The sequence below is a fragment of the Clostridium sp. DMHC 10 genome (genome assembly GCF_001270375.1).
Classification (GTDB): Bacteria; Bacillota; Clostridia; order Clostridiales; family Clostridiaceae; genus Clostridium_S; species Clostridium_S guangxiense.
On sequence record NZ_LGVB01000010.1, the window covers coordinates 1 to 115,343 of the forward strand.

The 115,343-nt window shown below is 30.7% G+C and carries 82 protein-coding genes, 3 tRNA genes and 25 pseudogenes (1 of these 110 running past the window's edge); 96 read left to right on the top strand and 14 right to left on the bottom strand.

Translation table 11 applies throughout. The features are described from left to right. Window positions 1-219: 219 nt before the first annotated feature. The 3 genes from AGR56_RS00855 to AGR56_RS00865 all read left to right on the top strand — a co-directional run bounded on the left by AGR56_RS00855 (window position 220) and on the right by AGR56_RS00865 (window position 3,183). Window positions 220-1,035 (top strand): alpha/beta hydrolase, encoded by an 816-nt coding sequence (locus AGR56_RS00855; RefSeq protein WP_053240765.1) that lies wholly within the window; start codon window positions 220-222, stop codon window positions 1,033-1,035. Window positions 1,036-1,196: 161 nt separating this feature from the next. Beyond that, the gene (deoC, locus tag AGR56_RS00860) at window positions 1,197-1,856 is read left to right on the top strand and encodes a deoxyribose-phosphate aldolase (RefSeq protein WP_053240766.1); all 660 of its coding nucleotides are present in this window, start codon (window positions 1,197-1,199) and stop codon (window positions 1,854-1,856) included. A 25-nt stretch (window positions 1,857-1,881) separates the two neighbouring features. Further along, entirely contained in the window at window positions 1,882-3,183 is a 1,302-nt protein-coding gene (locus tag AGR56_RS00865; RefSeq protein WP_053240767.1) for a pyrimidine-nucleoside phosphorylase, read from the top strand. Window positions 3,184-3,717: 534 nt separating this feature from the next. Here AGR56_RS00865 and recQ read toward each other — a convergent pair. From recQ to AGR56_RS00890, 5 genes are all read right to left on the bottom strand, one after another. Further along, complete coding sequence (recQ, locus tag AGR56_RS00870) at window positions 3,718-5,853, bottom strand: DNA helicase RecQ (protein WP_053240768.1); 2,136 nt, start codon at window positions 5,851-5,853, stop codon at window positions 3,718-3,720. A gap of 67 nt (window positions 5,854-5,920) precedes the next feature. After that, a complete protein-coding gene (locus AGR56_RS00875; protein WP_053240769.1) occupies window positions 5,921-7,270 on the bottom strand; it encodes an alpha-amylase family glycosyl hydrolase in 1,350 nt (449 codons plus the stop codon). A gap of 265 nt (window positions 7,271-7,535) precedes the next feature. Next, on the bottom strand, window positions 7,536-7,763 hold the full coding sequence (locus tag AGR56_RS00880) for a spore coat protein (RefSeq protein ID WP_347460356.1): 228 nt from the start codon (window positions 7,761-7,763) through the stop codon (window positions 7,536-7,538). Window positions 7,764-7,787: 24 nt separating this feature from the next. Then, window positions 7,788-7,997, bottom strand: a complete 210-nt coding sequence (locus AGR56_RS00885) for a hypothetical protein (protein WP_053240770.1) — start codon at window positions 7,995-7,997, stop codon at window positions 7,788-7,790. 272 nt (window positions 7,998-8,269) lie between these two features. Continuing rightward, entirely contained in the window at window positions 8,270-8,551 is a 282-nt protein-coding gene (locus AGR56_RS00890) for an STAS-like domain-containing protein (RefSeq protein ID WP_053240771.1), read from the bottom strand. 157 nt (window positions 8,552-8,708) lie between these two features. On the opposite strand from AGR56_RS00890, the gene AGR56_RS00895 reads away from it, so the two are divergent. Beyond that, window positions 8,709-10,064, top strand: a complete 1,356-nt coding sequence (locus AGR56_RS00895; protein WP_053240772.1) for a glucose-6-phosphate isomerase — start codon at window positions 8,709-8,711, stop codon at window positions 10,062-10,064. A 107-nt stretch (window positions 10,065-10,171) separates the two neighbouring features. Here AGR56_RS00895 and AGR56_RS21040 read toward each other — a convergent pair whose 3' ends face one another. The 3 genes from AGR56_RS21040 to AGR56_RS21050 are packed head-to-tail and all read right to left on the bottom strand — an operon-like array spanning window position 10,172 to window position 12,097. Continuing rightward, window positions 10,172-10,846, bottom strand: coding sequence for a hypothetical protein (locus tag AGR56_RS21040; RefSeq protein ID WP_347460362.1), 675 nt, complete (start codon window positions 10,844-10,846; stop codon window positions 10,172-10,174). Next, a complete protein-coding gene (gene pulA, locus AGR56_RS21045; protein WP_242851233.1) occupies window positions 10,812-11,954 on the bottom strand; it encodes a type I pullulanase in 1,143 nt (380 codons plus the stop codon). The genes AGR56_RS21040 and pulA overlap by 35 nt, the downstream gene beginning before the upstream one ends. Continuing rightward, entirely contained in the window at window positions 11,933-12,097 is a 165-nt protein-coding gene (locus AGR56_RS21050; protein ID WP_242851234.1) for a hypothetical protein, read from the bottom strand. Before AGR56_RS21050 ends, pulA begins: the two co-directional genes overlap by 22 nt. 562 nt (window positions 12,098-12,659) lie before the next feature. On the opposite strand from AGR56_RS21050, the gene AGR56_RS00905 reads away from it, so the two are divergent. The 12 genes and pseudogenes from AGR56_RS00905 to AGR56_RS00960 all read left to right on the top strand — a co-directional run bounded on the left by AGR56_RS00905 (window position 12,660) and on the right by AGR56_RS00960 (window position 27,320). Next, window positions 12,660-14,387, top strand: coding sequence for a triple tyrosine motif-containing protein (locus tag AGR56_RS00905; protein WP_053240773.1), 1,728 nt, complete (start codon window positions 12,660-12,662; stop codon window positions 14,385-14,387). A 72-nt stretch (window positions 14,388-14,459) separates the two neighbouring features. Further along, window positions 14,460-15,119, top strand: a complete 660-nt coding sequence (locus AGR56_RS00910) for a lytic transglycosylase domain-containing protein (protein WP_053240774.1) — start codon at window positions 14,460-14,462, stop codon at window positions 15,117-15,119. A gap of 169 nt (window positions 15,120-15,288) precedes the next feature. Beyond that, window positions 15,289-16,065: a pseudouridine synthase gene (locus AGR56_RS00915; protein ID WP_053240775.1), complete on the top strand. Its 777-nt coding sequence runs from the start codon at window positions 15,289-15,291 to the stop codon at window positions 16,063-16,065. A 310-nt stretch (window positions 16,066-16,375) separates the two neighbouring features. Beyond that, complete coding sequence (locus tag AGR56_RS00920) at window positions 16,376-16,675, top strand: YerC/YecD family TrpR-related protein (RefSeq protein ID WP_053240776.1); 300 nt, start codon at window positions 16,376-16,378, stop codon at window positions 16,673-16,675. A 275-nt stretch (window positions 16,676-16,950) separates the two neighbouring features. Then, window positions 16,951-19,214 (top strand): annotated as a pseudogene (gene pcrA / locus AGR56_RS00925) (DNA helicase PcrA). Between the two features lie 14 nt (window positions 19,215-19,228). After that, window positions 19,229-21,244, top strand: a complete 2,016-nt coding sequence (gene ligA, locus AGR56_RS00930; RefSeq protein ID WP_053240777.1) for an NAD-dependent DNA ligase LigA — start codon at window positions 19,229-19,231, stop codon at window positions 21,242-21,244. Window positions 21,245-21,318: 74 nt separating this feature from the next. Continuing rightward, on the top strand, window positions 21,319-21,591 hold the full coding sequence (locus AGR56_RS00935; protein ID WP_053240778.1) for a hypothetical protein: 273 nt from the start codon (window positions 21,319-21,321) through the stop codon (window positions 21,589-21,591). A 391-nt stretch (window positions 21,592-21,982) separates the two neighbouring features. Then, window positions 21,983-22,270 carry an Asp-tRNA(Asn)/Glu-tRNA(Gln) amidotransferase subunit GatC gene (gene gatC / locus AGR56_RS00940; RefSeq protein ID WP_053240845.1) on the top strand — a complete coding sequence of 96 codons (288 nt, stop codon included), beginning with the start codon at window positions 21,983-21,985 and terminating at the stop codon, window positions 22,268-22,270. 18 nt (window positions 22,271-22,288) lie between these two features. After that, window positions 22,289-23,752, top strand: coding sequence for an Asp-tRNA(Asn)/Glu-tRNA(Gln) amidotransferase subunit GatA (gatA, locus tag AGR56_RS00945; protein ID WP_053240779.1), 1,464 nt, complete (start codon window positions 22,289-22,291; stop codon window positions 23,750-23,752). 15 nt (window positions 23,753-23,767) lie between these two features. Continuing rightward, window positions 23,768-25,198 (top strand): Asp-tRNA(Asn)/Glu-tRNA(Gln) amidotransferase subunit GatB, encoded by a 1,431-nt coding sequence (gene gatB, locus AGR56_RS00950; RefSeq protein ID WP_053240780.1) that lies wholly within the window; start codon window positions 23,768-23,770, stop codon window positions 25,196-25,198. A 753-nt stretch (window positions 25,199-25,951) separates the two neighbouring features. Continuing rightward, entirely contained in the window at window positions 25,952-26,821 is an 870-nt protein-coding gene (locus tag AGR56_RS00955; protein WP_053240781.1) for an ABC transporter substrate-binding protein, read from the top strand. Continuing rightward, a complete protein-coding gene (locus AGR56_RS00960) occupies window positions 26,799-27,320 on the top strand; it encodes a hypothetical protein (RefSeq protein ID WP_053240782.1) in 522 nt (173 codons plus the stop codon). Before AGR56_RS00955 ends, AGR56_RS00960 begins: the two co-directional genes overlap by 23 nt. A 146-nt stretch (window positions 27,321-27,466) precedes the next feature. Here the strand turns inward: AGR56_RS00960 and AGR56_RS00965 are convergent, their stop codons facing one another. After that, window positions 27,467-28,846 (bottom strand): hypothetical protein, encoded by a 1,380-nt coding sequence (locus AGR56_RS00965; RefSeq protein WP_242851236.1) that lies wholly within the window; start codon window positions 28,844-28,846, stop codon window positions 27,467-27,469. Window positions 28,847-28,965: 119 nt separating this feature from the next. Between AGR56_RS00965 and AGR56_RS00970 the strand changes: the two genes are divergently transcribed. The 31 genes and pseudogenes from AGR56_RS00970 (at window position 28,966) to spoIVA (ending at window position 65,714) form a co-directional block, all read left to right on the top strand. Further along, complete coding sequence (locus AGR56_RS00970) at window positions 28,966-29,946, top strand: AIR synthase family protein (RefSeq protein ID WP_053240784.1); 981 nt, start codon at window positions 28,966-28,968, stop codon at window positions 29,944-29,946. A 189-nt stretch (window positions 29,947-30,135) separates the two neighbouring features. Beyond that, window positions 30,136-30,738: an XTP/dITP diphosphatase gene (locus AGR56_RS00975; protein ID WP_053240785.1), complete on the top strand. Its 603-nt coding sequence runs from the start codon at window positions 30,136-30,138 to the stop codon at window positions 30,736-30,738. Between the two features lie 5 nt (window positions 30,739-30,743). Further along, window positions 30,744-31,214: a metallophosphoesterase gene (locus AGR56_RS00980; RefSeq protein ID WP_053240786.1), complete on the top strand. Its 471-nt coding sequence runs from the start codon at window positions 30,744-30,746 to the stop codon at window positions 31,212-31,214. 107 nt (window positions 31,215-31,321) lie between these two features. Further along, window positions 31,322-31,397, top strand: a tRNA-Pro gene (locus tag AGR56_RS00985). Between the two features lie 14 nt (window positions 31,398-31,411). Next, window positions 31,412-31,485, top strand: a tRNA-Gly gene (locus AGR56_RS00990). 5 nt (window positions 31,486-31,490) lie between these two features. Then, window positions 31,491-31,567, top strand: a tRNA-Arg gene (locus AGR56_RS00995). Between the two features lie 253 nt (window positions 31,568-31,820). Continuing rightward, entirely contained in the window at window positions 31,821-33,023 is a 1,203-nt protein-coding gene (locus AGR56_RS01000; RefSeq protein WP_053240787.1) for a methyl-accepting chemotaxis protein, read from the top strand. 114 nt (window positions 33,024-33,137) lie between these two features. After that, a complete protein-coding gene (locus AGR56_RS01005) occupies window positions 33,138-34,052 on the top strand; it encodes a phosphate ABC transporter substrate-binding protein (RefSeq protein WP_053240788.1) in 915 nt (304 codons plus the stop codon). Between the two features lie 115 nt (window positions 34,053-34,167). Beyond that, complete coding sequence (gene pstC, locus AGR56_RS01010) at window positions 34,168-35,061, top strand: phosphate ABC transporter permease subunit PstC (protein WP_053240789.1); 894 nt, start codon at window positions 34,168-34,170, stop codon at window positions 35,059-35,061. Further along, complete coding sequence (pstA, locus tag AGR56_RS01015; RefSeq protein WP_053240790.1) at window positions 35,058-35,942, top strand: phosphate ABC transporter permease PstA; 885 nt, start codon at window positions 35,058-35,060, stop codon at window positions 35,940-35,942. The genes pstC and pstA overlap by 4 nt, the downstream gene beginning before the upstream one ends. Window positions 35,943-35,953: 11 nt before the next feature. Then, window positions 35,954-36,703, top strand: coding sequence for a phosphate ABC transporter ATP-binding protein PstB (gene pstB, locus AGR56_RS01020; RefSeq protein WP_053240791.1), 750 nt, complete (start codon window positions 35,954-35,956; stop codon window positions 36,701-36,703). A 30-nt stretch (window positions 36,704-36,733) separates the two neighbouring features. Beyond that, window positions 36,734-37,390 (top strand): phosphate signaling complex protein PhoU, encoded by a 657-nt coding sequence (gene phoU / locus AGR56_RS01025; RefSeq protein WP_053240792.1) that lies wholly within the window; start codon window positions 36,734-36,736, stop codon window positions 37,388-37,390. A 277-nt stretch (window positions 37,391-37,667) separates the two neighbouring features. After that, window positions 37,668-38,981 (top strand): annotated as a pseudogene (locus AGR56_RS01030) (DUF512 domain-containing protein). A gap of 3 nt (window positions 38,982-38,984) precedes the next feature. Further along, window positions 38,985-40,302 (top strand): annotated as a pseudogene (gene der / locus AGR56_RS01035) (ribosome biogenesis GTPase Der). 1 nt (window position 40,303) lies between these two features. Beyond that, a pseudogene (locus AGR56_RS01040) lies at window positions 40,304-41,295 on the top strand (NAD(P)H-dependent glycerol-3-phosphate dehydrogenase). 500 nt (window positions 41,296-41,795) lie between these two features. After that, complete coding sequence (locus AGR56_RS20570; protein ID WP_084756822.1) at window positions 41,796-43,688, top strand: non-ribosomal peptide synthetase; 1,893 nt, start codon at window positions 41,796-41,798, stop codon at window positions 43,686-43,688. Between the two features lie 107 nt (window positions 43,689-43,795). Continuing rightward, window positions 43,796-52,378, top strand: coding sequence for a non-ribosomal peptide synthetase (locus AGR56_RS20580; protein WP_053240794.1), 8,583 nt, complete (start codon window positions 43,796-43,798; stop codon window positions 52,376-52,378). Then, window positions 52,365-54,173: a condensation domain-containing protein gene (locus AGR56_RS20585; RefSeq protein WP_053240795.1), complete on the top strand. Its 1,809-nt coding sequence runs from the start codon at window positions 52,365-52,367 to the stop codon at window positions 54,171-54,173. Before AGR56_RS20580 ends, AGR56_RS20585 begins: the two co-directional genes overlap by 14 nt. Then, a complete protein-coding gene (locus tag AGR56_RS20590; RefSeq protein WP_198149882.1) occupies window positions 54,124-57,480 on the top strand; it encodes a non-ribosomal peptide synthetase in 3,357 nt (1,118 codons plus the stop codon). The genes AGR56_RS20585 and AGR56_RS20590 overlap by 50 nt, the downstream gene beginning before the upstream one ends. After that, a complete protein-coding gene (locus AGR56_RS20595) occupies window positions 57,446-57,859 on the top strand; it encodes a condensation domain-containing protein (protein WP_053240797.1) in 414 nt (137 codons plus the stop codon). Before AGR56_RS20590 ends, AGR56_RS20595 begins: the two co-directional genes overlap by 35 nt. Next, on the top strand, window positions 57,849-58,250 hold the full coding sequence (gene panD / locus AGR56_RS01070) for an aspartate 1-decarboxylase (RefSeq protein WP_053240798.1): 402 nt from the start codon (window positions 57,849-57,851) through the stop codon (window positions 58,248-58,250). Before AGR56_RS20595 ends, panD begins: the two co-directional genes overlap by 11 nt. Then, a complete protein-coding gene (gene yqeK, locus AGR56_RS01075) occupies window positions 58,247-58,927 on the top strand; it encodes a bis(5'-nucleosyl)-tetraphosphatase (symmetrical) YqeK (protein WP_053240799.1) in 681 nt (226 codons plus the stop codon). The genes panD and yqeK overlap by 4 nt, the downstream gene beginning before the upstream one ends. Window positions 58,928-59,073: 146 nt before the next feature. Then, window positions 59,074-59,229, top strand: a complete 156-nt coding sequence (locus AGR56_RS19950; protein ID WP_157055632.1) for a hypothetical protein — start codon at window positions 59,074-59,076, stop codon at window positions 59,227-59,229. A gap of 117 nt (window positions 59,230-59,346) precedes the next feature. Continuing rightward, window positions 59,347-59,652 (top strand): annotated as a pseudogene (locus AGR56_RS23155) (AMP-binding protein); the annotation flags it as partial. Next, window positions 59,629-61,370 (top strand): annotated as a pseudogene (locus AGR56_RS21060) (AMP-binding protein). The pseudogenes AGR56_RS23155 and AGR56_RS21060, both read left to right, overlap by 24 nt. A 143-nt stretch (window positions 61,371-61,513) precedes the next feature. Beyond that, window positions 61,514-61,768 (top strand): hypothetical protein, encoded by a 255-nt coding sequence (locus AGR56_RS20610; RefSeq protein ID WP_198149888.1) that lies wholly within the window; start codon window positions 61,514-61,516, stop codon window positions 61,766-61,768. A gap of 93 nt (window positions 61,769-61,861) precedes the next feature. After that, window positions 61,862-62,419 (top strand): 4'-phosphopantetheinyl transferase superfamily protein, encoded by a 558-nt coding sequence (locus AGR56_RS01090; protein ID WP_053240801.1) that lies wholly within the window; start codon window positions 61,862-61,864, stop codon window positions 62,417-62,419. 83 nt (window positions 62,420-62,502) lie between these two features. After that, window positions 62,503-63,066 carry a helix-turn-helix transcriptional regulator gene (locus tag AGR56_RS19255; protein ID WP_084756824.1) on the top strand — a complete coding sequence of 188 codons (564 nt, stop codon included), beginning with the start codon at window positions 62,503-62,505 and terminating at the stop codon, window positions 63,064-63,066. Between the two features lie 128 nt (window positions 63,067-63,194). Then, window positions 63,195-63,797: a hypothetical protein gene (locus AGR56_RS19260; RefSeq protein ID WP_198149890.1), complete on the top strand. Its 603-nt coding sequence runs from the start codon at window positions 63,195-63,197 to the stop codon at window positions 63,795-63,797. 16 nt (window positions 63,798-63,813) lie between these two features. Further along, window positions 63,814-63,981, top strand: coding sequence for a hypothetical protein (locus tag AGR56_RS19955; protein WP_157055633.1), 168 nt, complete (start codon window positions 63,814-63,816; stop codon window positions 63,979-63,981). Between the two features lie 254 nt (window positions 63,982-64,235). Then, window positions 64,236-65,714 (top strand): stage IV sporulation protein A, encoded by a 1,479-nt coding sequence (gene spoIVA / locus AGR56_RS01100; RefSeq protein ID WP_053240802.1) that lies wholly within the window; start codon window positions 64,236-64,238, stop codon window positions 65,712-65,714. Window positions 65,715-65,994: 280 nt separating this feature from the next. On the opposite strand, the gene AGR56_RS01105 is transcribed toward spoIVA, so the two are convergent. Together AGR56_RS01105 and pfkB are read right to left on the bottom strand one after the other, a co-directional pair. Then, on the bottom strand, window positions 65,995-67,884 hold the full coding sequence (locus tag AGR56_RS01105; protein ID WP_053240803.1) for a fructose-specific PTS transporter subunit EIIC: 1,890 nt from the start codon (window positions 67,882-67,884) through the stop codon (window positions 65,995-65,997). Then, entirely contained in the window at window positions 67,881-68,807 is a 927-nt protein-coding gene (gene pfkB / locus AGR56_RS01110) for a 1-phosphofructokinase (protein WP_053240804.1), read from the bottom strand. Before pfkB ends, AGR56_RS01105 begins: the two co-directional genes overlap by 4 nt. A 494-nt stretch (window positions 68,808-69,301) precedes the next feature. On the opposite strand from pfkB, the gene AGR56_RS22520 reads away from it, so the two are divergent. The 20 genes and pseudogenes from AGR56_RS22520 to AGR56_RS20615 all read left to right on the top strand — a co-directional run bounded on the left by AGR56_RS22520 (window position 69,302) and on the right by AGR56_RS20615 (window position 85,543). Beyond that, the gene (locus tag AGR56_RS22520; protein ID WP_278279552.1) at window positions 69,302-69,598 is read left to right on the top strand and encodes an aminotransferase class I/II-fold pyridoxal phosphate-dependent enzyme; all 297 of its coding nucleotides are present in this window, start codon (window positions 69,302-69,304) and stop codon (window positions 69,596-69,598) included. Next, the gene (locus tag AGR56_RS01115) at window positions 69,559-70,305 is read left to right on the top strand and encodes an aminotransferase class I/II-fold pyridoxal phosphate-dependent enzyme (protein ID WP_278279553.1); all 747 of its coding nucleotides are present in this window, start codon (window positions 69,559-69,561) and stop codon (window positions 70,303-70,305) included. The genes AGR56_RS22520 and AGR56_RS01115 overlap by 40 nt, the downstream gene beginning before the upstream one ends. Before the next feature lie 134 nt (window positions 70,306-70,439). After that, window positions 70,440-71,322 (top strand): annotated as a pseudogene (locus AGR56_RS01120) (YicC/YloC family endoribonuclease). Between the two features lie 16 nt (window positions 71,323-71,338). Beyond that, window positions 71,339-71,614, top strand: a complete 276-nt coding sequence (locus AGR56_RS01125; RefSeq protein ID WP_053240805.1) for a DUF370 domain-containing protein — start codon at window positions 71,339-71,341, stop codon at window positions 71,612-71,614. Next, window positions 71,615-72,241, top strand: coding sequence for a guanylate kinase (gmk, locus tag AGR56_RS01130; RefSeq protein ID WP_053240806.1), 627 nt, complete (start codon window positions 71,615-71,617; stop codon window positions 72,239-72,241). It begins immediately after the preceding gene. After that, a complete protein-coding gene (gene rpoZ, locus AGR56_RS01135) occupies window positions 72,222-72,440 on the top strand; it encodes a DNA-directed RNA polymerase subunit omega (protein ID WP_053240807.1) in 219 nt (72 codons plus the stop codon). Before gmk ends, rpoZ begins: the two co-directional genes overlap by 20 nt. Before the next feature lies 1 nt (window position 72,441). Next, complete coding sequence (gene coaBC, locus AGR56_RS01140) at window positions 72,442-73,635, top strand: bifunctional phosphopantothenoylcysteine decarboxylase/phosphopantothenate--cysteine ligase CoaBC (protein WP_053240808.1); 1,194 nt, start codon at window positions 72,442-72,444, stop codon at window positions 73,633-73,635. Between the two features lie 26 nt (window positions 73,636-73,661). After that, a complete protein-coding gene (locus AGR56_RS21070; protein WP_242851235.1) occupies window positions 73,662-73,991 on the top strand; it encodes a hypothetical protein in 330 nt (109 codons plus the stop codon). 254 nt (window positions 73,992-74,245) lie between these two features. Then, window positions 74,246-75,939: pseudogene (gene priA, locus AGR56_RS01145) on the top strand (primosomal protein N'). Window positions 75,940-75,958: 19 nt separating this feature from the next. Further along, the gene (gene def / locus AGR56_RS01150) at window positions 75,959-76,411 is read left to right on the top strand and encodes a peptide deformylase (RefSeq protein ID WP_053240809.1); all 453 of its coding nucleotides are present in this window, start codon (window positions 75,959-75,961) and stop codon (window positions 76,409-76,411) included. Window positions 76,412-76,426: 15 nt separating this feature from the next. Then, window positions 76,427-77,340 (top strand): annotated as a pseudogene (gene fmt / locus AGR56_RS01155) (methionyl-tRNA formyltransferase). Between the two features lie 36 nt (window positions 77,341-77,376). Then, window positions 77,377-78,055 (top strand): annotated as a pseudogene (locus AGR56_RS01160) (zinc metallopeptidase). Window positions 78,056-78,072: 17 nt separating this feature from the next. Then, entirely contained in the window at window positions 78,073-79,401 is a 1,329-nt protein-coding gene (gene rsmB, locus AGR56_RS01165) for a 16S rRNA (cytosine(967)-C(5))-methyltransferase RsmB (protein ID WP_053240810.1), read from the top strand. Window positions 79,402-79,412: 11 nt separating this feature from the next. Further along, window positions 79,413-80,479 (top strand): annotated as a pseudogene (rlmN, locus tag AGR56_RS01170) (23S rRNA (adenine(2503)-C(2))-methyltransferase RlmN). After that, window positions 80,460-81,205: pseudogene (locus AGR56_RS01175) on the top strand (Stp1/IreP family PP2C-type Ser/Thr phosphatase). Before rlmN ends, AGR56_RS01175 begins: the two co-directional pseudogenes overlap by 20 nt. Further along, window positions 81,183-83,133: pseudogene (gene pknB, locus AGR56_RS01180) on the top strand (Stk1 family PASTA domain-containing Ser/Thr kinase). Before AGR56_RS01175 ends, pknB begins: the two co-directional pseudogenes overlap by 23 nt. A gap of 20 nt (window positions 83,134-83,153) precedes the next feature. Beyond that, a pseudogene (rsgA, locus tag AGR56_RS01185) lies at window positions 83,154-84,021 on the top strand (ribosome small subunit-dependent GTPase A). Next, window positions 84,018-84,671 (top strand): ribulose-phosphate 3-epimerase, encoded by a 654-nt coding sequence (gene rpe, locus AGR56_RS01190; protein ID WP_053240811.1) that lies wholly within the window; start codon window positions 84,018-84,020, stop codon window positions 84,669-84,671. The pseudogene rsgA and the gene rpe overlap by 4 nt, the downstream one beginning before the upstream one ends. Continuing rightward, window positions 84,671-85,306: a thiamine diphosphokinase gene (locus AGR56_RS01195; RefSeq protein ID WP_053240812.1), complete on the top strand. Its 636-nt coding sequence runs from the start codon at window positions 84,671-84,673 to the stop codon at window positions 85,304-85,306. The genes rpe and AGR56_RS01195 overlap by 1 nt, the downstream gene beginning before the upstream one ends. Window positions 85,307-85,369: 63 nt before the next feature. Next, on the top strand, window positions 85,370-85,543 hold the full coding sequence (locus AGR56_RS20615; RefSeq protein ID WP_198149892.1) for a hypothetical protein: 174 nt from the start codon (window positions 85,370-85,372) through the stop codon (window positions 85,541-85,543). 208 nt (window positions 85,544-85,751) lie between these two features. Here AGR56_RS20615 and rpmB read toward each other — a convergent pair whose 3' ends face one another. Then, on the bottom strand, window positions 85,752-85,943 hold the full coding sequence (gene rpmB / locus AGR56_RS01200) for a 50S ribosomal protein L28 (protein WP_053240813.1): 192 nt from the start codon (window positions 85,941-85,943) through the stop codon (window positions 85,752-85,754). Between the two features lie 201 nt (window positions 85,944-86,144). On the opposite strand from rpmB, the gene AGR56_RS01205 reads away from it, so the two are divergent. The 6 genes and pseudogenes from AGR56_RS01205 (at window position 86,145) to AGR56_RS01230 (ending at window position 92,122) form a co-directional block, all read left to right on the top strand. After that, the gene (locus tag AGR56_RS01205; protein WP_157055634.1) at window positions 86,145-86,492 is read left to right on the top strand and encodes an Asp23/Gls24 family envelope stress response protein; all 348 of its coding nucleotides are present in this window, start codon (window positions 86,145-86,147) and stop codon (window positions 86,490-86,492) included. 13 nt (window positions 86,493-86,505) lie between these two features. Next, window positions 86,506-88,150, top strand: a pseudogene (locus AGR56_RS01210) (DAK2 domain-containing protein). A gap of 111 nt (window positions 88,151-88,261) precedes the next feature. Beyond that, a complete protein-coding gene (recG, locus tag AGR56_RS01215; RefSeq protein ID WP_053240814.1) occupies window positions 88,262-90,298 on the top strand; it encodes an ATP-dependent DNA helicase RecG in 2,037 nt (678 codons plus the stop codon). A gap of 213 nt (window positions 90,299-90,511) precedes the next feature. Further along, window positions 90,512-91,068, top strand: a pseudogene (gene rsmD, locus AGR56_RS01220) (16S rRNA (guanine(966)-N(2))-methyltransferase RsmD). A gap of 2 nt (window positions 91,069-91,070) precedes the next feature. Next, window positions 91,071-91,556, top strand: coding sequence for a pantetheine-phosphate adenylyltransferase (gene coaD, locus AGR56_RS01225; protein WP_053240815.1), 486 nt, complete (start codon window positions 91,071-91,073; stop codon window positions 91,554-91,556). Window positions 91,557-91,588: 32 nt separating this feature from the next. After that, complete coding sequence (locus tag AGR56_RS01230; RefSeq protein ID WP_053240816.1) at window positions 91,589-92,122, top strand: hypothetical protein; 534 nt, start codon at window positions 91,589-91,591, stop codon at window positions 92,120-92,122. Here AGR56_RS01230 and ylbJ read toward each other — a convergent pair. Both ylbJ and AGR56_RS01240 read right to left on the bottom strand, forming a co-directional pair. After that, the gene (gene ylbJ / locus AGR56_RS01235) at window positions 92,119-93,240 is read right to left on the bottom strand and encodes a sporulation integral membrane protein YlbJ (protein WP_053240817.1); all 1,122 of its coding nucleotides are present in this window, start codon (window positions 93,238-93,240) and stop codon (window positions 92,119-92,121) included. The two genes, AGR56_RS01230 and ylbJ, sit on opposite strands and share 4 nt — an antisense overlap. 133 nt (window positions 93,241-93,373) lie before the next feature. Further along, window positions 93,374-94,574: pseudogene (locus AGR56_RS01240) on the bottom strand (nucleotidyltransferase). A gap of 357 nt (window positions 94,575-94,931) precedes the next feature. Between AGR56_RS01240 and pta the strand changes: the two are divergent. The 23 genes and pseudogenes from pta to AGR56_RS01355 form a co-directional block, all read left to right on the top strand. Beyond that, a pseudogene (pta, locus tag AGR56_RS01245) lies at window positions 94,932-95,934 on the top strand (phosphate acetyltransferase). Between the two features lie 11 nt (window positions 95,935-95,945). After that, window positions 95,946-97,148 carry an acetate kinase gene (locus tag AGR56_RS01250; protein WP_053240818.1) on the top strand — a complete coding sequence of 401 codons (1,203 nt, stop codon included), beginning with the start codon at window positions 95,946-95,948 and terminating at the stop codon, window positions 97,146-97,148. Window positions 97,149-97,324: 176 nt separating this feature from the next. Continuing rightward, complete coding sequence (locus AGR56_RS01255) at window positions 97,325-97,822, top strand: YceD family protein (RefSeq protein ID WP_053240847.1); 498 nt, start codon at window positions 97,325-97,327, stop codon at window positions 97,820-97,822. Between the two features lie 14 nt (window positions 97,823-97,836). Further along, window positions 97,837-98,022, top strand: coding sequence for a 50S ribosomal protein L32 (rpmF, locus tag AGR56_RS01260; protein ID WP_053240819.1), 186 nt, complete (start codon window positions 97,837-97,839; stop codon window positions 98,020-98,022). A gap of 224 nt (window positions 98,023-98,246) precedes the next feature. Continuing rightward, window positions 98,247-99,272: a phosphate acyltransferase PlsX gene (gene plsX, locus AGR56_RS01265; RefSeq protein ID WP_053240820.1), complete on the top strand. Its 1,026-nt coding sequence runs from the start codon at window positions 98,247-98,249 to the stop codon at window positions 99,270-99,272. 95 nt (window positions 99,273-99,367) lie between these two features. After that, window positions 99,368-99,602: pseudogene (acpP, locus tag AGR56_RS01270) on the top strand (acyl carrier protein). Between the two features lie 117 nt (window positions 99,603-99,719). Continuing rightward, window positions 99,720-100,420 (top strand): annotated as a pseudogene (gene rnc, locus AGR56_RS01275) (ribonuclease III). Between the two features lies 1 nt (window position 100,421). Beyond that, a complete protein-coding gene (locus AGR56_RS01280) occupies window positions 100,422-101,492 on the top strand; it encodes a radical SAM protein (RefSeq protein ID WP_053240821.1) in 1,071 nt (356 codons plus the stop codon). Between the two features lie 201 nt (window positions 101,493-101,693). Beyond that, window positions 101,694-105,261 (top strand): annotated as a pseudogene (gene smc, locus AGR56_RS01285) (chromosome segregation protein SMC). Between the two features lie 120 nt (window positions 105,262-105,381). Then, window positions 105,382-106,293, top strand: coding sequence for a signal recognition particle-docking protein FtsY (gene ftsY / locus AGR56_RS01290; RefSeq protein ID WP_053240822.1), 912 nt, complete (start codon window positions 105,382-105,384; stop codon window positions 106,291-106,293). Window positions 106,294-106,412: 119 nt separating this feature from the next. Continuing rightward, the gene (locus AGR56_RS01295) at window positions 106,413-106,757 is read left to right on the top strand and encodes a putative DNA-binding protein (RefSeq protein WP_053240823.1); all 345 of its coding nucleotides are present in this window, start codon (window positions 106,413-106,415) and stop codon (window positions 106,755-106,757) included. 31 nt (window positions 106,758-106,788) lie between these two features. Beyond that, entirely contained in the window at window positions 106,789-108,135 is a 1,347-nt protein-coding gene (ffh, locus tag AGR56_RS01300) for a signal recognition particle protein (RefSeq protein ID WP_053240824.1), read from the top strand. Between the two features lie 95 nt (window positions 108,136-108,230). After that, window positions 108,231-108,479, top strand: coding sequence for a 30S ribosomal protein S16 (gene rpsP / locus AGR56_RS01305; protein WP_053240825.1), 249 nt, complete (start codon window positions 108,231-108,233; stop codon window positions 108,477-108,479). An 18-nt stretch (window positions 108,480-108,497) separates the two neighbouring features. After that, window positions 108,498-108,725 (top strand): KH domain-containing protein, encoded by a 228-nt coding sequence (locus AGR56_RS01310; protein WP_053240826.1) that lies wholly within the window; start codon window positions 108,498-108,500, stop codon window positions 108,723-108,725. 234 nt (window positions 108,726-108,959) lie between these two features. Beyond that, a complete protein-coding gene (gene rimM / locus AGR56_RS01315; RefSeq protein ID WP_053240827.1) occupies window positions 108,960-109,460 on the top strand; it encodes a ribosome maturation factor RimM in 501 nt (166 codons plus the stop codon). Next, a pseudogene (trmD, locus tag AGR56_RS01320) lies at window positions 109,445-110,169 on the top strand (tRNA (guanosine(37)-N1)-methyltransferase TrmD). The gene rimM and the pseudogene trmD overlap by 16 nt, the downstream one beginning before the upstream one ends. Before the next feature lie 141 nt (window positions 110,170-110,310). After that, entirely contained in the window at window positions 110,311-110,661 is a 351-nt protein-coding gene (rplS, locus tag AGR56_RS01325; protein WP_053240828.1) for a 50S ribosomal protein L19, read from the top strand. Between the two features lie 42 nt (window positions 110,662-110,703). Continuing rightward, a complete protein-coding gene (lepB, locus tag AGR56_RS01330; RefSeq protein ID WP_053240829.1) occupies window positions 110,704-111,249 on the top strand; it encodes a signal peptidase I in 546 nt (181 codons plus the stop codon). 1 nt (window position 111,250) lies between these two features. After that, a pseudogene (gene ylqF / locus AGR56_RS01335) lies at window positions 111,251-112,100 on the top strand (ribosome biogenesis GTPase YlqF). Window positions 112,101-112,120: 20 nt separating this feature from the next. Then, a pseudogene (locus tag AGR56_RS01340) lies at window positions 112,121-112,901 on the top strand (ribonuclease HII). Window positions 112,902-113,357: 456 nt separating this feature from the next. Then, window positions 113,358-114,092 (top strand): annotated as a pseudogene (locus AGR56_RS01345) (ABC transporter ATP-binding protein). Next, complete coding sequence (locus AGR56_RS01350; protein WP_053240830.1) at window positions 114,079-115,176, top strand: hypothetical protein; 1,098 nt, start codon at window positions 114,079-114,081, stop codon at window positions 115,174-115,176. Before AGR56_RS01345 ends, AGR56_RS01350 begins: the two are co-directional and overlap by 14 nt. A 25-nt stretch (window positions 115,177-115,201) precedes the next feature. Further along, window positions 115,202-115,343 carry the start of a hypothetical protein gene (locus AGR56_RS01355; protein ID WP_053240831.1) on the top strand. Its footprint extends 398 nt past the window's final position, so 142 of the gene's 540 nt are visible here — the first part of the coding sequence; the start codon lies at window positions 115,202-115,204; the stop codon falls past the right edge of the window.

Consider the following 115,343-nt stretch of genomic DNA (forward strand, 5'->3'; position numbering starts at 1 on the left):
ATCAATTAATTTTGGTGTTCACAGCTTATTTTTAGTACTTATAGCTATATCGCTTATGTGTGTTGTGATATCAATAATGATGAAAAATTCACTTAAAAAAGAAAAATAATATGCCTTTTTAGTGCGACAGCCATATTATGTCTTACGATAATTTTCATATAGTTGATTTTGGTAAAATATAATAACTAGTAAAGAAATTTTATAAGTAGAGAGGTTTAAATGGGATGTTATGTTAAATTACAATCTGGTGTGAAAATTTACGTAGAGGACATTAATCCACAAGGAAAGAAAACTATTTTGTTTTTGCATGGTTGGCCTGGAGATCATAATTTGTTTGAATATCAATTTAATGTCTTACCTAAAGAAGGCTACAGATGTATTGGAGTAGATCAAAGAGGATTTGGTGAGTCTGACAAGCCATTTTTGGGATATGATTATGATACATTATCTGATGACGTTTTTGGTGTGGTTGAAGCACTTAAATTGAAGAATTTCACATTAGCAGGGCACTCTACAGGTGGAGCAATAGCCATCAGATATATGGCAAGACATAATGGATATGGAGTTTCTAAACTAGCTCTTTTTGCAGCAGCAGCTCCTAGTTTAATTAAACGTTCATATTTTCCATATGGAATAACAAGAGAAGCTGTGGAAGATATTATTAAAGGCACTTATAATGATCGTCCTAAAATGCTAAGACAATTTGGTGATATGTTTTTCTTTCAGCATATATCTGAGCCTTTTTCAGATTGGTTTTTTAGCTTAGGATTGCGGGCAGCAAGCTGGGCAACTGCAGCTGTTGCAAACACTTGGCTGGATGAGGAAAAGTTGTTCTCTGATTTAAAAAGGATAACTGTTCCAACTTTAATTCTTCATGGTATACATGATCAGGTTTGCCTTTTTCAATTGGGTGAAGCCCAAAAGAAAGGCATAAGAAATGCCAAACTTGTACCGTTTCAATATAGCGGTCATGGTCTATTTTATGATGAAAAAGATAAATTTAATGAAGAATTGATGAAATTCACTGAAGAATAAAGTTTGCAATTGTTATTTGAAAGTAGAAAGAGGAAAATCTCTTTCTATTTTTTATACAGCTAGTTTATGAATAATATTTTAATTATGATTTTATAAATACTGGATATGATGATATAATTATAATACGAATAAGATAGTAATTGAAAATGGAGGGAAAATTTATGAAGTATTCAAAAATGATAGATCATACACTTTTAAAGCCTGATGCAAGGGAGAAGCAAGTAAATCAAATAATCGAAGAAGCTCTAAAATATGAGTTCGCATCTGTATGCATAAATCCAACTTGGGTTAAATTTGCAGCAGATAAATTAAAAGATTCAGAAGTTGCGGTTTGTACTGTCATAGGTTTTCCTTTAGGAGCAGGGACCACAAATGCAAAAGTTTTTGAAGCAAGGGATGCAATTGAAAATGGTGCAGATGAAATAGACATGGTTATCAACATTGGAGCCTTAAAGGATCGAAAAGATGATTTTGTAGAAAGGGAAATAAATGAAGTGGTAAAAGCGGCTAATGGCAAAGCAATGGTAAAGGTAATCATTGAAACATGTCTTCTTAGTGATGAAGAAAAAGTGCGCGCATGCAAGCTTGCAGTAAAGGCTGGTGCAGATTTTGTTAAGACTTCTACAGGTTTTTCAACAGAAGGAGCAACAGAAAAGGATGTTGAACTTATGCGCAAAACTGTAGGTGAGAACATTGGGGTTAAAGCATCTGGAGGAATTCATTCTAAAACTGATATGGACAGCATGATTAAAGCAGGTGCGAGTAGGATTGGTGCTAGCGCTGGCGTTAAAATTATGGAGGACTACATAAACGAGAAATAAATAATGCACAGTGAGGGTTAGAAAAATGAGAATGGTTGATTTGATTGAAAAAAAACGTGATGGCGGAGAGTTATCGAAACCGGAAATTGATTTTATAATTCAAGGTTATACAAAAGGAACGATTCCAGATTATCAGATGAGTGCATTTGCCATGGCAGTGTTTTTTAAGGATATGACTGCTAGTGAGCGTGCTGATATGACAATGGCTATGGTTGAATCAGGAGAAACTATTGATTTATCTGATATCGAAGGAATAAAAGTTGATAAACACTCAACTGGTGGAGTTGGTGATACTACTACACTTGTATTAGCTCCATTAGTTGCAGCTTTGGATATCCCTGTGGCAAAGATGTCAGGAAGAGGGCTTGGGCATACAGGAGGTACAATAGATAAATTAGAGTCTATAAAGGGGTTTCATGTAGAAGTTACAAAAGATGAGTTTATTGATCTTGTAAATCGAGATAAAATTGCTGTTATTGGGCAGACAGGTAATTTAACTCCAGCAGATAAAAAGTTATATGCTTTAAGAGATGTTACAGGAACAGTAAATTCTATTCCTTTAATTGCTAGTTCTATAATGAGCAAGAAGATAGCAGCAGGGTCTGATGCTATTGTTCTAGATGTAAAAACAGGCTCCGGTGCTTTTATGAAAACGGAAGAAGATGCATATAAGCTCGCACACACAATGGTTAGTATAGGAAATAGTGTTGGACGAAAGACTGTTGCAATTATTTCCGACATGAGTCAGCCTCTTGGTTTTGCTGTTGGAAATGCAATTGAAGTAAAGGAAGCCATTGATACGCTTAAAGGAGTTGGACCAAAAGATTTAACGGAACTTGTCCTCACTTTGGGAAGTCACATGGTTTGTCTTGCGAAAAAAGCAAAATCAGAAGAGGAAGCACGTAAAAAACTCATTGAAGTCATAAAAAATGGAAAGGCAATCGAGAAATTTAAGCTGTTTATTACAAATCAAGGAGGAGATGCATCTGTAGTTGATAATACAGATAAGCTTCCACAAGCTGCTTATAAAATAGATATTTCAGCTAAAAAAGATGGATTTGTATCTGAAATTGTTGCAGATGAAGTAGGAACAGCTGCTATGCTTCTTGGTGCAGGACGTGCAACAAAGGAAGACACCATTGATTTAGCAGTTGGAATTATGCTTCGTAAAAAGGTTGGAGACAAAGTTGAAAAGGGGGAACCCATTGCAACCCTTTATTCTAATAAGAAAGATGTAGAAGAAGTTACTTCAAAAATTTATAACAGTATTACTATATCAGATAAAGCAGAAATTCCTAAACTAATTCATGGAATAGTTACAAAATAAAAAGATTGCGAAGTAACAGTGACTTGTAACATTAAAAAGAATCCATAAATCTAAGGTGGAAAAATCGTAAAATCCTAAGATATTTCAATAACTCGCTGGGCGCTCAGACAGATTGAAATATCTAAGTATTTTATGATTTTTTCACCAAGATTTATTGGATTCTTTTTAAATTGTTACATCATCACTGCTACTTCGCTTTTACGGTAGTTCAAGGAAAAAATTCCTCCGTACCTACGGAATTTTGGGTGTGAACTTGTTCACACATTTATTGACTAACAGTAATTATAGAGTATTTTTCGTAGGGAACCGTAGAAAAATTTACCTTGCATTTCCGGTTTAGCGAAGTAACAGTATTGAAGGAATAGTTTAAATAAAATTAATAAATCTAAGAGTCTAAATCCTAAAATTCTAAGAACTTTCAATAACTCGCCTTTGGCTCAGACAGATTGAAAGTTCTAAGCCTTTTACGATTTAGACTCTAAGATTTATAAAATTTTATTTAATATTCCAAGATACTGTTACTTCGCAATATTTTTAACTTACATGTTTATTACGTTGGTACTTGCAAATTGCTGCTTTTATTGCCATATAGTCAACATCTTCAGGGAGAGCCTCTTTTATAGGCCTTAATTTAGCAGTACCTAAAGTTTTGATTTTTTCATATATAAGCTCAGAATATTCTTGCGGGATAAATGAATCTAAGTCTATACCTAAACCTTCTTCGGCACATTTTAGTAAATGATCTTGAATGGTTTTAGGGGATAGATTTCGATTTTCTGCAATTTTACTAACAGATAGACCATTCTTGTAAAGCTCAAAAGTAACTATATGAGTTTTTGATTTAGGTGATGCTTCATGCGAGGTTGTAAGCGGTATAGTGTTAGCAACTATGTTGTTTTCTCTAACATAAGCCTTTATTAAAGTTTCAAATTTATCTCCATATTTTTCGTATTTCTTTTCTCCTATACCCTTTAAGTTTAGCATAACCTCTTTGTTTGTAGGATAGTATTTGCACATTTCAGTAAGTACTGCGTCAGAGAATATTATATATGGAGGAACATTTTCATTGTAAGCAAGTTCTTTCCTGAGTGCTTTTAGCTGCTCAAATAATGTCTTGTCTTCGGTTATGGATTGTTCTTTTACAATAATTATTTTTCGCATTACTTTCTTTTCTCCCTTTAAAACAGGATAACTTTTTTCGGTTAGCTTTACCACAGGGTATTCTGTTTCAGTAAGAGTTAAATATTGGTCTGCAATAAGAGCATTTATTAAATCAACAATATCCTTAAGCTTATATTCACTCATTAGTCCATAAGTAGATAAGTTGTTAAATCTAAAACTTAATATTCTTTGATTTTTAGATCCTTTTAAAACTTCAGAAATTAAAGTTATTCCATAATTTTGATTCATCCTATATACACAGGATAATATTTTTTGGGATTCTACGGTTATGTCTACGAGTTCAGAATCATTTGTACAGTTGCTGCAATTGCCGCAATTTTCAGTTTCGTATTCTTCGCCAAAATAATTCAATATGTATTTCCTAAGGCATGAAGTGGTTCTGCAGTAATCAACCATCGAACTTAATTTTTGCAATTCAATTCTTTGTCTTTCAAATGATGGAATACTTTGCTGAATAAGAAACTTTTGAATGTGAATATCTTGTCCTCCGAAAAGTAATATGCACTCGCTGTTTTCACCATCTCTACCAGCACGACCAGCTTCTTGATAATAAGATTCCATATTTTTAGGCATATTGTGATGAATAACAAACCTTACATTTGACTTATCTATTCCCATTCCGAAAGCATTGGTAGCTATTATTATTTTTATATCATCGTAGACAAAAGCTTCTTGATTTTTAGTCCTTTCATCATCAGATAATCCAGCATGGTATCTTCCAACAGAATATCCCTTTCTCAGCAATTTTTCATATAAATTGTCTACTTCTTTTCTTGTAGCTGCATAAATAATTCCAGAGTTATTTTTGTTCTTAGCAATATATTTAAGTATAAAGTCAAGTTTATTTTCATTTTTAATTACGGAAAAAAATAAATTTTCTCTATCGAAGCCTGTTGTAAAACATTCAGGACTTTTAAGATTTAAGAGTTCTATAATATCGTTTTTTACCTTAGGAGTTGCAGTTGCAGTAAAGGCAGATACGACTGGTCTTTTACTGAGACTTTCAATAAAAGGGGCTATTCTTTTGTAACTTACTCTAAAATCATGGCCCCATTGAGATACGCAGTGCGCCTCATCGACAGCTACCATAGATATATTTAAACTTTTCACTGTATTTTTGAAATAATCCTGTTCTAATCTTTCGGGAGCAACGTATAAAATTTTGCAATGGCCGGAAATAGCGCCTAAAATAACTTCGTTCACCTCTTTAGAGGAAAGAGAACTGTTTATAAAGGATGCGTTTACTCCATTTTCCCTGAGGGTATCTACCTGATCTTTCATAAGAGAGATTAGAGGAGAAATTATAATAGTTATTCCTTCCATTGTAAGAGCAGGAATTTGATAGCATATGGACTTTCCGCCGCCCGTCGGCATTATGGCAAAAGTATCTTTTTTATTTATTATACTTTGTATTATCTTTTCTTGACCTTTTCTAAATGAAGAATAACCAAAGTACTTTTTTAGTATATCAATTGGTTGTGGGTTCATATAAAATTGCTCCTTTAAATTAAAATTACATATTTAATTATAATCAAAAATGCATATAAATAAACTATTATTTTTCTAATTTTAATATTCTTGCTTTATTTTTAGAAACAGGTAAAATTACAGTTTGGTTTTCTATATTAAAGGTTTCTTTGGTTATTAAATCTAAAAGACATTTACCTTTAATATTAAATTTTATTTTTGAATCTTCTTTAGAACAATTGGCAGCGGTTATTATATTTTCATCTTCAAAGCTTCTTAAAAATACATACTGCTTATTTGAAATAAATAATTGATTGTAGGAACCTTTCTTTAAAGCCTTAGAAGTTGTCCTTATTCTAGAAACAAGCTGTATAAATTTTAAAAGCTTTTGGCTATCTTTTAAGTTGTCAAAATCATTTAAATTAATTTCAGGACGCAGTTCAGAATCAGAGCCATTTTTCTTTGTGCCCTTTATTCCAAATTCACTTCCATAGTATATTGATGGAATTCCGGGCATGGTGAAAAGCAAGGTATATAATGGATAGATATTTTCTAAATCAGTCAAAGTACTGGCAATTCTATTGACATCATGATTATCAACGAAATTATACAATGGAATGTTTTTGTATATACCACCATTTCCAAATTGTCTATTTAATGAATAGGCAATTTCAAAATAATTAATGGAATTGTGGCTTGAATAAAGACCTTTATAACATTCATAATTAGTCACTGTATCTAGGCACTCGCTGTTTGCCCATCTACTGTAATCACCGTGTATAATTTCTCCAAGTAGAAGCATATCTGGTTTTAGTCTTTTACAATATTGAGAAAGTTCTTTTAAAAAATTTAGTTCCAAGCAGTCTGCTGCATCCAATCTTATACCATCTATATCAAATTCCTCAATCCAAAATTTAATTATTTTAAATATATAATTTTTAACCTCACTATTATAGGTATTTAATTTGACAAGATTATAATATCCATTCCAGGAATCATATGAAAAGCCATCATTATATACAGTATTACCATTAAAATTTACTCCAGAAAACCAGGACGAATAATTTGAATTTTGTTTATTTAAAACTAAATCATTAAATTTAGGAAAATCTCTTCCAACATGGTTAAATACTCCATCCAAAATTAATTTTATTCCATTTTTGTGAAGCGTATCTGAAATATCCTTAAGTAAATCATTAGTCCCAAGTCTTCTATCGACTTTAAAATAATCTATAGTATCATATCCGTGAGAAGTTGATTCAAAAACAGGTCCTAGGTATAACGCATTTATTCCAAGAGCTTTTAGATGTGGTATCCACTTTTGTATTTTATCTAGACGAGGTATTGGTTTAGATGTTAAATCATTATTCTGCGGAGCACCGCAAAAACCTAGAGGATAAATATGATAAAAAATAGATTCTTTAATCCAAGAGTTCATAGTACATACCTCCAATAAATATTGCCTATAAGACTATTATATAACTTTAGCTTGTAAAATGGACATAATAATCAATATTTATAAGATATTAAAATATAGCGAAATGAAAAACGCCACAAAATATTTATTATAATATGTTTTGTGACGCTTTTCTTATATTGTTAGAAGGTATCTAAATCTAGGAGGACTTGTGATACTCTCATAAATATTAATTTAGCGTAATTCTTGTGACATTGTAGTTGCAGAATCTTTTACCTGCTGTACATCAGCATCGGGAGCGTCTTTTGTAGAATACCAGCCTTTTTTGTTTCATTGAATCAAAAATTTTATACTGAGTTTCTTCACAAGTTCTAAAATTATTTAAAAGTGTTTTTCTTAAATTTTCACAAGAAGTTTCAGTGATTCCTGTACTGTAAGATGAAATTGCCTGCTTTTCGGTTGCAAGTAAATCTTGCATCATGTCTTTTTCAGACATAGTCATTACATTATTCATATAAAAATCCCTCCTAAAAATTAATTATTGATGCGAATCAAGATAAGTTTTTAAGGAATTAAAGTTTTCTTTGTGGATTTGGCATGCTTCATTACAAAGATTCTTAAGCTGACCGTCAGTACACATTTGACTGTATTGGCTAAATTTTTTATTTAATAAAGATTCATATCCAAGTTGATCCTTAATAACCTTGAGATTATTTGCTTCTATTTGCATATTACCAGTAGCAACCATAGTCTTACCTCCTAAAATTATATTTTAAAATTGTTACGGTAATATAATTAGCTTTATAATGTTAAAATATGTGTAGTAAAATTTTCATTTAAACATAGTTAAACGTACTAAAGGAAGCTTTTTTAATGAGTGTAAAAAGCAACATTTATTAAAAAGATTAAAACTAAAAACTGCCTTAATAAGGTTCATTAAGGCAGTTTTTAAGGTTGTTAAGGTGATTTTGATAGAAATGCATCTAAATTGAAGTGGGTTAGATGCTATTTTAATTTTACTTATGAAACTAAACTTGCTGTTCCATAAACTACTTTATTGTAATCATCAATATTTGATAAATTTTTTACTTTAATATGATTTAATATGTCTTTTCTATCATTGATATATAACAGCTCGGAGAATAAATTATAAAAGAAGGTCGTAGGAACATAATCTATTCCAGAAAAATCCAAAATCACATTATCATTTAAATTGGCTAGGAGTTCTGATTTTAGCAGTATTGCATCCTGACACTGAAATTTACTTCCTATAAGACTTTTAATATTAATTGTTTTCTCCATAATGAAAATCCCCCTAAAAATTATATTTTCTATGATACTATTATATAACAGTTTAATTTAATTGTCAAACTTTTAACAATTAAAATCTTGATTTATTTAAAATAATAGACTAAAATTGCTATAGGTAAAAAATAAAAAATATGGAGGGGACTTTGTAATGGCTAAAAACTTAAGTCTTGATTTAAAAAATACTAAACCATATCTTAATGATGAAGAATTAACAAATTTAAAGCCAATGGTAAAAGCTGCTCATGAAGTGCTTAATAATAAAACAGGAGCAGGAAACGACTTTTTAGGATGGGTGGATCTTCCCGTTAATTATTGTAAAGAAGAATTTGGAAGAATAAAAAAAGCAGCAGAAAAGATAAAAAATGACTCTGATGTTCTTATAGTTATAGGAATTGGAGGATCATATCTTGGAGCAAGAGCCGCTATAGAAATGCTTTCTCATACATTTAGCGCGAATATTTCAAAAGAAACTAGAAAAGCACCTCAAATATTTTTCTGTGGAAATAATATAAGTTCTACTTATCTTGCAGACTTACTTGAAGCTATAGAAGGAAAAGATTTGTCTGTTAATGTAATATCAAAGTCAGGTACTACAACAGAACCTGCTATTGCTTTTAGAATTTTTAGAGAACTTCTTGAAAAGAAATATGGTGTTGAAGAAGCTAGAAAGAGAATATATGCAACAACAGATGCTAAAAAAGGAGCACTTAAAACTTTAGCTGATGCTGAAGGCTATGAATCCTTTGTAGTTCCTGATGATGTTGGAGGAAGATATTCTGTTTTAACAGCAGTTGGATTACTTCCTATAGCAGCAGCTGGAATAGATATAGATGAAATGATGAAAGGTGCAGCAGATGCAAGAGAAGCATATAAAGATGAAGATCTTGATAAAAATGATGCTTATAAATATGCTGCAGCTAGAAATGCACTATATAAGCAAGGAAAATCAATTGAAATGATAACTAATTTTGAACCTTCACTTCATTACTTTGGAGAATGGTGGAAACAATTATTTGGAGAAAGCGAAGGAAAAGATAACAAAGGACTATTCCCAGCAGCAGGAGATTTTTCTACTGATTTACATTCTATGGGTCAATACATACAACAAGGAAGAAGAGATCTTATAGAAACATTTATAAATGTTGAAAGTCCTAGAAAAGAGTTAACTATAGGTGAAGATAAAGAAAATCTTGATGGCCTTAACTTTGTAGCTGGAAAGACTATTGATTTTGTTAATAAGCAAGCCTTTAGAGGAACCGTTCTTGCACATAACGACGGAGGAGTTCCGGTTATGATTGTAAATGTTCCAGAACTTACTGCTTATCATTTTGGATATATGGTATATTTCTTTGAAAAGGCATGTGCTATAAGTGGATACTTATTAGGTGTTAATCCATTTAATCAACCAGGAGTTGAAGCTTACAAGAAAAACATGTTTGCACTTCTTGGAAAACCAGGATATGAAGATATGGCAGAAGAATTAAAGAAAAAATTAGAAGACTAAAAAAGTGAAAGATAGCAGGTGATTTATCTTTACATAAATTACCTGCTATTTTTTATTTTAAAACATAACTATTTAATTATATAGTACATTTACACTTAATCCTTCAACTATATAATTATTTTTACATCTCTTATATTAGATTCTCCAACAGAATTCTTATTCACGTACACATTCCAGTTTCCCCATGGTATAGGAAAGTTAAGTGCATGATTATTTGCATTGTATATTATAAGCAAGTTGTTCCAACTATCACCATTAGGTTTATTTTTAAGTATGAAGCCAACAGAATTTTTTGGTGAATTATTAATAAATTCAAGGTGATTTTTTAAATCATCCGAGTTTATAAATCTAAATGCAGAATGATTTCTTCTTAAATTAATAAGATTTTTAATATAATAAACGTAGTTTATACGTTTATCTCTCAATGTCCAATCTATCCAATTTACATAGTCTGGCGATTTATAGGTGTTGTCTATGCCATTTTTTGTTCTGCCAAATTCTGAACCACACTCTAAAAATGCTGTTCCTTGAGAAGTGAATATTATGCCTAAGGATAATTTTACTCTTTCCATTAAAGTTCCATCACTGTCATCTGGATTTAAAGCTTTCAATTTGTCATATAGTGCTGCGTTATCATGGCAAGAAACATAATTTATAGATTGCTCTGGAGAATTAAATGGGCCTTTAAGCCATTCAGAATAATTTATACATCCTATAGATGATAATTTTATGGAATTTTCAAAATTTTCACCGCCAGAGGCAAAACCTTTTTGAATTTGCATCAAAAAGTGAACCTCTAATAGAATCTCTTATGATTTCATTAAAATATCCAATGCGTGGAGTTTTAAAGGAATTTTGAATAATGGCTTTCTTCTCATATAGCAAATTTGTATTTAAGTTCCAGCCTTCGCCGTAAAGCATTATTGGTCTTCCAAGCCTGTCAACAGCTTCACGTATTTGATTCATTGCATCTATATCATGAATTCCCATTAAATCAAATCTAAAACCATCTATATGATATTCTTGTGATAGATAAACTACAGAGTCAATTATAAATTTTTTCATCATTAGATTTTCTGAAGCTGTATCGTTACCGCATCCGGTTCCGTTTGAAAATGTACCATCCTGGTTTCTTCTTAAATAATACCCAGGGAATGTCTTTTCAAAACTATTTTCTTTTTCATTCCAGAGATGATTGAAAACCACATCCACATTAACTGAAATATTATTTTTGTGTAAAGCACTAATTAATGTCTTTAGTTCCCTTATTCTGCATTTAGAGTCATATGGATCTGTAGAATACGTACCTTCCGGAACATTATAATTTTGAGGATCATAACCCCAATTATATTCTGAAGGCATTTTTTCATCAATACTTTTATAGGAAAAGTCAAATATAGGCATTATCTGAACATGAGTTATTCCCAACTCTTTTATGTAATCAAGTCCTGTAGAAAGATTGTTTTTTGTTTTTGTATTTTCTTCAGCTAATCCTAAATACTTTCCAGTATTTTTTATATTGCTGTTTGGATTTGAAGAAATATCTCTTATGCTAATTTCATAAATTACGGCATCTGTAAAATTATTTATTGTACTTGGAGAAACATCTTTATCCCAATTTTCAGGGTTTGTTTCAGAAATATCTATTATAGCGCCTCTATTTCCGTTTATTCCTGTTGCTTTTACATATGGATCAGTAACTTCATTTACTTCATTATATAAGACAACTTGATAAGTGTAATAATAATTCTTCAAATCACCTTCTATAGGAGTGCTCCATAAGCCATTTTCTTCATTTAGGTATATAGAATGAACTGGATTATCATTTAAGGCTGCATCTCCGTTTTTATATAAAAGAAGCTTTACATTTAAAGCACTTGGAGCCCACAATTTAAAAATTGATTTTGGGGGGTGTACTCAACTCCAAGTTTACCATCATAATAGTATCTATCATTAAATTCTTTAGATGAAAATAATTTAAAGTAACAACACTTTATGTTTATTATGTCGCCGTAGATAAGTAAACAATCCATTTTTATGTCTATTTCATTTTCTAAGTTTAGAAAAAAACTGTATTATCTGATATTGAGTGCTCAATTATTTTCATGTAATTTCTGCCATTAACTATATTCAACATGTAAAAATTTAATTCGCTTGGATTATCTATTTTGAATTCGATTCTATTGAAATTTGTAACTAATGCATTAAAGATTTTCATTGTTTGCCTCCTAAGCTAAATGAATTTATAATTTTTATAAATTAGTTATATAGTGAAACTAGCTTAACTGCAAACTATATGTTTACCATAATCTCTTAGAGAATGGCATTTTGGTACATGAATAGTTTAAGTTTCCCAGTAGTTTCACTATATATAGATAAAACGCTTTAACTATTGAAATTCATGTGCACCATAATGCCTAGAAGACGGCATTTTGGTACAAATAAATTTCAAGTTTCAAGATGGTTTATCTTTATACAGGAGTAAGTTTATCTATATAATATAAAAAATCAAAAAAAATGTAAACATCACTCTTGTTACAAAATATGGTAATATAGTATAATAAAGTTAACAATTTCTTTGGGAGATGAAAGAATATGGAAGAATTTCAAATAGCATTTGATAAGGAGAGTCCGCAGCGAAAAAATGAAAAAATAAATATAAGTATAAAAAATTGTATAAATAAGAATTTGTTATATAAGTTCTTAGTTGGGCATAATGGAAAGTGGAATATACTTAAGGATTTTTCCAATGAACTATTTGCAGTATGGTCTCCAAAAAAAGAGGGAATTTATACTATAATGATTCAGGCTTTGGAAAAAGATGATGCAAAACCATTTAGTTATGTAAATAAAACAGATTATATAATAAGAAATTCTGAAAGTGATAAGGTGGAAATCAAAAATTTTAGATGTCTTACTACTGAACTTTATACAGGTAATGAGATTATTTTTAAAGTAGATGCAATTAATAGTGACAATAAGATGACATTATATAAATTTGTGAAAATATATGCCCTAGGAAAAAGTGAGTGTATACAGGATTATTCAGGTAAAAGAATTGTAAGTTATACAGAAAAAGGATATGGAGACTTCAAGCTTTTATGTATGGTTAAAGATATGTATTCTAAAAAAGAATTTGATGATAGAGCTGTTATTTTATATAGGGTGAAAAAATATAGAGATATAAAAATAATCGATTTTACTGCTGATGTAACTTCGCCGCAGCTTCTAGGAAGTACTATTAATTTAAAATCAGTAGTTACTGGGGGAAAAAACATACTATACAGATATGTGATTGATGGGAATTTAAGTGAGGATAGTGGATACAAGAGGGATAAAAACTATGTGTGGAGACCTAAAAGAGCAGGTATATACAATGTAAAGCTAATGGTTAAAGATGAAAGCTGTAAAGAGGCTTTTGAGGCTTTAAAAGAGTTTAAATTTGCAATAGAAGAGATTAAGAATAAACCGGTTAAGATAGTAAGGATATATAAAAGTAAGGAAGGTACCATACTGAAGGGGGAAACTGTAAATGTTAAAGTAGAAGCAAAAGGAGGAATAGACTTAAGATATAGTTTTACCGTTAAAAAAGAAAATCAAATAATAGAAAAAATAGATTATGGGGCATGTAATTGGGTCAATTTTACACCTTCAGATTCAGGAAAATATACAATCGAAATTAAAGTTAAAGACAAATATTGTGATAAGGATTTTCAGTGCTGTTCAGAAGTAGTGGTACAAGCCATGGATTACATTCCAGCTAAAATAGAATGCGTACTTCCACCTGTTAAAGACTATTATGTTGTTGGAGAAAAGATTCAATTGGAGGCAGTAACTTTAAATACAAAAGAAAATTTAGTTAAATTTATAATTAGCAAAAATAGTAGTCAATTAGAAGAAACAAATTTTGAATTTTCTAAAAAATATGAAGTAATTCCTAAGTGTGAAGGTACTTATAAAGTTGAAATATACGCTGTAAATAAGAATAGCTCAAAGAAATTTGACTCATATAAAGCTATTAATTTTATTGTAAGGGATGTAGAGCCAGTGAGTGAGCTTACAATAAAATGTGATAGAGAATTTCCTATATTAAACGAGGCTGTTACACTAAATGTATCTTGTAAAAATGGAAGGGAAATAGTATATCAATTTTATATTATGAAAGATGGGGAATGGAAGATAGTTCAAAGATACAGCAAAAAAAGTTTTTATTCATTTATACCAACAGAAAAGGGAAACTATAGGATTCTTATTTTATGTAAAAATCAATTTAATTGTGAAAAAGAATATGAAGATTATTCAATTTTTGAGATGAATGTATAAAGTTTTGTTTGACTGTTTACGAAAATAAAGCTATAGTTTATTTATTGGAATAATGTGAGGTAGGTGAATAATGTGGCTGTAAGCGATAGTTCTAGCGTAAATAGCGTGCAAAATTATCTTCAACTTAATATGATGCAGCAAATGCTTAAAGCTGGAATGTCTGATGATGATTCTTCATCACAGGGATTTCAAATGGCTCTAGAAAGTTTACTTAATGCATCAGCGGAAGGCAATGGTTCTTTCGATTTAAGCAGTATTTTGGGTAGTGGCGACTTAAGCAATCTTGGTTATGGGAAAGGCCTACTTATGAATAATACTTTGGATTATATACAAAATGAAATTAAATCTGGCAACACTTCTATAGATAAAGCAGTAGAAGATGCATCAAAAAAATATGGCGTTGATAAAAAACTTATACTGGCTGTTATAAAGCAAGAATCAGATTTTAATCCAAATTCAACTTCGAGCGTCGGAGCAGAAGGTCTTATGCAGCTTATGCCATCTACTGCCAGCGAACTTGGAGTAACTAATGCATATGATGTTGAACAAAACGTAGATGGAGGTACAAGGTATTTAAAAGAACTTCTTGATATGTTTGGTAACGCCAAACTTGCTGTCGCAGCATATAATGCTGGTCCAAATGCAGTTAAAAATACTGCAGGAAACATAAGTGCTCTTTCAGGTGAAACTCAAAATTATGTGACTAAGGTTCTTGGTTATTATAATACATAATATAGTGAAAGGAAGTTAAACCCTTCACTTGAATTGTTTCGCATTATCTTTAAATTGTTAAGATTGAGATGATAAAATATTAGTTTTAAGTATAATAATTTTGAATATCCTGTAAAATATAAATAATGTGTATTTTACAGGATGTTTTTATGTTGAAAGGAAATAGAATATGGAAAGATTAGATAAAGTTTTAGCTAATTTAGGATATGGCTCAAGAAAAGATGTTAAGAAAATTATAAAAAGTGGAGAAGTTAAAATTGATGGAGAGGTTATAAAGGATAACAATTATCAGCTGGACCCCATTAAAAGTACAATAAAAGTTAATGGAGAAGAAGTTACATATAAAAAAAATATATATTTGATGATGAATAAGCCTGATGGTGTAATATCGGCAACCTTTGATGATTATGATAGGACCGTTATAGATCTTCTTGAAGAGCAGCACAAGGTATTTGATCCATTTCCAGTTGGAAGGCTTGATAAGGATACTGTAGGTTTGCTCCTGCTTACAAATGATGGAGAATTAAATCATAGGCTGATATCACCTAAATGGCATGTTGATAAGGTTTATTATGCGAAGATAGATTCTGAATTAAATAAAAATGATATTGAAGAATTTAAAAAAGGAATTATCCTTGATGATGGTTATAAATGTATGCCTGCAAAATTAGAAATATTGAAAGCTGATGAAAATGAATCGGAAGTTAAAGTTACTGTGCAGGAGGGAAAATATCATCAGGTTAAAAGAATGTTTCAAAGTCTTGACAAAAAGGTAATTTATCTTAAAAGGCTAAGCTTCGGTGGACTTAATTTAGATGAGAGGCTTGATGAGGGCGAATATAGGGAGCTTACAGTTTCTGAACTTGAAAAACTAAGAATAATTTGCAAAAATATGTTAATGGTTTATGAAGGAATTACCTTCATATTAATAAAATGTTTACAATAAAATTTTCACGTTCCTATTGCTTTTTGTTTATATGTTTATTATAATATTAGACGAAAGATAAATAACAAGGAATGAATAGCCCCCTTTTTATTTATTATGAACAGCCCCGCCCCAAGGGCTGTTTTTATTTTTTGTTTATGAAAATATGAAAAGATTTACATAAGATGAACGTGAAATTTGTGATGAATATAAAAAATTATTATAAAATAAAAGTGCAATATTTATTTCATGATTGTGAATAAATATTTTGTGGAAATATGCCTTATAAAATGGTAAAATATAAATTACAGGTTGAAAGAGGTGGTTTTTGATGTCTGATTATAATTCAAGGTTGAAAAGTGAATCTATGGATTTTTTATGTGATGCAATACTAATTCTTCAAAATAGAGATGAATGTTACAGGTTTTTTGAAGATATTTTTACAATAAATGAAATAAAGACAATTGAACAAAGGCTTCAAGTTGCAAAAATGCTTAAAGACAAAAAAACTTATACGGACATTGCTGCAATTACAGGGGCAAGTACTGCAACTATAAGTAGAGTAAACAGATGCATTAATTATGGAGCTGATGGATATAATATAATTTTAGATAGACTTAATAAGGGGTGAATTATCAAATTAAATGTTTTGTAAAATTATCTCTTATAGTTTATAATAGTTTAAGTAAAAAATGTCAGTATAAGAAATAAAACTTATGCTGATTTTTTATTTTCAAATGATTAAAATTACTGATAAAATGTTATAATATTTAATAGTTTATATGATGAAATTATATGGAAACTTTAAATTAATATTACTATATTTTGATTAATTTAAGCGTTTAATGCAGTTTCTATATATTAAGCTGAGCTGTTAAGTCTTAAAAACTCAAGGAGTGAAATTTTATGGATTTAAAAAAATTGCTTAATAATGAACAATATGAAGCAGCTACTACGATAGATGGACCTCTTTTAATACTTGCAGGAGCAGGAAGTGGAAAAACTAGAGTACTTACATATAGGATAGCTTATATGCTTGATGAACTTGGTATTTATTCTTCACAAATTCTTGCTATAACTTTTACTAACAAGGCAGCAGCAGAAATGAAAGAGAGAGTAAAAGCTTTAATTGGAAGTGAAAAGGTAAGTAGTATGTGGATAGCAACATTTCATTCATGCTGCGTAAGAATTTTGAGAAGAGAAATAGATAAAATAGGGTACAGTAGAAATTTTACAATATATGATAGTGATGATCAAAAGGTGCTTATAAAACAGTGTATAAAGGAAATTGGTATAAATGAAAAAGATATAACAGATAAAGAAGTAATATCTAAAATAAGTTCAGCTAAAGATAAACTTGTAACTCCGCAGCAATATAAAAATGAAAATAGCAGCAATTATAAGCTTAATAAAATAGCTGATGTATACCTTTTGTATCAGAAAAAGCTAAAAGAGAATAATGCGCTTGATTTTGATGATCTTATTTTTAAAACTGTAGAACTATTTAAAAGGGAACCAGAAGTTCTTAAGTTCTATCAAAGAAAATTCAAGTATATAATGATAGATGAGTATCAAGATACGAATAAATGCCAGTATGAATTTGCAAGACTTCTTGCTTCTGAAAGTAAAAATATATGTGTGGTTGGCGATGATGACCAGTGCATATATGGATGGAGAGGAGCAGACATAAGGAATATACTGGATTTTGAAAGAGAGTATAAAAATGCAAAAGTTGTAAAGCTTGAAGAAAATTATAGGTCAAAAGGAAATATATTAAAGGCAGCAAATGAAATAATTAAAAATAATCCACATGAACATATGAAAAAGCTTAGGACAAGAAGTGATGATGGAGGAAAAATAAAGGTTTTAAGAGCAGATTCAGACGTTGCTGAGGCAGAGTTTGTAGCTAGTGAAATAATGAAAACTAAAGATGAGGAAAAAAGGAAATTTAAAGATTTTGCAATTTTTTGTATAGAACAAATGCTCAATCGCGTATATTTGAAGATGTATTCATAAAAAGAAATATACCTTATAGAATCATCGGTGGACTTAAATTTTATGATAGAAAAGAAATAAGAGATATAATGGCATATCTTAAGCTGATAAATAATCCTCTTGATAATGTAAGCCTTAAGAGAATAATAAATGTTCCAAAGAGAAGTATAGGAGCAACAACAGTATCAAAAATTGAGAACTTTGCCAATGAGATTGAAGAATGTTTATATAATGCTATTTTAGATGTGAACAATATTCCCGGATTGTCCCCGAGAACAGCCACTTCAATAAACAAATTTGTAAGCATATTAAATAGCTTCGTAAGGAGAAAAGATGAAATTTCAATATCAATTTTGATAAAGGAAATACTTGAACAAACTGGATATATGGATGAACTTAAAAAGTCAGATGATGTTCAAGACCGAGCTAGAATAGAAAATCTTCAAGAGCTGGTTAATGCGGCAGTGGATTTTGAAAATACATCAGATGATAAAACTCTTTCAGCATTCCTTGAAAAGACTTCTTTGGTAGCAGATGTAGACAATTATGATGAGGACGCCGATACAGTTGTTTTAATGACAGTTCATAGTGCAAAGGGACTTGAATTCCCTGTTGTATTTATGGTTGGAATGGAGAATGGAATATTTCCAGGAGGGGTTGCTTTTACTAATTCTTACGAAATGGAGGAATCAAGAAGACTTGCTTACGTTGGAGTTACGAGAGCGAAGGAAAAACTTTATATGACTTCTGCAAGAATAAGAAAAGTATTTGGAAGAACAGAGGCATTTACAGAATCAGACTTTTTAAATGAAATTGGTGATGATTTAAAAGAAACCTTTAACTTAAAGTCCGATTTTAGCAGAGGTGCAAGTCAAAGTTTTACTAAAAGCGCCAGCTGGAATTTAAATTCTGTTCCAAAAGAAGTTCCACCTAAAAATATTCAATTTGGCAGCTTGAGAAGTGAAAACAGATTAGAGAATATAAAGGATAATGAACCTGCAATTTTGCTTGAGAAAGATATATCAAAGGGAACTAAAGTAAAACATTCTAAGTTTGGAAAAGGTACTATAATAACTATAAATAAAATAGATGGTCATGTTAATTTGACAATTGCCTTTGAAAATATGGGGATTAAGAATTTAAGACTGGATATGGCACCACTTGAACTTTTATAAAATGAGGTGTAGTTATGGACGAAAAAGAAGATAAAATTGTGAAAATGGAAAAGCTTATAGAGGAGCTAAATAAATATTCCTACAGCTATTATGTACTTGATGACCCTGTGGTTTCGGATAAGGAATATGATGTAAAATATGATGAACTTAGAAAATTAGAGAAGGAAACAGGAATTGTGTATCCATATTCTCCAACAATGAGGGTTGGAGATGTGGTTCTTCCTCAATTTGAAAAGTATACACATAGAGCAAAACTTTTTAGCCTTGATAAAGCTCAAAGTCTTGAAGAACTTGTTGAATGGCATAATAGAAATGAAAAGGCTGTAAATGAGTACAATTCAAGCCATGAGGATAAACTTCCTCCACTTAAGTATGTGCTTACAAAAAAGTTTGATGGACTTACAATAAACTGTACATATGATGAAAACGGAATACTTATAAAGGCAGCAACTAGAGGTACTGGAGTTACAGGAGAGGATATAACAGCTCAGGCAAAGACAATAAAATCAATCCCACTAAGAATAAAAAATGATGCTTTAATAGAAGTACATGGTGAAGCAATAATGACTAAAGAGGCTTTTGAAGCTTACAATAGCAAGTCAGTGGTTCCACTTAAAAATCTTAGAAATGGTGCAGCAGGAGCTCTTAGGAATTTAAATGTTAAAGAAACTGCAAAAAGAAATTTATCGGCATTTTTTTATGATGTTGGATACAATGAAGGAACTCCATTTAAGACTTATATTGAAATGATGAATTTTATAAGAGAAAAGGGTTTTCCAGTTGATGAATATATAAAAGATTGTACAACCATTGATGAAATAAAAAGAGAGATAGAATATATAGGAAATATAAGAAAAACGTTGAATTATGATATTGATGGAGTTGTAATAGTAATTAATGATTTTAAGACAAGAGATTACCTTGGATATACAATAAAATTCCCCAAATGGGCAATCGCATATAAATTTGAAGCGGAGGAAGCTACAACAAGGCTTATAGATGTAGAGTGGAATGTTGGAAGAAGTGGGAGAGTTACTCCAACTGCTTTATTGGAGCCAGTTGACATTGCTGGAGTAGTTGTAAAAAGGGCTACATTAAATAATATGGATGACATAAAAAGAAAAGGAGTTAAAATAGGATCCAGAGTTTTTATACGAAGATCTAATGATGTTATACCGGAAATAATGGGCGTTTCGGATGATGAAAATGTTAAAAGCATAGAAATAGAACCGCCAATGACATGCCCTTCTTGTGGAAGTGAATTGGTAAGAGAAGGTGTTCACTTTTTCTGCGAAAATACGTTATCTTGCAAGCCTCAAATGGTAAAAAGCATAGTTCATTTTGGTAGTAGAGAGGCTATGAATATTGAAGGTTTTAGTGAAAAAACAGCTGAGCAATTATTTGAAAAGCTTGACATTAAGAGTATTTCTGATTTGTTTAGAATAAAAAAGGAAGATCTACTTAAACTAGATAAGTTCGCTGAAAAGAAGGCTGCAAATCTCATTGAGGCTATTGAAAAAAGTAAAAACTGTGATTTGCCATCTTTTATTTATTCTCTTGGAATACCTAATGTAGGCAAAAAAACTGCAAATGATCTTGTTAAAAAATTTAAAAATTTTGATAGTATACGAAATGCATCGTATGAAGACTTAATTTCAGTTCAAGATATAGGTGATATTGTTGCAAAAAGTATAGCAGAATTTTTTAAGCAGGACAAAATAATAAAAAGTATAAAAGAGCTTTTTGAATTAGGAGTATGCCCTACTTATGAGGAAAGCGAAATTGTGGATAATCCTTTTACAAATAAAACTGTAGTTGCAACTGGAACACTTAAAAATTATTCGAGAACTGATATAAAGAAAAAACTTGAGAAATTAGGAGCAAATGTTGCAGGAAGCGTTAGCAAAAAAACTGATTGCGTTATTGCAGGTGAAAATGCTGGCTCCAAATATGATAAGGCATTAAAATTAGGTGTAAGAATAATAAACGAAGACGAATTTGAACAAATAGTAAAAGATTTACAAAGATAAAGTCTAATGTGTTATTTACAAAGGTTGCAAAATAATATATTATATTTAGTAGGATTTTTGAGGGAGGAAGTATTATGTTAAAAAAGACAGTAGGTTTTTTAAGCTGGACTTTAGTAGTTATTACCACAGTGTGTCTTATATTTACTTTGCTTACTACATATCAACTTATTCCAATACAATACTTCAGTAACTACAAAATGTTTGATATATTTATGATTTTTACTATGATTGTTTGGGCAGTTAACTTTTTTGATAATAGTGACAAGTCTAGAAACCTTTTTTATTCTGGAGGATGTGCATTTATAGCGCTTGGTACTATGTTCTTCATGTATATGGGAGTATTTTAAAAAAATTGTGAAACAAGAGTGTTTTGCAACATTAAATAACGTTAATAAATCTAAGAGGAATATTCCTCTAAGATTTATTAACGTTATTTAAATGGTTTGAAAACACTCTTGTTTCATATAAAGTTGAGATTAAGGAATATTTTCCTCTGTACCTACGGAAAATGATACTGTAATTCAAGTTTAAGCTTATTTGTTACTTTCTTAAATGATGAAAGCAATAAATTAATCAAAAAAATTGAGATTATTTAATAATAATTGTATAATTTAATTTGGTATGATTTATAATGTTAAATATGTACTTAAAATTAAGCTGCATTTATTGAAAAATATACATTATAAAATACAAAGAAGGGAGGAGCTGCATAATTCTAAATTTATGCAGCGAGAAAATATGGCTGTTTCAAAAAAAGATGTTGAATATGTTGCTGAACTAGCAAGACTTAGTTTTACTGAAGAGGAAAAGGAAAGTTTAGCTCACGATTTAAATAGTGTGTTGGGGTATATTGACAAGCTTAATGAACTTGATACTGACAATGTTGATATAATAGTAAACCCTTATTACATAGAAAATAAATTTAGAGAAGATGTTGTTGAACCTTCTATGGATTTAAAAGATGTAATTAAAAATTCACCTAAGAATTTAGAGGAATACATAATTGTTCCTAAAATAATTGAGTAGCTATAAGGAGGTATTTTTATGGAATTGCATAAGCTTAAAGCGCATGAGCTTAAAGATATGATAGATAATAAGGAAGTTAAAGTTGAGGAAGTGACAAATGCTTTTTTAAATAGAATTGATAAGGCTGATGAAAAACTAGGGGCTTTTTTGTATGTAGCTAAGGAAGAAGCACTTAAAGACGCAAAACTAATGGATCAAAAAATTGAAAAAGGGGAAAAGCTTCAAGGATTATCAGGTATTCCTGTTGCTGTAAAGGATAATATAAGTGTAAAAAATATGCAAAATACATGTGCATCAAAAATACTTGAAAAATATATATCACCTTATGATGCTACTGTAGTTGAAAGACTTAAACAAAATAATGGAATTATAATTGGAAAATCAAACATGGATGAATTTGCTATGGGATCTTCTAATGAAAACAGTGCTTATAAGGTTGCCAAAAATCCATGGGATACAACTAAAGTTCCAGGAGGTTCCTCTGGCGGAGCTGCAGTTGCAGTTGCAAGCTGTGAAGCTCCAGTAGCATTGGGAACTGAAACAGGAGGATCTGTAAGAGAACCAGCATCTTTCTGCGGTGTAGTTGGACTTAAACCTACTTATGGAAGAATATCAAGATATGGAGTTGTTGCCTTTGGTTCGACTTTGGACCAGGTTGGAACTTTTGGAAGGGACGTAGAAGACTGCGCACTTATTACTCAAAATATAGCTGGTCTTGACAAAATGGATTTTACAACAGTTGATACTCCAGTTCAAGATTATAAGAAGAGTCTTGTAAATGATGTTAAAGGTAAAAAAATAGCTGTTCCAAAGGAGTTTTTTGGGGATGGCTTAGATGAGAGCGTAAAAAAATGCATACTTGAAGCTATAGAAGTATTTAAAGAAAATGGGGCAGAAGTAAAGGAATATTCACTTCCACTTTCAGAATACGCATTAGCTGCATATTACATAATATCTTCAGCAGAAGCTTCATCAAACCTTGCAAGATTTGATGGAATAAGATATGGACATAGAGATATGAATGCTGATGATATAACTGATCTTTATGTGAAATCTAGAAGTGAAGGTTTTGGAAGAGAAGTAAAAAGAAGAATTATGCTTGGTACATATGCTTTATCAGCAGGATATTATGATGCATATTATAAAAAAGCTCTAAAGGTAAGAAATCTTATAAAGCAAGATTTTGAAAAAGCATTTAAAGAATTTGATGTTATAATATCACCTACATCTCCAACAACTGCATTTAATTTAGGAGAGAAGACTAAAGATGTACTTTCTATGTACATGTCAGACATTTACACTGTACCTGTTAATATAAGTGGTATTCCAGCTATATCTGTACCATGCGGTATGGTTTCAGGTCTTCCAGTTGGACTACAGATAATGGGTAATTACTTTAGAGAAGATGTACTTTTCAATATGGCATACAGCTTTGAACAGTCTACATTATGGCATAAAAATTGCGCAGCAGATATAAAGTAGGGAAGGTGAAAGTATATGGAATATGAAATAGTTATTGGACTTGAAGTTCACGTAGAACTTAATACAAAAACAAAAATGTATTGTGGATGTACTGCTGATTTTGGAGGACAGCCTAATACTCATGTTTGTCCTGTTTGCATGGGGCTTCCAGGATCACTTCCACATATCAATAAAAAGGTTATTGAATATGCAATAAAGGCTGGTCTTGCTTTAAATTGTTCAATAACACATATGGGAAGGATGGATAGGAAAAATTATTTCTACCCAGATTGTCCTAAAAATTATCAAATAACTCAGGATGAACTTCCTATATGCAGAGATGGGTATATTGAAGTAGAACTTGAAGATGGAATTAAGAAAAGAATTGGTGTTGAGAGATTACATGTTGAGGAAGATGCAGCAAAGCTTTTACATACTAATGCAGGAACTTTAGTTGATTTTAATAGAGCAGGAGTTCCATTAGCAGAAATAGTATCAAGGCCAGATATTAGAAGCCCAGAGGAAGCTGTAGCATACCTTGAAATGTTAAAGAGTATACTTTCATGTATAGGAGTTTCTGACTGTAAAATGGAAGAAGGTTCTTTAAGATGTGATGCTAACATTTCTGTAATGGAAAAAGGCGCTAAAGAATTTGGTGTTAGAACTGAAATAAAGAATATGAACTCTTTTAAAGCACTTGAAAAGGCCCTTAATTATGAATATGAAAGACATGTAAAGGCTATAGAAAGTGGAGAAAAATTGTATGTTGAAACAAGAAGATGGGATGATGCTAAAGGCATAACTAGTGTTATGAGAAGTAAGGAACAAGCTAATGATTATAGATATTTCCCAGAAGGTGATCTTGTTACTTTAAATATAAGTGATGAATGGATAGAAAATATAAGAAAGACAATACCAGAGCTTCCATATGAAAAAAAAGAAAGATTTATAGAAGAATTTGAAATACCTAAATACGATGCTTCTGTACTAACGCTTACTATGTCTATGGCGGATTACTTTGAAAAAACTGCAAAGTTAAGTGGTGATGCTAAAGCTGCATCAAACTGGCTTATGGGGGATATTTCAAAGATAATGAAGGCTAATTATGTTTGGGTTGAAGATCTTAAATTTACTCCAGAGCAGCTTTCGGAACTTATAAAGCTTATAAATGCTGGCACTATATCCAATGCTATAGGTAAAAAAGTTATAGTTAAAATGTTCGAAACAGGAGAATCTCCAAAGAAAATTATAGAAGATGAAGGTCTTGTTCAGAACAGCAATGAAGATGAAATACTCTCAGTTATAAAAGATGTATTAAGCAAGAATCAAAAGTCTATAGAAGACTATAAAAATGGAAGAACTAGAGTTGTTGGCTTCCTTATAGGTCTTGTAATGAAAGAGACTAAGGGAAAGGCTAATCCTAAAATGGTCAATAAACTTATGTGTGATGAAATAGCGAAACTATAAAAAATGATTGCGTTTTAAAATAGAGTCTAAAAAATATGGTTCCCCCAAGGAACCATATTAAGCATTTAAATTATTTTCATCTTTTGCAAATATTTTAGAAACATTACTATTTTTAACTGGCTCTGTGGAATCATAAGTATTATCACCATTTATGATTTCACTGGGTCATTATTTTTTTTGAATTATAGGATATGCTTTGGATTAATTTCTCCATTAAATAATTTTTGTATCTAAATTGACCGAGTAGTTGGTTTAGTAGTATAAAACTCCATATGCCTATAAAACAAAAAAAATAAGCATAGTTATAAGGCCAACTATTTCCAGGCAAATAATCATTAGTTATTACCTCCGTTTTAGTTTGAACTTTATAATTTAAAATTCACTTAATTTTATTATACCATAAATTGCAGTACAATATTATACTTTAAAAATAAATAATGCAAGAATGTTTATTTTACAATATATATGTAAATAATAAACAAATAAGGATAGTATACTAAATTTTTAGAAAGAATTTTGTGATATGAATAAAATATATAAAATTACTGCCAGTGTAATGATTACATGCTTGATATTCACTGGGTGTGTTGAGAAGAAAACTGAATATCTACAAACATCAACTAGAAATAAACCTGTTGCTTATGGTATTGGCGTAGTTCCACAAAGCTTACTGCATCAAAAAACAGAGATACTAAGTCAAATGAAATTCTTAGAACTCTTTTCTCAGGACTTGTATATGAAGATGATAGCTCAATGGAAATTGAGCCAGGGCTTGCTGAAAAGTGGGAAGTATCTAAAGACAAAATGCAGTATACTTTTCATATAAGAAACAATGCTATGTGGAGTGATGGTGAAAAAATAACTGCACAGGATTTTTATGATTTTTTTAGGGAAATACTATCACCACAAACGGATAATATTTACGCATATGATCTTAGATATATATATGGCGAAGAAGCATATAATTCAGGTAAAGTTTCTTTTGATCAGGTGGCCATTAATGTGATTGACAATAGTACTTTAAGAATAAGACTCAATAGTCCATGTGATTACTTTTTGAGAATTTTATCTGAACCTCAATTTTTTCTTAGAGAAATCAATAAAAGCACCAGTAATTGGAAAAAAGATTACTTAAAAATAAAATATACTGGTCCTTTTAAAATTTCATATATTTCTCAGGGAACAATAACGATTAAAAAAAATAATTATTATTTTATGAAAGATAAAGTTAAGAGTAATGAACTAAAGCTTAAATTTTATAATGATGAAGAAAATGTAAGTGCGTATTCTGTCACAGATTTTGATTCAAATAATATAGATATATTTTCAAATCCGCCACTTACGGAAATAAATAGATTAAAAAAGAGTAATCATATTAAAAGTTTTAGTACATTAAATATATATGCACTTTATTTTAATATGAAAAAAATAGCTGATTCTAATTTTAGAAATGCAATAAGTTTATTAACTAGTAGAACTGAAATAGCAAAAGATATGCCAAAAGAAAGTATTTCTCCAATTTATAATTTCATTCCATCAAGTTTAAAAGAAAATTATATAATGACAAATACATTTGAGGAGTCAGCTCCATCAGAAGGTGTTGAAATTCTTAAAAAAAAGTAAATACGAAAATGATGATAAGTTTGTAATTGCATACGAGGAAAATGACTTTAATAGGAAACTTTGTGAAAGCTATATTAATTCTATAAATAAAAATATTAGAAGCGTAGATAAAAGCGAAAAAATAAATTTTGAGTTAAAAGGATATAATAAAAATAATTTATATGAAGTTTTAAAAAATGGAGATTATGACATGTTTTTTGGAGAATACAATATTTCTTTTAGCAATCCCATGAGCTTTTTAGAAATGTTTTCTTCAAAATCACCATTCAATTTAAATAAATACTCCAGTACTACTTATGACGATCTTATGTATGGGCTAATTAATTCAAATAATTTAGCTAAAAATAACGAATATTGCTATAAGATGATTAAGCAATTAACTGTAGATTTGCCTGTTATACCTATATGTATAAAAAATAATGTGATATGCATGAGTCCACTTGTGACTGAGCTTAGGGAAAATCCATATGGTGATATAATTATTTCATCAATAAAATAAGATTAGGGGCTGTTGCACTAAATATTTCGAACTAAAATAAGTGAAGGGTTTGACGAGGCTTTACACGTTAAAGCCCTTCACCACTAGCTTTTGGTCTTCTTTTGAGGCAAAAAATTAGTTTATTGCTTCACAATATTTTTTGAAATTTAAAAATCAAAAAAATGTTTGAAGCAATATATGATTATAAAAAATATGAACATATTGTTATCGCTATAAAAGGATTGTTTCGTATCACTAAAGGTTCTTTTCTTTTTATTAAAGTTGATTTTTTTAAAGAATATAGGTGCAATTTGGGATAATTCTGGTGTTGGCATAGATGACATTTTAAAATTATTTTCATCAATTAAATCTTCTGCTTTTAAAGAGAAATTTTTATAGCGTTCAGGATTATCCAAGCTAGGTACAGCAGGCCAAGAAGCTATAATTCCAGATTCAATTAGCTGATGCTTGAATACATCTTCAATTATAGAATCGTATTCTTTAGGATCATCACATAAGTCACATATAAGTATGGAATTTATGAGATATAGGATTATTTCTGTTGAATAAAAAGTGCATTCTTTTTTTTCACCTTGTTTAAAGAACATTCCATCTTCAGGAATGAATAAATCTTGTAATAGTGAATACATCTTTAAAGCTGTGTCTTTAAATTTTGTGAGTTTTGAACTTTTGTATAGAAGTATTGAATTCAAACATAAAAGGCATGAGTTTGTTATATTTCCAGAATAATTTATAATATGATTTTCACAAGTGAACTCAAAAAGATCTATTAAAAGTTCATAGGCTTTAATATTTTTGCTATAATCAAAAAATATGTTCAAAGCTAAAATTAGCTTGTTCAATTCTCTGGAAGATAAATTGTATAGATCGTCTTTAAAATGCAAAAGCATCTTTAAGATATCAAAAGAAAAATTTTTATATTCTGAAGAATTTTTTCCTGTGTACAAAGTTGAAAATTTATAATGTGCACACATTAGCAAGGCCTGGTCTGAAAATTTAAAGTCTTTACCTTTTGCTTCGAGTTTTATTTCAGAAGTAAGTCCATTTGAAATATCCTTTTTATCTATAAAAACACCTTCTGAATTTCTCAAGTATGAAGTGTAAAAATCAATTTGTTTCTTTGCAGTGCCTATATATATTGGGTTTAAGTAAAATTTTTTAGGATATGTTGATTTGAATTTTAAAAAATAGTTGGATAGTTCCATTAAGCATAATGTCATATATGCATTAGAAGATATAATTATATTTTTTCTGTAACTGCTGTCATCCCAACTAAGTTTTTTATCAAGTGTATATAAATTGCAACTAGATTTCTTATAGATACAAATTAGTGGTGAAAATGATTTAAATGTGCTAATATCATTTAGAGAAATGTCTTTTGTTTTTATATCTTTTAATGGGAATGTTATTCCACATTTTGAATTAAAAACTATATCTTTTATGGCTTCTTTTGAAAGATGAAATAATTGATTTTTTATATTATCTTTGTTTGTTGAATTTGATCTGAAAAAAGGGCCTATATACATCAAAACATACACCGCCTTGATAAAAATAATACTACTTTATATAATATGATTTAAGTCATATATTTGTGATTAAAAGTTAAAATAAATTTAATGTACACACTTTTCAAAGGAGAATTAACATGGAAATAGGAAAACTTAATTGGGATGATTTAAAATTAATTATAGACAATAATAGAGGAAGTATACGTGATGACGTTATTGTTAGTGGAGGTATTGGAGAAGATTGCAGTGTAATAAGGTATGGAGATTACGATTGTGTGGTTTCTACAGATCCTATAACAGCAGCACAAAAAGGGATAGGAAAACTAGCTGTAAATATAAATTGTAACGATATAGCTTCTGCAGGTGTGAAGACAGTTGGAATACTGGTTACTATAATGGCACCTAAGTCATCTAAAATAGAGGAAATAAAAAATATAATGTCTGATATAAGTGATGAATGTAAGAAATTTAATATTCAAATTCTTGGTGGTCATACTGAGATTACAGAGGCAGTAAATAGAATAATAGTTTCGTGTACAGCGATAGGAAAAGGAGAAAAAGGTAAAACGGTATTTACATCAGGAGCTGAAGTTGGAGATGACATAATAGTAACAAAAACTTTGGGCATGGAAGGAACCTATATTGCAATAAATGAAAAATTGGACAAATTAAAAAATATTCTTTCAAATGAAGAATTAGATGAAGGCAAATCCTATGGCGAAAACTTAAGTGTCATAAAGGAAGGGGAAGTTGCAGGAAAATTTGGAGTTAATAGTATGCATGACATAACTGAAGGTGGGCTTTTAGGAGCATTGTGGGAAGTGGCAAATGCATCAAAAGTTGGTTTCAAAGTGTATAATAATAAACTTCCTATAAGTCATGTTACAGGAAAAGTGGCAAAAGTTTTTGGTATAGATATTTTGAGGTTTATTTCATCTGGAAGTATGCTTATATGCTGTAAAAATGGAGAAGAACTTTTGAAAAAATTGCAGGGCAATAATGTTCCTGCATTCATAATAGGAAACATAACCAGTGAAAAAGGCATGCTTGTAGATAATGAAATTGAAAATGAGGTTACGCCTCCAGAATGTGATGAATTGTTTAAAATTTACAATTAAGGGAGTGCTAAAGATAAACTCTCATGAATTTCAATAGTTGAAGTGGTTTATCTTTAGTGAAACTACTGCGAAATATAAACTATTTATGTACTCAAATACCAATTTAAAAAGAATTGTAGTGCACCTATAGTTTGTGAACTAGTTTCACTATGTAAATTAAAAGTTGAATTATATATTAGAGGTGAAAAATTGAAGAATTTAATAATTGCAAGTAATAATAAAGATAAAATACGCGAGATAAAGGAGATTCTCAAGAAGTACAAGTTAAATATAATGTCTCAAAGTGAAGCAGGGGTTAATATAGAAGTGGAGGAAGATGGCACCAGCTTTATGGAAAATGCATATAAAAAGGCTCATGAGATATATGAATTAAAAAAAGATTCTATAGTTATAGCAGATGATTCTGGACTTATGGTAGATATTCTTGATGGAGCACCAGGTATTTATTCTGCTAGATTTGCAGGAGAACATGGAAATTCAGAAAAAAATAATGAAAAGCTTCTAAAGCTTTTAGAGGGCGTACCATTTGAAAAGAGAAAAGCAAAGTTTGTTTGCGCAATTATACTGATTGTAAATGATAATCATGATATAAGAGCGCAGGGAGAGGTTGAAGGCTATATTACAGAAGAAGCAAGGGGTAAGGATGGTTTTGGATATGATCCTTTGTTTTATATACCACAATATAATAAAACTTTTGCTGAAATTACGGCAGACGAAAAAAATAATATAAGTCATAGAGCAATAGCTCTTAAAAAACTATCGGAAGAAATAAGCAAATTGCCTTGGGAGTGATTAGAATGCATATAGCTATTATGAGTGATACACATAGAAATAAAAACATGATAGATAAAGCGTGCCAGCATATAAAAGATGCTGATATGGTTATACATCTAGGTGATAATGTAGAAGATGTAAATGAAATAAAGACTAAATATCATGGAGAAATAATAAGTGTTACGGGAAATTGTGATTTTATGACCACAATTCCACTTGAAAGGATTGAAATAATAGAAGGTAAGACGTTCTTTATTACGCATGGACATGAATATGGTATCAAATATGATCTTAATAGATTAAAGTATAGAGCAATGGAAGTAAATGCAGATATAGCTCTTTTTGGCCACACTCATATGCCATTTATAGCTGATGAACTTGGCATATTATTTATAAATCCGGGAAGTGTATCCTTATCTAGAAAAGGACCTAATAGTCTAGCATTTATAGACATAAATGATAGCAAAATTAGTGCAAGTATAAAAAATATATAAAAAAAATTAAAAAAAAGGGTTGACGAATTTCGCTGTATAGTGTAGAATAATCTCTGTCGTCAAGACACAGAACAAGAACACAAAACAAGACGACATAGTAAGTTCATCGGGGTGTGGCGCAGATGGGAGCGCGCGTGGTTTGGGACCATGAGGTCGCAGGTTCAATCCCTGTCACCCCGACCACTACAACGAAATATGCGGGTGTAGCTCAATGGTAGAGCCCTAGCCTTCCAAGCTAGTCACGAGGGTTCGATTCCCTCTACCCGCTCCAAGTATGCGTTTTTAGCTCAGCTGGATAGAGCAACGGCCTTCTAAGCCGTGGGCCGGGGGTTCGAATCCCTTAAAACGCACCATATCATAGATTATTTCTCTAAAAGATTTGATAATTTTAAATACATGAAACAAGGATATGTTTATATTATTGATTCAAAAATAACATAGTATATCACCAGAAAAGTATTACATAAATAAAAAAATGAAATAAGTGAGATAAAAAAAATAATTTTATCTAAGCAATTTTTTTTAAAACAAAATTCTTATTTTGCTCAATATAACTTTAACAATGAAACCTATATAGCAAATATAAAAAGTATACCGGAACTTAAATTGGGAATAATACTTACTGATAATAAGGATGAAATAAAGAATATTCCCCAAAAACTTGAAATTATAATTTTAATTATTACTTTTATAGGAATTTTACTTGTAATACCAATAATTAATTTTATTATAGCTAGACTCTTTAGACCTATGAATGCACTTATACAAAATACTAATAAAATTGCTGATGGAAATTTTAATGTAACAAATGACATAGTAAAATTTGATGAAATTGGAAGGCTTACAGGTTCCTTTAATAAAATGACCTCTAATATAAAGCAGCTTGTTGGAAATATAAAATATGTTTCTGATCAAATAGTAGATATTAATAGTGATGTAAAGAGCTCACAGCAATTAGTAGTAAGTGAGATGCAAACAATAGATAAGGATATTAAGAATGTTTCAGAAAACACAAACAGTATATCAGAAAATTTGGATAAAGGGTTTGAAGCATTTAATAATATAAAACTTAAAATTGAAGGTATAAAACTTTTATCAGATGGAATGATTAATACTACTCAAAATATATATGAAGTTAATAGTGATGGAATTAAAAAGGTTAAAGAACTTACAGAGATGAGCGCCATTTCAAAAAAGAGTATGGGAGACGTCCAAAGTTCTTTTGAAGAATTAATAAAAAGCATAGATGATATAAAATACATTATTAATGTTGTAAATCAAATTTCAGAAAAAACTCATATTCTTGGTATAAATGCGTCTATTGAATCAGCTAGATTAGGGAACTCTGGAAATAGCTTTAATATAATTGCTAGCGAAATAAGAGAATTATCAAGTGGAATAGACGTTCAAATGGAAAGTGTAGAAATAATAATAAACAAAATTAAAAATAAGGTTAAAAAAGTAGGAGAACAAATAAAATCTGTTAATGATTTATGTGACAAAGAAATAAATATAACTCAAAATACTGCTGATAACTATAAAAGTATATTTAGTCTTAATGGCAAAGTTACAAACAGCATAAAGTCTGTAAATGCAAATCTTGAGATGGTAAACAATGAAAATCAAATTATTGGAGATAAATTTGATAAAATAAATCATTCATATGGGCAATTTATGCTTCTCGTAGATGAAATTAAAAGTGTAATAAATAATCAATATTCTTTAATTAGCAAAGTTGACAGCTCACTTAGTAGTATGAATGATGTTATAGTTAAGCTAAATGTGGGAATGAATAAATTTAAATTTTAAGCAATGTTAAATTTAATTAACATTGGTATAATACTCGATTAACATTGACAAGGTATCATATTACTTGTAGTTAGGAGATAAAAATTTATCTAAGATTTGAAGGGAGATTTAAATATGAAAAATAAGAAGATAAAAGTAGTAGTTGCTGCTCTTGCAATTACAGTTATGGCAGGTATATTTGCAGGATGTGGAAGCACAACATCTGAAAAGAAAAATGTTACTTCAAATAATAAAACTAAAACAGAAGAAAAAGTTTCTGGTTCAATAACCGCATCTGGTTCAACAGCACTTCAGCCACTTGCTGAACAGTCTACAGAAGGATTTAAAGAGAAATACTCTGATGCCAATGTAAGTGTTCAAGGTGGAGGAAGTGGAACTGGTTTAAATCAAGTTTTGCAAGGTTCAGTTGAAATAGGAAATTCAGATATATTTGCAGAAGATAAATTAAGTGCAGATGATGCTAAAAAATTAACTGATCACAAAGTATGTGTTATAGGTTTTTCTGTTGTTACAAGCAAAGATGTAGCTGTAAAAAATTTAACAAAAGCTCAAATACAAGATATATTTCAAGGAAACATAACAAACTGGAGTAAACTTGGAGGACCTAATCTTCCAATAAATATAATTAATAGACCAAAATCTTCTGGAACAAGAGCAACTTTCTTTAAAACGGTAATGGAAGGCAAAAATGAAAAGGAAGGCTTAGGAACTACACAGGATGCAAGCGGATCAGTTAGAACTGCTATGCAGAGTACTAAGGGAGCAATAAGTTATCTTGCATTATCATATTTAACAGAAGATGTGAAAAAAGATATTAATATGGTTCAAATTGATGGAGTAGATGCTACTAATGATAACATAGTTTCAGGAAAATATAAATTTGCATCATATGAGCATATGTATACAAAAGGCGAAGCGAAAGGCGTAGCTAAAGCATTTATAGATTATGTAATGGGTAGTGATAATAAAGAATTAGTTAAAAAACTTGGATATATACCTACATCTGAAATGAAAGTTGAACTCAAATAGTTTAAAAGCAGGCTGGCTTAGAGTTTACAAGCCAGCCTGCTAAAATCTATGTAGGTTGCATTGCATAGATTTTATTTTGTTTACATAAATAAATTAATTGATTGAGGTAAAAAATATGGAAAGAAAAAGTTTTTTGAAAAAACTTAAAAATGAGTATATTGGAAGAGGATTTGTTACTTTCTGTGGTTTTTTGATAGTAATACTAACCCTCTCAATTATATTTTTTGTAGCGTCTAAAGGTATACAAACTTTTACTAAAGATCATTACTCATTATTTAAATTTTTATTTTCTAGTGTATGGCAGCCAGACAGTGCACCAGGAAAGTTTGGTGCATTGATTTTTATGAAAGGCTCTGCATTTGTGTCAATTGGAGCAGTAATTTTAAGTACTCCTATGGCTGTAGCATTAGCTGTGTTTATGAATATGATATCTCCAAGGCTTGGGCAAAAATTACTTCAACCATCGCTTGAGTTATTTGTTGGAATTCCATCGGTTGTATATGGTTTTATTGGAGTAATTGTCCTTGTGCCATTTATAAGAAATAAATTTGGGGGAGTAGGGTTTAGCCTTTTGGCAGGAATACTTGTATTAAGTATAATGATACTTCCCACTATTGCAAGCTTATCTTCTGATGCTATTAAAAATGTTTCAAAGGACTATATAGAAGCTTCTTATGGACTTGGTGCGACAAGATGGCAAACAATATATAAAGTGATAATTCCAGCAAGTAAAAATGGTATACTTACAGGAATAGTTCTTGGACTTGCAAGAGCTTTTGGTGAAGCACTAGCAGTTCAAATGGTTATTGGAAATACAATTAAAGCTCCAAAGGGATTAACAGATTCAACTACAACTCTTACAAGCATTATAACTATGGATATGGCAAATACAGCTAATGGAACTGCATGGAATGACGCGTTGTGGTCACTTGCATTTTTACTTTTAATAATTTCATTTGCATTTATAATTTTAATAAGATTTATTGGAAGGAAAGGTGAAGCACGATGAAATCTAAAGTTGTCGATAAAATAGCTACAGCTGTGCTGTATATTATGTCATTATCTATTGTAGTGATTTTAGTGCTATTTATAGGGTACATTTTGTATAGAGGAAGAGAATCACTTAATTTGAATTTTTTATTTGGAAATCCTAAAGTTGCTTCAGCCGGTGGGGGAATAGGACCACAGCTTTTTAATTCATTTTATATGCTTGTGATTTCACTTCTTATAACAATACCACTTGGAGTTGGCGCTGGAATATACTTATCTGAATATGCAAAAGAAGGTGTTTTTCTTAATTTTATAAGGCTTTGTATCGAGACAATGGCTTCACTTCCTTCTATAGTAGTAGGATTATTTGGTCTTTTGGTATTTGTTACAATGACAAAATGGGGATTTACTATTTTATCAGGAGCACTTTCAATTACAATACTTAATTTACCTTCTATGACAAGAGTCAGTGAAAATGCTATTAGAGCTTCTTCAATAAAAGTCAAGGAGGCTAGTCTTGGACTCGGGGCAACTAAATGGCAAGCTATAAAAACTGTGATTTTGCCTTCATCAATACCTCAGATACTTACAGGAGTGATCTTGGCAGCTGGAAGAATATTTGGAGAGGCTGCAGCACTTTTATATACATCAGGTATGAGTGCCCCAATACTTAAATACAGTAATGTTAGTTTAGTCGGCAAAGAATCACCATTTAGCTTGTTTAGACCTGCAGAAACTCTTGCAGTTCACATATGGAAACTTAATTCAGAAGGAATGGTTCCGGACGCAGCTAAAATAGCCAGTGGAGCGTCAGCAGTTCTTGTAATAATGGTTTTATTATTTAATTTTTTGGCTCGTATAATCGGAAGGAAGATATATGAATCATACAGTGGAAAATAGGAGGAGATTTAATGGGCGTAATAGAAACTAAAAATTTAAATTTATATTATGGAAGTGTTCAGGCTTTAAAGCAAATAAGCTTAGGTTTTGAAAAAAATACAGTTACCGCACTCATAGGACCTTCCGGATGTGGAAAATCAACATTTTTAAGAACTATTAATAGAATGAACGATCTTATAGACAGCGTAAAAATTGATGGAGAGGTATTATTTGAGGGTAAAAATATATATAAGGATTATGATGAAATAGAACTTAGAAAGAGAGTTGGAATGGTATTCCAAAGGCCTAACCCGTTTCCAATGTCTATATATGACAATATAGCTTATGGACCTAGAATACATGGTGTTAAGAATAAAAGTAAACTTGATGAAGTTGTAGAAAAGAGTCTTATTGGAGCAGCGCTTTGGGATGAGGTTAAAGATAGACTTAAGAAAAACGCCCTTGGACTTTCGGGAGGTCAGCAGCAGAGACTTTGTGTGGCAAGAACTCTTGCTGTTGAACCAGAAGTGCTGTTAATGGATGAACCTACATCAGCGCTTGATCCTATTTCAACACTTAAAATTGAAGAACTTATGGATGAGCTTAAGAAAAAGTACACGGTTATAATTGTAACACATAATATGCAGCAGGCTGGAAGAATATCAGATAATACAGCATTTTTCTTAAGTGGAGAGGTAGTTGAAAGTGGTAAAACAGAAAACATTTTTTATAAGCCTCAAGATAAGAGAACAGAAGATTATATAACTGGTAGATTTGGTTAAAATAATATATAAAAGTGTAGGTGAATGTATATGACAAGAAAGGTATTTGATTTACATCTTGAGGAACTGCATACAGATCTTTTAAGAATGGGAAGTTTTGTTGAAAAACAAATATATGAATGTATTGAAGCTCTTGTTAACCAAGATATAAAAACTGCAGAAGAGATTATAAAAAATGATGATATAGTTGACGGCATGCAAAAAAGCATAGAAGATAAGGCTATAAGGCTTACAGCAATGCAGCAGCCTATTGCAGCAGATCTTAGAAATATATTTACTACTGTTAAAATAATTACGGACCTTGAAAGAATTGCTGACCATGCTGTTGATATAGCAAAGGCAATAAAAAGGCTTAAAGATGAAAAGTATGTAAAACCTCTAATAGATATACCTAAGATGGGCAATATAGTAAAAAATATGATAAAGGGTGCTCTTGATGCATATGTTGATGAAAATCTTGATAAGGCATATGAGGTATGCAAAATGGATGATGAGCTGGATGCCATATATAAGCATGTTTTTAGTGATCTTTTGCTTATGATGGGAAGTGACTCTAAAACAATAAATCAAGCCACTCAATTTTTATTTATATGTAAGTATTTTGAGAGAGTTGGTGATAGAACAACTAATATTTGTGAATCTACCATATATCTCATAACTGGTGAACAAGTCGATTTAAATGATTAGAAATTTTTTGGGAAAGGATCTATAATATCCTTTCCTCTTTCATTATATAGTGATTAAATGGTATACTAATTATATCAGCTTGAATTTTTACCTAATGTAATTACTTTCTTGACTTAACATCCCAAGTAATGTATATTACTAGAGTGAAACTACTGTAAAACTTAAACTATTTTTATTCCCCAATCACGGATTTTAATGGGTTATGGTACATATATAGTTTTTGGTTCTGCTTGTTTCACTATAAAAGATAGATTAAAGATATTTTAGGAGTGTAACCATGGAAAATGTAATCTCTAAAGTTTATAAAGGAAGCATAGCTGAAGAGCTTGGTATTGAACCTAAAGATAAACTTATAAGCATAAATGGGAAAAAGGTTAAAGATATTATAGACTATAGATTTATGATGTGCGATGAGTATGTAGTAGTTGAAATAGAAAAACCATATGGAGAAGTATGGGAGCTTGAAATAGAAAAGGAATATGATGATAAGCTTGGAATAGAATTTGAAAATGGGATTCTTGATAATGCAAAATCATGCACAAACAACTGTATATTCTGTTTTATAGACCAACTTCCAAAAGGAATGAGGCAAACTCTTTATTTTAAGGATGATGATTCAAGGCTTTCATTTTTACAAGGCAATTTTGTAACTCTTACTAATATGAGTGATGATGATATTAATAGGATAATAGATTATAAAATAAGCCCTATTAATATATCTGTGCAAACAACAAATCCTGAACTTAGAATTAAAATGCTTCACAATAGGTTTGCCGGAAATCTATTACCAAGAATGAAAAAGTTGGCGGATGCAGGCATAGAAATGAATTGTCAGATTGTTTTATGTCCTGGTATAAATAATGGAGATGAACTTATTAAAACTGTCAATGATCTATATGCATTTTATCCTGCAGTTAAAAATGTAGCAGGTGTTCCAGTTGGTGTTACTAACTATAGAGAAGGATTATTTAATGTTGATACTTTTGACTCTGAAAAAGCAAAGTTGGAGATAGAAAATGTAAAAAAACTTCAAGAAAAGTTTATGAATGAGATAGGCTCTCCATTTATAAGGCTTTCAGATGAATTTTATGTTTTGAGTGGTGAAAGGATACCTAGCGCGGATTTTTATGGAGATTTTGATCAATTTGAAGATGGTATAGGTATGATAAGAACCTTTAGGGATAATATAAAAGAAAACATTGAATTTCTTTCAAAAGATATTAAATGTTCTTACACGATGATTACCGGTGTTTTGGCTTATGATGAAATAAAAGCTGCTGCTGATGTGATCATGAAAAAAAATAAAAACATAAAAATAAATGTGATTAAGGTTATAAATGAGTTTTTTTGGAGAAAAAATAACTGTAGCAGGTCTTTTAACGGGTACTGATATTATTAAGTATGCAAAAGAAGTGAACTTGGAAAGTACGTAATATTACCAGAGAACATGCTTAAAAGTGATGAAAAAGTATTTTTAGATGATGTGAGTGTAAGTGATTTAGAAAAAGAGCTTAACAAGAAAGCTATAATATGCAGAAGTAGTGGAGACGATTTAATACAACTTATTAATGAAAATAGCAAGGAGGAATAAAAAATGGCAAGACCTATAGTAGCTATAGTTGGAAGGCCAAATGTTGGTAAATCAACTTTATTTAATAAATTAGCGGGTAAAAGAATTTCAATAGTGGAGGATACTCCAGGGGTTACAAGAGATAGAGTTTATGCTGAATCAGAATGGGTAGCAAAAAAAATTTACAATAATTGATACTGGTGGTATAGAACCAGAAAACGATGATATTATACTATCTCAAATGAGACGTCAAGCACAAATTGCAATAGAGATGTCACATGTAATAATATTTATAGTTGATGGAAAGCAAGGACTTACAGATGCAGACAATGAAGTAGCTCAAATGCTTAGAAAAAGTAAGAAACCTGTTATACTTGTTGTAAATAAGATAGATAAAAATAAAGATGAAAATAATATTTATGAATTTTATAATCTTGGCTTAGGTGATCCGATTTCTATATCGGCTGCTCAGGGACTTGGTCTTGGAGATATGCTTGATGAAGTTGTTAAGTATTTTGATTCTATTGAAGCTAATGAACCGGAAGAAGAATATATTAAAGTTGCTGTGGTTGGAAAACCAAATGTAGGAAAATCATCCTTGATAAATAGAATTCTTGGAGAAGAGAGAGTTATAGTTAGTAATATTCCTGGAACAACAAGAGATGCTATTGATAGCTATCTTGAAACTGACCTTGGAAAATTTATTCTCATTGATACAGCAGGTCTTAGGAAGAAAAGCAAGATAAAAGAGGAAGTTGAAAAGTATAGCGCTGTAAGAACTATGGCAGCTATAGAAAGATGTGATGTATGTGTGCTTGTTCTTGATGCAAATGAAAGTGTAAGTGAGCAGGATGAGAGAATAATAGGTTATGCACATGAAAGTAATAAGGCTATTTTTGTTATAATTAATAAGTGGGATTTGGTTGAAAAAGATGATAAAACCATGAAAGCATTTAAGGACAATATGGCAGTTAATTTTTCATTTATGGCATATGCTCCGTATCTTTTTATATCTGCTAAGACAGGTCAAAGAGTACATAAGGTGCTTGAGGTTATTAAAAAATGCTATGATAATTATAATAGAAGAATTGCAACAGGTGTTTTAAATGATGTTATAAGTAATGCTGTGCTTATGAAAGAACCACCTGTAGTTGGGGTTACACGTCTTAAAATATACTATGTAACTCAGATAGGCACTAAGCCTCCTACATTTGTGTTTTTTGTAAATAATCCTAATGCACTTCATTTTTCCTATCAAAGATACCTAGAAAATAAAATAAGGCAAAGTTTTGATTTTGAGGGAACAGGTATTAAAACAATATTTAGGGAAAGGAAGGAGTAAAATGAACGGTATAACTTTTTTGGGAGGGGGTAGTTTTGGAACTGCCCTTGGAATTATGCTTGCGGGCAAAGGTTATGACGTTTTAATATGGGATAGAAAAGAAGAAATTATAAACGATATAAACGTAAATAAAAGAAATTCAAGATATCTTCCCAAAGCTGTAATACCATTTAATGTTAAGGCAACACCTGATATAGAATATGCGGTTACGCAAAATAAATATATAGTTCTTGCAGTTCCATCGCATGTTGTAAGAGAAATGTGTGAAAAAATTAAGCCTTTTATAAAGGAAAGCCAGATAATAATAAATATTGCAAAGGGTATAGAAGAGCAAAGCCAAAAAAGGTTGTCTCAGGTTATAGAAGAAGAGCTGCCTAAAAATGCAGTTGTTATATTGTCTGGACCAAGTCATGCAGAAGAAGTAGCAATGGAGATTCCAACTACTGCAGTTGTTTCTTCAAGCAAAATGGAGTATGCTAGGGAAATCCAAGACGTATTTATGGCAAACAAATTTAGAGTGTACACTAACAATGATATTATTGGAGTAGAGATAGGTGGCGCTGTAAAGAATATAATTGCATTGGCTGCGGGAATATGTGATGGAATGGGATATGGTGATAACACAAAAGCTGCCTTATGACAAGAGGTATGAGCGAAATAGTTAAAATAGGAATAAAACTTGGTGGAAGAATTGAAACTTTTTACGGTCTTACAGGAATGGGCGATCTTATAGTTACTTGTACTAGTATGTACAGCAGAAATAGAAGAGCTGGTATACTCATTGGAAATGGCATGCCTTGTGAAGAAGCCTGCAAACAAATTGGAATGGTTGTTGAGGGAGTAAAAGCTTGTGAAGCATTTTATGAGCTTAGCAAGTTACTTGAGGTGGATATGCCTATAACCAATGCTCTTTACAATGTGCTATTTAAAAATAAAGATCCAGAAAATCAAGTTCACGAACTTATGGTAAGAGAAAAGAAAAGTGAAATATGATAAAAGGGCTTCGAGCATAAGTTAAGTCCAATGTCATCAACCTAATATTCAATAATTTAGATAAATAGCTATACTATTGTAGATAAAGCAATGGTATAGCTATTTATTAAAATAAGGTTTTTTTACTTAGATTGAGGCGCTCAATATGTCTCATATGATTATGAAAATTTCAATAGGAGTAAGTGTTTATCTTTACTTACAAATTATTGTAGAAGTTAAATATTTAAACAAATAGGGATTTTAAGAAAATCGTAGATTTTACATATCTAATTTTCTCAGAACACTCCAGTACATAGAATTTATAATTGAGACTTTAAATAAAAGGTGTTATAATACACATATATTAATAATTTCCATTTGAGGTAATTTTATATGAAAATGACTTTCTTAAAGAGGTAACTTAACATATTTGATAAAGAGTGTAAAAAAATAATACACTTTGCTTGCGTACTTCAATCCCGGAAATTAAAATTGAATAAGTTCGACTGTAATCGATATCATTGATAATTACTAAGAAGAGAAGACACGAAATTGATGCACTAATAGATGATATAACTATTCAAGGTGCTGAAGTTGGTATGATGGAACTTTTAAATTGTATCGGAGTCCAGTTTTCTAGCAATCTAATGAAAGAGGGGGTTACATATATGGTGAAAACTATAATTTCTGCTTTTGAACAGCAGGCAGAAAAAACTCCAAACAAAGTAGCTGTAATATTTGGTAATAATGAAATTACTTATGATGATCTTAATAAGAGAGCTAACTCTTTAGCAAATTATATGGTAAATGAATATGGCATTTCTTCAGGTGATATCATTCCACTGGTTTTGGAAAGAAACGAAAAAATTATTGTTGCAATATTAGCAATCTTAAAAGCTGGGGCTTGCTATACAGCTTTATCTAAAAAATATCCAAAGTCTCGAATAGATTATATTAAGCAGCAAACCAAAGCTAAACTAGTTATTGATGATAAGTTCCTTTCTCAAAATTTCAAGCCGCATGATAGTAATTTGAATGTATCGATGGATATCAACGATTTAGCCTATATTGTTTATACATCAGGAACAACAGGAAATCCAAAAGGGGTTTTACATACTCATAAAAGTGTTGTAAGTCATATTCAGTCCTATTGTAAATATCTTCAACTTGATACAAGTGATAGTTATAATATGCTGCTTTTGGTTAATTATATTTTTTCAGTTGCAACAACTCAAATATTTGGAGCACTATTAAATGGACATACATTAGTGATTTCAGCACCAGATTGTCTTGAAAATATTGAAAAATTCTCAGACTATATTAATGAAAAGGAGATTAATTATTTTCAGTGCACGCCGTCCCTTGCTGATAGTTTAGATTATAAAAAGTTAAAGCATGTTCGTACTGTAGCAGTAGCTGGAGAAAAAATTCCTAAAAGTCTTTTTTATAATACACATGAAAATGAGATTAAATTAGTCAATGTGTATGGACAATCAGAATTTCACGCTGGAACTGCGAAGGTTATAGAAAAGGTAGAAGATATTAAAAAAATCGGAGCGGCACTAGATAATATGACCGCTTACGTTTTGGATGAGAATTTAAATGAAGTGGCAATTGGTCAAGTTGGTGAAATATGCGTTACTGGTAATCAACTTTCAAAAGGGTATTTTAAATTAGAAAATGAAACAAAACTCCACTTTATTCCTAATCCATTTGGCGAAGGAATGCTTTGTAGAACAGGTGATTTAGTAAAAAGACTTGATAACCATGAATTTGAGTTTGTTGGTCGTAATGATTTTCAATTAAATATTAACGGTATACGTACTGAACCTGGTGAAATAGAGGCTCAAATTGAGAAGGTTCCTGAAATTGAAAAATCTGTAGTTGTTGGATATGATGATAAATTTATTGCAGCTTATTATGTAAGCCATAAAAAGCTGGAAGAAGAATACATTAGATCAATTGCAAATAACTACTTAGCAGAGTATATGCAGCCTCAAATATATGTTTGGTTAGAACAACTGCCCCTTAATGTAAATGGAAAACTTGATAGAACTAATCTACCCAAAATAGAAATTGATATGGCACAATATAAGGCTCCTACTACAAAAACGGAGAAGTTTATTGTTGCAGCAGTAGAACAAATTTTAAAATTAAATCATGTAGGGTTGCTGGATAACTTTTTTCATTTGGGCGGCAATTCGCTCATTGCCATGCAATTGTCCAATTATGTATACGAAAAGGCTCATAAAAAATTAAGCGCGCGAGATATTTTTGATAATCAGCAAGTAAAAGAATTAGCTAAATTATTAGATTCGTTAGAAATTGAAGATGAAACTACAATTAAACCTGTAGATGAAAAAGAATTTTATCCAATGAGTCCTGCACAAAAAAGAATGTTCATTTTTTCATGAGATGAATAAAAATGAAACAACTTATAATGAACAAACAGTAATAGATTTTTCTTTTAAAGTGGACGAATCAAAGCTAAAGCATGCTCTAAAAGAAATGATCATGAGACATGAATCTTTGCGTACAAAAATTTTTAAATATAAATGGTGAGTATGTTCAAAAAGTAATGGCTGAAAATAAACTAGATTTTGAAGTAGTACCTTACACTGAGGACTACTCACAATTTGTGAAACCATTAAATCTTCGTACAGGACAAACAATGAGAATTCGATTATTACAAGGTTTAGAATATAGTTCGCTTTTTATTGACAAACACCACATAATTACTGATGGTACAAGTGAAGAAATATTTTATCAAGAACTAGGAAAACTATATGAGGGTAATAAATTAGATGCACATATTTTACATTATAAAGACTATAGCGTTTGGTTCAATGGGCTTGATTGTGAGGCTGAAAGGAAATGGTGGAAGGATTACCTTTCTGATTACCAGCAGCTTGAATTAGCAACCGATTATAAACAAGATAAAAATCATAGCCCTGAAGGCAAAACATATAAAATTTCCATAGATAAATCTCTGATAGAAAAGATTCACTCATTTGCTCTACAGAATGGAATTAGTGAATATATGCTTTTTTTTAGTTCAATTAGTATTCTTTTATCAAAGATGTATCATAGTGAAGACTTCATTTTAGGAACAGTTACTAATGGTAGAATTCACGAAGCTACTGAAAATATGCTAGGTATGTTTGTTAATACATTGCCTATACGTGTAAAACCTTATTCAAAATTAACAGTGAGAGAATTTATAAACAACGTAAAGGATAATATATTAACTGCAATTTCAAATCAAAATTATCAATTTGAAGAAATAGTAAAAGATCTTCATGCGACAAGTGGAATTGGGAATCCGCTCTTTGATTGTATGTTTGTTTATCAAAATATTAAAGCAAGTACATACTATTTTGATGGTAAAGCAAAGAAAAATTCATACAAAACAACTGAAGCAAAATTTCCTCTAACCTTTGAAGTTGAGGATACAAATTCCAATATGCAGTTGTTACTTAATTATGATTCTTCATTATTTATGGCTAATACAATTGAAAGCCTTGCTGCTCATTTAATTGATACTTTGAAAATTTTTATTAGCAGCCTAGGGAAGAAGCTTTCAGATATATCTTTTGTTAATGAACAAGAACGTTCAAAGCTCCTAGATTTTAAGAAAGTAGGAGATCACAAAAATGTTATTGAGTTATTTGAAAATCAAGTAAAATTAAGGCCTAACGATATTGCTTTAAGAGACAACGATAAGTCTTTTAGTTATAAAGAATTAAATACAGAAGTCAATAAGTTAGCTAATTATTTAATAGAAGAACTAGAAGTTCAAACTGAACAAAAGATACCATTAATGCTCAAACGTACTCACAAAATGGTTGTTGCGATTCTTGCCGTATTAAAAGCTGGTGCAGCATATGTACCAATTAGTTTGAAATATCCTAAGGAACGTATCCAATATATCGTAGATACTTGTGAAGCTGATTTCGTTATAGATGATAAATTTATGGATCAGGAATTTCCTAATCATATAAATAATCCTGAAAAAGAAATAAAATTTAACAAGCTAGCCTATATGATCTTTACTTCAGGCACTAGTGGAAAACCAAAAGGTGTTATGGTCCAACATAAAAACTTGAGTAATTATGTTACTGAAGTTGCGAAAATGGACAAGTCTGCGATGCATGCAGGAGTTGTAAATGGGGCTTTTTTTGAATATGTATTTGATTCATCTATTCATGATTTGATTAGACCATTTACTATGGGTGAAAGTGTAGTCATTTTAGATACAGATTTAATTTATGATATTGACTTGTTTATTCATACTTTGAATAAATTTCAAGTAAATGCAATTGGTATGACACCATCATTGGCAGCTAGAATCGATCTGAAGAAAGTACCAACCATGCAAGTTATTCACTGCGGCGGAGAGGCAATTACACAGGAAGTAATTAATAAGTATAAAGATTCTTCAATTCAATTGAATAATTGTTATGGCCCAACAGAAACAACTGTGTTAAGTTTTGTGAATAATGATGTTACGGATTTGTCCATTGGCAGACCAGTAGGTGGGGTTGAACCTTATGTGTTAGACGATAATAAACAGCTTCTACCTATGGGAGCAGTTGGTAATTTATATATTGGTGGAAATCAGGTAACCTGCGGCTATATAAATCAACCTAAAGAAACGGCTGAAAGATATATTAAAAATCCATTTGGACAAGGTATAATCTATGACACAGGTGATTTGGTTCGAGTTTTGAATGATGGCTCATATCAATATTTTGGGAGAAAGGATTTCCAAGTAAAGATTCGTGGCTATCGTGTTGAGTTAGGTGAAATCGAAAATAAACTTAACGATATAGAAGGAATTGATCAAGTTGCTGTTATTGCCAAGAATGATAACTTGCTTGCTTATTATGTTTCTAATCGTGACTTTAAAAGAGGTGAACTATATAATGAGTTAGCAAAATTTTTACCTGAGTACATGATTCCAATGGCATATATACGTATGGTAGAGTTGCCACTTACTATTAATGGAAAGTTAGATGTTAGAGCTCTACCTGAACCAGTATATAAAGATGAATATATTGCTCCAAAAACAGCACGTGAGAAAGAAATTGAGAAAGCTTTCTGTAAGGTTTTGGGCTTAGACAAGGCTTCAATAAACGCAGATTTCTTTCATTTAGGAGGAAACTCTATTGCTGCAATTTCTCTTGCTAGCTTAATAAATGTTCCAGTAAAATCAATATTTGAGGAAAAAAATATTTTAAATCTTGCTAAAGTAAGTGAAAGAACTCAAGTTGTTGAAAAACAAGTGTTTAATAGTGAGAAAGATCAAAATCTATCCTATGCACAGGAACGTCTTTTCTTCATTGATAAGCTGGAGCAGGGAACTAATGCATATAATATTCCTATTCTATTAGAACTTAATAAAGAAGTAAATCATGAAAAACTTGAACAAGCGATTAAAGAGGTAGTTAATCGTCATGAAATTTTAAGAACAATAATTGTGGACTCTTACCAAAAAGTGTTAGATAAAACTATTGAAATCACACATGAACCAATAGATATAGATGATTTCTTTGCGTATTCCTTTGATCTTGAAAAAGAAATACCTATTAAAGTAAACATTTATGAAGATACAATGGCCGTAAATATTCACCATATTGCTTTTGATGGTTGGTCTACTAATATCTTCTTGAAAGAAATAGTTCGTTTGTATGATGGTGAGGCTCTTGATCCTATAGAAGTGCAATATAAAGATTATGCAAGATGGCAGGTTACATCACAAAGTAAAGACTTGTTAAAGGAAGAGAAAGAGTATTGGTTAGAAAAACTTTCTAGTTATGAAACACTTGATTTTCCAACTGATTTTCCTAGACCAAAACACTTTGATTATGATGGAAAAGAGTTTGACTATGAATTAGATGAATTGCTAATTCAAAAGTTGAATGAAATTGCCAAAGAGCATAATACTAGTCTTTTTTGCGTAACGCTTAGTGCATTTATGTTACTTTTGTCAGCATATACAAATCAAAAAGATATTGTTTTGGGAACCCCGATTGCAAATCGTCATATTCAGGGTACCGAGAATATGATTGGATTCTTTGTGAACGCACTAGTTATCCGTTCTGTTATTAACTCAGACGATACTTTTAGTGAATTAATAAATCAAAATAATGAGCAGATGTTAGAGGCTCAAAAGCAGCAGGATTTACCTTTTGAACAAATAGTTGATGCACTTGAAGATGAAAAAGATTTATCACGAAATCCAATTTTTCAAATTGCGTTTGGATTTCAGGATATTGCTGAAGATGTTGAACGTAATGACTTGTTTACTTCAGTTAATGAACACCTGCATCTTCACAGCACAAAGTTTGATATTTCGGTTATGCATAGAAAAAATATAGTCAATTTTACTTTTGCAACGAAGCTTTTTAAAGAAAAAACTATTAAAGAACTGGCAAAAACTTATGCATTAGTTTTAAAACAAGTAGTTAAAAATCCCCAAATCATGATTTCAGATATTATTTACAATCGTGAATTAGATCAGAAGGAGAAAGAAGAATATCCTGATCTTCCTGTTCATACACTATTTGAAAAACAAGCAAAACTTTATTCAGACAACAAAGCCCTCGTGTTTGACGAAAATAGTCTTACATATAAAGAATTAAACCAAATTTCAAATCAATTTGCCCATACGCTGATTGATAATTATGGTGTAGTTCCTGGTATGCATATTCCTATTTTGATGAAACGAAGTGAAAAATTTGTAATAGCAATATTAGGTATATTAAAAGCTGGTGCAAATTATGTACCAATGAGCCTTGAGTATCCTCAATCAAGGATAGACTATATTACAGAAAAAGTTAATGCACCGTTTGTTGTTACTGATGATTTTCAAATTATTTCAATGGATGTAACAAATCCTAATGTTCCAGTATTTGGAGACTCATTAGCTTATATTATTTTCACATCAGGAACAACAGGAGTTCCTAAAGGAGTTATGATTGAACATCATGGAGTTGTAAATATGATATGTAATCTGATTAAGTTGCTTGACATCACTCCAGAGACAAAAGCAGTACATTTTGCTGATTTTGTATTTGATACCTCTGTTTGTGAATTGTTCTATACATTACTAGCAGGTGCAGCTACTTATTTATTAGACGATCAAACTCGTATGGATTATCAATTGTTAAAGGAAATAATTAAAAAAAATAATATTTCATTAGCAGTATTACCTCCAGCAATTTTAAATTCTGAAGACTTGTTATCATTAGATACTTTGATTGTTGAAGGTGAATCAACACCAAATAATATTTACCAGGCTTATGAAAATAGCGGTACAACCATAATTAATGGATACGGCCCAACTGAAACAACAGTATGTGCGACTGCTAAATTCTATGAACACGGAATGAATTCGAATAACATAGGTAAACCTTTAAAAAATGTTTCTGTGCATGTATTAAATGATTCACTGCACGAAGTTCCAACAAATGGTATAGGTGAATTATTTATTGGTGGTGCAGGTATTGCAAGAGGTTATATAAGGGACGAGGAAAAAACAAATAGTTCTTTTATTTATCATCCTAAGTTTGGGAGAATATATAAAACTGGTGATTTGGTTAAGCTGTTACCATCTGGAGATTTAGTTTATATTGGTAGAAATGATTTTCAGGTTAAGGTTAGGGGATTCAGAATAGAGTTAGGTGAAATTGAAGCCAAATTAATGGAACAAGATTCTATTGTTCAATGTTTGGCCTTGGTCAAAGGTAACAATATAGTTGCTTACTATAAGGGTGAGTTACAAAATACCTTGGAGGAGTTATTACCAACATATATGCTTCCAAATAGTTACGTGCAGCTGGATGAATTCCCATTGACACTGAATGGAAAAATTGATCTTCGAAAACTACCAGAACCTGTGATTGAACACAAAGAATTTATTGAACCTCAAAATGAAAGGGAAAAAGAAATCGCAAAGGCATTTAGAGAAGTATTAGAAATTGATAAAGTTTCGGTACTGGATGATTTTTATAAACTCGGAGGGAACTCTATTCTTGCTTTAAAACTATCAAATAAAATAAATTTACAGGTAAAGCAGATATTTGAAGCAAAAAATATTCGTAATTTAGCTAAATTAAAACCAAGATTAATAAAGGTAGCAAAAGAGAAATTCGCATCTGAAGACAAGCAAGTTCTTTCATTTGCTCAAGAACGTTTATGGTTTATTGAACAGTTTGAGGGAGGCACGAGTGCTTATAATGTTCCAATAATACTGCGCCTATCAAAGGATGTTTTAATAGAAAATCTTGAAAAAGTTCTCTATAAGATTGTAAATAGGCATGAAATACTAAGAACAATAATTAAGGATAATTATCAGGTTGTGACTAATAATACCTTTAAGATAAGCCATGATTCAATTAATATTCAGAACTATGTTGATGAAGTTTTTGATCTAGAAAATGAAATTCCAATTCGAGCAAATATTTATGATAATAAGCTGGCATTAGTTATTCATCACATTGCTTTTGATGGTTGGTCAATTGAACTTTTACTGCAAGAACTAATCAAACTTTATCATGGTGAAAGGCTAGAGCCATTGAGCGTTCAATATAAGGATTATGCTAGTTGGCAAAGGAAATATCTTACGGATGGAATAATTGGAGAACAGATTGATTTTTGGAAATCAACTCTTGAGTCTTATGAAAACTTAAATCTTCCAATTGATTACGAAAGACCGAAAAATTTCACATATAAGGGATCAAATGTTCAATTAGCATTTCATAAAAAGTTACAGGAAGATTTAAATGCACTGGCAAGAAAGCACCAAACTAGTCTTTATACAATAATGTTAAGTGCATTAGATGTAATGTTAGCACAGTTTAGTTATCAGCAGGATATTGTTGTTGGAACACCATTTGCAAATCGTCATATTAGTGGTACAGAAAACTTAATAGGATTTTTCATTAATACATTGCCAGTAAGAACTTTGATTACCGAAGATATGACTTTTGAAAAACTTATTAAAGAAAATCATCATGAGGTTATTCAAATTCAAAATCATCAGGATATTCCTTTTGAACAAATTGTAAAAGCACTTGATGTGGTACAAGATTCATCAAGAAATGCTATTTTCCAAATGTTATTTAGCGTTCAAGATTTCTCAAAAAATACATTAGTTAAAAATGATTTATTTGAGGATATAAATAGTGGAATAGATTATAAGATTGCGAAATACGATTTATCCGTTATAGTTGAAAATGGATACATTAGCTTTAATTACTGCAGCGATCTTTTCAAAGAATCAACTATTCAATCCATGTTAGAAACTTATGTTTCAGTATTGAATAGAATAATTGAAAATGACAAAGCAGCAATATGTGAATTCACAGTATCCAACGATTATGCAAAAGGTGATATTATTGATTATCCAAATAAAACGGTTGTGGATTTGTTTAAAGAACAAGTAGCACGTACACCAGACAATATTGCAGTTGAATATCAGAATATAAAATTGACATATAAAGAATTTGATAAGCTAACTAATCGTTTAGCAAATTATTTGCTGGTAAATGGTATTAAGCCTGGAGATCGAATTCCTTTGCTACTTGAACGCAGCGAAAAAATGTCAATTGCTATTTGGGGAGTTTTAAAGGCAGGCTGTGCTTATGTTCCTATTTCTCCAGAATTCCCAGAAGAAAGAAAACAATATATTCTTGAACAGATTGGTGCAAAACTAATTATTGATGAATCGTTTGATGTGTATAAGAAAACCAGTGAATGTGATTCTGGAATAAAACCTTCCATGAATGATCTTGCTTATATAATTTTTACTTCTGGAACAACTGGAAGACCAAAAGGTGTAATGATTGAGCATGCTGGGCTTAGCAATCGTGTTCAATGGATGAATAAAACTTATACAATAACAGAAAATGATAGAATTTATCAAAAAACTAACTATGTATTTGATGTTTCTGTTTGGGAACAAGTATGGGCGTTATTAGCAGGTGCGCGTATCGTATTTGCTTTAGAAGGTGGGCATAAAGATCCGCTTTATTTAGCAAGAGAGATTAAGGATAGACAAATTACAGTAATGCATTTTGTTCCAAGCATGTTAGATGCATTCGTTGATACTTTAGAAATGTATAAAAAAGACTTTAATACAGAGAGCTTTGATATTAGTTCCTTAAAATACGTCTTTTGTTCAGGCGAAGCATTAAATATTAATAGTGTTAGGAAGTTTAGAAGTCTTGTTCCTAAAGCTAAAATGTACAATTTGTATGGTCCAACTGAGGCAAGTATTGATGTGACATATTTTGATTGCAATGATCCTTCACTAAAAAAAGTACTCATTGGTAAACCAATTGCAAATACTAACTGCTATGTATTAAGCCGTTCAAATCATTTATTACCCAAAGGGGCGATTGGTGAACTAGCTTTAGGTGGTATTCAGTTAGCTAGAGGATATATCAATGAGCCAAAACTAACAGCGGATAAGTTTATAAAACATCCTAATCTTGGACGAATTTATAAAACTGGGGATCTTGTTAGATTACTTAATACGGGAGAATTTGAATATCTAGGACGTAACGACTTCCAAGTTAAAATTCATGGATTACGTATTGAACTTGGAGAAATTGAAGCTAGACTTACTAAAATTACGGAAATTAAGCAGGCGGTTGTGTTAGCAATCAATGAGCATCTAGTTGCTTACTATCAAGCTGATAAAGAGTTATCAGATGAATTTCTTAAACATGAATTGGAAGAAAGTTTAACTGATTATATGATTCCTAGTGTATTTGTTTTTATGGAAAACTTTCCACTTACTATTAACGGTAAATTGGATAGAAGAGCGTTGCCTATACCTACATTTAGATCAGAAGAATTTACACCACCAGAAACCGAAATTGAAATAAAACTGCAAGAAATAACTGCAGAGGTTTTAGGTTTAGATAATAAAGAGGTAAGCGTAACAGCAAGTTTCTTCCATCTTGGAGGAGATTCAATTAAGGCAATTCAGTTAAGCAATCGAATCAAGCAAAAATTGAATCAAACTATAACCATAAAACAAATTTTCGCTGCAAAAACTATTAAGAATCTTTCACAATATATTGGAAAAAGTTAACGAGATAGAAGTATTAAGTGAACAAGGTGAATTAACAGGAGAAGTTAAATTACTTCCAATTCAGGAATGGTTCTTCGAAGATTTTAATTCCAATTACTTTAACCAGGCTTTTGCTATTTCATTACCAAGAGACATTGATTTAGAGCGTCTTAAAAAAGCTTTGATTGATTTAGTAAATTATCATGATGCGCTGCGTTTATCTTTTGATGGAAAAAAACAGTATTATACTGAGAAAATATATGATATTGACATGTTGACTGCCGATTCCACAGAAGAATTCAATAGTATCCAAGAAAGTTTTAAGCTTAGTGGAAAGCTTTATCGTTTCCTGTTTAAACAAAGTGAGAATGTTTTGGCTGTAATATGTCATCACTTGATAATTGATACTGTTTCTTGGCAGATTATTGCCTCAGATTTAAAAGAACTTTATGAGGGAAATACGCTTCCACCAAAAGGAACTAGCTATCGTCAGTGGTGTGAAGAAGTTAGAAAATTCAACACGACTGGGTGGTCTTTAGAAGGGAATATAAGCGAGAAAGAAGTATTTAAAACATCTGATAAATACAAGAGAATCACTATTAAATTTGATCATGAGTTGACGAACAAATTATTAAATAAGGTCAATCAAATTTATAATACTAAAATTAATGAAGTATTGTTTACAGCTTTTGCACGAGCATTAAAATCCATCCATGGTGAAGAAATTAGTCATATTAAATTGGAATCTCATGGACGAGCTGAAATTGCTGAAAATATTAATATTCAACGAACGGTAGGGTGGTTTACAGCTATATATCCTCAAAAAATTTCAACTGACCTTATAGAAACGAAGCATTATAACAGACTTGTCACAGACTATGGAGTTGGTTATGGTGCAAAATATGGAATACACTCAAACAATCTACCAAATATATTGTTTAACTATTTAGGTGAAATAGATAATGGAGCGTCAGATGATTGGTCAATTATTACTAGTGATCTTGGAGACACAACTAATGTTAAATTAAAAGACTATTTGGCTGTAAATGGTGGAATCTTTCAAAAAAAATTGACTTTTGAACTTAGTGGTAATTTAGAAGGTATTGAAAGCTTGGCAAGAGAATATCAAGTTAAGTTAAAGGAATTAGTAGATGAACTGTTAGGGTTGGATAGAACTTACCTTACAAGTGAAGATCTAGATTTAGCCATATCTCAAGAAAAATTAGATGAGCTTCAAAAGTATCAAGAATTGGAAGATGTTTTATCCGCTAATGCCCTGCAAGAAGGATTTATATACCATGCATTAAATAATGTCACAAATGATGATGCATATATTTGTTCTTACATTTTTGATTATGAACAAGTAATAGATGTTGATAAATATCGTAAAGCATGGTCTATAACTCAAAAGAAATATCCAAGCTTGCGTTTATGTTTGAATTATAATTATGAAGAGATACTTCAGATAATTCCTAAGAAGGGTAATTTAGATTTTGAACTGCTGGAGAATGACCATGTAGGCAAGGTTGTGCAATCTCAAAGAATGACTCCTTTTGATTTGAAAGCTGGAAGCCTGTTTAGAATTAGACTTATAAGGCATGACGATAGTCATTATACTTGTGTCTTAACAAACCATCATGCCATATTAGATGGATGGTCTAATCCTATTATGCTGGATTTTGTACATGCTACCTATGATAAGTTGTGCAAGAATCAAAAGGTGAATATTAATGAAGATATTGCGTATATTAAAACTCAGAAATATCTTGATAGAACTAAAAATGATTCGGCTGATTTTTGGAAAAAAATATCTTAGAGAGGTATCTCATCCTGATTTAGCTGGTCTATTTAAAGAAGAAAAACACACAGTAAAGCTTGAAGAAATAAAGAGGATTGAAAAGCCAAAAGACAGTATATTTGAAATTACTGGACGTAATTATAGCAAACTTAAAGAATTTGCAAATAATAAGGGTCTCACAATTAATATTATTGTTCAATATGCATGGCACAAATTGTTAAGTGTTTATGGCGGTGTTAAAGAAACAACTATCGGTGTTGTTAATGCAGGGCGAAATATTCCTGTAGAGGGCATTGAAGAAAGTGTTGGTTTGTATATTCGCACTTTGCCCGTACAATTTACTCATACTAATGACAGTATTGTTTCTCAGCTTCAGCGATTACAAGATATTAATAATGATTGTATGATGCATAGTAATGTTAGTCTTGCAAGTCTTCAATCAAACGGCACACGGCTGTTTGAAACGTTGTTTGTCTATGAAAATTATCCATTACCAAAGAATAATGGAGATAGTGATAAATTGCGAATAACTCATTTTTACGGACAGGAAAAATTAGATTATCCAATAACTGTTGTTCTTTATGAGAATGAGGATGGGCTAAATTTCCGATTTAAATATGCAGGTGAGATTTTTGCGGAAGATATAATCGATCAGTTGTTTAACTTTATGCAAAGCATAATTGAACAAATACTTCAAGAGGTTGATGAATTCACTTATGTAAAAGAGATACCTGATTTTGGTACAGCATACTATCCAGAAACTAATATTATTGAACAATTTGAGAAACAAGTAAAACTTCATCCCAATAATACTGCCTTGAAATTTGGAAATTTAAGCTATAGTTTTGAGGAATTGAACTCAAAAGTAAACCAAGTAGCACATACACTTGTTGAAAGTACTGGAATAAAATCAGGTGACCGTGTACCTCTTTTACTAGAAAAGTCAGAGAACATGATTCTTGCAATTCTTGCAATATTAAAAGCAGGTGCCGTTTACGTTCCAATGTCACCCACTTATCCTTTAGAAAGAATTGAATATATTAAAGGACAAGTAAAAGCAAAAATTGTGATTGATGAAGAGTTTATGAAGCAAGAGTTTTCAAGTAAAAAAGAAAATCTTCCAATAAAGATTCTACCAAATGATTTAGCATATATTATTTTTACCTCTGGAACGACAGGTAGACCCAAGGGGGTAATGGTAGAACATCGTAATTTCATAATTTATTTGGAAGATATACTTTCGGCTATAAGGCGTACTGGAACAAAAGATATCGAATTTGGTTGTATTGCAGAATACGTTTTTGACATTTTTGGAACTGAAGTATTTGGACAATTATTGAGAGGTAGGACAGTAAACTTATTTGCGGGGACTCCAGAAGAATTTCCAGAGTTCATGAAGAAGCATTATGTAACTACTTTACAATCGACTCCTGGAAAAATTACATATTTATTCCAGGATAATAGTGAGGAAATTCTTTCTACATCTCTTACAACGATTATGGTTGGTGGAGAGAAGATGAATGATGCTTTTGCAAGTCGTTTCAAAGATATTAACTTAATTAATATTTATGGCCCTACTGAAGGAACTGTTTGGACATCAATGAAGAAGGTTTCAGATAACTATTCAAATATTGGGTTGCCATTTCCAAATTATTCTCATTTTATATTGGATGAAAATAGAAAACTTCTTCCAAAAGGAGCGGTAGGAGAACTTTATATAAGTGGTCCTCAACTTTCACGAGGATATTATGGTCAACCAGAGTTAACAGAGAAAGTTTTTGCTGAAAATCCTTATAACATAAAAGGGATTGAAGAATACAGTCGTATTTATAAAACTGGAGATATTGTTCGTGTATTGCCAAATAATGAATTTGAATTAATAGGTAGAAACGATTTTCAAGTAAAAATAAGGGGCTTTAGAATTGAATTAGGCGAAATTGAAAGTGCCATGTTGAAAGTCAAAGGTGTAAAGCAAGTGCTTGCTCTAGCGTTAGGTAAGGAAGGTAGTAAATATTTAGGAGTATATTACCAGAGTGATGAAGAAATTCCACGTGCTGAGATCGAAAAAGTATTATCTCTTTATTTAACAGATTATATGATGCCTGCCGGCTATCAACATGTAAAAGAATTTCCATTGACTATTAATGGGAAAATTGATAGAAGAGCTCTACCGGAAATTACCTATAAAAACGATGTGGATTTTGTCGCTCCTCATAATGATGTAGAACAATGTGTTTTAGAGGCAATATGTAATTTACTTGATGTTGATCCTGACACTACATCCATATTAGAAAGTTTCTTTATGATTGGTGGAGATTCAATAAAAGTAATTAAGTTAGTAAGCATATTGAAGAAAATTTTTAATAAGAAAATTACTATAAAAGAGATCTTTGATGCTAAAACAGTTCAGGGAATTGCACAAGTGCTTCAAGCTTCTCATTATAGTAACGAAATGAATAGACTTATTGTGACAAAACAAGATTTTAAAAATAAAGAAGATCAAAAACTTTCTTTTGCACAGCAAAGATACAAAAAGTTACCTATAGATTCTTATAGAAATATCAAGATGGCTTTCAAAATTAATGAAGGAATAGATCCTGAAAAATTAGCAAAAGCAGTAATTAAAGTTGTTGATAGGCAAGAAATATTACGTACTAGAATTTATGATACCTATCAAGTTGTAGATGAACGACCATTAGTAATAACTCATAATAATATCGATCGTTCTGAGTATTTTGCTCATCAGTTTGACTTGAAAAATGAAATTCCTATACAAGTTAATATATTTAATGGGGAATTTGTATGTGTAATAGACCATGCAGCATTTGATGGTTGGTCAACATCTTTGTTCTTAGATGAAATTGAAAAAGCTTATTACGAAGATGAATTACCTGAGTTACCTTATCAATTTAGAGATTTTGCTAAATGTCAGAATGATTTTTTAAACAGTGTTAAGAAGAATCAACAAGTGGATTTCTGGCGTAAAGAATTCAAGAATTATGAAGGATTAAAGCTTCCAGAAGATCGTGGTTTAGGTGACACTGCTAAAAGCAAGGGTGGAGATGTATATATCCATTTAGAGGATGATTTTTATGATCGATTGACTAAAGTGGTTAAAGAAAGAAATATGACACTACACAATGTATTGCTGGGTACGTACTATTTGATGCTTTCAAGTGTAAGTGGACAAGAGAATATTCCGATTGCTATACCGACTGTAAATCGAAATATACAGGGACTGGAGAACCTAATTGGATTATTTATCAATCAGTTCCTATTAACAATGGATATTGATAAAACCCAAAGTTTTTCAAACGTTTGTTGATAAAATTAATAACAAGATTATTGATGCCCAAAATAATCAAGATATTCCTCTTGAACAGTTAATTTATGAACTAGATATAAAACTAACTGGTAATAATGTTTATTTTGGTATTCAAGGATTTAAAGGTGAGGCTTTAGAACATTCGAAATTGTTTACTTCCATTTCAGAAATGACTGGACATTCAGATAAAGATGCATTTTGTGATCTTACGATTTTTGTATGGGGACAAAATATAGATTTTAATTATGATCGAACCTTGTTCAAAGCTAACACAATTGAGAGGTTTTCACGTATTTACAGAGCTATTTTAGAAGAAATAGTAAATAATATAGATATTAAAATTAAAAATTTGATTGGAGAAAAGTTAAATGTTAATTGAAATGTTAAAAGGAAAAATTCATCGTGCAACTGTCACACAGGCAGAATTAAATTATGTAGGTAGTATCACAATTGATGAAGAATTAATGGAAGCAAGTGATATTATCGAATATGAAAAAGTTCAAATTGCTGATGTTAATAATGGGGAACGCTTTGAAACCTATGTTATTGCAGGTCCACGTCATTCAGGAATGATTTGCCTGAATGGTGCAGCAGCTCGTTGTGCTTCTGTAGGGGACAAGGTTATTATTATGAGCTATGCTCAAATGGAGCCCAAAGAAGCAAAAGCGTCAAAGCCTTACGTTGTTTTAGTCGATGAAAAAAATATGGTTGAAAAAAAAGTAAGATATGAACAATATGGACTATTAACTGAAGAGTTGAAAAGTTTATGAGAAATCGTGGATTTTTAACCCCAGTAACTGAAAATTTCCTGCATGCCTATGGTGTTGGAAAAGTTGCTTTTGAATTAGCTTTAAAATCCAATGTAGATCCAGAAACTGCCTTTATTGCAGGCAGTCTCCATGATCTAGGTGGAGCAATTCCTGATAGTGATCGAGTTGAAGTGGCAGAATCTTTAGGTATTGAGTTATTTGAAGAAGAACGTAAGGTACCGATGCTTGTTCACGCAAAGCAGGGAGATTATTTTGCGCAAGCTTTGTTTGGAATTGAAAATACTGATGTACTAGATTCAATTCTTTATCACACTACCTGTATTGATAATGCAAGTACTTTAGTTAAGATAATTTTTCTTGCTGATAAAATTCAATGGGATCGGAATGGTGAGCCTCCATATTTAAAGGACTTATTAAAGGCTTTAGATAATTCTTTAGATGAAGGATGCCGGTATTTTCTTGAATGGCTTTGGAACTCTCAGCTTTATGTGATTCATCCTTTTCTTGTCAGAAGTTATGGTTATTACTCGAAAGGGCAAGAGTTTACACCATCGAGCAGGAAAACTAGAAATGTTTATTTAAGCGAAGATATCAAAAGAAAGTACTTTTTAAATGAGATTGTTTACGAATTTAAAAAAGCTTTTGAAATGGGAAAAAAGCTTCGGAACCTTTTATAAAGGGAAGTGAGAGCTTTAACAAAGCCTTTATTGCGGGTGCGTTAGCAAATAGTGTAAATACGATTTTTCAAAATCAGCGACTATATGTAGCAAACAAGGTTGGGATAGAAACTAAACATGAAACAAATGAATCACTACTTCCAAAATTGAGTCATTACTTTGCAAAAAATGAATTTGGAATAGATGATTCTGAATTACTTCAAGCTATTTTGTATCATCAACAGGAATCAGATTGTGAAAGTAAGATTTGCCACTCTGTAAAAGCTGCATATCAAACGCTCTACAAAGAAGAAGCAAAATAATTACTAGATAATAATCTCAAACTTAACTTGCTTTTCTACATATGATAATTGGGCGAGGCAAGTAAAGCTTTATGCATTTAATTACAAATTTTATATGAAAGGTGAAATAGATAAGTTATGGATGATAAAGATGTACTTTTAAAAATTTTTGATTATGCAAAAACAAATCCTCATAAAGTTGCTTTAGTAGATGAATTTTTACAATTAACTTATAAGGAGTTGGTAGATACAATTGAAGAGGTTTCTAAAATCATACGTGATCAAAATTTGAAGGGGAAAATCGCTGCTTTGCAAATTCCTCGAAGCGTTTATTTTCCTATTTTAGTTTTTGCATTAACAAAAGAGAAGATTACGTTTATTCCTCAAGATATTACTCAACCAAAAGCAAGATTAGAGGAAATGATTCAGTTAGCAGGAGTACAAGTTGTAATTTCACTTGAGGAAGGAAAATATATATTTAATGAAGTTAATCCTACTAGTAAGAGCTCATCAGATGCATGGTCAATATATTTTACTTCAGGATCAACAGGAACACCTAAAGCTGTTGAAATTCCTAAAGAAAATGTTGAGAACACAGTTATATGGCAAAAAGAAGAATATGAACTAACAGATAAAGATAAGGCTGCGGCATTCATACCTTATTCGTTTGTTGTTAGCTATATGGATTTTTTTCTGTACTTTATGTAGGGGGAACATTATATATATTAAGTGAATATTTGAGGCATGACTTAGCTTCATTAGAAGAGTATTTGAATAGGAATGAAATCACATTCATGAATGCAACAACTGTCATTGGAGATATTATTATCCGTTCAATGAATATTCCAAGCTTACGTTTATTAACGCTAGCAGGTCAGCGATTTCCTGATATAGATTTGAGTCATTTATCATACAAAGTCATTAATGTTTATGGAAATACAGAATGTGGTGCTGCTTCTATCTGTAAAATAGATTCAAAAACTAAAAAAGTAACCATTGGAAAACCTGTGAAAAACATGGATGTGTTAATTTTAGGAAATGATTTTCAGGCATTGCCTAAAGGAGAAATTGGCGAGTTGTTTGTTTATGGTATACAGGTTTCTAGAGGATATTTTATGAATACTAAAGCTACAAAAGAAGCTTTCGTAAATATCAATTATTTAGGAAAAAATCTAAGGGGATATAGAACAGGAGATTTTGCTCGCATTTTACCTGATGGAGATATTGAATATCTAGGTAGACGTGATCGACAGTATAAGATTAATGGTGTTCGTATAGATTTATCAGAAATTGAACGTGCTTTTTATAAATTAGTACCAACAACAAAACAATTATATGTAGTTGTTTACAATGAACAACTTTGCTGCTGGTTTATTAACGATGAAAAGTTAGAGGAAGAGAAGCTTCTTCAAGGTATAGCAAATTTATTGCCGTCAATTATGATTCCGTCACGCATTAAGCAAGTAACTGAATTTCCTATAAATGAAAATGGTAAAATTGATGAAAAGAAGTTATTTAGGGCCTTAAAAGAAGAAAACGAAGGCAATAAAGAAGTAAAATTGTCAGCAACAATTCAAAGTGAAAGTATTCAATATTTAAAAAAGGCCTGGAGTAAAATTTTAAATATTGATGTAAAACAGATTAATACAAATAGTGATTTTAAAAAATTGGGGGCAACGTCGCTTCAAATTATGGAATTAGGTGTAAAGTTACTGCAGGATTTAGGAAAAAAATTAAACTTTGTTGATTTGCATTACCACACAAAACTATATGACATGGCAGAATTTATTGATGGAAATAATAATTTTAGGCCAATTTATACATTTGTTAAACGTACTGCTAAGATGAAAAGTATACCAGCTCTTTTTGTGATTCATTCAGGAAATACGGGAAGCGATGTTTATAGGCCGCTGTTCAATAATATAAAAGATCCCAAATTTCCGATTTATGTTATCGAGCCTCATAATTTATTAACAACTGGTGATCGAATTCATGGTATCGAGAACATTGCAGCTTACTACATAGAACTTATTGAGAATTTTACGACTGAAATAGATATGCCAAGTTTTAATTTAATGGGTTGGAGCTACGGTGGTGTAATTGCTAACGAAATCTGTCATCAACTTGAAAGTAATGTAGGAAAAAACGGGTTGATAAGTTAATAATATTAGATTCCCATTTTTATCTAGATCAATCTGATTTAGATCGAGTTCGTGAACGCGAAGCAAATGGATACTATAGAAAATATTTTGAGGAAACACATATCTTTGAGGGAATGGATAAAAAAAATATAACCACTGAACACTTGATTGAGAATAACCATCAGGTATTTCTAGATATATTTAATTATAAAGTTAATAAAACCTATACGCCTACAACTTATATAAGAAGTATGATTGAAGAGAAACCACTAAGTGATGATAAAATTCACTCTGTTTTTGATAATGTTATCATTAAAAATGTTTATGCTGGACACGATTATCTCTTTGTAGATGATAATGCACGACAATTCATCCAGAAAGAGCTTGATTTACTTCCAATGGAGCCAGTTCTAGAATGAAAAAAAGTTATTTATAATTTTGAAGATGAGAGGCTTTATGAACCGGTATTATTCTTTGTTCGTAGAGCTGCACCTTTCCGCTATGCTTATGCAATGAAGTATAAACAAAAAAAAGATCGATATAATGCTTTAATGGCTTATGTATTACTTTGTATGGCTTCTGATCGTCCTATTGGTGAATTATCGCTTGGAGCAAATGGTAAGCCATACTTTGATAAATATTTTGGGCAAAAATATCTTTCTATTTCACATACTGATAATATGGTGGCTGCAGCTATTTCGGATCAAAATATAGGTATTGATATTGAGCAATATAATAAAGTTAATTATGAAATTATATCAATGGTATGCTCGAAGAAAGAAAAATATCAGATGAAAGAAAACTCTAAACTTTCCACGTTTTTTTGGACGGCAAAAGAGTCACTAAGTAAATTATTGAATGAGGATTGGTATTCTTCTTCTATGACTGATTTATTATATGAAGGTCATGATATTGTTGATTGTAATAATCTAGCTGTTCATTTTGAACATTTTATTTTTTCAAAGAATGTTTTATGTATTGCTAGTAAAAGTTCAGAGGTTAGTTTAATAGAGCAGGCTAATTCAACAAGAGTTTTAAAGTTTATAACCAAATGCAATGCAGTTTTATAATAAACTTATTTACATTATTCTCCTTTTATGCTATCATTAAAAAAAAGTACAAAACTTTTTGGTAAAAAAAGGGGTTTTTTGTAATGAGCTATTGTACTATATTATCTAAAGGCGATAAAATAAAATTGCTAAGAAAAAAATATAAATTACGGCAAGAAGATATTGCAGGTAATGACATAACTAGAAATCTAATTAGCGAAATAGAGACTAATAAAGCAAACTTGACTAGGAGTACTGCAGAAGCGATACTAAAGAACTTACAAAAGCTAGGAACTAAAAATCATTTTGAAATTGAAGAAACTGTAGATTATTTGCTAGAAGATGAAACTATACAAGCTTCAAGGGTGCTTGATGATTACGTAGGCAAGTTGAAAACATTTATGGTATATAGAGATGGTGATTTTACTGCTACTCTTAAAGAGGTTGAGGAATTTTTAGTAAAGTGGAGTATAACTGATAAAAAGATAATTATATATGAGTTAGCTGGAGATTATTTTGGTACTCAAAATGAAATTGATAAAAGTATAATATACTACGAAAAGGCTCTGACTTTAGTCGGAAAGCTTTCGCTAAGTCCAATGCTACTTAGTATTTTAAAAAATTATCAAAAGTATATGGTTGTTCAGGTAAGTATAATGAAAGTATAGAATGTTGTGATTTTGCGTTAAATCATTTTGAAAACTTATCTCAGCATGATACTATATATTTTGTATACAACCGTGCCTACGTATTTTTTATGCTAAAAAATTATGAGAGAGCGCTAGCAGACATTGAGATGATAGAAAATTTGCTAGATGCAAATGATATGCGAACATATTTTACAGTTTTGGATACTAAGGCAGTATGCTTGCATGAATTAAAGAAACATAATGAAGCTATAAAATTATATAATAGGCTTTTAGAAATGCTTGATGATAAGCAGATAGACAAAAGGATAGTTATTCGTATAAATATAGCAGAAGTATATATAGAATTATCAAATGTGGATAGAGCTAATTATTTATTGGATGAGGTAAAAAAAGAATTGCCTTTTATAAATAATGGTAGTGGATATGAAGCTAATATTTATTATGAAATTGGTAAGATATACAGAGGATTTAATGATAAGACAAAATCATCTGAATATTATTCGAAAGCATTAAAAATAGCGAAGAAACAAAATGATTATGTTTTAGTTAACAATATACTTTATGAGCTAATGGATGGTGAGGACAGCATTGAAAAAGTGGATAATATAAAAAATGAGGCATTTATAATTTCTGCAAAACAAGAGAAGTTAGCTGATAAACTTGTTCATAAACTTATAGGCTTTTATGCTAATAATAATAGTATTTCTAAACTTAAAGAAATAAATGATTTTGCTTTGCAATTTGTTTAAAAGGAGTGTATATTAAATGGAACTTAAAAAATCTTATAAAATGTTATTAGTTTTTTCTATGCTATTGCTATTTGCAGTTGTTGCTGCTGACACAAGTTTAGTTAAATCTATTGCGGGAATAGGTGGAGGTTTTCTTGATAAAAGCGTGCAGATAGTCACTGGAATAGGTGGAGGTTTTCTTTAAAATCTAGTTATATGATGGCTCTATGCTATAGTTAATAGAACTCTTCGGAGAGTGGATTGTAAATTTAAAGCAGTCTGCTCTTTTTTTTATTTTTGCTATAATTTAAAAAAGTTATTTTATCAGCAAGAGAATAAAGCTTTATTTGATAATATCCATCTGATAATGCAAATAAATTAATATGATATTTTGTGAATAAAGTACTCTTAGCCTTAATATATATATATTGTTAATATTAAGGTACAGGAGGAAAGATTTTGGAAGACTTTAATATATATAAGGATATTGCGGAAAGAACTCAGGGTGATATATATGTAGGTGTAGTAGGACCTGTAAGAACTGGTAAATCAACCTTTATAAAGAGGTTTATGGACCTTATGGTTCTTCCCAATATAGACAATCCTCATAAGAGAGAAAGAGCGAAGGATGAGCTTCCTCAAAGTGCTTCTGGTAAAACAATTCATACGACAGAACCTAAATTTGTACCTAATGAGGCTGTAGATATAAGTTTAGATGAGGGGATAAAATTTAAGGTAAGAATGGTCGATTGCGTTGGGTACATTGTCAAAAATGCACTTGGGTATTCTGAAGGAGAAAAGCCTAAAATGGTTAATACTCCATGGTTTGATCACGAAATACCTTTTGAAGAAGCAGCAGAAATAGGAACTAAAAAGGTAATTGATGAACATTCTACGATAGGACTTGTGGTAACCACGGATGGTTCTATTACTGACATACCAAGGGAAGATTATGTAGAAGCAGAAGAAAGGGTAATAGAAGAACTTAAGTCTATAAATAAGCCATTTATTTTGCTACTTAATTCTGCACATACGGATGCCCCAGAAACACTCGAGTTAAAGACTGAACTTGAAGAGAAATATGACGTTCCAGTTGAAGTTATAAATGTACTTAATATGGAAACAAATGATATAACTAAGGTATTTACAAAAGTTTTGAAGGAGTTTCCTATAAAGGAAATAAACATAGATATGCCAGAATGGATTGAAAAGCTTGATTCAAAGCATTGGCTTAAGGAAAACTTTATGAACTTTGTAAAAGACTTGAGTAAAAAGCTTAATAAGGTTAGGGATATTTCAAAAACTATTGATTCATATTCTAATGTTGACTATCTTGAAAAAGCGGAAATGGTTGAGATGAACATGGGTGAAGGTATGGGAAGAATAAATTTGGAACCTAAAAAAGACATGTTCTACAAAGTTTTAAGCGAAGAATGTGAATGTGATATTGATGGGGAAAATAAATTGTTATCTGCAATGAAGGAAATGCATACAGCTAAGATACAGTACGATAGGATAGCTGAGGCATTAAAAGATGTTAAAGAAAAAGGATATGGGCTTGTATCACCTCAACTTTCTGAAATGAAGCTTGAAGAACCACAGATAGTTAGAAATGGGAGCAGGTACGAAGTTAAGCTTAAAGCTAGTGCACCAAGTTTTCATTTTATACGAGCAGATATCGAAACAGAAGTATCACCTATAATGGGAAGCGAAAGAGAAAGTGAGGAAATGGTGAGATCACTTTTAGAGCAATTTGAGAATGATCCTTCTCAAATATGGGAAAGTAACATGTTTGGAAAATCAATAGAAGTACTTGTAAAAGAGGGACTTCAAAAGAAACTGTATAAAATGCCTGATGATGTTCAAGCAAAAATACAAAAGACACTTGAAAAAATAATAAATGAAGGAAATGGCGGACTGATTTGCATAATTCTGTAAAAGTATTACGAACTTAATCAATGCACAATTCACAGTTCACAATGCACAATGAAGGATGATTTATCTTCCTCTCGTCAGATAAATCTAAAATTATATAAAGAACTATTAATTCGTTTAGATGACTGAACAAATTAATAGTTCTTTATCTCAAATTGGCGTCAGCAATAAGTTTTAGATTTTCTGTAGTGGAACGAAAGAAAATCATCCTTCATTGTGAACTGTGCATTGTGAATTGATTTAGTCTGTATTATTTTTAAATTGTAAAATCCTATTATAAGATCTATTCTTCAACTTTAATTGGCTTCTTTAATATTCCTAGAAGTATTGCTGTAATTACAGCTCCAATTATAATTGATAGTAAATATAAAAGAGGGTTTCCTTTAACTATTGGAATTACAAATATTCCACCGTGAGGAGCTGGAAGAGCTATATTAAAAAACATAGTTAAAGCTCCAGTAACGGCTGAACCTATAACAGATGCGGGTATTATTCTAGTTGGATCACCAGCGGCAAATGGAATTGCACCTTCTGTTATAAAACAAGCACCCATTATATAACAAGTCAAACCAGATTTTCTTTCATCAGCGGTAAACCTATTTTTAAAGAATGTAGTTGCAAGTGCAATTCCAAGAGGAGGAACCATACCACCAGCCATAATAGCTGCATGTGGATAATAATTTCCGGAGCTTATCATTGCTATTCCAAAGGCAAAAGCAGCTTTGTTTATTGGACCGCCCATATCAATAGACATCATTCCGCCTAATATTAAACCTAAAACAAGTTTATTTGCAGTGCCCATTCCGGAAAGCCAATGCTGAAGCCCTAAATTTATTGATTTTACAGGTCCTACTATAGTTATAAACATTATTGCTCCAGTAATAAATATTCCAAGTAGTGGGTATATGAGCACAGGCTTTAATCCATCTATAGATTGTGGAAGCTTTGCAAATATTTTTTTTAGAAGAATTACAACATAACCACCAAGAAAACCAGCAATAAGCCCTCCTATAAAACCAGCATCGTTATTTGCAGCAATATATCCACCAACCATAGCTGGTGCAAATCCAGGTCTATCAGCAATACTCATACCGATGAAGCCTGCAAGTACTGGAATCATTAGTTTAAAAGCATTGTCTCCACCAATATCATGTAGTAATTTCGCAATATAATTATAACTTGGATCTTTTGGATCGTAAGCTTTAATTCCAAACATAAAGGATATAGCAATTAATATACCACCACCTACAATAAAAGGAAGCATATTTGAGATACCATTCATAAGGTGCTTATAAATACCTAAGCCGCCTCCAGAGGTTGATTTGGAAGAGTCATCATTAGTTCCTTCGTGCGTGTATACTGGAGCATCTCCAGATAAAACTTTATTTATAAGTTCTTCAGGTCTTTTTATACCGTCAACAACAGGTACTTGAAGTACTTTTTTACCATTAAATCTTGCCATTTCTACTTGTTTGTCGGCAGCAACAATTATTCCGGCTGCTTTTTCTATTTCATCAGCAGTTAATTTATTTTTTACACCAGTAGAACCGTTAGTTTCAACTTTTATATTAATACCCATTTCTTTAGCTTTATTTTTTAAAGAATCAGCTGACATATAAGTGTGTGCAATTCCAGTAGGACAAGCAGTAACTGCTAGTACAAAACCTTTTGAAGTTTCCTCTTCACATGATTTCTCTTCTGAAGCTTCTTCTAATTTTTCTTGCTCTTCATTATTAATTAGATTAAGTACATCATCTTCATTTTTTGCGCTAAGAAGGCTATTTTTAAAATCTGCATTCATAAGCATAGTTGATAATCTAGAGAGAGTTTCTAGGTGCTCATTATTGGCGCCTTCACTTGCGGCTATCATAAAGAATATGTTAGCGGGGCTTCCATCAAGGGAATCATAGTCTATACCTTCAGTTGAAAGACCAAATGCTAGTGCAGGAGTTTTTACGGCAGCAGTCTTGGCATGTGGAATTGCAATGCCATCACCTATTCCAGTAGAGAACTCAGATTCTCTTTTTAATATAGCTTTTTTATATTCTTCTTTGTCATTTAATTTCCCAGCAATATATAGCTTGTCTGTTAATTCATTTATTACTTCAGACTTTGTCTTTGACTTTAATTTTAAAATAATAGTATCTTTACTTAGAAGTTCCGTTATTTTCATTGTTCTCCTCCTATAAATTCTGTTACTGTTACTTGTGGTAAATAGTGTTCAACATCTTCTTTTGTGCATAAATCTTTTGAGAAAGCAGTAGCACTTCCAGAAGCAGCACCATATCTAAAAGCTTCTATAATATTTTTATTCTGAGAGTAGCTTGCAAGAAAGCCAGCTATTACAGAATCACCAGCACCAACCGAATTCTTAACAGTTCCTTTTGCAGGAGAAGCTTTATAAACAGCAGTTTCGTTGATTAGAAGAGCGCCTTTTTCAGCCATAGATATGATAACATTTCTCGCTCCCATATCAATTAGTTTTTTTGCATAAAATATAATTTCTTCTTCATTTTCTAGCTGTTTGTTAAATATTTCTCCTAGCTCATGATTATTTGGTTTTATCAAAAATGGTCTATTAGAAAGGGTAGAAACTAATGCATTACCAGTTGTGTCCACAATTACTTTTACGTTATTTGAAGTACACTTTTTCTGAAGAATAGAATATATATCTGCTGGAACTGATTTTTGAACATTTCCAGCTAAAACTAAATAGTCATCTGAAGTTAAATTTTCTATAATGACAAATAGTTTATTTAAATTTTCAGAAGTAATATTGGGACCAGAACCATTGATCTCAGTTTCCGTAGAGGATTTTAATTTAACATTTATTCTAGTGTCCTCCTTTACTTTTATAAAATTAGTTTTTATACCTTGCGTTTCTAATGAGTCTTCAATAAATTTTCCAGTGAAGCCTCCAATGAATCCTAAGGCTATACTTTTTACATTTAAATTGTTTAAAACTCTAGATACATTTATACCTTTTCCACCAGCAAATTTTTCATCATTTTTTACTCTGTTTACTGTACCAGCTTTGAAATCATCTACTTCTATAACATAGTCTATTGCTGGATTAAAAGTAACTGTGTATATCATTGAATCACAACCTTTACAAATATAATTTTTATATATGGTAAAAATAGTTTAACTATAAATTATATATAATATATCTTTAGCAACAGAAATATGATAATACAAAATCAATCAAAAAACAACGTATATGAGCATAAATGCACAAAAGTTTAATTAAATTTACAAAATAAATAAATATAAAATGCTAATTCACAAATATTTATTTAGAGAATATATTGAATAGAGATAAAGATAAATCACGCTGAAACTTCAAATTTATTTGTACAAAAATGTCATCTTCTGGGCATTATGCTACAAATGAATTTCAATAGTTGAAGCGGTTTTATCTATATAGATAAAAAGTAGGAGTAAGATATGAAAATAAATAATAGATTAGCGGGAATAGAAGAATATCATTTTAAGAAAATTGAAAACTTAAAAATAAGCTTATTAAAGAAGGAAAAGATATACTAGATTTAAGTATAGGGGATCCTGATATTTGTACAAATAAAAAAATAGTGGATGAATTTTTAAAATCCATTAATATAAATGGATTTAATAAATATCCACCATATGAAGGTATAAAAGAACTTAAAGAAAAAATCATTAAATATTATGATGAACGTTTTAATGTCAGTTTAAAAGAAGATGAGGTGCTAATTTTAATAGGTTCAAAAGAAGGAATAAATAATATAATACCTGCGGTTTGTAATATAGGAGATTCTATAATAGTGCCAAATCCTTGCTATCAGGTTTATGTTACTAGTCCTATATTGTGGGGGTTAATACTTATAAACTTCCAATTAGAGATGTAAATAATTATTTACCAGAATTAAATAAAATACCTGAAAGTATAGCTAAAAAAAGCAAAATGTTTATAATAAATTATCCTAATAATCCAACTGGAGCTGAAGCAAATGATGTCTTCTTTAAAGAAATCGTTAAGTTTTGCTCAGATAGAGGCATGATACTAGTAAATGACTCTGCTTATATTGAAATAGTAAGAGAAGGTAAAAGACCTATTAGTCTGCTTCAATTCGATAAAGAAAAAAAATCTGTAGAGATTGGTACATTTTCAAAAACTTTTAATATGACTGGTTTTAGAATAGGATATGCCGTTGGAAATCCAAAAGTGTTAAGAGAACTTTTAAAAGTAAAAAGTAATGTGGATTCTGGTCAATTTTTGCCTATACAATATGCGGCTACCAAGGCATTAGACATTATACAATCAGAAACTAAAAAAAATAGAAAAGTTTACGATGAGAGAAGAGAAAAAGCAAAAAATATACTTAAAATAAAAAATATTGAATACTATAATAGTGAGGCTACATTTTATATTTGGTGTAAGGTTCCTAAGGAATATACTACAACTGAATTTTATGAAAGACTTATCTTAAAATATGGAATTATAACTACGCCGGGATATAGTTTTGGAAATCTTGGAAATGGATATTTTAGACTGTCTTTAACAAAGGATTTGAAAGATATAGATAAATATTTAAATCAAATTGAGGAATTTTAAGATTAAAAATAAAAAAGTACTATTAACATGTAAAAAATGTGGTATAATTGAGTTTGTTATATATAAACTCTGAAATTTCCTTATTGTTTTAAAATATGACCTTACAATACGCTCTTACGAAAGGATGATTTACAATGTTAAAAAGTATGACTGGATTTGGAAGAGCTATTTATGATAATGGTAAGAGAAATTTTACCATAGAATTAAAAAGTGTTAATCATAGGTATCTTGATATTAATGTGAAATTACCAAGAAGTCTTATATCTTTAGAGGATAAAATAAGAAGAGAAGCACAGCAGAAGCTTAAAAGAGGAAAAGTGGATATTTTTTGTAACTCAAAATATTTATAATGACGATGATTATGATGTTAAATTAAATAAGAATTTAGCAGATAGCTATTATAATTGTTTGAGAAAAATAAAAGAAAGTTATGATGTAAAGGATGATATTTCTGTATCGCTTATTTCGAAATTTCCTGATGTTATATCTATAGAACAAAAAGAAGAAAATTTTGATGAAATCTGGAACGAAATTTTAATACCTCTTAAAGATGCACTTAATAAGCTTATAGACATGAGAGAAAAAGAAGGTGCAAAGCTTAAAGAGGATATAGAAAATAAATGTGATATAATAAGTGAAAATGTATGCTCTATAGAAGAAAAAGCCTCTTGTGTTGTGGAAGAATATAGAATGAAATTAGATGAAAGAATTAAAGAATTATTAGGTGGAAACAAGGAAATTGACGAATCCCGTATTTCAATGGAAGTTGCAATTTTTGCAGATAAAGCATGCATTGATGAGGAAATAGTAAGGCTTAAAAGTCATATAATTCAACTCAAGGATACCCTTCAAAAGGATGAACCAATAGGAAGAAAACTTGATTTTATAGTTCAAGAAATGAATAGGGAAGCAAATACAATAGCTTCAAAATCAAATAATATCAATATAGTACATTCTGTACTTGATATAAAAAATGATATAAGAAAAATAAGAGAACAAATACAGAATATTGAATAATATTAGGAGGATTAAGATGGGAATAAAATTAATAAATATAGGTTTTGGAAATATAGTGTCTGCAAATAGATTAATTGCAATAGTAAGTCCAGAATCTGCGCCTATAAAAAGAATAATACAGGAAGCTAGAGATAGGGGAATGCTTATAGATGCTACATATGGAAGAAGAACTAGAGCTGTTATAATAACAGACAGCGATCACGTTATATTGTCTGCTGTTCAGCCTGAAACAGTTGCTCATAGATTATCATCTAAGGATGAGGATATAGCCATAGACGAGGTTGATGAATAAATGAAAAAAGGTTTATTAATTGTAATATCTGGTCCTTCTGGTGCAGGTAAAGGTACCATATGCAAGGCTCTTTTAGAAAAGCAAGATTTGTGGATTTCAGTTTCTGCAACTACAAGGAAACCGAGAAAAGGTGAAGTAGAAGGAAAAAGTTATTTTTTTCTCGGCATAGAGGAGTTTAAAAATAGAATAGAGCATGATGGCTTTCTTGAATATGCAGAAGTTTATGGAAATTACTATGGTACACCTAAGGCAAGTGTGAATGAAAAGATAAATAATGGGGAAGATGTTATACTAGAAATAGATATACAAGGTGCGCTTAAGGTTAAGGAGAATTATTCAGAAGGTGTATTCATTTTTATACTTCCGCCTTCAATGGATGAGCTTAAAAAGAGAATAATAGGCAGAGGTAGTGAAACACCAGAGTCACTTATGAGAAGATTTAAATCAGCTTACAAGGAAATAAATTATGTATCAAAATATAATTATGCGGTTATAAATGATAAAGTAGATGTAGCTGTTAGTAAAATCCAAGGCATTATAGCTGCTGAAAAATGCAGAGTTGATAGAATAAAAGAAAACATAATAGATTCTAAGGAGGGTATTGTTCATGAACAATTCTATGATTAATCCATCAATTGTTGATTTGAAAGAAAGAGTAGGAGATAAATACTCACTGGTTGTTATAACTTCTAAAAGGGCTAGGCAGTTGATACAAGGAGAAAAACCACTTGTAAATGTAGACAGTAATAAGCCTCTTACAATAGCTATTAGTGAACTTAATCAAGGAAAAGTAAATTTTAAAGTGGTTCATGAGGGTATAAAATAAGATGGATTCTAAGAATATTGTTGTAGGTGTAACTGGAGGGGTAGCTGCATATAAAGCTTTAGATGTTATAAGTAGACTTAAAAAGAATGGCTTCAATGTTGATGTAATTATGACAAAATCTGCGGCAGAATTTGTAACCCCACTTAGTTTTCAAAGTTTAAGTGGTAATCCAGTAATAACAGATATGTTTGATGAGCCTAAGGCGTGGGAGATCCAGCATATATCTCTAGCTAAAAAAGCAGATTTACTAGTTGTGGTACCAGCAACGGCAAATATTATAGGAAAAGTTTCAAATGGAATAGCAGATGATATGCTTTCAACTACAATAATGGCAGCAGCTTTAAGATGTCCTGTTGTTTTTGCACCTGCTATGAACACGTATATGTATGAAAATCCTATAGTACAGGATAATATAAAAAAGCTAAAAGATTATGGATATAGTTTTATAGAACCTGAAAGTGGGAGACTTGCGTGTGGAGATACTGGCAAAGGTAAGCTTTGTGATACAGAAACAATTTCAGAAACAATAAGAAGTATCTTGTATGATATAAAAGATTTAAAAGGGAAAAAGGTAATGGTTACTGCAGGACCAACAATAGCACCGATAGATCCTGTAAGATACATAACAAATAGGTCAACTGGGAAAATGGGCTATGCTATAGCTGAAGAAGCAAGAGATAGAGGTGCAAAAGTCACTCTTATAAGTGGTGAAACAGGTATAAAAGCTCCTTTTGGCGTTAATGTTGTAAAAGTTTCTACTAATGAGGAAATGCTTAAGGCAGTTTTAGATAACTTCTCATGTAATGATATAGTTGTTAAAGCAGCAGCAGTATCAGATTATAAAGCTAAGAATTACAGCAGCAAAAAGATAAAGAAGTCTGAAGATAATTTGCTTATAGAGTTTGTGAAAGACAATGACATATTGAAAAAACTTGGTGAAATAAAAACAACTCAGATTTTAGTTGGATTCGCAGCAGAAAGTAATGATCTTATAGAAAATGCTATGTTAAAGCTTAAAAGAAAAAATTTGGATTACATAGTAGCTAATGACATTACAGCTTTTGATACAGGTTTTGGAAGCGATAATAATAAGGTTTTTATAATTTCCAAAGGAAAAAATATTTTGGAATTTGATAAAATGAGTAAAAAAAATGTTGCAAGAGAATTATTTAATTTGATTAATAAAAAGCGCTAAATGCGCTTTTTATTTGCTTAACTAATGTGACTTTGTTAGAAGTGTATCCAAGTTTAAGAGGATTCAATGTTCTCTTAAATCTTATTGATTTAAAGGGTGATACGGTGAATAATTATATTGGAGTAATAGTAGACAGCGAAGCAGTTTCACTTGATAGAATATTTACATATAAAATTCCAGAGATTTTAAAGGAAAATATTAAATTAGGTCAAATTGTTAAAGTGCCTTTTGGTATGGGAAATAAAAAGGTAAATGGCTTTGTTTTAGAATTTATCAGCGATGTGGATGAAAATATTAAGATAAAAGAAATAAGCAGTATTGTTACTAACTATTCCGTTATTACAAAAAAAACATAGAACTAATATTTAAAATGAAAAAAAGATATTTTTGCAGCTATATAGATTGTATTAAACTTATGATACCAACGGGAATAACAAAAGGAATAAAGCATAAAACTAATTATGTAATATGTATTAAAAATGAACTTATAGAAAAGCTAAAGAAGAGACCTTACATAGATATTTATGATGCTGTAAGAAAATATAATGGAGTGTATACTAAAAGTGAATTGAATCATAAATTTAATTTTTCGTTGTCATCTATAAACACAATGATAAAGCATGAAGTGCTAGAAGTTCTGGAAAAAGTGGTTTCAAGATGTGATAATAGGGTTTTTGATAAATACGAAGAAAAAGTATTGAATGAAAGGCAGCATGAGATTGTAAATTCAATCATAGATTCTAAATTAAAAAAATTTTTGATTCACGGTGTTACTGGAAGTGGTAAAACAGAAATATATATGTCGCTTGTAAAAAAGATGATAGAGGAAGGAAAAGAGTCTATTATACTTGTTCCAGAGATATCACTTACTCCTCAAATGGTAGAGAGATTTAAAGGTAGATTCGGAAGTGATGTTTCAGTTTTCCACAGTAAGCTTTCAGATGGAGAGAGATATGATGAATGGTTAAGAGTTAAAAGTGGTGAAGTTAAAGTGGCCGTTGGAGCAAGATCGGCTATATTTTTGCCATTTAGAAATTTAGGTATCATAGTAATTGATGAGGAACATGAAGGAAGTTATAAATCTGAAAGTGATCCTAAATACAGTGCAATAGAAATAGGTGAAATGAAAAGTGAAATTGAAAATTGCAAGCTTGTACTTGGCTCAGCAACTCCATCTATAGATACGTATTATAAATGTGAAAATAATCAATATACTTTACTTAATATAAGTGAAAGAGCTGACGGTGCTTCGATGCCAGAAATATCTGTAGTAGATATGCGAGATGAACTTAAGGAGAATAACAAGTCTATATTTAGTAGAGAACTTTATGCAGCTATTAAAGAAACCTTAGAAAAAAAAGAACAAATAATATTATTTTGAATAGAAGAGGCTTCTCAACCTTTGTATCATGTAGAAAGTGCGGTTTTGTATTTAAATGTAAAAACTGCGATGTGCCTATGACTTATCACAGCGATAAAAAATATCTTATATGCCATTATTGTGGCAGTACAGAGGAAATACCTAAAATATGTCCTAAATGCGGCAGTAAATATGTTAAGTATTTTGGTGTTGGTACTGAAAGAGTAGAAAGAGAAGTTAAAAAAATATTTAGTGCAGCAAGAGTTTTGAGAATGGATAAAGACACTACAGGTAAAAAAAATTCTTATGAACTTATATATAATTCTTTTAAAAATGGAGGAGCAGATATATTAATTGGCACTCAAATGATAGCAAAAGGATTTGATTTCAAAGAAGTCACACTTGTAGGAATTGTTGCTGCCGATCTTACTCTTAATATTCCAGATTATAGGGCGGCAGAAAGAACTTTTCAACTTATATCTCAGGTTAGTGGAAGAGCTGGAAGAGGTAGTAAAAAAGGTAAAGTTATAATTCAGACATATACCCCAGAAAGTTATGCAATACAATATTCTTCTAAAAATGATTATAAAAACTTTTATAAAACTGAGATAATGCTAAGAGAGGGTATGAATTATCCACCATTTTCTAAAATATGTATTGCTAATATGAGCTCAAAAAATGAAACTTTATTAATAAAATATACACAAATAATTGGCAGTTTTTTTAAAAATAAGTTTTCAGGCTGTGATAATATTGATATATTAGGACCATGTCCTTCACCTATTGGAAAAATCAATGAATTTTATAGATGGCAAATTTTGCTTAAGGGTGAAGTTACATACAATACAGCTGATTTTGTTAAAAAATCTATTTATGAAATATTAAAAAAAGATTATAATGTTATAAGGATATCAATCGATATAAATCCTTTAAGCTTATTATAAATTATTTGGAGGTAATAGTATGGCGATAAGAAATATAAGACAATATGGTGATGAACTACTCAGAAAGAAAAGTAGAAAAGTAGATAAAATAGATAAAAGAATCTTAACATTAATTGAGGATATGAAGGAAACCATGTATAGTGCCAATGGAGTTGGACTTGCTGCACCTCAAGTTGGAATACTTAAAAGAGTTGTAGTTATAGATGTAGGTGAGGGTCCTATTGCTTTTATAAATCCAGAAATATTAGAGACAAAAGGAAGATATGTTGATAGCGAAGGATGTTTAAGCATACCAGGTAAAGATGGAATGGTAGAAAGGCCAGAATATGTTAAAGCTAAAACTCTAAATGAAAAAGGAGAAGAAATAATAGTGGAAGGTACACAGCTTATGGCAAGAGCAATGTGTCATGAGTTTGATCATTTAGATGGTGTTTTATTTATAGATAAATTAATTGAAAGCGGTGAAGAATAATTGAATATAGTTTTTATGGGTACACCTGAATTTGCTGTGCCATCATTAAAAAAACTTATAGAAAATTATGATGTGAAAGCTGTTTTTACTCAACCAGATAGACCAAAGGGTAGAGGAAAAAATTAGCAATGTCTCCTGTAAAAGAAATTGCTTTAGAATGTAATATTCCTGTGTTTCAGCCTGTAAGTTTAAAAAAGGAGCCTGAATATGTTGAAAAGCTTAAAGAAATAAAACCAGATTTTATAGTAGTAGTGGCTTTTGGGCAGATTTTATCAGAGGAAGTTTTGAATATACCTAAATATGCATGTATAAATGTTCATGCATCACTTCTTCCTAAATATAGAGGATCTGCACCTATAATTTGGTCTATAGTAAATGGAGAAAAAAAATCTGGTGTCACTACTATGCTTATGGCTAAAGGAATTGATACGGGAGATATGCTTTTAAAGTGTGAAACTGATATTGATTTTGATATGACAGCAGGACAGCTTCATGATATTCTTTCAGAAAAAGGTGCACAGCTTCTTTTAAATACAATAGAAGACTTTAAAGATGGTAAAATTGCACCTCAAAAACAAAATGATGAGGAAGCTTCTTATATTTCAGTAATTTCAAAAGATTTAGGTGAAATTAATTGGAATAACGATGCTGTTAAAATTCATAATCTTATAAGAGGATTGAATCCATGGCCTTCAGCATATACTCATTATAAAGATAAAGTTATGAAAATACACAAGACAAAGGTAATTGATAGTGATTTTGAAGGCACACCGGGACTAATAACTGATGTAAGTAAAGATGGAATAAAGATAGAGACGACTAAAGGAAAACTTCTTGTAACGTCAATTCAATTTCCAGGTAAAAAAATAATGAGTGTTAAAGATTATATTGCAGGTAATACTATAGAAAAAGGTACTATTTTAAAATAAAGCCTAAAATAAAAATTAGATAAAGAGGTGTTTAGAATGTATTTCGATGCTACATATATTTTATTGATTCCAGCTATTTTGCTTTCTTTTTGGGCTCAATCAAAAATTAGTTCTGCGTTTAATCATTATTCACAGGTTAGAAGTATAAATGGTTATACAGGAGCAGATGCAGCACGGAAACTTTTAGATGCCAACGGTTTATATGATGTGCCTGTAGAAGTTGTACCAGGAAAACTTACTGATCATTATGATCCAGCAAATAGAGTAATGAGACTTTCAGAGGAAGTTTATTATGGAACTTCTGTGGCTTCAATTGGAGTGGCAGCGCATGAAACAGGTCATGCTTTTCAGCATAAGCAGCATTATGCTCCACTTGAAATAAGGAATGCCATAGTACCAGCTGTTAATTTGAGTTCTAGCGCATCATGGATATTGTTCTTTGTAGGAATCATATTTAGTATTCCATTCCTTGCAAGAATTGGTGTTGTTCTTTTTGCAGCAGTTGTTGTATTTCATCTCATAACTTTACCAGTTGAATTTGATGCATCAAGTAGGGCTCTAAAACTTCTTGAAAGTAGAGGAATACTTTATGGTGATGAGGTAAAAGGGGCTAAAAAAAGTACTTAGTGCAGCGGCGATGACGTATGTAGCAGCAGCATTAATGGCAGTTTCACAATTACTTAGACTTATAATTATAAGTAGAGACAGAGATTAAAGAAAAGGAATAAAAATATGGTAAATGCGAGAAAAGTTGTTATAGATGTTTTAAATGAAGTGTTTTTCAATAATTCATATTCAAATATAAGTCTTAATAAAACTTTAAAAAGTTCGGGCTTAAGCCAAAGCGACAAGGGACTTGTAACAGAAATAGTGTATGGAACTATAAAATATAAATATACAATTGATGTCATCCTTAAAAGGTTTATAACGGTTAAGTTTAGTAAGCTGGATAAAATTATATTAAATATACTTAGAAGTTCTGTATATCAGATAAAGTATCTTGACAGAATACCTGATTTTGCAGTTGTAAATGAAGGCGTTGAACTTGCAAAAAAATATTCATCTCTTAAGTCTTCTAAGTTTGTAAATGGTGTTCTTAGAAACTATCTAAGAAGGTTAGATGAGGATTTTTGCAATTCCAAAGATAAAATTAAGGTTCTTGCATTTAAATACTCCTTTGAACCGTGGATGGTTAACTTTTTCATAAAGCAATATGGTGCTGAAAATATTGACAGTATACTAGGTGGATTAAATTCTACGCCTAATGTTACAGTTAGAGTAAATTCACTCAAAGTAACTTACGATGAAATGTTTCATAAGTTGCAGGAGTTAGGTTACGATATTGAAGAGGGATATATATGTCCTGAGGCTATAAAAATAAAAAGAGGCAGCAGTATAGAGAATAATCCACTATTTTTGGAAGGAGATTTTACTGTTCAAGATGAGAGTGCAATGCTTACAGTTCCATGTATGGAAATTGATAAGGACATGTATGTTATGGATTTATGCAGTGCACCGGGTGGTAAAACAACTCATATAAGTGAAATTTCAAACAATACTGGAGTTGTATATGCTTTTGATGTACATAAAAATAAATTAAGATTTATAGAACAGAATGCTAAAAGACTTGGCATTACAAATATAAACTGTGATGTAATGAACGCTGAGGTGTATAACGAAAAATTTAGGGGAAAAGCTGATAGAATATTAGTTGATGTTCCATGTTCTGGTCTCGGTATCATAAAGAAAAAGCCCGAAATAAAGTGGAATAAAAGTATTAATGATTTAAAAGAATTGTGTGGAATTCAAGAAAAAATACTTCAGAATGCTTCTAAATATTTGAAAAAATGTGGGGTCATACTTTATTCAACTTGTACTCTTAATAAGGATGAAAATGAAAATAATATAAAAAGATTTATAGCTAGTCATAATAATTTTAAAATAGAGGAGATATTTTTTGGAGATGCTCCAAATATAAGGTATGGTGAATACGGTGTTACAATACTTCCAAATGAACACATGGATGGTTTTTTTATGTGCAAATTAAGGAAATTGTGGTAGGTGAATGTTAAATGGAAAATATTTTAGACCTGAGTTTAGATGAACTTAAAAATTGGATGGAAACTCATGGCGAAAAATCTTTTAGAGCTAAACAAGTAAATGATTGGATTTATAAAGGAAACTTTAGTTTTTCCGATATGAAAAATATCCCTAAAAGTACTACTCAAAAATTAAGTGATAGCTTTTATTTAGGAATACCTAAAGTGATTAAAAGATTGGATTCAAAGTATGGTGACACTAGTAAATTTTTATTTGAATACAACGATGGAAATGTAATTGAATGTGTTATAATGAAATATGATTATGGAAATTCGATATGCGTATCAACCCAGATTGGATGTAGAATGGGGTGCAGTTTTTGTGCATCTACTATTGGCGGACGTATAAGAAATTTAACAGCAGGAGAAATTCTTGCTGAAGTACTTGAGGCACAAAACGAAATTGGTGAAAGAATATCTAATATAGTGCTTATGGGAAGTGGTGAACCCCTAGATAATTATGATAATGTAATCAAATTTATAAGACTCGTCAATGATAATCAGGGCTTGAATATAGGTCAAAGACATATTACACTTTCCACCTGCGGAATAGTACCTAAAATATATGATTTAATAAAAGAAGATCTTCAAATTACACTTGCAATTTCTCTTCATGCACCAAATGATAATTTAAGAAAAAAATCATGCCAATTGCTAATAAATATAGTATTAGCGAAATAATTGATGCATGCAGTAATTATTCTAAAATCACCAAAAGAAGAGTTACCTTTGAATATTCTTTGGTAAAGGATGTTAATGACAGCATCGAAAATGCAAGAGAACTATCAATCCTACTTAAAGGAATGTTATGTCATGTAAATATAATTCCAGTAAATTCAGTCAAGGAAACCTCATATGAAAAACCTTCTAAAAATACTATTGAAGAATTTTCAAGGGTTTTATCTAAAGCTGGCATAGAAAATACAGTTAGAAAAGAAATGGGCTTAGATATTAATGCGGCATGCGGTCAACTGAGAAGAAATTACTTAAATCAAAGTGATGATGATAAGAGGTGTGAAGATGGTAGGAATAGTATCTGATATTGGTAATGTTAGAAAGCTAAATGAAGATTATGCTGATTATTACGAAGATGGAGATTTAAAACTTTATATTATTGCAGACGGAATGGGAGGGCACAATGCCGGTGAAGTTGCAAGCAAAATTGCAGTTGAAGCTACTATAGAATACATAAAGTGGAAAAGCGATATTAAAGAAGAACAAATGGGAATACTTCTTGAAAATGCAGTTCACTATGCTAACGAAAAGATATATGAAAAATCAAAGGTTTCAGAACGCTTATCTGGAATGGGCACTACTATAACTGCATGCTTGGTAAAGAATAACAGTATGGCTGTAGCTAATGTTGGGGATAGCAGTTGCTTTACAATTACAAAAAATGAAATAAAAAAAATAACTAAAGATCATTCTCTTGTACAACAGCTTGTTGATACTGGTACCATAACTGAGGAAGAGGCAATGACTCATCCTAATAAGAACATAATAACAAGGGCACTTGGAACTAGTGAATTTGTGGATGTTGATATTTTTAATATAGATTTAACTGAAGTTAATAAATGTGTATTATCTACTGATGGGTTGACCAATGGGGTAACTACTCAGGACATTTACAATATTGTAATTAAAAATGATAACAATGAAGCCTGTAGTAACTCGTTGAATTAAGCAAAATAAAGGGAAGTAGAGATAATATATCAGTTATTGTATTTGGAGGAGAGTGTAGAGATGATAGGAACTGTTCTAAGTAATAGATATAAATTGGAGGAAAAAATAGGTGTAGGTGGCACAGCGATTGTATACAAAGCAAAGGATACAGTTTTAAATAGAAATGTAGCTGTGAAGGTTCTTAAAAATGAACTTTCCGATGATGATGATTTTGTGGCTAAATTTAAGAGGGAAGCAACATCTGTTGCAAGTATTTCAGATATCAATATTGTCAATATATATGATGTTGGTGCAGATGGAAGAGTAAATTATATAGTTATGGAATACATTGACGGAAAAACTCTTAAGGAAATAATAAAGCAAGAAAAGCGAATAGATACAAAGAGGCTTATAACAATAGCTATTCAAATCAGTAAAGCTCTTGATTGTGCTCATAAAAATAATATTATTCATAGGGATATAAAACCTCATAATATAATGGTTACAAAAGATGGAATTGTTAAGGTTACAGACTTTGGAATAGCAAAAGCTTCAAATTCAGTTACAATTACAAGTACAGACAAAGTAGTTGGGTCTGCACATTATTTATCACCTGAACAGGCGCAGGGAAAAAAAGGTTGATTGCAGAACAGATATATACTCTTTTGGAATAGTTCTTTATGAAATGGTAACGGGTAAAGTTCCTCATGATGCAGATACTCCTGTTTCTGTAGCTTTAAAGCATATACAAGAACCAGTTGTTCCTCCGAAGAATTTAAATGAAAATATACCAGAATCACTTAATAGTTTGATTTTAAAGTGCCTTCAAAAAAATCCTGATGACAGATATCAAAATGCAAGACAAATATTAAATGATCTTATTAGAATGAAAAGTAATTATAAAATAGATGATTTTGACGAGACTATAAGTGTAGATGACGATGAAGATTACACTAGAGTAATGGAACCAGTAAAGGCAAAAGGCTTAGAAAAAGATCTTACTAAGAACAAAGATGGTTTTGAGGATAATGAAGGTTTAGAAGATGCAGAAGATCCAGAAGAAGATGAACCTAAAAATAATAAAGTAAGCAAAAAGAAAAAGATAATAGCTGCATCTATTATAGGAGTCATAATATTGGCTGGCTGTGTGTTATTTTTTGCACTTGGAGCAGGACTTCTTGGAGGAAGTTCGGTTAGTAGGGTTAAGGTTCCGAAGATTATTGGACTTAAAGAGGGAGATGCTAAAAAAGCTGTTGCTAATGTAAAATTAAAATTCGAAGTTGTTCAAAGAACAAAAAGCGATAAGCCAGTTGGAACAGTAATAGCATGCTCTCCAAGTGAAAATACGGAAGTTGATGAAGGCACTACAGTAAGAGTAGATATAAGTTCAGGTCAAGAAACAAGTACAGTTCCTACACTTTTTATGTTATCAGAAAGTGAAGCGAAAGATCAAATAACTAAAAGTGGGTATAAGGTTGGAAATATTAGAAGAATAAGTAGTAATGAAGTTCAAAAGGGATATGTAATTGATCAAGATCCATCAGGAGGAAGTAGTCTTGAAAAAGGTAAAACTATAGATTTAGTTATAAGTACTGGTTCTAGTGAAAGCGATACTGTAATTGTACCAGATGTATCAGGCAGAACACAAAGTGATGCAAGTGCAGCACTTAAGGCTTCTGGATTTAATGTAAATATTCAAATGAAATATACCACTGATTCAAGTAAGGATGGCATAGTTGAATCTGAAACCCCAGGGCCTGGTACAAAAGTTGCTAAAAATTCAACTGTTACTATTATAGTTTTAAAGTATAATTCAACAGCACAATCAAATAATAATAACAATACTAACACAAATACGCAGGCGACCAGTACTAATACTAAGAGTGGTGGGCCACAGGGCAACGGTGGTAGCAATACAACACCTCCTACACAGCCAAGCAATAATCAGCAGGGTAGTGGAAATACTACGACATCTACAGGTAACGGTCAGGAAGGCTCAAACACTCAAAATGGTAGTGGTGATAAAAAGTAAATTTTGTAATTGGAGGATTTATGCAAGGGATAATAGTTAAAGGTATAGCAGGATTTTATTATGTTAAAGTTGGGGAAAAAGTATATGAATGTAAGGCAAGAGGGAAATTTAGATTTAATGAAATGACTCCTATTGTTGGTGATAGAGTTTTAATATCTGTCGATGGTGACAAAGGGGTAATAGATAAAATTCAAACTAGATTTAATGAACTTAAAAGACCACTCGTAGCCAATATTACTCAGGCATTTGTAGTATTTGCTATGAGAAATCCTAACTTTAATAATGATTTGTTTAATAAGTTTCTTGTTTTATGTGAAGCAAAGGAAATAAAGCCGGTTATATGTTTTAACAAAATAGATATGGCTTCTGATGATGAGATTTCAAACATGAAAAGTATTATAGAAACAATTGGTTATGAATACGTAATGTTAAATGCAAAAAGTGGAATTGGCATGGATGCTTTAAAGGATAAATTAAGTGGAAATGTAACTGTAGTATGCGGCGTTTTCAGGAGTTGGAAAATCTACTATATTTAATGGATTAGTAGGCAAAGAAGCTATGCAAACTGGAGATGTAAGTGAAAAAATAAAGAGAGGTAAACATACAACAAGACACAGTGAACTTATAGAACTCAATGGGGGATTCTTAGTTGATACCCCAGGGTTTTCCTCTCTTGACATAAAATTTTTGGAAACTGAGGAACTTAAAGAATTGTTTCCGGAATTCTTAAAATATAGTGATATGTGCAAATTTTCAGGATGCCTTCATTACAAGGAACCTGAATGTGAAGTTAAAGAGGCAGTAAATCAAGGGAAAATACATAAAAGCAGATATGACTTTTATGTTAGTGCCTTAGAAGAACTAAAGGCTAGGAGGAAGTATAAATGATTAAATTAGCACCATCAATTTTATCAGCAGATTTTTCAAGATTAGGAGAGCAAATAAAAGTTTTAGATAAATCTAATGCTGATTTTATACATATCGATGTAATGGATGGTAATTTTGTACCTAATATTAGTTTTGGCTTTCCTATAATAAAGTCTATAAGAAATTACACTAAAAAAACATTTGATGTTCATCTTATGATAGAGGATCCATCAAGATATATAGAAGAATTCGTAAAATGTGGCGCTGATATTATTACAATTCATTATGAAGCTGATAGACACATTGATAGAACTATTAATTATATAAAAAGTTTTGGAATAAAGGCTTGTATTGCGTTAAATCCAGGGACACCGGTTATGTGTATTAAAGATATATTAGGTTCAGTAGATATGGTACTTATAATGACAGTTAACCCTGGTTATGGGGGACAAAAATTTATTGACTATTCTTTGAATAAAATAAAAGAAGTAAAGGAACTTTCTAAGGATATTAATGAGGATATTTTAATTGAAGTAGATGGCGGAATTGGAGCTAATAATATAAAAAATGTAGTAAAAGCTGGAGCTAATGTTATAGTTGCAGGTTCAGCTGTATTTAAAGATAATGCAATAGAAGAAAATATTAATTTATTAAAAGGAAGCATAATTTAATGAAAGTAGTTATAATTTCTGGAGGCAAGGAGCCATCTGAGAAGCTTTTAATGGACGAGCTAAAAAACTGTGATTTTTTAATATGTGCCGATAGTGGTGCAAATTGCTTGTACAAGTACCGAATAAAACCTAATATTTTGCTTGGAGATTTTGATTCTATAAGTAAAGAAGCTTTTGAATATTTTAAAAATAATTGCATTAATGTATTTAAATATCCAAAAGAAAAAGATTTTACTGATACTGAATTAGCACTTTCTGAGGCTTTAAAATTGGATGTAAATGAAGTCGTTTTTTTGGGATGTACAGGTACAAGACTTGATCATCTTTTTGGAAACATGGGGCTGCTTTTAAGATGCAATAAAAGAGGAATAAAAGCATGCATAAAAGATGATAATAACACAATATTTATAATAGATAAGACATCTGTACTGGAAGGCAAAAAAGGTGAGATGTTTTCAATACAAGCATATATGAATGAAGTTAAAAATTTATCCATAGAGGGAGCCAAATATCCTCTTCTTGATTATAATCTGAAGTTTGGAGATCCAAGGACCATATCAAATGAATTTTTGGATGTAAGTGTTAAAATAACTTTTGAAAAAGGATATGTAATTGTATTTAAATCTAGAGATTAATGAGTAAACTTTTTTAGTGATTCAGCATATAATGTTAGTGAGTTACTAAAGGAGGTGCTTGTTATGTCAAAAAGTTTTAAGAAGAAAATTGAAAAAAATACGCTTGGTTTAATAGTAACCTCTGTAGGTGCTGGTATAATAATCGCTGTTGTAATACCAGTTTGTGGATGGATAATTGCAGTTGGAGCAGGGCTCATATATTTAGGTTGGTATTTAATAGAACATTGCCATAATTGAGTATTTAAATGCATATAAATTATATATAGATAATAGTGTATTTGTGATTATATTTTAGGAGGGGATATAGTATGAAAATTATCGCCGTAAAGCTTCCAAAATTTTTATCGACCATAATCAAAGTTTTTGTGAGAAAAAAAAAATTAAACATAAAACTAAATTTAATGTAAATAAAAAATGCAATTGATAAACAACTGCATTTTTTATTTTATATAGCACGCTGTACTTTTCCTGAACGTAAGCATCTAGTACATACATGAATAGTTTTTGGAGTTCCATTAACTACAGCTTTAACTGTTCTTATATTAGGAAGCCATGTTCTTTTTGATTGATTATGTGCATGGCTATATTGTACGCCAGCAACAACACCTTTTCCGCATATATCGCATTTTCTTGACATTATGTATACACCTCCCTTATATATGTAAAAAATACATTCCAAACAAAACACATATCATATTTTATCATATATTGAGCAAAATATGCAAGAGAAAATTAATTTCTTTTCATAAATTATAGCAATTAAATTTTTAAACTTATTGAATAATTGTTTGTTTTAATATAAAATTGTATTATGCTTATAGTTAAGGAGGAATTTAAAATGATGCAGATTTCCAATGAAAATGGTAATATAAATTTTTCTGTGGAAACACTTGCTAATATTATAGGGGTTTCAACTATGGAATGTTATGGTGTAGTTGGTATGGCTTCTAAAAATGCTAAGGATGGACTCTGGGAGCTCATAAAAGGCGGAAATTTAAGCAAAGGTGTTAAAATAAATTGTAAGGAAAATAAATTAAGTGTTGAGTTATATATTATAGTTGAATATGGCACAAAAATTTCAGTTATAGCAAACAATATAATTCAGAAAGTAAGATATAATGTAGAGAATTACACAGGACTAAAGGTTTCAAGTATAACAGTAAATGTGCAAGGTGTAAGAGTCTAAGGAGGTACTAAAATTGAAACACTTAACAATAGATGGGCATAGTTTTTATAATATGATCGTAAATGCCTGCAATAGACTAGAGGAACAAAAAGAATTTGTAAATTCATTAAATGTTTTTCCTGTACCAGATGGTGATACAGGAACTAATATGTCCATGACTTTCAGAAATGCAGTTTTAGAAGTTAATAGTGCTAAAACTTCCCCAATTGGCGAAATGTCTAAAAAGTTAGCCAAAGGTGCACTTATGGGAGCAAGAGGAAATTCCGGAGTAATATTATCACAAATTTTAAGAGGAATTTCAAGTGGAATTGGTGATGCTGAAATAATAGATAGTGAAAAGTTTTCGCATTGTTTAATGGAAGGAGCAAATTTTGCATATAAAGCTGTAATGAGACCAACAGAAGGCACTATTTTAACTATAGTAAGAAGTGCTGGTGAAAGTGCATTAAAAAGCAATAAAACTGATATTACAGAATTGTTAGAAGAGGTATGTGAGTTTAGTGAAGAGGCATTAAATAGAACTCCTGAAATGCTTCCAGTTTTAAAAAAGGCAAAGGTTGTAGATTCTGGTGGAACAGGACTTCTTATAATATTAAAAGGAATGTATGAGGCATTAAGAGATGATTTAAATGTAGAACTAAGTGGCGAGATAAAATCATCTAAAACTGTTAAGACAGCTGGAGTGAATGTTGATGAAGAAATAAAATTTGGATACTGTACAGAGTTTATAATACATTCAAATGAATCTGACGTTACAGAATTTAGAAATGAAATATCTAAAATAGGTGACAGCATGATAGTTGTAAATGTGGATGATATAACAAAAGTTCACATACATACTAATGATCCAGGTGTTGTTTTATCGAAAGCCGTAAAGCTTGGGGAACTTTCTAAAATAAAAATAGATAACATGAGAGAAGAGCATAGGGAGGTTCTTGGGCTTAAGTCAGAAGCTGATAATAAAGAAAGTTATGATGAAGTTTCTACAGAATCGCAGCATAAAAAATATGGTTTTATATCAGTTGCATTAGGTCAAGGAATAACAAAAATATTTAAAGATTTGGGTGTGGATAAGGTAATAGAAGGTGGGCAGACCATGAATCCAAGTACTCAAGATATACTTTCAAGTATCAATGAAATTGATGCTGAAAAATATAATAGTATTTCCAAACAATAAAAATATAATCATGGCGGCAAATCAGGCAAAAGATTTATCAGAAAAAAATGTATATGTAATTCCTACAACTACAATGCCACAGGCTATCACTTGCCTTGCTGAATTTGATTATGATGGAGAAGCGCAAGCTAATATCGAGAATTTAGCAGAGGCTATTAAAAATGTAAAGACAGGCTCTGTAACTTATGCAGTTAGAGATACTGAAATAGATGGAAACAATATAAAGGAAAACGATATATTGGGTCTTATTGAAGGAAAAATAAAAAAGATCGGAAATAATGTTTACGAAGTTTGTGAAGATATCATAGACAGCATGATTGACGACAATAGTGAACTTATTTCTGTTTATTATGGAAAAGATTGCGATAATGGTGAAGTAGAAAAGCTGGTTAAAAAGCTTGAGAAAAAATATTCAACTAAAGATGTACAGTGCAGCTTTGGTGAGCAGCCATTATATTATTTTATAGTATCTGTTGAGTAGATATTGTTATTGAGTTGTATAAAAAAGAAAGTAGCAGTGCTACTTTCTTTTTTATAGAGGGCTATATTTTAGAACAAAGTCCCTATAGAAATATTTTGGAGTGAAAAAGTTATGAATATCAATGCGGATATATCAAGTTTAAAAGGAATAGGACCTAAAATGGCAGAAAAATTAAATAAATGTGGTATATTTTCTATAATGGATTTGCTTTTATATTTTCCAAAATCCTATGATAATATATCTTCATGCCCTTCCATATTAGAGACACAAGATGGTGATAAAATAGTTTTAAATTGTATGCCAATAAAGTTAGAAAGAGAATTTAGAGCTAAGAGTGGAAGAATTGTAACTAAAATGATGTTTTCAGATGGAAAAAATAATTTTTATGCTGTATGGTTCAATCAACCTTATATAAAAAGCAAATTTATTTATAATAATTGGTATAAAATAATTGGGAAAATAAAAAAAACGAGCAAAGAAATTACGGTAAATAACCCTGTGATTTTAAATGGAGATATAAATAATAATAATAAAATAGTTCCCAAGTATGCTCTTTCTGGAACTTTAAAAAATAGCTTTTTTATAAGAATAATACTAGAGTTATTAAAACAAATTAAGATTAGTGAAAATATGCCTAAATGGCTGGTTGAAAAGTATAGCTTTTATGACCTTGATAGAGCGCTTAGAGGAATTCACAGTCCTAAGGATAGTGTTGAACTTATGGAAAGCAAAAGAAGGTTAAAGTTTCAAGAACTATTTACATACTCATTAAAAATATTGATGCTTAAAGAATATGTTAAAGCTAATAATAAGGGATTTGCATTTAAAATATCGTCAGAGCTTAAAGTGTTAAAGGAAAAATTGCCGTTTAAGCTTACAGATGCACAAAATAGAGTTATAAGGGAAGTACTTGTTGATGAAAAAAGACCAAATTCAATGAATAGGCTTGTTCAAGGAGATGTTGGTTCAGGTAAGACTGTAGTTGCTTTAATTGCACTATTTAATGTTATAAAGAATGGATATCAGGGGGCATTAATGGCTCCTACAGAAATTTTAGCAAAGCAGCATTTTAAAGAAGCTAATAATTTATTCAGCAGCTTTGATATAAAAATTGAAATTTTAACTGGAAGTGTAACAGCAAAAAATAAAAATGATATAAAGGAAAAATTAAAGAGTGGAGAAATTGATTTAATTATAGGTACTCATGCTCTAATTGAAGATAATGTAGAATTTAAAAATCTTGGAATGATTGTTACAGATGAACTTCACAGATTTGGTGTTATGCAAAGAAATAAACTCTTCAATAAGGGGGATAACGTTGATGTGCTTGTGATGACAGCTACGCCTATACCAAGAACTTTATCATTGTATTTATATGGCGATCTTGATGTATCGATAATAGATGAGCTGCCGCCGGGAAGGAAAAAAATTGAAACATATTATATAAAAAGCAATGAAAAAAGCAGGGTTTATAATTTTGCATTGAAACAAATTGAAGAAGGAAGACAGATATACGTAGTATGTCCATTAGTTGAAGAAAATGATGAGCTTAAACTTACTTCTGTAGAAAAGCTATATGAGGAATTAAAAAGTACATATTTTAAAAATGTAGAAACCGAAATGCTCCACGGCAAAATGCCAGCTAAGGATAAAGAAAGGGTAATGAATGAATTTAAAGCTGGAAAAATAAAGGTACTTGTATCCACCACGGTCATAGAGGTAGGAGTAAATGTACCAAATGCATCTGTTATGATTATTGAAAATGCAGAAAGATTTGGTCTTGCCCAGCTGCATCAGCTTCGCGGAAGGGTTGGACGTGGTGAGTATAATTCCTATTGTATTTTGATAACTGAACTTAAAAATAAGATAGTTGAAAAAAGAATGAAAATAATATCAGGAAGTACAGATGGTTTCTACATTTCAGAGCAGGACTTAAAACTTAGAGGAAGCGGGGAAGTTTTTGGAATAAGACAAAGTGGAGATAATGAGCTTATTATAAGTGATGTTGTAGATGATATAAATACACTTAAGCTTGCAAATGAAGAAGCAAAAAAACTTATTTTAAGTAAAGCTGATGAAGATATAAAAGTTAAAAAATATATTGCTGAAAAATTAAAAAGTACATCTAGATATATATGCTTTAATTAAAGTGTTACCATATCTAAACTCAACTTATACATGTTTCAAAATCCTATGTTCAAGGTATTATGATGCATATATAAGCTAAAAGTTGAGTCGGCAACACTATAAAGCGTATTATATAACAGTAAAAATTAAAAATTTAACAAAATAGTTTTTGTATGTTATACATAAATGTGATAAAATATTAACGAAAATTTGCCTTGAATTGGAGGAAACATTATGAGGATAATTTCAGGTATTGCAAAAGGGCGAAAATTGCTACCACCAGCAAGCATGGTGACAAGACCTACTTTGGATAGAGTTAAAGAATCCATTTTTGATATAATTCAGAATGAAGTTCCCTATTCAATTGTTCTTGATGCTTTTGCTGGTACGGGAAGTTTAGGCCTTGAAGCAGTGAGTAGAGGAGCTAAAAGATGTGTTTTGATAGATCAAAGTCCTGAAACATATAGTTTGCTTAGAAAAAATGTGGAAAATTTAAAATTTGATGATAAATGCGAAACAATTAACATGGATTCATATAAGGCTTTAGAAAATTTGGGCGATAAAAATGAAGAGTTCGATTTAATATTTATTGATCCACCTTATTCGAAAGATATGATTCCGCCGGCTGTAGAAATTATAAGCAGCAAAGGTATGCTTAAGGGGGATGGCTTATTGTTACTAAAATTGATTCTGGCGAAGAAATTTATGAAGGAAATAAAAGCATTAGACTTATAAGACACAAGAAATATGGTAATACAACAATTTGCTTTTATAGATATAAGGAGGACTAAAGATGAAAGTAGCTGTGTACCCTGGAAGTTTTGATCCGATTACTAATGGACATTTAGACATAATAAAAAGGTCATCTAGGGTGTTTGACAAGGTTCTTGTAGGAGTCCTTGTTAATCCAGATAAAAATGGGTTATTTACGATTAATGAAAGAGTAGATATTATAAAAAAGGTTGTAAAACCTTATGATAATGTAAGTGTAAAGAGCTTTAATGGACTTCTTGTTGATTTTATGCGGGAGAACAACTCTAATGTTATGGTAAGGGGACTTAGAAGTGTAGCGGATTTTGAATATGAGCTTCAAACCTCATTAATGAATAAAAAGTTGGATCCAGGAATTGAAACTGTATTTATGATGACAAGTTCAGAATTTTCATTTTTAAGTTCTTCATCTATTAAGCAAGTGGCCTTTTTGGGAGGCTGTATTAAGGGACTTGTACCAGATGAAATAATATCAGATGTTGCAAGAAAAGTAAAAAACATTAAGTAATATTATTATTGTACAATTTGGGGGAATAGAGTATGAATATAATGAAGTTACTGGAATACTTGCAAGAAATAGTTGAAACGGGAAGTAAATTTCCTCTTTCACGTAAGGTGTCAGTAAACAAAAAAGAAATGATAGATGTTATAACTCAAATTATTGATGAGCTTCCAGATGAATTTAGAAAAGCTCAGAGGATCATTAGTGATAAAGAAAAAATACTTAATAATGCTATTAAAGAAGCGGATGCTATAAGAGAAAGAAATCTTCAGAATATAAGAGAAGAAGTTGAAAAACATGATATTACAAAGGAAGCTGAGGAAAAGGCTCAGTGTATAATAATTTCTGCAAAAAAAGAAGCAGAGGAAATAAAACTTGCTTCAATCGAGTATGCATATAATCTTCTGAAAAAACTAGATGAACAAATTGAAATTAGAAAAAATGAAACAGGAGATAGAATTAAAAAGGATATGGAACAATTTGATATGGATATTGAAAATGATTTTAAAGCTATAAGCGATGTCATAAGTGAAAATATTGACGAACTAAAAAGGTCGAGTAATAAGCATTAATATTTTCGCCTTAGAATTTTGCTTAAAAGTATAGGAATTATAAAAATTATAATTAAAGAAATATAGTATAATATAAAATTGTATTTTGAAAGCTGAAAATTAAAAGTATATTTTATTTCTTGCTTAGGCAAAACATTTATTAGGATAAAACATATAAAGCTTCCTAAGACACCTTGGATAAGCTTTCTTAGTATAAATTTAGTAGGAGAAATTTCATATTTCCCTATAAATGAGTAAATTTGAGATATAACGCAGAATCCCCCAAAGCACATTAAAAAGCTTGTTAAAATCATTTTTAACTCAAATGAAGTTTCTGAAGTAGAAATTATTGAGCAACCATTAGTCATTTCAATACAACCAAGTATTATTGATTTAACCATGGGATTTTGAATGTTTTTAAATAAAAAGGAATTTTTTAATATACCTATTAATACGGAGAAAAAAACTATAAATCCCATAAGTTGAATTGATACTTGAAGCGCATTTTCAACGCTTTTTTTTATAAAAATGCCTAAGTTATTTTCTTTCCTAGTATTGCTTTTCTTTTTAGTGCGTACATGTGTAATTGAAGCTTTATATGGAAGTAATATACCCATAAGTATGCATGAAAGATAACAGGATGCCAAGAGAATATATCCTGAATATTTATTTCCCAGCATTGATGTCCCCACGGCTCCAACTATAAAAAGTGGACCTGCATTAGAAGCTATGTTTATAATCCTTTCGAAGGTATTAAAATCGATCACCCCTTCCTCATAGAGATCGCAAGAATACTTTGCACCAAGAGGATATCCGCAAAGAGCGCTTATTGCGAGCACTATTGCTGTATTTTTAGGTAATTTTTGAGGCTTACAAAGTATACCTAGAAATTTAGAATATATCTCAACACCATTATAATATATTATAAGATTTGATAAAATCATAAAAGGAAAAACATAAGGGAAAACATTATAAAAAAATAATTTTGCTCCATTTATTGAAAATTTAAGACATATTTCTGGACTTAAAATTATAAATACTACAATTATTGAACATATAGTAGTAATTAATATATTTATAGACTTTACAGGTGTGGTTTTTCTAAATAAAAGAAATAAAAGAAATATAATTGGGATAATTAAAAAATAGAACTATCAAAGATAATCCCTCCTAAAATATTATTTACACATGGATAAATTGCTTAACTATAAAATTTAAGTTTCACTATATACAATATAATATTTTAGGAGAATGAAAGAATATTACATATAATTAAAATATTATAGGCTTTTTTAAATAGTCATCAAGAGGGTTTATAGAATTATTAATTAAACTGTATGCTCTAGTTGCTTGCATATCCAGGTTTAATATTTCATCTTCTATTCTATTTACTTTAGAAATTAGGGGAATTTTACTTTTTGACTTCATAAGCCTAAGGATTTCTTTTCCGCGTTTATTGAAACCCAAAATTCGTGCATAAGGACAGGGCAATTTTCTTAAATGCTCTGTATTATAACAGTCAAATCCAATGTAATATTGGGATAAAATTCTTGTAAGACGCGTATAGGCATACCTTTTGCTCTTCATAAGGGTTAATGCCTCATCTATGCTGTTAGAGTTTACTAAAGCATTATATATTTTATTTTCTAGACCTTCTGAAACATCAGGCAAGTTTTTTAAAGAATCTTTATTTATATAAGTTTTATATTTTAAGAAATTAAACATGCTGTCTTTAAAAGTAATATTGTCTACGTTGCTTTTTATAATGCTAAAGGAACTTTTAGGTACTAAATCCTTTAGCAAATCAATATTATTAGATTTTTTCAAGTGGTTTCTTATTGCTGTAGCACTTGGATAATCAGATAATTTAGTATCTGTGTATAGATTTCCTTTTCTTTTTACTGTATAAGGCTTTATTGTACTATTCAACTTTTTTAAGCTTTTACAGTATTCAATTCCAAGCACATTGTTGGAATATGTCATGTCATTTTCGTCTAAAGAAAAAATCTAAATTTTTTAAAAAAAACTCTTTAATTGCTTTCATTCTTGCCTTAGGAAAAGATAATCCTTGTTTGAGATTGTCTTTTAAAAAGTTTTTGTATTCTTCAGGCTCCTTATTTAATATGGCAGCTATCAATTCTATATTTTTAATATTTCCAGATTCACTTCCAAAGCACAGACTGTTTACTACTTCAAGTGAATTTAAAAGACTTACAGCACCAAATGCAAAAAATTCTGCAGAAGATAAAGAATAAATGCATGGAAGCTCTACTACAAGGTCAACTCCAGAAAGAATAGCAGCTTTTGTTCTATTCCACTTGTCAATTAAGGCTGGCTCACCTCGTTGAACAAAATTTCCACTCATAACGCATACTATTCCGTCGCTGCTGCATATTTTTTTTGTTTGGAGTAAATGATAGATATGTCCATTATGTAGTGGGTTATATTCAGCAACAATTCCAGTTATATTCAAACAAATCACCTCATTAAGTATTATAACAAATATTGTGAAGTTTTAATTTATATTATTAAATCAATTCCATAAAATTTTAATTTAAACAATTAATATAGACTGAAAATTCGCAACATACTGAATTTATTGGCTGGAAAAAAATTTTTAATTTTTTGTTGAAAATTATATTGCAATGGGTTTATATTATATATGAATATTAGATAATAATATTATTAACGTGTGAATTTATATAAATAAATTAAAAATTAGATTTTTTAATTCCAAGATTTATAATTGCTAGATTTTTGCAACTTAAGAATTTAAAATCTAAGAGTGGAAATTACAAGATTGTTTCCAAAGTTCGAAAGGAGAAAAAACATGGATTTAATTGAAAGCTTAATGGAAGATGCTAAAAAAGATAGGAAAAAAATAATATTAGCAGAAGGCGAAGAAGAGAGAAACTTAATTGCAGCAAACACAATTTTAAAAGAGGGGCTAGCAGATTTAGTTCTTGTAGGAAATGAAGCTAAAATAAGAGAAAATGCTAAAAAACTAAATTCAGATATTTCAAAAGCTGAAATAATGGACCCCAATATTTCAGAAAAATTAGAAGGCTATGTTAAAGAATTTTATGAGCTTAGAAAGAAAAAAGGCATTACAATGGAAAAAGCCGAAAAAATGGTAAGAGATCCATTGTATTTTGCTACTATGGCAGTTAAATCTGGTTATGTTGATGGAATGGTTTCAGGTGCAGTACACACTACAGGTGATCTTTTAAGACCTGGACTTCAAATAGTAAAAACAGCACCTGGTGTTAAAATAGTTTCTGGATTTTTTGTAATGAAGGTTCCAGATTGTGATTATGGTGAAAGTGGACTACTTTTATTTGCAGATTGTGCAGTTAACCCTAACCCTACCTCAGAGGAACTTGCAGATATAGCTATAACTACAGCAGAAACAGCTAAAAAATTATGTAACCTTGATCCTAAAGTTGCAATGTTATCATTCTCAACAATGGGAAGTGCAAAAGGTGAGTTGGTTGAAAAAGTTACTAATGCTGTTAAAATAGCAAAAGAACTTAGACCAGACATTGATATTGATGGAGAATTACAACTAGATGCAGCAATTGAACCAGAAGTTGCAAAATTAAAAGCTCCAATGAGTAAGGTAGCTGGTAAGGCTAACGTACTTGTATTTCCTGATCTTCAAACTGGAAATATAGGTTATAAATTAGTTCAAAGATTCGCTAAAGCTAAAGCAATAGGACCAATATGTCAAGGTTTTGCAAAACCATATTAATGATTTGTCTAGAGGATGCAGTGCAGAAGATATTGTAAACGTAGTTACAATGACTGCTGTTGAGGCACAAAGAGGAATATAGGAGGTATATTTATGAAGGTTTTAGTTGTAAATTGCGGAAGTTCATCTCTTAAATATCAATTGATAAACATGGAAGATGAAGCAGTTCTCGCTAAGGGGTTAGTAGAAAGAATAGGAATAGAAGGTTCAATATTAACTCATAAAGTTAATGGAGAAAAATATGTTATAGAGGAGCCTATGAAGGATCATACTATAGCTATAAAGCTTGTTTTAAATGCCCTTGTGGATGAAAAATACGGAGTAATAAAAGGTATGAATGAAATTTCTGCTGTTGGACATAGAGTAGTGCATGGTGGAGAAAAATATGCTAAATCAGTTCTTATAGATGATGAAGTTATGAAATCGATAGAGGAATGCAGCAAGCTAGCACCTCTTCATAATCCACCTAACATGGTTGGTATAAATGCATGCAAGGAACTTATGCCAAATACTCCTATGGTTGCAGTGTTTGATACTGCCTTTCATCAAAGTATGCCAGACTATGCTTATATGTATGCACTTCCATATAATTTTTATAAGGATTACGGAATAAGACGATATGGATTTCACGGTACATCACATAAGTTTGTGTCTAAAGCTGCAGCAGAATTTTTAGGAAAAGACATAAAAAGTTTAAAAATGGTAGTATGCCATCTTGGAGGTGGTGCTAGTGTTACAGCTGTAAATGGTGGAAAATCAGTTGACACAAGTATGGGATTTACACCACTTGCAGGGCTTGTTATGGGAACAAGAAGTGGAGATATAGATCCAGCTATAGTTTCATTTATGATTAAAGAATTAAATATGACACCAGAAGAAGTGGATACTACTTTAAATAAAAAATCTGGAATACTTGGCTTAAGTGAAATAAGCAGTGATATGAGAGATATAAAGAAGGGTGTTCGTGAGAACGATCAAAGGGCTAAATTTGTTTTTAATATTTTTCATTATAGAATTAAAAAGTTTATAGGTGCATATATTGCTGCAATGAATGGAATAGATTGCTTAGTGTTTACGGGAGGAATTGGTGAAAATTCTCCAGAAAATAGACATGAAATATGTAAAAACATGGACTTTCTTGGAATAAAAGCTGACGAAGAAAAGAATAAGGAAGCTATTGGTATAGATGAAGATATAAGTGCAAAGGATTCAAAGGTAAAAGTTTTAGTTATTCCTACTAATGAAGAACTAATGATTGCTAGAGACACTAAAGAAATAGTGGGATATTTAAAATAAAACTTGACTTTTATTTGCTAGGTTTATATAATAAATTGTGGCTTTATTCCTAAGGGATAAATTAGTGGGTTAATAATAACTAGGGAGGGAATATTTAGCTTTACTGAGGCTTAGTAAGTGTTTTTGCGATGGCATACAAGGCAAATAGCTTGCATAAGTTTGAAGCTAATGGTATTATGATAAATGTTTCTGATTTAACAAGTAAAAAAGTAGATAAGAAATCTTTAGATATTGAACTTGATATTAAAAAACTTCAAGATGGCGTTGAAGAATTTGATGTAAAGGAACCTTTGAAACTTACAGGGGATCTTACAAGAGTGGGGGATATAATATATCTTGACTGTAACGTTAAAGGTATTATTGAACTCGAGTGTTCAAGGTGTCTTGAAAAATTTCCATATAATATTGATTTGGAAATTCATGAAAAACTCACTAATAATCCAGAAAATAAAGATGAGGAAATTATCTTTATAGAAAATGATAATGTGAATATTTGTGAAATTGTTGAAAACAACATTATAGTCTCTCTTCCTATAAAAAGGTTGTGTAAAGAGGACTGTAAAGGGTTGTGTCCAATATGTGGTACTAACTTAAATGTATCTACATGTAATTGTCATGAAGAAAACATAGACCCTAGGCTTGAAAAGCTTAAAGAATTGTTTTCAAACCGTTAAGGAGGTGTTTACAGATGGGAAATCCAGCAAGAAAATTTTCAAAAGGTAGAAGAGATTCAAGAAGAGCTCAAACATTTAAATTAAGTTTACCTGGAATAGTAGAATGTCCAAACTGCCATGAAATGAAATTGGCTCATAGAGTTTGCAAAAACTGTGGATATTATAAAGGTAAAGAAGTTGTTGTTTTAGAATCAAAATAAAGGAAAATTACATAAATTTCTTTTATTAGGGTGATTTCGATAGAGGTTCAGATAAAATCTATAGAGTTAATACTCTATAGATTTTCATTAGGGACATTTATTGAAAAAGCGTATCTAAATTCAGAAGGATAAGTCCATCTGGAATTTAATTTTATAGAAATACTGTACAATCTATTAAATTAGTACGATTTTTTACTTAAATGTATTTGTAAAGGGGTGTTATCATGATAATAGCTGTAGATGGCATGGGTGGAGACAATTCGCCTTCTGAAGTTGTTAAAGGTTGTGTAGATGCTATCAATGAATATGATGTCAACATAATAATTACAGGTACTGAAGACAGAATAAGGGATGAAGTTAAAAAATATAGTTTTAATAAAGATAAAATGGAGATAGTTGATGCAAAGGAAGTTATAACTAACAATGAACATCCGGTTATGGCTATAAAAAGAAAAAAGGAATCTTCACTTTATAAAGCAATAAAGCTTGTTAAAGATGGCAAAGCTGATGGTGTAATATCAGCAGGGAGCACAGGTGCGTTAATGGCGGGTGCTACATTTATCATTGGAAGAATAAAAGGTATAGATAGGGTTGCATTATCGCCAATTATGCCAGGTAAGAATGCGCCTTTTATGGTTTCAGATTCAGGGGCTAATGTCGATTGTAAGCCTCAATATCTGCTTCAATTTGCTCTTATGGGTAAAATATACTTTGAAAACATTTTAGGAGTTAAAAACCCATCTATAGGACTTGTAAATATAGGAACAGAAGAAGAAAAGGGAAATGAGTTAACGAAGGCTGTTCACAAAATGCTTAAAGAAACCGATTTTAATTTTGTAGGAAATGTAGAACCTAGAGAAGTTTCAAGTGGTGATGTTAATGTGCTTGTATGTGATGGATTTGTTGGAAATACCATACTTAAAATGTATGAGGGTGTAGCATCTAACATATTCAAAATGTTAAAAGACGAGATAATGTCTTCTACTAAAGCTAAAATAGGGGGACTTTTGCTAAAGGATGTTTTTAGAGATTTTAAAAAGAAGTTTGATTATACAGAATATGGTGGTTCACCTTTTTTAGGTGCAAAAGGAATAGTTATAAAAGCTCATGGAAGTTCCGATGCAAAAGCTTTTAAAAATGCAGTAAAACAGGCTAAGATTTGTTATGAAAATGGAATAATAGGTAAAATATCTAAGGAGCTTGAAAAGGTCGCTGATATAAAAACAGTGAGTGATAAGAATAAAATTTAAGAAAAATACTATAATAAATAAAAAAATAGTATTATAAATATTGACGATAGCTCATATATGTAATATTATCTTAATAGAGTTTAGGAGGTGAAATTATGATATTTGAAAAAGTTAAAGATATAATAGCTGAACAGCTTGGATTAGAAAAAGATGAGATTACTATGGATTCTTCCTTTGTTGATGACCTAGGAGCAGATTCTCTTGATATAGTAGAATTGATAATGGCATTAGAAGAGGAATTTGATATAGAAATACCTGATGAAGATGCTGAAAAAAGTTTCAGCAGTAAAAGATGTTGTGGAATACATAAAAGCTCATACTGAGGAATAATATAAGTCCCGTATAATGCGGGGCTTTATATTTAAAATATTTTAAGTTTATTCTTGAAATTATTTAAAAAGATTAATAGAGTAATTTGAAGAATGAACTTGGTTTAGGCGGTGAAACATGTTTTCATATGAAGATAAAAAACTAAGTGATTTAGAAAAAAAAATAGGCATTGAGTTTAATGATAAAGAACTTATTAAAACTGCAATAACCCATAGTTCTTATGCAAATGAAAATAGAAATATAAAGTATAATGAAAGACTTGAATTTCTAGGTGATGCAGTACTTGAATTATCAATATCTGAGTATTTGTTTAAAAAATATGAGGATATATCAGAAGGAGAGCTTACAAGAAAGAGAGCACTTATAGTTTGTGAAGCATCATTACATGAAATATCTAAAAAGTGGGAACTTGGAAATTACATAAAAATGAGCAAGGGGGAAGAATTAACTGGTGGAAGAACTAGAGTTTCTATTCTTTCTGATTGCGTGGAAGCTGTGATTGCGGCCATATACCTTGATAAGGGTTTTGATTATGTAAAGGAGTTTATTATTAAAGTATTTAAGGACATAATTGAAAAAGCAGTAAAAGATGAAATTATACTTGATTATAAAACTAGGTTGCAGGAAGTTCTTCAAGCTAATGGTAAAATTGATATAAAGTATGAACTTGTAAAATATGAAGGTCCACCTCATAGAAGAAAGTTTTATATAAATTTAATTTTTAATGGTGCTATTAAAAAGTAATGGAATTGGGTATACAAAAAAAAGAAGCAGAGCAGGATGCAGCGTGTAAAGCATTGAAAGGGCTGAAAAATTAGAATGAGTAATGCACATTATATTATACCTATTTTTGTTCCTCATGAAGGATGCCCACATAATTGTGTCTTTTGTAATCAAAATACTATTACAGGAATTAGTGATCTTGTTAATGCAAATTATGTTAGAAATACAATTGAGGAATATATAAAAACTATACCTAATAAAGATGCTGTTATAGAAGTATCATTTTTTGGTGGTACATTTACAGCTATAGATATGGAGAAGCAAAAAGAACTTTTAAAAGTAGCAAAAGAATATAAGGACATGGGAATTGTTAAGTATATACATCTTTCAACACGTCCAGATTATATTGATGATGAAATACTTAATAACTTGAAAAATTATAGTGCAGATGTAATTGAGTTAGGCATTCAATCTTTAGATAAAGAAGTTCTTTTGAAATCAGGTAGAGGACATAGTGATGAAGATGCTCGAAAGGCTTCAAAGCTGATAAAGGAATATGGATTTATATTGGGACATCAGGTAATGCTTGGACTTCCAGGTGATAGTTTAGAAAAGGACATTGAAACAGCAAGAAAAAGTATAGAAATGAAACCAGATATTTGCAGAATATATCCTGCTCTAGTAATTAAAGATACTCCTATGGAGAAGATGTATAGAGAGGGCATATATAAGCCATATACATTAGAAGAATGTATAGATATTTGTAAAGTTATATATGGAATGTATACAGCACATAATATAAAAATTATTAGAGTTGGACTTCAGCCAACAAAGGAAATAAATAAGGATGGCGACGTTGTGGCAGGACCTTTTCATCCTGCTGTAAGAGAGCTTGTTGAGGGCAGAATAATTAATGATATAATATTTGAATATCTTAAGGATATTGATACCGATGAAGCTGAGGTAGTTATTAATGAGAAGGATATTTCAAAGCTTTATGCAAATAAAAAGGAGTTCTTTAATGATACAAAACGCAAATTAATTCATGTAAAAATTAACATTGCTCAAAGTAAGGACATTCCTAGAAATTATATTAAGATAATGTGCAGCGGGTTAACTTATAATATAGATCTAGTTGAATATCTTAAAAGTAAATATAAAAAATAAAATCTATTAATAGATTAGGATAAAGACCGTGTTTATGCGGTTTTTTGCTTCTAAAAAAATATATTATGAGAGGAAGATGTATATGAGAAAGAATACAAGAGACAAGGCTATAAAAATACTTGTTTTTGTTATTGTATTAGCAATGATGCTAAGTTTGTTGCCAACATTTGCTTTTAAAGGTTAGAGTGGGAGAGTGCTTTTATGTTTCTTAAATCTATTGAGATAAGAGGATTTAAATCCTTTGCAGATAAAACTGAATTAGAATTAAAAGATGGAGTTACCGCTGTTGTTGGACCTAATGGAAGTGGGAAAAGCAATATTTCAGATGCCGTAAGATGGGTTCTTGGTGAACAAAGTGTTAAGAGCCTAAGAGGCGGAAAAATGGAGGATGTAATATTTGCTGGAACTCAATATAGAAAGCCTGTTGGATTAGCGCAAGTATCATTAACGCTTGATAATAATGATAAACTTTTAAACATAGATTATTCCGATGTTACAGTTTCAAGAAGGCTTTATAGATCTGGTGAAAGTGAATACTATATAAATAATACACAATGCAGACTTAAGGACATACAAGAGCTTTTTATGGATACTGGTATAGGAAAAGAAGGATACTCTATAATAGGACAAGGTAAAATAGAAGCTGTTTTGAGTGGAAAACCAGAAGAGAGAAGAGGGATACTTGAAGAAGCTGCTGGAATAGTAAAATTTAAGGCTAGAAAAGAAGAGGCTGAAAAGAGACTTCAAAATACAGAGCAAAATTTGGTTAGGATTAGAGATATACTTGGCACTTATGAAGAGAGAATAGAGCCACTCAGAGTAGAAAGTGAAAAAGCACATGAATTTGTTGCTTTGTCTGGCGAGCTTAAAACAAAAGAAATCAATATGTTAATATATTCAATTGATGAAATGAATATTAAGATTTCTGAGGTGAAAAAAGAACTAGAAAATGTAGAAAATAATATAAAAGCTAGTTTAATTGAAAAAAGTGAATTCCAAAAGAAAAAGGATGAAGCTGAAAATGAATTGAATAAATTTGAAGCCGATTATTCTGATAAAAGAAATGCTTATTATGAGAACAAATCGGAGTATCAAAAAGTAACTTCTGAAATAGATTTACTTAACGAAAGAGTAAATAATTTTAATGAGGCCATTAATAAAATAGAAAATCAAATTAAGGCATCAAAAGTAAAGCTTAGTGAATTTAAAAATAAATATAAAGATTACAGCAAAATTTTTGATGAAGAGAAAATTAAGCAGCAAGATATTTGTGAAAGACTTGCTTTATCTGAAAAACTTAAGAATGAAGCTGAAAGTAGCTTTAAGGATCAGGAAAGTATGGCTAAGAAGTATAAAAATGATGCTATAGAAATAATAAGTACAATATCTGAGAATAAAAATAATGCAGTTATTTTAGAAAAAGAGATAGAAGATTTTAAAGGTAAGGCTGAAAATATAAAAGCTGCTAATGAAAGTCATTTGAATTCAATAAAAATAAATAATAATACTAAAATTATGCTTCAAGAAAAAAAATCAGAAATAGAAGAAAAAGTGGTACAGCATAGGGAAGAAATAAGAAGTCACAAAAAAGAAATTTCGGCTTTAAATAAAATGATTGCTTCTGATGAAGAAAGGCTTAAACATTTAAATTTAGACTACAATAAAAATGAAGCAAATAAAAATGCTTTAATTAATCTTGAAAAGCAATATGAGGGATATAATAGGTCAGTAAAAAACCTTATGACTCACATTAATAAAGGTTTGATTTCTGAAGCTAAGGAAAAATGTTTTGTATTAGGTGACATAATATCTGTAGAAAAGAAATTTGAAATTGCTATAGAAATAGCTTTAGGTGGTGCTATTTCTGATGTTGTTACAAAGGATGAAATTATAGCTAAAAAACTTATAGCATATCTTAAAATTAATAATATTGGAAGAGCAACTTTTTTACCTCTTAATATATTAAAAAGCCGTAAACTTCAAGTTAATGAGGAAATAAAAAGACAAGATGGATTTATAGGCATAGCTAGTGAACTTGTTAGTTATGAAGCTGTTTTTTCACCTGCTTTGGATTATACTTTGGGAAGAACTGTAATTGCAGAAAATATGGATAAGGCTTTAAGTATAGCTAAAAAAAGTGGATATTCTTTTAAGATAGTTACTCTTGGTGGTGAAGTTATTAATCCAGGAGGTTCTATGACAGGAGGAAGTGTTTATAATAAGTCTGTAAGTGTTATAAGCAGAAAAAGAGAAATAAACGAGTATTCTACTGAAATAGAAAAAATTTCCATAGAAATAAAATCACTTTCATCAAAAATAAATTCTAATAAGACTTCTGTGAAAAAGCTAGACGATATGTGTTTAGATATAGTGGATTTAATGCATAATGATAATATAGAAATTACAAAGATCGAGGAAAGAATTAAATCTATAGATATGGATACAAATAAGTTAAATAAAAACTATGAAGTTTCAAATGAGGAAATAATTATAACAAATAAACACATTGAGAATAAAATAAAAAAGCTTGAAGAAAATAAATTAATATTGATGAAACTTAGTAATGAAGAAAAAGCTAATAATAGTAAAATAGAGCAATTAGAAAACTATATAAAAAATGAGAATCAAAATATTTCAAAATTGAATGAAGAAATAACTTACCTTAAAGTGAAAAAGGCTCAAATTGATGAAATTGTTTTGTCAAGAAAAAAGGAGCTAGATAGATATAACGGGGAAATCGAAAATACAGAAAACGAAGAGAAGAAGCTTAATTATGAGTATGAAGAGAGTAAGCAAAATCAGGAAAAAGCTGAGAGAAAAATAAAAATTAATAAAGGCAAGCTTATTGAAATTGAAAAAGAAATAAAGAAATTAGAAGATGAGTTAAAGGAAAGTGAAGTTCTAAGCATAAAGATAAAAGAAGATATAAAGACTAATAGTGGTAAAATAGAAAGTCTTAATTCTATAATAGAGAATAAAGAAATTGAAAAACATAAATATGAAATTACGCTAACAAGGTTAGATACAGAGAACAAAAACTACTATAATAAGTTAAATGATGATTTTAAAATTACTTATGCAGAAGCTCTTAGCTTTAAAGAGAACTTAGGAAATATAAGTAGCTATAGGAATAGAATTAATTATTTAAACAATCAGATAAGAGAAATTGGCACAGTAAATGTTGCATCCATAGAGGAGTATAAAGATGTAAAAGAAAAGTACACTTTTATGCTTTCACAAAAAGAGGATTTGGATAATGCCAAAGAAGAGCTTTTTAAAGTTATAAAAGAAATGACAGATAAAATGAGAACTGTTTTTAAAGAAAATTTTGAAAAGCTTAGAGAAAATTTCAAAGAAACTTTTAGGGAATTATTTAAGGGTGGAAGTGCAGATCTAATACTTTCAGGAGAGGACGAACTTACATGTAATATAGAGATAAATGTTCAGCCGCCTGGAAAGAAGCTTCAAAATATAAATTTAATGTCTGGAGGAGAGAAAGGATTATCGGCTATAGCACTTTTGTTTGCAATATTAAAGATGAAACCAAGTCCTTTTTGCATACTTGATGAAATTGAGGCAGCGCTTGATGATGCAAATGTATTTAGATATGCTGAGTTTTTAAAAAAAGTTTTCAAAGAGCACACAGTTTATAGTAATTACTCATAGAAAGGGAACTATGGAAGCTAGTGATATATTATATGGTGTTACCATGGAGGAAAAGGGAGTATCCAAAATTGTTTCTGTAGATTTAAATAAAAATTTATATTAATAAAGATAAATCACTTGAAACTTCAAAATTAATTTGTACCAAAATGCTATCTTTTGAGCATTTTTGTGAAAATTGATTTTGTTAGTTGAACTGCTTTATCTATAGTAAAGGAGAATTTTAATGTTTGATGGATTTTTTAATAAACTAAAAAATGGGCTTGCAAAAACAAAAAATAACTTTACAGATAAAATAGGTGAGGTTTTAAAATCAACTGTAACGATTGATGATGATTTGTATGATGAAATTGAAGAAATTTTGGTTACTTCAGATATAGGCATAGAAACTTCAATGTACATAATAGAAAGATTAAGAAAGGTTATAAAGGAAGAAAAAGTAAAAGACCCACAGCTTGTAAACACATACTTAAAGAAAGTTATAGTTGAGATTCTTGGAAATGATAAAGGAACCTTAATTCCTGAAAAGGTTCCAGAAACTATTTTAGTTATAGGGGTTAATGGTGTGGGAAAGACAACATCTATAGGAAAAATATCGGCTAAGTTAAAAAACAAAAATTATAAAGTTGTTATGGCCGCCGCAGATACCTTTAGAGCTGCAGCTATAGATCAGCTTGAGATATGGAGTAAAAGAGCAGGGGTAGATATAATAAAACATCAAGAAGGCTCAGATCCGTCAGCTGTAATTTTTGATGGAATTCAAGCAACAAAGGCAAGAAAAGCTGATATTTTAATATGTGATACTGCAGGAAGGCTTCACAATAAAAAAAATCTTATGAATGAACTTGGAAAAATAAATAGGGTGATTGATAGAGAGTTTAGTGAAAGCATTAGAAAGACACTCCTCGTTTTAGATGCAACTACAGGACAAAATGCAGTTATACAAGCTAAGGAATTTATGGAAGTATGTAAAATAGATGGCATAATATTGACAAAGCTTGATGGAACAGCTAAAGGTGGAGTTGTTATTTCGATTAAGCATTCTCTTGGAATTCCAGTTGAGCTTATTGGAGTTGGAGAAGGTATAGATGATCTTCAAGAATTTGATCCTGAAGCTTTTGTAGAAGCTCTATTTTAATTATTATACAATCAATTTTTTAAAATTGTAAATGATAAAATTATATATGTGTGTTAAGTAAAAATACTTGACACACATATGCTTTTCTGGTATCATAATTTTATGAGTTGGTGATTTGTGTGGAAGAAAGAGTTTATTTATCTATGTTGCTTGGTGTATATGGAAGTTTGCTTACAGATAAGCAAAGAGATATTATGAAGTTATATTATGATGATGATTTATCTCTGTCTGAAATATCAGAATTAACCACTACTACAAGGCAGGCAATTTATGATATTATAAGAAGATGTCATAAAACTTTAATTGGTTATGAAAAAAATCTTCAATTGCTCAGCAAATATGATAAAAGTGAAAACTTAAAAAAGAGCATAAAAGAGGATTTAGCTAAAGTAAAATGTAAAATTGAAGATGATAAAATTCTAAATATAATTAACGATATTGAAAATAAATTAGAACAAATATAGTTTTATGCTGTAATTGAAAAGGAGGTTTAACATGGCTTTTGAAGGATTAGCCTCTAAGTTGCAAAATGCAATGAAAAAGCTTAGGGGAAAGGGGAAACTTTCTGAAAAAGATATCAAAGATGCTATGAGAGAAGTTAAGCTTGCACTTCTTGAAGCGGATGTAAACTATAAAGTTGTTAAAGATTTTATAAAGAAAGTGGGAGATAAGTGTCTTGGTAAGGAAGTTATGGAAAGCCTTACTCCTGCTCAACAGGTAATAAAGATTGTTAATGAGGAACTTACAGCTTTAATGGGTGGAAGCGAAAGCAAACTTAATTTTAAGGATAATGGAATCACGGTTTTTTTAGCCGTAGGTCTTCAAGGTGCTGGAAAAACTACAATGTGTGGTAAACTTGCACTTAACTTAAAGAAAAATAAAAAACCACTCTTAGTTGCGGGTGACATATATAGACCGGCAGCTATAAAACAGCTTGAGGTTGTTGGAAAATCCATCGATGTTCCAGTTTTTTCAATGGGTGATAAAGTTAATCCTGTTGATATATCTAAGGCGGCTTTGAAGTATGCTAAGGAAAATGACCTGAATACGGTTATAATTGATACGGCAGGAAGACTTCACATAGATGAAGAACTTATGAATGAACTTTCAAACATAAAAAATGAGGTTGTGCCTGATGAAATTTTGCTTGTTGTAGATGCTATGACAGGTCAAGATGCTGTAAATGTAGCAGATAGCTTTAATGATAAACTTAATATTTCAGGTGTTATACTAACTAAGCTTGATGGAGATACAAGAGGCGGTGCAGCACTTTCAATTAGAGCTATGACTGGTAAACCTATTAAGTTTGCTGGAATTGGCGAAAAAATGAATGATTTAGAAGTATTTCATCCAGAAAGAATGGCATCAAGGATACTTGGCATGGGAGATGTATTGACTCTAATCGAAAAAGCTCAATCTGCTATCGACGAAGATACTGCCAAGGAACTTGGAAATAAGATGATGAGTCAAGATTTTAATTTTGATGATTTTCTTAGTTATGTAGATCAAATGAAAAAGATGGGACCGCTTAGCAAAATAATGGAGATGCTTCCTGGAGTTAATACGGGTGCTATGAAAAATATAGACTTTTCTGAAAGCGAGAAGTCTATGAAAAGATATGAAGCAATTATTCACTCTATGACCATTAAGGAAAGAAAGAATCCAGCTCTTGTAAGTTCAAATTCATCAAGAAAAAGGAGAATTGCTAAAGGTTCTGGAGCTACAATACAAGAAGTTAATAAGCTTTTAAAACAATTTGAAATGATTAAAAAATTTACAAAACAATTTAAAAATGGCAAAAAAATGTCTAAAAAAGGTTTGTTTGGAAACTTTCCTTTTTAGTATAAATACTTAAGTTAGTGAAAACATGTTATGTGAAGCTTTGTGCTTACTTTGACTAAAATGGTTTCGCAATATGTGAAGGAGGTGAATATTACATGGCAGTTAAAATAAGATTAAAAAGAATGGGTGCTAAAAAAGCTCCTTTTTACAGAATAGTTGTAGCTGATTCTAGAAGTCCAAGAGATGGAAGATTCATAGAAGAATTAGGATATTACAATCCAACTACAGATCCTGTTACTGTTAAATTTGATGAAGAAAAAGTAAAAACATGGATAAAAAATGGTGCTCAACCATCAGATACAGTAAAAAAACTTTTAAACAAAGGTGGTATAGCAGCAAAATAGTAATTGGAGGTGTGTTACATGAAGCAATTACTAGAGACTATAGCTAAGTCATTGGTTGATTGTCCGGATAAAGTTCAGGTCACTGAGGTTACTGGAGAACAATCAATAATACTTGAACTAAAAGTTGCACCAGAGGATATGGGTAAAGTAATAGGAAAACAGGGTAGAATAGCGAAAGCTATAAGAACTGTTGTGAAAGCAGCAGCTGTAAAAGATAATAAACATGTTGTTGTTGAGATAATATAAGGGTTAGCTTGCTAACTCTTATATTTTTAAAATAATTTTGTTATAGATGTATCAAAATTTAGGAGGGTGACGCCCTCCTAAATTTATTATGTATGAGGTGTATAAAAATGGTAGTTTGTGTAAAGAATAATTATATGTCATGTATACATACATTTTATTGAATTAGTGGATAATTGTTTAGATGTGTAATATAATTACTTTATGTTTAAATGTGTTTTGTGGAGGTAATTAAAATTGACAGAATTTTTTAATGTAGGTCAAATTATAAACACTCATGGTGTAAAGGGTGAAGTTAAAGTTTATCCACTAACAGATGATATTAAGCGCTTTAGAAAGCTCAGGGAAGTATATATAGATGATGAAGTAAAAAAAATAAAATGGTGCAAAATCCAACCTGATAAAGTAATATTAAAGTTAGATGGTATAGAAAGCATGGAAGAAGCTTTTAAACTAAAAAATAAATATATTAGGGTGCCTAGAGAACAAGCTGCAGAGTTAAAAGAAGGTCAGTACTTTATTGCAGATATTAAAGGCTGCAGTGTATTTGATGAAAATGAAGAATATTTAGGCAAAGTATATGATGTGATCAGTACTAAAAATAATGATGTGTATTGGGTAAAAAGGAAAGACATGGAGGATCTCTTAATTCCCGTTCTTAAAAATATTATAGTTAGCATAGATATAAATAATAGTAAAATAGTTATAAGGGCTGTTGATACATGGAAAGAAAGCTAAAGATAGATATATTAACACTATTTCCTGAAATGTTTGATGTGTTTAACTACAGTATAATAGGAAGAGCACGGGAAAATAATATAGTTGAAATAAATACACATAACATAAGAGATTATAGTTTAAATAAGCATAAAAAAACTGATGATTATCCATATGGAGGGGGGCAGGCATGGTTATGACTCCTCAACCAATAGTTGATTGTATAAAAAGAGTAAAAGATAGTAATAGCGGCAAAGTTATTTTTATGGGACCTAAAGGTAAAAAGTTTGACCAAAATATGGCTAAAGATATAAGTAAAGAAAATGAAATTATTATATTATGTGGTCACTATGAAGGAATAGACGAAAGAGTATATAAATATATTGATGAAGAAGTTTCACTTGGTGATTTTGTTTTAACAGGTGGGGAAATGGCATGCATTCCTATAGTGGATAGTATCTGTAGAATGCTTCCAGGTGTTTTAAAAACAAGTGAAAGTTATATTGATGAGTCTTTTTATAGTGGACTTCTTGAATATCCTCAATACACAAGGCCAGAGGTTTTTGAAGGAGAAAAGGTCCCAGAGATCTTACTTTCTGGTCATCATGAAAATATTAAAAAGTGGAGAAGGAAAGAATCTCTTTTAATTACTATGAAAAAGAGAAAAGATTTGCTTAAAAAAGTTGTTTTAAGTGAAGGAGATAAAAAAATACTTAAAGAAAATAAGTAACTTAAAAAGTTATTAGGTGAATTTTTAGTGTTGCAATATACTGGTTTTTATGATAAAATACACTTTGTGCTAGTACGGGCGGTCCTCTGGATTTAAAGAGAAATCCACGAACGTCAAATTTATCCGTGGGAGGGAATGCACATGTTAGAAGTAATAAAAAATATTGAAGCAGAACAAATAAGAAAAGATCTACCAGATTTTAACGTAGGAGACACTGTTAGAGTTGATGTTAAAATCAAAGAAGGTGAAAAAGAAAGAATTCAAGCTTTCGAAGGCACTGTTATAAAAAGACAAAATGGTGGATTAAGAGAGACTTTCACTGTAAGAAGAGTAGCTTACGGAGTTGGTGTTGAAAGAACATTTCCTTTAAATGCTCCTATAATTGATACAATCAAAGTAGTAAGAAAAGGTAAAGTAAGAAGAGCTAAACTATACTATTTAAGAGATAGAGTAGGTAAAGCTGCAAAAGTAAAAGAAATAATACAAAAATAGGGGCCGCAAGTCCCTTTTTTATTATCATGGTGGTGGAAAAAAATGGTTAAGCAGTTACTTCAACTTGGAAAGACATTAGTGGTTGCATTAATAGTAGCAGCACTTATTATAATGTTTGTGTTTGAAACAGTAAGTGTTGATGGAACTTCCATGTACAGCACTCTTCATAATAATGATAGACTAATAATAGAAAAAGTATCATATCGTTTTAAAAAGCCTGAGCGAGGTGACATCATAGTATTTAAATATCCAAGTGACACTAGCAAGAAATTTATAAAAAGAGTTATTGCGGTTGCTGGAGATAAGATAAAAATATCAAATGATAGAGTTTACGTTAATGGTAAAAAGATAAATGAACCTTATGCCTATTTTATAGATGGAAATGATGAGGTCATTCAAGATTATAGAATTCATAACTATGAAGAAGCAACTGTGCCTAAGGATTCAGTGTTTGTCCTTGGTGATAATAGATATAACAGCCTTGATAGTAGATTTGAAGATGAAGTTGGATTTGTAAATGATAAGCTTATAATAGGAAAAGAATTGCTCAGAATTTATCCTTTTAATAAGATAGAAAGGGTTAGGTAATATGATTAGTTCTATAAATTGGTTTCCAGGTCATATGGCTAAAACAAGAAGAGAAATAACAGAAAATTTAAAATTAGTAGATGCAGTAATTGAGATAAGAGATTCTAGAATTGTAAAGTCAAGTGCTAATCCTGAGATAGATAAAATCTGTGCTAATAAGCCAAGATTAATTCTTCTCAATAAATGTGATTTAGCAGAAGATGCTATTAATAAGCAGTGGGTTAAATATTTATCTACTGATAAAATAAATGTTTTACCAGTAAATTGTCTTAATGGTAAAGGACTTAACAAAATAAAATCAGCTTTAAACTTAATTTTGAAAGATAAATTGGAAAGGCTTAAAAACAAAGGAATACAAAATCATGTAATAAGAGTAATGGTTGTAGGTATACCTAATGTAGGCAAGTCTTCTTTTATAAATAAAATGGCTAAAAATAATATTGCAAAAATAGGTAATAAACCAGGAGTTACTAAAAGTAAGCAGTGGATAAAAACTGATATAGGAATTGAATTAATGGATACGCCAGGAATATTATGGCCTAAATTTAAAGATGAAAATGTAGGCATTGACTTAGCTTTTACTGGCGCCATTAAAGATGAAATATTGGATACAGAGGAGTTAGCTTTAAAGCTAGTTGAATTTCTTCAGAAAAAATTATAGTGAAAAAATTAAACAAAGATATAAACTTGAAGAAATTTATGAAAATCCGCTTGAAAATATGGAGAACATAGCAAGAAAAAGAGGAGCTCTTTTGAAAGGTGGAGAAATAGACTATAACAGGGTTTCAATTATGTTGCTTGACGAATTTAGAGATGGTAAGCTTGGAAATATATCTTTGGAGAGGCCGTGATGTATTTGGATTTCCTAAAAATGAGTTTTAAGGATATTAAGCAGTATGTGTCTTTAAAAGATGAAGTAGGGCAACATTCAAACAGCTGATTTTTTAATTAAAGACCACAGAAAAAATGTAAGTAATTTGGGTAAACAAATATTAAAAAACAAAGATAAAAAAGAAAAAGAAATAAAAAGAGTACAGGGAATGTATGGCTTTGATAAAAATTTTGGAGATATTATTATAGCTGGTGTAGATGAAGTTGGAAGAGGCCCTCTTGCAGGACCAATTGTAGGAGCTGCTGTTGTGCTTGACCTTAATGCATTAGAGGATGATATAATACTTGGAATAAATGATTCTAAAAAGTTATCTTCTAAAAAAAGAGAAGAATTGGCTGAAATTATAAAGGAAAAAGCATTAAGCTATGAAATTGCAGGATTGGACAATAAGGAAATTGACGAAAAAGGAATAGCATGGTGTAATAATGAAATCTTTAAAATTGCTTGCTCAAAATTAAACAAAAAACCAGCCTTAGTAATATCAGATGGCTATGCGGTTAAGGGATTAAACATTCGAAATAACTTTGTTGTCAAAGGCGATGCTAAAAGCGCAAGTATAGCATGTGCTTCTATTATAGCTAAGGTATATAGAGACAATTTAATGCATAAATACGCTGAAAAATATCCGCAGTATGGTTTTGAACATAATGTTGGATATGGTTCAACAGAACATATTGAAGCAATCAAAAAGTATGGAATTTGTCCAATACATAGAATGAGCTTTTTGAAGAATATTATAGATAGACAACGTGAAACTTGAAAATTGCAATCTCCAAATTTATCCTGATAAACTGGAATTTGTCGAGCACTATAGTGAAGGGTTTTAACTCACTTCGTTTGTTAAAAGACTAAGGTTTTCGCTATGCGAAAGGTGAAGGGTTTTACGGTGCTGTGCACGTAAAACTCAGCGTAGCTGACACTATTAAGTTCTAAGATTTACCTGAGAGAAACGAAAGGTAAATCCACCTTCACTGTACTCTGTACTTTGTACTCTGTGCTCTGAATCAACTTCCAGTTTATCAGGATAAATTTGGAGATTGCAATTTTAAAGTTTCAAGTTGTCTATTTATAGTATAGTGATATCAATAATTATAAATCGTTTACTGCACATTATTTTTAAACTTTTAAAATAAATAAAATATATATTGAAATATTGTTATTATTGTTATACAATTTCTATAACAATTATTAAATTTGTTTTATGGAGGAAAATAATATGATAGAACTCACTAATGTAACTAAAACCTACAATGGAAAAACCAATGCAGTTGAAGATTTAAATTTAACCATAAATTCTGGTGAGATATTTGGTTTTTTAGGACCTAATGGTGCAGGAAAAAGTACAACCATAAAGATGATTATGGGTATAATAAAGAATGATTCTGGATGCATTAAGGTAGATGATATAGATATAAATGAAAGACCTTTGGAGGCTAAAAAGAAAATAGGATATGTTCCAGATAGTCCAGATATGTTTTTGAGGCTCAAGGGAATAGAATATTTAAACTTTATGTCTGATATATACGATGTTGAAACTTCAGTAAGGCAAAAAAGAATTGAGGATTTAAGCAAATACTTTGATATGGAAAGTGCTTTAAGTGATAGAATTCAAAGTTATTCTCATGGCATGAGGCAAAAGATAGTTGTAATGGGTGCTTTGATTCATGATCCCAGTGTATGGATATTAGATGAGCACTTACAGGGCTTGATCCTAAGGCTGCATATAATTTGAAGGAAATGATGAGAAAACATGCTGATAGTGGAAAGACAGTTTTCTTTTTCTACACATGTTCTTGAGGTTGCAGAAAAAGTTTGTGATAGAATTGCAATAATAAATAAAGGTAAAATAGTATTTTGTGGCACAATAGCTGAGATGAAGGACAGTCTTAAAGAGCAAGGGAGTTCCCTTGAAAAAATGTTTTTGGAGTTGGTGGAAGATGAAAATAAATAAATTTTTTGTGCTAACTAAATATCTTATGCTTGGCTCTGATATGAGAAGCGGAAGAAAAAAAAATGGATTGTCAGATAGCAGTGTATACAGAATATTTTTAGGAATAATTTTATTTGTAATTTTAGCTTTCTCTATTGGTAGTCTTAATTTGCCATTATATAAAAGCTTGAGATCAGTAAATATGCAATCATTGCTTTTAGTTTTGAACTATTCATGTATGGCATTTGTAATTTTTTTCTTTGGTGTATTTTATGTAATGAATATATTTTATTTTTCAAAGGATATAGATTACTTGCTGCCGCTTCCAATAAAACCTGAAACTATTATAGCAAGTAAGTTTGTAGTGACACTTTTATACGAATATTTTATTGAGGGAATTATTTTAATACCATGTACACTTATATATGGAATTAACTCTTCAGCAAACCCTTTGTTTTATGTGTACAGTGTAATTCTTATGGCTTTTTTACCTATATTACCGCTGTGTGTAGCACTTTTGTTAAGCATTGTAATAATGCCATTAGTAAATTTGTCAAAAAGTAAAGATCTTTTTAAAGTTTTAGCTGGAATAATTGGAATTGTATTTGCATTTGGATTTAATATATTTGCTAATGGAATGAATGGTAGAAATTCAAGTGAGTTTTCAAATAATATAGGAAACTTAAGTAAAAAGATAGGAAGTATTTTCCCTGGTGGCAGAATTGCTGCCGATGCGCTTATTAATTCTAGTAATTTTTATGGCTTTTTACAGCTAATAATTTTTGTATTAATAAATATTTTGAGCTTTGTTATAATTTTGAGTTTAAGCAAGGCTTTTTATTTAAAGGGAGTTGTAGGACTTTCTGAATCCGGTTCAAAGAGAAAAACTATGAATAAGGAAGAGCTATCCAGGGTGGTTAGCAGAAAGTCAGTCGTTATGTCATATACAATTAAGGAATTGAAATTGCTTGTTAGGACACCTGCTTATTTTATAAATTGCGTAATGCCAGATATAATATATCCTTTGATTATAATAATGCCAATGTTTTTTTGGTTCTTCGCAAAAAAATGGACCATCAAAAGATCAGTTATTAAGTCTTTTTAATGGAAGTTCAAATTATCCAATAATTATGAGTATAGCAGCGGCTTTTGGCGTATTTATTGGAGCTATGAATTGCGTTACTTGTACCTCAATTTCAAGAGAGGGAGATAACTTTTTTATTATGAAGTATATACCTGTTCCATATAAGCAGCAGATTACAGCGAAGATAC

What these genes read in the sequence shown, in the direction of transcription:
- AGR56_RS00965 (WP_242851236.1), bottom strand. Translation starts at nt 28,846, where the DNA reads ATGTATATAGGCCCTTTTTTCAGATCAAATTCAACAAACAAAGATAAT.
- AGR56_RS00915 (WP_053240775.1), top strand. Translation starts at nt 15,289, where the DNA reads ATGGAAAGATTAGATAAAGTTTTAGCTAATTTAGGATATGGCTCAAGA.
- ffh (WP_053240824.1), top strand. Translation starts at nt 106,789, where the DNA reads ATGGCTTTTGAAGGATTAGCCTCTAAGTTGCAAAATGCAATGAAAAAG.
- AGR56_RS00905 (WP_053240773.1), top strand. Translation starts at nt 12,660, where the DNA reads ATGGAAGAATTTCAAATAGCATTTGATAAGGAGAGTCCGCAGCGAAAA.
- gatB (WP_053240780.1), top strand. Translation starts at nt 23,768, where the DNA reads ATGGAATATGAAATAGTTATTGGACTTGAAGTTCACGTAGAACTTAAT.
- AGR56_RS19955 (WP_157055633.1), top strand. Translation starts at nt 63,814, where the DNA reads ATGGAACTTAAAAAATCTTATAAAATGTTATTAGTTTTTTCTATGCTA.
- AGR56_RS00865 (WP_053240767.1), top strand. Translation starts at nt 1,882, where the DNA reads ATGAGAATGGTTGATTTGATTGAAAAAAAACGTGATGGCGGAGAGTTA.
- AGR56_RS19260 (WP_198149890.1), top strand. Translation starts at nt 63,195, where the DNA reads ATGATAGAAAATTTGCTAGATGCAAATGATATGCGAACATATTTTACA.
- ftsY (WP_053240822.1), top strand. Translation starts at nt 105,382, where the DNA reads ATGTTTGATGGATTTTTTAATAAACTAAAAAATGGGCTTGCAAAAACA.
- AGR56_RS01105 (WP_053240803.1), bottom strand. Translation starts at nt 67,884, where the DNA reads ATGAAAATAACGGAACTTCTAAGTAAAGATACTATTATTTTAAAATTA.
- AGR56_RS20580 (WP_053240794.1), top strand. Translation starts at nt 43,796, where the DNA reads ATGAATCTTTGCGTACAAAAATTTTTAAATATAAATGGTGAGTATGTT.
- rpoZ (WP_053240807.1), top strand. Translation starts at nt 72,222, where the DNA reads ATGAACAATTCTATGATTAATCCATCAATTGTTGATTTGAAAGAAAGA.
- coaBC (WP_053240808.1), top strand. Translation starts at nt 72,442, where the DNA reads ATGGATTCTAAGAATATTGTTGTAGGTGTAACTGGAGGGGTAGCTGCA.
- AGR56_RS01005 (WP_053240788.1), top strand. Translation starts at nt 33,138, where the DNA reads ATGAAAAATAAGAAGATAAAAGTAGTAGTTGCTGCTCTTGCAATTACA.
- AGR56_RS01230 (WP_053240816.1), top strand. Translation starts at nt 91,589, where the DNA reads ATGAATATAATGAAGTTACTGGAATACTTGCAAGAAATAGTTGAAACG.
- pstB (WP_053240791.1), top strand. Translation starts at nt 35,954, where the DNA reads ATGGGCGTAATAGAAACTAAAAATTTAAATTTATATTATGGAAGTGTT.
- def (WP_053240809.1), top strand. Translation starts at nt 75,959, where the DNA reads ATGGCGATAAGAAATATAAGACAATATGGTGATGAACTACTCAGAAAG.
- AGR56_RS00895 (WP_053240772.1), top strand. Translation starts at nt 8,709, where the DNA reads ATGGCTAAAAACTTAAGTCTTGATTTAAAAAATACTAAACCATATCTT.
- rpmF (WP_053240819.1), top strand. Translation starts at nt 97,837, where the DNA reads ATGGGAAATCCAGCAAGAAAATTTTCAAAAGGTAGAAGAGATTCAAGA.
- AGR56_RS20615 (WP_198149892.1), top strand. Translation starts at nt 85,370, where the DNA reads ATGTCAAAAAGTTTTAAGAAGAAAATTGAAAAAAATACGCTTGGTTTA.
- AGR56_RS00890 (WP_053240771.1), bottom strand. Translation starts at nt 8,551, where the DNA reads ATGGAGAAAACAATTAATATTAAAAGTCTTATAGGAAGTAAATTTCAG.
- gatA (WP_053240779.1), top strand. Translation starts at nt 22,289, where the DNA reads ATGGAATTGCATAAGCTTAAAGCGCATGAGCTTAAAGATATGATAGAT.
- deoC (WP_053240766.1), top strand. Translation starts at nt 1,197, where the DNA reads ATGAAGTATTCAAAAATGATAGATCATACACTTTTAAAGCCTGATGCA.
- AGR56_RS00880 (WP_347460356.1), bottom strand. Translation starts at nt 7,763, where the DNA reads ATGAATAATGTAATGACTATGTCTGAAAAAGACATGATGCAAGATTTA.
- AGR56_RS21050 (WP_242851234.1), bottom strand. Translation starts at nt 12,097, where the DNA reads ATGGATTGTTTACTTATCTACGGCGACATAATAAACATAAAGTGTTGT.
- AGR56_RS00875 (WP_053240769.1), bottom strand. Translation starts at nt 7,270, where the DNA reads ATGAACTCTTGGATTAAAGAATCTATTTTTTATCATATTTATCCTCTA.
- AGR56_RS00855 (WP_053240765.1), top strand. Translation starts at nt 220, where the DNA reads ATGGGATGTTATGTTAAATTACAATCTGGTGTGAAAATTTACGTAGAG.
- AGR56_RS01310 (WP_053240826.1), top strand. Translation starts at nt 108,498, where the DNA reads ATGAAGCAATTACTAGAGACTATAGCTAAGTCATTGGTTGATTGTCCG.
- AGR56_RS00935 (WP_053240778.1), top strand. Translation starts at nt 21,319, where the DNA reads ATGTTAAAAAAGACAGTAGGTTTTTTAAGCTGGACTTTAGTAGTTATT.
- AGR56_RS21040 (WP_347460362.1), bottom strand. Translation starts at nt 10,846, where the DNA reads ATGCAAATTCAAAAAGGTTTTGCCTCTGGCGGTGAAAATTTTGAAAAT.
- AGR56_RS01195 (WP_053240812.1), top strand. Translation starts at nt 84,671, where the DNA reads ATGAAAGTAGTTATAATTTCTGGAGGCAAGGAGCCATCTGAGAAGCTT.
- AGR56_RS01280 (WP_053240821.1), top strand. Translation starts at nt 100,422, where the DNA reads ATGAGTAATGCACATTATATTATACCTATTTTTGTTCCTCATGAAGGA.
- coaD (WP_053240815.1), top strand. Translation starts at nt 91,071, where the DNA reads ATGAAAGTAGCTGTGTACCCTGGAAGTTTTGATCCGATTACTAATGGA.
- AGR56_RS00970 (WP_053240784.1), top strand. Translation starts at nt 28,966, where the DNA reads ATGGAAATAGGAAAACTTAATTGGGATGATTTAAAATTAATTATAGAC.
- rsmB (WP_053240810.1), top strand. Translation starts at nt 78,073, where the DNA reads ATGGTAAATGCGAGAAAAGTTGTTATAGATGTTTTAAATGAAGTGTTT.
- rplS (WP_053240828.1), top strand. Translation starts at nt 110,311, where the DNA reads ATGTTAGAAGTAATAAAAAATATTGAAGCAGAACAAATAAGAAAAGAT.
- AGR56_RS00885 (WP_053240770.1), bottom strand. Translation starts at nt 7,997, where the DNA reads ATGGTTGCTACTGGTAATATGCAAATAGAAGCAAATAATCTCAAGGTT.
- AGR56_RS01125 (WP_053240805.1), top strand. Translation starts at nt 71,339, where the DNA reads ATGGGAATAAAATTAATAAATATAGGTTTTGGAAATATAGTGTCTGCA.
- pfkB (WP_053240804.1), bottom strand. Translation starts at nt 68,807, where the DNA reads ATGATATACACAGTTACTTTTAATCCAGCAATAGACTATGTTATAGAA.
- yqeK (WP_053240799.1), top strand. Translation starts at nt 58,247, where the DNA reads ATGAGAAATCGTGGATTTTTAACCCCAGTAACTGAAAATTTCCTGCAT.
- recQ (WP_053240768.1), bottom strand. Translation starts at nt 5,853, where the DNA reads ATGAACCCACAACCAATTGATATACTAAAAAAGTACTTTGGTTATTCT.
- phoU (WP_053240792.1), top strand. Translation starts at nt 36,734, where the DNA reads ATGACAAGAAAGGTATTTGATTTACATCTTGAGGAACTGCATACAGAT.
- gatC (WP_053240845.1), top strand. Translation starts at nt 21,983, where the DNA reads ATGGCTGTTTCAAAAAAAGATGTTGAATATGTTGCTGAACTAGCAAGA.
- AGR56_RS01205 (WP_157055634.1), top strand. Translation starts at nt 86,145, where the DNA reads ATGATGCAGATTTCCAATGAAAATGGTAATATAAATTTTTCTGTGGAA.
- pstA (WP_053240790.1), top strand. Translation starts at nt 35,058, where the DNA reads ATGAAATCTAAAGTTGTCGATAAAATAGCTACAGCTGTGCTGTATATT.
- AGR56_RS01350 (WP_053240830.1), top strand. Translation starts at nt 114,079, where the DNA reads ATGAAAATAAATAAATTTTTTGTGCTAACTAAATATCTTATGCTTGGC.
- recG (WP_053240814.1), top strand. Translation starts at nt 88,262, where the DNA reads ATGAATATCAATGCGGATATATCAAGTTTAAAAGGAATAGGACCTAAA.
- gmk (WP_053240806.1), top strand. Translation starts at nt 71,615, where the DNA reads ATGAAAAAAGGTTTATTAATTGTAATATCTGGTCCTTCTGGTGCAGGT.
- AGR56_RS19255 (WP_084756824.1), top strand. Translation starts at nt 62,503, where the DNA reads ATGAGCTATTGTACTATATTATCTAAAGGCGATAAAATAAAATTGCTA.
- rpe (WP_053240811.1), top strand. Translation starts at nt 84,018, where the DNA reads ATGATTAAATTAGCACCATCAATTTTATCAGCAGATTTTTCAAGATTA.
- lepB (WP_053240829.1), top strand. Translation starts at nt 110,704, where the DNA reads ATGGTTAAGCAGTTACTTCAACTTGGAAAGACATTAGTGGTTGCATTA.
- pstC (WP_053240789.1), top strand. Translation starts at nt 34,168, where the DNA reads ATGGAAAGAAAAAGTTTTTTGAAAAAACTTAAAAATGAGTATATTGGA.
- AGR56_RS01250 (WP_053240818.1), top strand. Translation starts at nt 95,946, where the DNA reads ATGAAGGTTTTAGTTGTAAATTGCGGAAGTTCATCTCTTAAATATCAA.
- AGR56_RS01090 (WP_053240801.1), top strand. Translation starts at nt 61,862, where the DNA reads ATGAAGTATAAACAAAAAAAAGATCGATATAATGCTTTAATGGCTTAT.
- AGR56_RS00920 (WP_053240776.1), top strand. Translation starts at nt 16,376, where the DNA reads ATGTCTGATTATAATTCAAGGTTGAAAAGTGAATCTATGGATTTTTTA.
- plsX (WP_053240820.1), top strand. Translation starts at nt 98,247, where the DNA reads ATGATAATAGCTGTAGATGGCATGGGTGGAGACAATTCGCCTTCTGAA.
- AGR56_RS00955 (WP_053240781.1), top strand. Translation starts at nt 25,952, where the DNA reads ATGGAAATTGAGCCAGGGCTTGCTGAAAAGTGGGAAGTATCTAAAGAC.
- panD (WP_053240798.1), top strand. Translation starts at nt 57,849, where the DNA reads ATGTTAATTGAAATGTTAAAAGGAAAAATTCATCGTGCAACTGTCACA.
- AGR56_RS00980 (WP_053240786.1), top strand. Translation starts at nt 30,744, where the DNA reads ATGCATATAGCTATTATGAGTGATACACATAGAAATAAAAACATGATA.
- AGR56_RS01255 (WP_053240847.1), top strand. Translation starts at nt 97,325, where the DNA reads ATGATAAATGTTTCTGATTTAACAAGTAAAAAAGTAGATAAGAAATCT.
- rpmB (WP_053240813.1), bottom strand. Translation starts at nt 85,943, where the DNA reads ATGTCAAGAAAATGCGATATATGCGGAAAAGGTGTTGTTGCTGGCGTA.
- rpsP (WP_053240825.1), top strand. Translation starts at nt 108,231, where the DNA reads ATGGCAGTTAAAATAAGATTAAAAAGAATGGGTGCTAAAAAAGCTCCT.
- ligA (WP_053240777.1), top strand. Translation starts at nt 19,229, where the DNA reads ATGGACGAAAAAGAAGATAAAATTGTGAAAATGGAAAAGCTTATAGAG.